Source organism: Chromobacterium sp. Panama (assembly GCF_003052555.1).
GTDB lineage: Bacteria > Pseudomonadota > Gammaproteobacteria > Burkholderiales > Chromobacteriaceae > Chromobacterium.
Genome location: NZ_QARX01000001.1, coordinates 61,139 through 172,488, shown reverse-complemented (window position 1 = coordinate 172,488; position 111,350 = coordinate 61,139). Strand labels below are relative to the sequence as shown.

Genomic DNA, 111,350 nt, shown 5'->3' with positions numbered 1-111,350 from the left:
GGTCCGCAGCCAGGCCGCCGCCGCATGGCAGCCCAGGCTGTGCGCCGCCAGCATCCAGCGGCCCGGCACCTGCTCTAGCGTGCGCCGGATGCCTTCCACCCAGGCCTCGCACTCCGGGTACAGCCAATCGTCCTGCTCCACCCGGCGCGCCAAGGGGTAGCAGCGCTCCCAACTGGTCTGCCAATGCTCAGCGCCGGAATTGCCCCAGCCCGGCACCGTGATCAAGGTGACGTCGTCCTCGTCCAACATCACAGGCTCCGTTCGTAATCGACGATCAGCGGCGCATGGTCGGAAAACTTCTCGTCCTTGTATACCGAGGCCTTGCGCGCCAGCTCCATCAGCGACGGGGTCACGATGTGATAATCGATACGCCAGCCCACGTCCTTGGCGTAAGCCTGGCCGCGGTTGCTCCACCAGGTGTAGCCCGGCGTGTCCGGGTACAGGCGGCGCCAGGCGTCGCACCAGCCGACGCGGCCCAGCAAGTCCGTCATCCAGGCGCGCTCTTCCGGCAGGAAACCGGAGTTCTTCAGATTGCCCTTCCAATTCTTCAGATCGATCTCGTTGTGGGCGATATTCCAGTCGCCGCAGATCACGATGTCGCGGCCGGCCGCGCGCAGCGTTTCCAGATGCGGCATGAACACGTCGAGAAAATCGAATTTCACTTGCTGGCGTTCATCGCTGCTGGAGCCCGACGGCAGATACAGCGAAATCACGCTGAGATTGCCGAAATCCAGTTGCAAAAAGCGGCCTTCGGCGTCGATCCAGTCGACGCCCAGCCCCTCCACCACCGCATCCGGTTGATGACGGGTATACAGGCCTACGCCGCTGTAGCCCTTTTTTTCCGCGTAATGGAAATAGCCGGTCATCCCGTCCGGCTGGCGCATGCGCTCGGACAGGTCGCCGGCCTGGGCCTTCAGTTCCTGCACGCAGACGAAGTCGGCGTCTATTCCGGCCAACCAGTCGAAAAAGCCTTTTTTATCGGCGGAGCGGATGCCGTTCAGATTGGCGGAAACGATTCGAAGCAAAGGACTCTCCCGTGATATGCTTGCCGGCAATTTTTTCAGCCGTTCAAACAGTTAACAGTTAATAAGGAGTAATGATGAGCGATTTCCGTCAGGATTTTATTCGTTTTGCGCTCGACAAGCAGGTTTTGAAGTTTGGCGAGTTCATCACCAAGGCCGGCCGCAAGTCTCCCTACTTCTTCAACGCCGGCCTGTTCAACGACGGTCTGTCCACTTTGCACTTGTCGCGCTTCTACGCCAAGTCGATACTGGAAAGCGGCGTGCGATTCGACATGTTGTTCGGCCCGGCCTATAAAGGCATCATCCTGGCCGCCGGCGCCTGCATGGCGATGGCGGAACAAGGTCGCAACGTGCCCTTCGCCTACAACCGCAAGGAAGCCAAGGACCACGGCGAAGGCGGCACCCTGGTGGGCGCCCCGCTGCAAGGCAAGGTCCTGATCATCGACGATGTGATCTCCGCCGGCACCTCGGTGCGCGAATCGGTGCAGCTGATCCGCGCCGCCGGCGCCGAACCGGCCGGGGTGGCCATCGCGCTGGACCGCATGGAACGCGGCAGCGGCGAATTGTCGGCGGTGCAGGAAGTGGCCCAGCAACATGGCCTGCCGGTCATCGCCATCGCCACGCTGAAAGATTTGCTCGGCTTCCTGGAACACAGCCCGGAACTGGCGGCGCACCTGGACGCGGTGCGCGCCTACCGGGCGCAATACGGAGTCAACGACTGATGAAACCGCTTGCCGGACTTGCGCTGCTGATACTGGGAACCGCCGCCTGCGCCGGCGGCCTCTACAAGTGGGTGGACGAATCCGGCAAAGTGCATTACAGCGACTCCCCGCCGCTGCAAAGCCAGCAGCAGGGCGTCGCCGAGCTGTCCAAGCAGGGCGCCGTCACCAAACCGGCGGAAAGCCCCGCCGCCCGCCAGGCGCGCGAAGCCGCCGAGGCCGCGCAAAAACAACGCGACGCCCAGCAATTGGAAAACACCCGCCGCGACAACGCGCTGGTGGAAAGCTACGCCAACCTGCAGCAACTGCAGGCCGAGCGCGCCAAACAGCAGGCCGTGCTGCAAAGCGCGCTGGACGCGCTGCAACAGCGCTCTCGCGGCCTGACGCTGCAAATTCAAGGCATTCAGCAAGACATTGCGCAAAGCCGGCGCAACAAACAGGCCCCTCCGCAAAACAGTCAGCGCAATCTGAACGTGCTACAGGCGGAGCAAGCCGAACTGGCCAGGCAAATCGCCGCCAAGCAGCAAGAGCTGGCCGCCTTCCGCCAAAAGACTCAGAACGACCTCAACCGCTACCGGCAATTGCGCGGCGGCTAACTACTGCCCGCCGTCCTTGCGCTGCCAAGCCTCGTTCAAGGCCTTGGTGGCCGCCTCGCTGGTCTGCGCCGCCGCGGCCTGAGCCGACTTGGCTGCCTCCAGTTCCGCCGTGGCGCCGCTCAAGCCCGCCTGAGCCTCGCTCAGTCGCTGCTCCGCCTTGAGCTTGTCGGACTCGGCCTGCGTCAAACGCGCGTCCGCCTTCTGCTGCGCGCCGCGCACTTGCTGGTAGTACATCTGCGCCGCCAGCAACTGTTCGTCCGCCGTCTGCGCCAAAGCCAAGGCAGGCAAGGCCAGGGCGGCCAAGGCCGCGACGATTCCGTTTACCCTCATCACACAGCTCCCGTTTTCGGTGTCGATGCGCAAGCTTAACGCGGCGGCGGGGTTTTGGCTAAATCCGGCTGGGGCGCCGCGGCCGTCCCGGCCGGTTCGATCGCCTGCGAAGGCCGCGACAGCAAGTACAGCAAGACGCTCAATTCGATCGCCCCCACCAGCCACGGCACCCAGTGCGGAGGCCGCGCCAGCAACAAGGCGGCGAAACCCGCGCCCATGCCCATGGCGGCGAAGCACTTGGCCTTGACCGGCACCACGCGGTGCTCGCGCCAGCGGCGCAGGCCCGGCCCGTAACGCGGATGCGCGAGCAGCCGCTGCTCCAGCCGCGGAGAGGACTTGCTGAAGCAAGCCAAGGCCAAAATCAGAAAAATCGTGGTCGGCATCACCGGCAGCAAGGCGCCGATGACGCCCAAGGCCAGCATCGCCACGCCGGCGCACAGGTATAGCCAGCGCACCGCGGGGTGCCGCAAACGCTGACTCAAGCGTACACCTGGTCCAGATGGCTGTTCATGCAGGCGAAAGCGGCCACCGCGCCGGCGGTGACGCGTTGCTCGGCCGCCTCGTCCAGCTGCAGACCGTCCAGCGCCGCGGTGAACGCGCGCCAGTGGCGGGCGCGGCCGTCCGGGTGGCCGGCCAGGTGACGGGCGCCGCAATGCTCGTCCAGGCCCAGTTTGCCGGCCAGCTTGTACAGAATGGCCGCGCCCAGCTTGGAGCCCTCCACCACGTAGAGCCAACCCATCGCGCTGGCCACGTCCAGCGTGCTGCTGATCGGCGCTTCGCGCAATTCCGGCAGCGGACGGTCCAGATCCCGCAGATCGGCGGCGATGCTGTCGTAACGGCGGCGCTCGGCCAGGTCCGGGAACAGGCGGGCCAGCTCGGGATTGTCGTACAACGCGTCGGCATCGCGCAGGAAGCGGTATTGCGCCAGCAGGAAGCGCGCGTAGTTTTCACGGGTGGCGAACGGCTGATTCGCCATGATGCGCTGGTCCAGCGCGTCGTGGGTTTCGTGGGTGCGGGCCTTCAAGTCCTGGGTGCGGGTTCTCTCGACAACGGTAGTCATGCTCTGTGTTTCCTGTTTGATGCGATCCCGGCGCCTGCGCGCGGCGGCGCGGACGCCGGGAAGAGGCGAATAACTCGCCATTATAATGCGAATGATTCTTACAATCATTATCAAATTTACCACGACAAAGACATGTCCGCGAGAAAGACCCGGGAAAACCGGCAAACGCTAAAGCAGAGGGAAACAAGGGAAGCGAGAGAAAACAAAAAGGCCAGTTCTCGCGAACTGGCCTGATTGCTATATATTTGGTGGGTCGTGCGGGATTCGAACCTGCGACCAACGGATTAAAAGTCCGCTGCTCTACCAGCTGAGCTAACGACCCGATCCTGGGCGCTAAGAGTTTGTCGTGGTGGGTCGTGCGGGATTCGAACCTGCGACCAACGGATTAAAAGTCCGCTGCTCTACCAGCTGAGCTAACGACCCCCAACAAAACTCTTGGCAATTTCCGGTATCGGAAACTGGTGGGTCGTGCGGGATTCGAACCTGCGACCAACGGATTAAAAGTCCGCTGCTCTACCAGCTGAGCTAACGACCCAAGAGAGAGCGCAACTATAATGAAACAGTTCAGGGTCGTCAACGGGTTTTTGCATTTTTTTCATGATAATGACAGCGGCACAGGCGGAAAAGCCCGCTTGAAACGGGAACCGAAGCGCCGCGATATCATCTAAGCCCGAACGATAATTCCAGACCGGCCTTGAAAGCCGCCAAGCCATACCCATGTGTACAACAAGGGATCAGGTTTACGCGTCCGCCGCCTGATCGCGAAACCCACTTACCGGATTCAGTTGCCCATGCGCACCTTCCTCATCCTGCTGTTGCTGTACCCCTTCGCTGAAATCGCCGCCCTGGTGGCGCTGGCGGACCACTTCGGCGGGCTCGCCGTCTTCGTTTTCGTCGTGCTGTCTTCACTGCTGGGCTTGTGGATGTTGCGCAACCAGCAGATCGGCGCCTTGTTCACCCTGGGCAGCGTGATGCGCCAGGGCGACCGCGTATCGCTGTATTCCTTGCTCTGGCCGCTGCGTTATTTGCTGGCCGGCGTGCTGTTCCTGATACCAGGCGTCATCAGCGACCTGGCCGCCGTACTATTGCTGCTGCCTTTCAAAGGCCCCAGCATTGCCGTCAACGCTCGCGCGGCGACCGGACCCGGAGCCGCCGCCGACCCCGACATCATCGATGGAGAATATACCCGGGTGGACAAAACCACGCCGCCCGACCGGCGCCTTCACTGAAAGTCCAGCCGCCGCAGCGCGTCTTCCTCGGTGATCTCGCACTGAAGCAAGACCACCTTGTGCCGGCTCTTGTCGCCGGACAGCAGTTGAACGTCGCGCTTGGCCACGGCGAAGCGCTGCGCCAGCCAGGCCAACAGCGCGGCATTGGCTTTGCCGTCCACCGGCGGCGCCGCCAAACGTATTTTCAGGCAGTCGCCGTGTTCGCCCGCCGCCTCGGTTTTCCTGGCGCCGGGCTGCACATGCAGCGTCAGACGGACAGCGCCGTTGCGGCAGTCCAGCCAAGGTTTCATGATTTTTTCCCGCAAAACGGGAGAGTGTAGTCCAAAAGCCGCCGCGCCGGCGTCAGCCGACGGGAGGCTTCCGCTCTCCCTTCACTTATGAGGATATCGCGATGGATATTGGAATCAACGAACAAGACCGCCAGGAAATCGCTCATGGCTTGTCCCGCCTGCTGGCCGACACCTACACCCTGTATCTGAAAACCCACAACTTCCACTGGAACGTCACCGGGCCGATGTTCAACACCCTGCACCTGATGTTCGAAACCCAGTACAACGAACTGGCGCTGGCGGTGGACGCCGTGGCTGAACGCATCCGCGCGCTGGGCCACCACGCGCCGGGCAGTTATGCCGACTACGCCAAGCTGACCGCAATCCAGGAAGCCGCCGGCGCCCCGCCCAAGGCCGAGGAGATGATCCGCCAGCTGGTGGACGGCCATGAAACCGTATGTCGCACCGCGCGCAGCATTTTCGCCGTGGTGGAACGCGCCGCCGACGAGCCCAGCGCCGACCTGCTGACCCAGCGTCTGCAAGTTCACGAGAAAACCGCCTGGATGCTGCGCAGCCTGCTGGAAAAATAATACGCCCGCACGCTTGATGCATCGCCACGCCGCGCTCAGCGCGGCGTTTTTACTGGCCGCCGTGCTACACTTTCAGCTGCGCCCGGTTCCGCCTGCGGCGAACTCCGCTTACCCGGTGAAAGCCAACACAACAGCCATCCATGTCCACTAGTCCGCTCTCGCCCTCGACTTCCAGCGCCACCATGCTGCCGCTGGGCTTGACGCTGCTCGCTTCGCTGCTGGTCCATGCGCTGTTGTTCAGCCTGGAGATTCGTCCACGCTCCAGCCCGCCCGCGCCCGTCTCCGCCCAGATCATCAATGTGCAGTTGAACCAGACGCCCAGCCGCCAGACGCCCAAAACCCGCCGGCTGGCGGAGCAGAACAATCTAGGGGCCGGCAATAGCGCTCAAAGCGACAAGCTGGCCAGTCATCGCGCGAAGCCGGTCGCCGCGCCGGCGGAGCCCGGCACGCCCGAACCCGCCGACGCATCGCCGCGGCAACAAACCATGGCCCGACCGCCTGACGCCGGCAAAAAACCGGCGCTGCCGGCCGCGCAGTCCGGCACGGTCGGACATGTCAGCGCCGGCAGCCTGCTGGCCCAGGTCGGCGACTTGAGCCGGCAGTTGGGCGACAGCGGCCTGACCGACAAGGAGCAGGAAAGCGGCGGCAAACAGGGCAAGCTGGCCGAAAGCGCCCGCGGCTACCCCTGGGCCCGCTACCAGGAAGACTGGCGGCTGAAAGTGGAGCGCATCGGCAACCTCAATTACCCGGAAGCCGCCCGCCGCCAGAACATTCACGGCGCCGTGACGCTGGAAGTGCTGATTGCAGCCGACGGCGGCCTGCGCGACGTGCGCGTGCTGCGCAGCTCCGGCTTCGACGTGCTGGACGAAGCCGCACGCCGCATCGTGGAACTGGCCGCGCCCTACGCGCCGTTCCCGGCCTCGCTCGCGGAGCAATCCAGCTCGCAACGCATCCGCCAGAAATTCGTTTTCACTCGCGACAATCAACTGTCCAGTCGCTGACACATCATCAAGGAATCTCCATGTACGAAGTCAATCGCAGCATCGCCCTGATCCGCCCCCTCGCCCCCTTCCACGCCTGGCTGCAATCCTTGCCCGGCGGCTTGGACGAGGAAATCTCGCTGCAGCACCTGGGCCAGGACTGCAACGCGCTGCTGATCCCGGCGGCGGAAGATTACGCCGACGCCCAAGCCTTTGTTTTCGAGCGTTACCAGCAATTATTCGCAGCCGAGCTGTCCGACTGGTGCGACGACGACAGCCTGTGGCCGGAAGAGCTGTCGCTGGAACTGTTCCAGCAATGGTTCTCGCTGGAAATCCATTCCATCGTCACCGATCTGGTGGACGAGGCGCTGGAGCGCGAGGCCTTCGTGCCGCTGGAACTGGGCGAATAACATGGGCGCCGCAGCGTCGCCGTCCATGGCGGCGCAGCGCGCCATCACGAGCAAAGGGGAAAACACCATCATGCAGCACAATACCAAGATCAAAGTGCGCGGCTATCATCTGGACCTGTACGGCCATGTCAACAACGCCCGCTATCTGGAGTTTCTGGAGGAGGCGCGCTGGAACTACTTCGAGAGCCGCGGCGACCTGCCTTGGTTCCTGCAGTCCGGCCTGGCGCTGGTGGTCGTCAACATCAATATCGATTACCGCTACCCGGCCACCATGGGCGACGAGCTGCAAATCGACACCGGCGTCAAATCGATAGGCACCCGCAGCGCGGTGATGCATCAACGCGTCACCCTGGTCGGCAGCGGCAAGCTGGTGGCCGAGGCCGACGTCACTTTCGCAGTGTTTGACGCCAAACAAGGCAAGGCGGTGGCGCTGGACGGCAAGCTGAAGGAACTACTGGAACAAATGCTGGCCGAACAGGCTTGATCGCCATGGCATGAACCGTCCGGGCCGCGCCCGGACCTTACCGCAGGATAAGGAAATGAAGAAAGGTCTGCTCGCGCTGCTGGGCATCGCGCTGGTCGCCGTCGTCGCCTATATGACGCTGTTCGCCGGCTCGCCGGCGCCCCAGGTCAACTACACCTCGCTCAGCGGCCAGACCGCCAGCACCGAATCGCTGAAGGGCAAGGTGGTGCTGGTCAATTTCTGGGCCACCAGCTGCCCGGGCTGCGTTGAGGAAATGCCGGAAATCAAGAAAATGCATCAGGAGTTCGCCGGCAAGGGCTATGAAACCATCGCGGTGGCGCTGAGCTACGATCCGCCCAATTACGTGAAGAGCTTCGTGGACAAATACCAGCTGCCCTTCTTCGTCGCGCTGGACGGCAATGGCGAGATCGCCAAGGCCTTCGGCGACATCCAATTGGCGCCGACCACCTTCCTGATCGACAAACAGGGCAAGATCATCAAGCGCTACGTCGGCGTGATGGACTTCAAGGAAGTACGCAAGCTGGTGCAACAGCATCTGTGATGCCCGCTCGCCCCGGCAAAACCAACGCCCCGGTCAAACGGGGCGTTTTTCATCGCGCGGCGCACACCGCGCAAGCGGGATCCCGCGGCACCTTGATCTGGCGGAACTCTCCGCTCAGCCCGTCGTACAGAGTCAGCCGGCCCAAACGCGGCGCGATGCCGGCCAAGAGCTTGACCGCCTCCACCGCCTGCAGGCTGCCTATCACCCCCACCAGTGGCGACAGCACGCCGAAAGTCGCGCACGGCCCGTCGCCGGCCTCGCCCTCGTCCGGAAACAGACAGTGATAGCAGGGAGACGCCGCGTCGCGCGGATCGAACACCGCCAGCTGGCCGGCGAAACGCACCGCGGCGCCGGACACCAGCGGCGTGCCGGCGACGACGCAGGCGCGGTTCACCGCGTGACGGGTGGCGAAATTGTCGCTGCAGTCCAGCACCAGATCATGGTCGGCCGCCAATTCCTCAAGGGCCGCCTGGTCCAGCCGCCGCGCCAACGGCCGCGCATCCACCTCCGGGTTGATGCGGCGCATTCTCTCGACGGCGGACTCGGCCTTCAAACGCCCCAGGCTATCGCTGTCGTGAACGATCTGACGCTGCAGATTGGACAGCTCCACCACATCGTCGTCGGCGATGCTGATCCGCCCCACGCCGGCGCTCGCCAGGTACAGCGCCACCGGCGAGCCCAGCCCACCGGCGCCGACGATCAGCGCGCGCGCCCGGCTCAAGCGCTGCTGGCCGGCGATGTCGATTTCCGGCAGCAGAATGTGCCGGCTATAGCGCAATAGCGCCTCGTCGTTGAGTTCAATCATGATTGCTAGCCTAATCCGAACGCCGCCGCCGCGCCATCGCCCAAAGCATAAGGCCAGCCGTATGCGGGCTGGCCTTATGCTCAAAGTCTGCTGCGCTTCAGCTATACGGCGTTGAAAATACCTTCAGAATGCTCATGTACCGTATGTACATTCCGCTTCTTCAGCCATTTTCGCCTTGTCTCGCTCTTGCTCGCGAGACTTTGAACGGTTCTAACGGAAACGCGGACTTATTCTTCCACCGTCTTGCGGGCGAACTTGATGCCCAGCTGCTTGAGCTTGCGGTACAGATGGGTGCGCTCCAGGCCCACCTTCTGCGCCACCCGGCTCATATTCCCGTTCTCCAGCGAGATATGGTACTCGAAGTAACGACGCTCCAGCTGTTCACGCAACTCGCGCAAGGGCATGTTGAAGTCGAAACCGGACTCCTCCACCGGCTTCTCATGGCGGAACTGCGCCAGCACTTTGTTGACCTCGCCGGCGTCCACCTCGTCCGACTCCGAGGTCAGCGCCAGGCTCTTGATGATGCTGCGCAGCTGCTCCAGGTTGCCAGGCCAGTCGTACTGACGCAGCGCATTGAGCGCGGCGGTGGTCAGCTTGCGGGCCGGCACCTGCTTGGACTCCACCAGCTCGGTCAGGATCTGCTCGGCGATGAAGATGATGTCTTCGGAATGCTCTCGCAGCGGCGGAATCGGCACAATCACGCTGGACAAGGCCGTCAGCAGGCGGTTGTCGCACTCGGGATCCACCAGCAGTTCCTGCAACGGGCGGCTGCAGGAACACAGCAGCCGCACATTGAAGCGGTCCAGCTTGGACAGCAGGAACAGCAGCCCTTGTTGCACGCGGCGGCCGTACTGGCCGATCTCCGGCAGGAACAAGACGCCGTTATTGGCTTTTTGCAGCAGCTCCAGCGGGGCGTCCGCCAATTGCTCCTGCTTGGCCGGCGTCACCCACGGGGTGTTGCCCTGATGGAAGAAGCGCGCCACCAGTTCGAAGCCGGAACCCGGTTCGCCGGTCAGCAGCACCGGCGACTTGACCTTGGCCACGCGTTCCAGCTGCCGCTTCAGCTCCTGGATCGGCTCGCTGCGGCCGAGCTTGTCCAGATTGAGCGAGGTGTTGGCCTGCATATCGCCGTATTTCAGCGCCCGCTGCACCGTGGTCAGCAGCTTTTGCAGCGCGATCGGCTTCTCCAGGAAGTCGAAAGCGCCGATGCGAGTCGCCTCCACCGCGGTGTCTATGCTGGCGTGACCGGACATCATCACCACCGGCATGTTCAGCTGACCGGACTTGGCCCATTCCTTGAGCAAAGTCACGCCGTCGCAATCCGGCATCCAAATGTCCAGCAACACCAACGCCGGACGCGTCTGGTTGCGCAACTGTCTGGCTACCTCGGCGTTTTCCGCCAGCGCGACGGTGTACCCCTCATCCTGCAGTATCTCGGAGAGCAATTCACGAATACCGATCTCGTCGTCAACAATCAAAATATCGCTGCTACGCATTAGGCCTCCAGCAATGGCAGGGAGAGAAGGATGCGCGCGCCATTCGGTTCGAGATTACCCACTTTGATCTGCCCGTGATGGTCTTCAAGAATCTTCTTGACCACCGCCAGGCCAAGACCGGTACCTTTGGTCTTGCTGGTCACATAGGGTTCGAACACGCGTTGCAGGATCTCCGGAGCAAAGCCCGGACCGTTATCCTCCACGCAAACGAGCGCATAGCCTTCTTCTTTTCGGCTGCTAATTTGAATCATCGGGATGTCAACGTCAAGGACCGCATCTTGCGCGTTCTGAATCAGGTTATGTAAAACCTGCCGCAACAATGCCGCATCCGCCATGATCATCAACGGCCTTTCATCAAGCGCCATCTTAACAGCAGAGTTGGATTCGTAAAGAGCCATCACCTCCCGCACCACTTGATTCAGGTCCAATTCGGTCAACTTGGTGCGCGGCGCGCGCGCGTAATCGCGAAACGCGTCCACCATGGCCTTGAGCGCGCCCACCTGCTTGATGATAGTGTCGGTGGAGCGTCGCAGCATGTCGGCGTCGGCGCCGGCCAGCTTGTCCTGCAGCTTCATCGCCAACCGTTCCGCCGATAGCTGGATGGGCGTCAACGGGTTGCGGATCTCATGCGCCAGCCGCTTGGCCACCTCGCCCCAGGCCGCGTCGCGCTGGGCGCGCGCCAGTTCGGTGATATCGTCGAACACCACCACATAGCCCACCGCAGACGCCTCAGGCAGATGGGCGCCGCGCACCAGCAAGGTGCGCTCGCCCTGCACCGTCAAATAGTTAAGCTGGGTTTTCCAGTCGCTGTCGCTGTTCTTGGACGCGTACTCCAGCACGCACTCCACCAGCGGCGCCACCGCCGGAATCGAGGTGGCCCAGTGCGGGAAATCCTGATCCGACACCTCGGCGAAATCCACGCCCAGAATGCGCGAGGCGCTGGTATTGGCGGCGCGCAGCTGCCAATCGGCGCCGAAGGCGATCACCCCGGCGCTCAGGTTGGCCAGAATGCTTTCCAGGTAAAGCTTGCTGCTTTCCAGTTCGCTGCGGCTGAGGTCCGCGGCGTGGCGCGCGTCCTCAAGCTGCTGCGTCATCCGGTTGAACAAGGTGGTCAGCATGCCCAGCTCGTCGCGCCGGTATACCGGGTGGCGCTTGGAAAAGTCGCCCTGCGCCACGGCCCGGGTGCCGGCGGCCAGCTCGGACAAGGGCGCCGACAGGCGCTCGGACAGGAATAAGGCGAAGGCCAGCGCCGCGGTCAGCGCCAGCAGCGCGGACAGCGCCAGCGTCAGCATGTAGAAGGTGGTCAGGCCCTCGCGGCCCAAGAGCAGCTGGCGGTACTCCGCGCGCGCGGTCTCGATCTGCTCCGCGTCCTGGGCGATGCGGCCGGGAGCGGATTGCAGGGCCTGCAACACGCGTTGCTGGCTGTCCAGATTGCGGTAAATCAGCAGCGATTTCAGCACCAGGCCGCTGCCGCCGTCGTTCTCGAAGCTGTCCAGCGTCTGACGCGGTTTGAGCTTGCCTATGCTCTCGCGCGACAGCGGAGGAGGCACTCGCTCGCTGAGTCCGCCGGCGAAGGCCAGCAGCTGACCGCTGCGGCTATAGACAGCAAGCTCGCGCAATCCCAGTTGCTCGCGCAAGCGCTCCAGCCGCGCCGGCAGCAGGCCTTCCGGCAAGGACTCGATATCGTCCTGCACCGAACGCGTGCGGCGCCCCAGGTCTTCCTGCACGTACTGCAGCGAGTTGCGCGCCAAGCCCAGGCTGCGGTCCAGCGCCGACTCGACGCGGACGTCGAACCAGCTTTCGATGCTGCGGGTCAGGAACTGGGCGGAAACGGTGAACACCAGGATGCCCGGCACCAGGGCCACCACCGCGAACATCATCACCAGCTTCTGGGTCAGCTTGGCGCCGAACACCCGTTGCCGCACCCGCTGACGCAGGCGCAGCAGCTGCCGCGCCACCACGCCCAGCAGCGTGGCGAGCAGGAGGCCGTTCAGGCCGAACACCCACCAGTAGTATTCGTTGAGTTTGGATGCGTTGCCGGTGGCCAAGGCCAGCAGATAAAGCAGGATGGCGCCCAGCGTCGCCAGCGCAATCACCGCGTAACGCATCAGCCGCCGTCCTTCACGTCCAGCTTGACCCAGTCGGACGACAGCGACCAGTCCGACGAGCCCAGCGCGTTCAATTGAAAGGGCTTGGGCAGTTCGCCGATGTCCAGCAACAGCCGCACCTGGCCGGCCACGCGCCCCGAGGCCCGCGGGTCCAGGGTGCCGGAATTGAGCACGCGCCAGCCCTGGATAGCGCCCACTGCGCCCAGAGCTTCGCGCAGGGTGGGGTAGTAGTTGGAGAGATTGCCGATGGTGACGCGGTAGCGATTGGTCAAGGACTGATAGGACAGCTTGAAGCCCAGCTGGGCGTGCGGATCGAACCACTCGCTGAAATTCAGATAGTAAGCGGTCAAACGCGGCTTGGTCAGCTGGAACTCCAGCCGGAACGGCAGCACCACGCCCTGTTCCAGCGCGTCGCTGAGACTGGGCGTCAAGCGCGTCTGAAACCGGGTGCTGACGGACAACTGGCCGTCCGCCGTCACCTCGGCCTCAGCCCGACGCGAACTGATGGTTTCGGCCTGCGCCGCCATGGCGAGACCGGCCAGCAAGCACAGCAGCAGGCTAACGTTTTTCAAGCAACGCGTAATAAAAGCCGTCATGACGCTCACAAGGAAGCAACTGCTCCTGTCTCAGGCACGCGGCATCCGCATGGCGATTCAGAAAGGAGTCTAGCTGTTGCTGATTCTCTTCGGGGAAAATGGAGCACGTAGCGTAAAGCATTTTGCCGCCCGAGGCGAGCAAAGGCCACAGCGCGTCGGCCATGGCGGCCTGCTGCACGCCCAGCGCGGCGAAATCCCCGGGGCGGCGCAGCCACTTGATGTCCGGATGGCGACGCACCACGCCGCTGGCGGAACAGGGCACGTCGGCGAGGATGCGGTCGAAGGGCCGGCCGTCCCACCAGCCGTCCGGCTGGCCGGCGTCGGCCGCATGCAGCCGCGCGGTCGCGCCGATGCGCTCCAGATTGTCGGCCACGCGCTGCAGCCGCTGCTCGTCGATGTCCAGCGCGGTCACTTCGACATCGGCGCTCTCCAGGATATGGCCGGTCTTACCGCCCGGCGCCGCGCAAGCGTCCAGCACCCTTTGGCCGGCGCGCAGGTCCAGCCAGTGCGCGGCCTGCTGCGCGCCCCAATCCTGCACCGAGACTTCGCCGTCAGCGAAGCCCGGCAAGTCTCGCACATTGACCGGCCGCGCCAGCGTGATCGAGCCGCCGTCCAAAGCCTCGCCGTCCAGCCCGGCGGCTCGCAGCCGTTCCAGATAGGTCGCGGCGTCGCCATGGCGGCGATTGACGCGCAAAGTCATCGGCGGATGGCCGTTGTCGGCGTCCAGCACGGCTTGCCAGGCGTCCGGATAGGCGCGCTGCAAGCCCTTGATCCACCATAGCGGGTGGTTGAAGCTGGCCTCTATGTCCTTTTCCGCCGCGCGTTCCAAGGCGGCGCGCTGGCGCAGGAAGTTGCGCAGCACCCCGTTGACCAGGCCCTTGAAATTGCCCTTGGCCAGCCGGCTGGCCAGGGTCACCGCCTCGTTCACCACCGCGTACTCGGCGGCGCGGGTGTGCGAGAGCTGATAGAAGGCCACGATCAGCACCCGCTCCAGCACCGGCTCGGGCAAGGGCTTGGCCACCAGTTGGCGCAGGTAGAAACGCAGCCGCGCCAAGTGGCGCAGGCTGCCGTAGGCCAGATCCTGCAAAGCGCCGCGCTCGGACGGCGTCAACTCCGGCGCCTTGCGTTGAGCCTCGGCCAAGGCCTCGGTCAGATTGGTTCCGGATTCGACGCGCAACAGAATATTGGCGGCCAATTGCTGAATATGATGCATGGGTGCTTTCTATCAAACCATAACAAACAGGCCAATGCCCTCCGGCATTGGCCTTGCGCGATCAAGGCGGCGCGCGGCCGCCCGACGCTCTTCAATTAATATACGCCGCGCGCCATCGCTTGCAGCCGTTCGATGCGGTCCGCGGTCTGCGGATGGGTGCGGAACAGATCGCCCATCCCGCCGCCGCCGGACAAGGGGTTGATGATCATCATCTGCGCGGTTTCCGGGTGCGCCTCGGCGGTGGGCATCACAATGCCCTGCGCATAGTACTCGATCTTCTGCAAGGCGGAGGCCAAGGCCAGCGGGTCGCCGGAAATCTCGGCGCCGCCGCGGTCGGCCTCGAATTCGCGCGCGCGGGAAATCGCCATCTGTATCAGGCTGGCCGCCAGCGGCGCCAGCAGGGCAATGGCCAGACGCGGCAGCCAGCCCACCGGCTGGCCGTTTTCGTCGCGGCCGCCAAAGAACATGGCGAAGTTGGCCAGCGCGGATATCGCGCCGGCCATGGTGGCGGAAATAGTGGAGATCAAGGTGTCGCGGTGCTGGACGTGGGCCAGTTCGTGCGCCATCACCCCGCGCAGCTCGCGATAGTCCAGCATGCGCATGATGCCGCTGGTGGCGGCCACCGCCGCGTGCTCGGGACTGCGGCCGGTGGCGAAGGCGTTGGGCTGCTCTTCGTGAATCACGTAGACGCGCGGCATAGGCAGGCCGGCGCGCTGCGCCAGTTCCGCCACCATGCCGTAGAATTCCGGCGCGCTCTGGGCATCCACCTCCTGCGCGTTGTACATGCGCAGCACCATCTGGTCGGAATTCCACCAAGCGTACACATTCATCGCCCCGCCGAACAGCAGCGCCAGAATCATGCCGCTCTTGCCGCCTATCATGCCGCCGATCAAGGCGAACAGCGCCAGAATCGCCGCCATCAGCAAGGTGGTCTTGAACCAGTTGTCCGTCATTGCCGCCCCCTTTCCTCTCGCCTCAGTCTATCCGCTCACACGCCCAGCCGCGTGCCCGCCAGCTGGCTTCTGCCGGCGACGAAGTCCCGCGCGGCCAGCCGCTTGCCGCCGGCCGCCTGCAGCACGCTCAAGCGCACCAGGCCGGAGCCGCAGCCCACCAGCACGCCGTCCGCGTCCGCGGCGACGATCACGCCCGGCTCGGCCTGGCCGGCCTCCGCGCCGGCCATCCACAGTTTCAGCGCTTCGCCGGCCAGCAAGGTATGCGCGCCGGGCGCCGGGTTGTAGGCGCGGATCGCCCGGGCCACTTCTTCCGCCGGCAGGCTCCAGTCCACCAAGGCCTCGGCCTTGCTCAGCTTCTGCGCGTAAGTGACGCCCGCTTCCGGCTGCTTGAGCGGGGCGATCCCGTCCAGTCCGGCCAGCGTGGAGACGATGGCGCGCGCGCCTTCCACGGCCAGCTTATCGTGCAGCGTGGCGGCGGTTTCGTCGTCGGCGATGGCCACAGGATGGATGGACAGCATGTCGCCGGTGTCCAGGCCCACGTCCATCTGCATGATGGTGATGCCGGTTTCGGCGTCGCCGGCCAGGATGGCGCGCTGTATCGGCGCCGCGCCGCGCCAGCGCGGCAGCAGCGAGGCGTGGATGTTCAGACAGCCGCGCGTCGGAATATCCAGCACCGCCTGCGGCAGGATCAGCCCGTAGGCGGCCACCACCATCAAGTCGGCGCCGATGTCGCGCAGCATCTGCTGCGCTTCGTCGTTGCGCAAGGACGCCGGCTGCTCCACGCGCAGGCCGTGCTCCAGCGCGACCGCCTTGACCGGGCTGGGCTTCAATTTCATGCCGCGGCCGGCCGGACGGTCCGGCTGGGTCAGCACCAGGGCGATTTCATGGCCGGCGGCGATCAACTCGCGCAGCGCGGCGGCGGCAAACTCCGGCGTACCGGCAAAGATCAATTTCATTCAAACCATTCCGGACGGGGCGCCCACGGCGCCGCGGTCACATATTCTGTTTTTCACGCTTTTTCAGCTTGGTCTTGATGCGGGTCTGCTTCATCTGCGACAGGTATTCAACGAATACCTTGCCGTCCAGATGGTCGATCTCGTGCTGGATGCAGATCGCCAGCAGGCCGTCGGCCTCCAGTTCGAACGGCTTGCCGTTGCGGTCCAGCGCGCGCACCTTGACGCGCTCGGCGCGAGTCACTTTGTCGTAAATGCCGGGCACGGACAGACAGCCTTCTTCATATTCCGTCTCGCCGTCCTTGCTCAGGATTTCCGGGTTGATGAACACGCGGCGTTCGTTCCGTTCCTCGGAAATGTCCATCACCACCAGGCGGTGGTGGAAATCGACCTGAGTCGCGGCCAGGCCGATGCCTTTGGCCTCGTACATGGTCTCGAACATATTATCGATCTGGATCTGCAAGGCCTCGTCGAAGACCTCCACCGGCTTGGCCACGGTGTGCAGCCGTTCATCCGGGTAATGCAAAATATTCAACAATGCCATCGGATTTAATGACTCCCCGTCGTTTCATTCACTCATCAAGTTGTCGTATCGCGATCGACACGCCGATAATAGACATGTTCGAAACGCGATTCCTTGTATGCGGGCCACCCCCGCAGGTGTCCGTCCACCTTCATATTGGGGCATTTCCCATGCGTAAAAGCATTATATCCTTCGCCTTGGCCCTCGGGCTCGCCGCGCCCGCCTTCGCCGCCGATCTCCAGTTGAAGGCTGACGCGCCCAGCCGCTACACCGTGAAGCGCGGCGACACGCTGTGGAGCATTTCCGGACGCTATCTGAGCAGCCCCTGGAAATGGCCGCGTCTGTGGCGGATGAACCAGGGCGAAATCAAGAATCCGCACTGGATCTACCCGGGCGACGTGCTGGCGCTGGACTATGTGGACGGCCAGCCGCGGCTGTCGCTGGCGCGAGGCGCGCAGCGCGAAGTCAAACTCTCGCCGCAGGTCCGCGTCGAGACGCTGGATCAGGCGGTGGCCAGCATTCCCGCCTCGGCGATCGAGCCCTTCCTCAAACGGCCGCTGGTAGTGGACATGGCGCAGTTCCTGCAATCGCCCAAGCTGATCGCCGGACCGGAAGAACACCTCACCGTCGCCACCGGGGACCGCGTCTACGCCACCGGCGTCAACGAGGCCGGCACCTGGCAGGCTTACCGGCTGGGCAAGCCGCTGCTGGACCCGGACACCAAGAAGGTGCTGGGCGTAGAAGCGACCTACAGCGGCGACCTGACCGCAGACAAGCTCCAAGGCGACGTTCAGACGCTGAAAGTCAGAAACGTCAGCGAGGAAATCCTGGTGGGCGACCATCTGATGCGCGCGCCGCAGCAAAACTTCAACAACTACGCCCCGCATCCGGCCGACGCCCATCTGAGCGGCAAGGTGGTCTCGGTCTACAACGGCGTGGACGGCGCGGCCCAATACTCCACTATTGTACTCAATCTGGGCCAGTCGCAGGGCGTCGAAAACGGTCATGTGTTCGGCCTGTTCAAAAAAGGCCGCCCGCTGGAAATCAAGGATGAGCAGGGTAAGCGCACGGTGACGCTGCCGGCGGAGCGCGCCGGCAACGCCTTCGTCTACCGCGTGTTCGACAAGGTGTCCTACGCGCTGGTGCTGGACAGCCGCGGCCCGATCTACGTGGGCGACGGCGTGGCCAGCCCCGAGCAAGAATGAAGGCTCCGCCGCATGACTGGCTGTTGCTGGCGCTGACCCCCGGCATCGGCCCGGCCGGCTTTTTACGGCTGATCGACGCCTTCGGCGGCGCCGACGCCGCCTTGAACGCCAACAGCCGCCAGACCGAGCCCTTGATCGGCAAAGAAGCCGCCGAAGCCTTGCAGCGGCGCGAGGCCGCCGCCTCCGCCGAGGCGGCGCTGGAATGGGCGCAAACGCCGGGCTGCCAATTGCTGTCGCTGCTGGACGACGACTACCCGCCGCAGCTGGCCGAATCCAACTCGCCGCCGCCGCTGCTGTTCGCCCGCGGCCGGCGCGAGCTGCTGACCCAGCCCATGCTCGCCATCGTGGGCAGCCGCGCCGCCACGCCGCAGGGCAGGCAGAACGCGGAAAGCTTTTCCCGCGAACTGGCCGAGCACGGCTATTGCATCGTCAGCGGCCTGGCCAGCGGCATCGACGCCGCCGCCCACCACGGCGCGCTCGGACAGCCGCCCGCCACCGTCGCCGTGGTCGGCACCGGCATAGACCGCGTCTACCCGGCCAGCAACCGCCAGCTGGCGCACCGCATCGCCGAGGAAGGCCTGATCCTGTCCGAGTTCGCGCTGGGCATGGGACCGCTGGCCGGCCATTTCCCGCGCCGCAACCGCATCATCGCCGGCCTCAGCCGCGGCTGTCTGGTGGCGGAGGCCAATATCGGCTCCGGCTCGCTGATCACCGCGCGGCTGGCGATGGAGAACAACCGCGAAGTGATGGCCATCCCCGGTTCTATCCACAATCCGCAGTCTCGCGGCTGTCACCGGCTGATCAAGGACGGCGCCAAACTGGTGGAAACCGTGGACGACGTGCTGGACGAAGTGGGCAGGCTGCAACGCAAACGCCCCAGCGCCAAGCCGGCGGCCCCCGCGGCGGAATCGCCGCTGCTTGAAGCCATGGGATTCGACCCCATCAGTATGGATGCGCTTTCGACCACGCTCGGGTTGACTGTGGGGGAGCTTTACGCGATGCTGCTCGAACTTGAGCTGGCCGGCCTGGTGGCCAGCCATCCCGGCGGGCTTTTTCAGCGCCTGAAACCGGGCTGAACCGCGCTAACCCGCACTTTAAGAAGATAGATTGATGTTTGACGTACTCGCCTTCCTGTTTGAACAATTCCGCGATCCGGACGCTTTCGGCGACCGCGGCGCGTTGATGCGCCAATTGGAGGCCGCCGGTTTCGAGGACGAGGAGATCAACGACGCGCTGGATTGGCTGGACGGCATCAGCGGCCTGGACGACAGCGGCTACGTCGGCGCCAACGAAGCCAGCGGCATGCGCGTTTACGCCGAAGACGAGCTGGAGCACCTGCCCGCCGACGTGCGCGGCCTGCTGCAGTTCCTGGAGGATCACGGCGCCTTGACGCCCGCGCAGCGCGAAATGGTCATCGACCGCCTGATGGAACTGCACGGCGACGACATCAACGTCGGCAGCGCCAAGCTGGTGGCCTTGATGGTGTTGTGGGCGCAACAGGCGGAACTGCCCATTCTGCTGGGCGAGGCGCTGTTGGATGCCGTGCATGGCGAACCCACCATGCAATGACTTGTCAGCCTCATGGAGCGGGCTTAACATGCCGCCCTTGGCCGCCGGTTCCGGCGGCCGATCCAAGAGCGCTCTTGCGCTCTTGTTTTATTTGACGAATATATTTTCTGTCGACGCGAAATTTTCAGGGTGAAGCCTTCATCCTCCTTGTCGACGGGAACGCAGCAGCCCACGCCCGGGCCTGGCGCCCTTCTGCCGCGCGGCAGAAACGCCCGGTCCGGACGGATCGGCCGGCATGCCGGCGATTGCACATAGAAAAGATAATATGCCCACCAGTCTCTTGATCGTCGAATCGCCTTCCAAGGCGAAAACGCTGAAGAAATACCTAGGCCCTGACTTTGAAGTCCTGGCCTCCTACGGCCATGTGCGCGATCTGGTGCCCAAGAACGGCGCAGTGGACCCTGAAAAAGGGTTCGCGATGAAATACCAGCTGATCGCGCGCAACAGCAAACACGTCGACGCCATCGTCAAAGCGGTGGGCGACGCCGAACACATCTATCTGGCGACTGACCCGGACCGCGAAGGCGAGGCCATTTCCTGGCATCTGGTGCAGATCCTCAACGGCAAGAAGCTGCTGAAGAACAAGACCGCCCAGCGCGTGGTCTTCCACGAGATCACCAAGAACGCGGTGCTGGAAGCGATCCAGAACCCGCGCGAAATCGCGCAGAACCTGGTGGACGCACAGCAGACCCGCCGCGCGCTGGACTATCTGGTGGGCTTCAACCTGTCTCCGCTGCTGTGGAAGAAGATCCGCCGCGGCCTGTCCGCCGGCCGGGTTCAAAGCCCCGCGCTGCGGCTGATCTGCGAGCGCGAGAACGAAATCCGCGCCTTCGTCGAGCAGGAATACTGGTCTGTGCATCTGGACAGCCACAAGGGCCGCACCAAGTTCGGCGCCAAGCTGACCTCGATGGCCGGCAAGAAGCTGGAACAGTTCGACATCCCCAACGAGGCCGAGCAGGCCAGCATACTGGCGCGGCTGGAAGGCCACCCGGCGGTGGTCAGCAGCATCGAGAAGAAAAAGAAATCTCGCAGCCCCGCCGCCCCGTTCACCACCTCCACGCTGCAGCAGGAAGCCGTGCGCAAGCTGGGCATGACCACCGACCGCACCATGCGCACCGCGCAGCAGCTGTACGAGGGCATAGACATCGGCCAGGGCACCGTCGGTCTGATCACCTATATGCGTACCGACTCGGTGGCGCTGGCGGGCGAGGCGGTGGAGGAGATCCGCGGCTATATCGGCCTGAAATTCGACGGCGACTACCTGCCCAAGAACCCGGTGGCCTACAAGAACAAGTCCAAGAACGCCCAGGAAGCGCACGAGGCGATCCGCCCCACGTCCATCCTGCGCACCCCGGACATGGTCAAGCCCTTCCTGACCTCGGATCAGTTCAAGCTCTACGACATGGTCTGGAAGCGGACGCTGGCTTGCCAGATGGCGCCGGCCAAGTTCGACACCACCAGCATAGACATCGCCGTCGGCGAAGGCGTTTTCCGCGCCACCGGCCAGGTGCAGACCTTCGCCGGCTTCCTCGCCGTGTATGAAGAAGACGTGGACGACGCCGAGGACGAGGACAACGCCAAGCTGCCGCTGCTGGACGAGGGCGAGACCCTGCCGGTGGACAAGCTCTACGGCACCCAGCACTTCACCCAGCCGCCGCCGCGTTATTCGGAAGCCTCGCTGGTGAAGGCCCTGGAAGAATTCGGCATCGGCCGGCCGTCCACTTACGCCAGCATCATCTCCACGCTGAAAGACCGCGAATACGTGGTGCTGGACAAGAAGCGCTTCCTGCCCACCGACACCGGCGACATCGTCAACAAATTCCTGACCGAGCACTTCGCGCAATACGTGGACTACAACTTCACCGCCAAGCTGGAAAACCAGCTGGATGAAGTGGCCAACGGCCAGCGCGAATGGGTGCCGGTGATGGACAGCTTCTGGAAGAACTTCTCCAAGCAGATCGCGGAGAAGGAGAGCATCTCCCGCGCCGAGGTCACCACCGAGAGCCTGGACGAAGCCTGTCCAAAATGCAGCAAGCCCTTGTCCATCAAGTTCGGCAAGCGCGGCCGCTTCATCGCCTGCACCGGTTATCCGGACTGCGATTACACCCGCAATATGGGCGAAACCGCCGAACAGGCTGCGGAAGAGGCGGAAGCGCCGACGGTGATCGAAGGCCGCAGCTGCCCGGAGTGCGGCGGCGAGCTGCACATCAAGAAAGGCCGCTACGGCAAGTTCATCGGCTGCGCCAACTACCCGAAGTGCAAGCACATCGAGCCGCTGGAAAAGCCGCGCGAAACCGGCGTGGGATGCCCGGAATGCAAGGCCGGCCAGCTGATCGAGCGCAAGAGCCGCTACGGCAAGCTGTTCTACAGCTGCAACACCTATCCCAAGTGCAAGTACGCCACCTGGAATCCGCCGGTGGCCGAACCGTGCCCGAAGTGCAATTGGCCGATCCTGACCATCAAGACCACCAAGCGCCGCGGCACCGAGAAAGTCTGCCCGCAGAAGGAATGTGGCTATAGCGAGGTGATCGCGCCGCCGGAAGGCAAGGAAGCCGAGCCGGCTTAAGGGCTCCGCTTACGACAACAGCCCTGCGCGGGACACCGCGGCAGGGCTGTTTTCATTGAGGCCTCGCTTACGCTTGCGCCAAGCGCCGGATCACGCGGCCGGCGGCTCTGTGGGCCGGCGCGCCGCCTCGGCTTCGCGAATTTCCCTGCCCAGAAAGTAATTGAGCGCGGTGCGCAGCACCGCGATGGCGCCCAGCTTGCCGATCTGGTCCCAACTGGGCGCCACCGCTGTGGACAGGATGTCGGCCGCCAATTGCAACTCCAGCGCCAGCGCCAGGAAGCGGGCGAAGCTAAGCCGCACCTGGTTGTAATCGTCATGGTTGGCGCTGAGGCAGCGGCGAACATAGCGGACGCCCAGGGCCAGGATGCCGACGCCTATCACCAGCGCGCCCAGCGCTTCCACGCCCAACTTGAGCCAGAGCACGATGTTCAACACCCACTCCTCGACTCCGGATTCCACTGGCGACATCATCGGACGGCTCCCTCTTGGTTCAGGCAGCCGTCACCTTACCCGCTTCAGGCAAACAACACCAGGCACCACACCACGGTCAGATTGATCAGGCCCAGCAATTGAGCGGCGCTGCCCATGTCCTTGGCGCGCTTGGCCAGCGGATGCCGCTCCAGCGAGGTGTGGTCCACCGCCGCCTCGATCGCGGAGTTCAGCAATTCGATGATTAGCGTCGCCAGCGAGCTGGCCACCAGCAAGGCGCGCTCCAGCGGCTGGGCATGGATGACGAAGGCCAGCGGGATCAGCACCGCCGCCAGCAGCACCAGCTGGCGGAAGGCGTCCTCATGCCGGAACGCCGCCTTGAGGCCGTCCAGCGAGTAGCCGAAGGCGTTGATCAGGCGGGTGATCCCGGTTTTGCCTTTGAAAGGACTTTCTTTCATGGAGGAGTCCGTAAGATTGGCGCAACGGCCGGCGCCCCAGCATGCCAGACCAAGATGACGCCAATAAAAAATAAAACGGCCGGCGTCGCGGCCGGCCGTGGCGAAATGGAGAAAGCCCAGCGTCAGTGCGGCTGGCAGCGCCGCTCCAAGGCGTCGATGTACAGGCCGGCGACCTTGATCTCGGTCTGGTCCATGATTTCGCGGAAGCAGGTGGGGCTGGTGACGTTGACCTCGGTCAGATAGTTGCCGATCACGTCCAGCCCGGCCAACAGGATGCCGCGCTTTTTCAGCTCCGGTCCCACCGTCCTGGCGATTTCGCGATCGCGCTCGGTCAGCGGCCGCGCCTCGCCGCGACCGCCAGCGGCCAGATTGCCCCGGGTCTCCCCCGCCGCCGGAATGCGCGCCAGGCACCACTCCACCGGCTCGCCGTCTATCACCAGAATGCGCTTGTCGCCGTCGCGGATCTCCGGAATGTAGCGCTGCGCCATCACCGTGCGCTTGCCGCGCAGCGTGATGGTTTCAATGATCACAGACAGATTGGCGTCGTCCGGGCGCAGCCGGAAAATGCTGTCGCCGCCCATGCTGTCCAGCGGCTTCAGGATCACGTCCTGATGCTGATTGATGAAGGCGCGCAGGCGGTGCGCCTCGCCGGTGATCAGCGTGGGCGCGGTCAGCTCCGGGAACTGCAAAATGGCCAGCTTCTCGTTGAAATCGCGCAGCGCCTGGCCGCTGGTGAACACCTTGGCCCCCTGCGCCTCCGCCAGCGTGAACAGCTGAGAGGCGTACAGGTATTCCATGTCGAAGGGCGGATCCTTGCGCATCACAGTGGCGCTGAAGGACTGCAAGGGCTGGCGATGCACTTCGCCCAGCTTGAACCAGGCCGGATGCTCGCCCTCGTACTGGCCGGTCAGGCTCAGATCGCGCGCGTCCACCAGCACGCGGCCGCCCTCCACCGACAATTGATGGGCCTGGGCGAAGCTCAGGGCATGGCCGCGCGCGGCGGCCTCCTGCATCATCGCGAAGGTGGTGTCCTTGTAAAGCTTGAAGTGATCCAGCGGATCGGCAATGAACAGGATGCGCATGATTATCGGTCCTCGCTTGGCTTGGCGGCGTCGCGCAGCATGCGTTCCATGCCGCTGCGCGCCGTTTGCATCATCTCGTCGGCCTGTGCGGCGACGGAAAGGAAAGTGGGCTCGTCGGCCCCATTATAGGAGCAGCCGAGGTAGCGCAGCGCTTCGCCCTGCTGCGGCGCGCCCAGCAGCGCCGCCAAGGGATTGGCGGACATCTCGTAGACGGACAGCATCGGCCCTTCCGCACCGACGAAGCGGTAATACTGCTCCGTCGCCCGGATCGGCGCGCGTTTGAGCCGCAGCCGGGACGCGGCTTCGGCCATTGTCCAAGCGGACGGCAGCGGCACCGACACGAACTCCTTGTGCAGCGCCAGCCGCGTCGTCTCCGCGCCGAACACCCGGATCGGCCGTTTCAGATCATAGGCGTAAACGCCCAGCGTGCTGGCCTGCTCGTTCTTGCGTATCCAATCCGGCCCCTTGTCGAACACCACGTCCAGCAAGGCCGGCTGCAAGGCCTGGTAGCGCTCGAACGACGCGCACTGCACCAGTTCCTCCAGCGCCTGCGGCGTCAAGGCCTCGTCGGCGGCCGCCGAGGCCGTCGCCGCCAACAGCGCCAGGCTCAGCCAGGCTTTCATTCGTCCGCGTCCGGATCGGTGGCTTCCAGCTCCAGCGAGGCGGCCAGCAGCGCCAGCCGCGAAATCACGCCGTAGGCGTAGAAACGGTTGGGCGCGCAGTCCGGCGTACCCTGCTTGTCCGGCAGGCAGGCGGTTTCGAACGACAGCGGCACGAAGTGCATGCCCGGCGCGTTCAGGTTTTCATCGATGCCGCGGCCGGTGTGCACACGGTAGAAACCGCCGGTCACGTAGCGGTCCATCATGTAGACCACCGGCTCGGCCACCGCATCCTCCACCGTTTCGAAGGTGTACACGCCCTCTTGCACGATGACCTCGGACACCTCCAGGCCTTCCTTGACCACCGACATCTTGTTGCGCGCCTTGCGGTTGAGACCCAGCACCTCGTCCGGGCTCTTCACGCTCATCACGCCCATGCCGTAGGTGCCGGCGTCCGCCTTGACGATGACGAAGGGATCGTTGTCTATGCCGTATTCGCGGTATTTGACGCGAATCTTGTCCAGCATCCGCGACACCTCGTCCGCCAATTGCTCCTCGCCGGTGCGGGCGTGGAAATCCAGGCCGCTACAGCTGGCGAAATAGGGATTGATGGTCCAAGGATCGATGGAGATCAAACGCGCGAAGTCCTCGCACACCTTGTCGTAGGCGGCGAAGTGGTTGCTCTTGCGGCGCACCGCCCAGCCGGCGTGCAGCGGCGGCAGCAGGTTCTGCTCCAGGCCTTTGAGCAGGTCGGGAATGCCGCCGGACAAATCGTTGTTGAGCAGGACCACGCAGGGGTTGAAGCCGTCCGCCAGCACCAGGCGGTTGCCGCGGCGTTCGATGGGCTCCAAGCGCACGATGTCGCCGTTGGCCGATTGCAGCTCGGTCGGCTCGGTGATTTCCGGGTTCAGCGAGCCCAGGCGCACCTTGAGGCCGGCCTGTTCGAAAATATGCACCAGCGCGGCGATGTTCTGCAGGTAGAAGGTGTTGCGGGTGTGGTTTTCCGGTATCAGCAGCACGCTGCGCGCTTCCGGACACACTTTTTCCACCGCGCTTTGCGCGGCGTGGACCGCCAGCGGCAGAAAGTCGCGGTTCAGGTTGTTGTGGCCGCCGGGAAACAGGTTCATGTCCACCGGCGCCAGCTTGAAACCGCTGTTGCGCAGGTCCACCGAGCCGTAGAACGGCGCCGCGTGGTTATGCCACTGACTGCGGAACCAGTGTTCGATCTGAGGCTGGGCAGTCAGGATGCGGCTTTCCAGTTCGTAAAGCGGGCCGGTCAGTGCGGTTGCCAGATGCGGAACGGGCGGCATGGAATCCCCTTGGGTTTTCGAATTGAATTCGCTAATGGTGGGGGTGGCGCGGGATGAATTCAAGACTTGTTGTGTTGGGACCGTCAAAAAGCAAAGGACGCTTGCGCGTCCTTGTCGGTTTGGCCCGCGGGCCGCATCGTCACAACGGCCAGGGTTCGCCGTAAGCCTGCTGATACAAGTCCTTCAGCGAGTCCCAGTCGAAGAAGTGATTCTGGCAGCCCGGCGTGGTGACCTTGATCGCGCCGATCACATTGGCCAGACGGCCGGTGATCTTCCAGTCCAGGCCGCGGCTGATGCCGTAGAGCAGGCCGGCGCGGAAAGCGTCGCCGCAGCCCATCGGGTCCACCGGCTTGATCGGCATTTGCACGCGCGGGATCAGGTGCACGGTGTCGCCGACGTAAATCTCCGCGCCCTTGGAGCCGCGGGTGACGATCAGCGCCTCCACCTTTTTGCGCAAGTCCTCCACCGACAGGCCGGCGCGTTCGCGCATCAGCTCGCTCTCGTAGTCGTTGATGGCCACATAGCTGGCCAGTTCGACGATCTCGTGGATCTCGTCGCGCGACAGCAGCGGCAGCTCCTGACCCGGATCGAAGATGAAGGGAATGCCGGCCGCGGCCAATTCCTTGGAATGCTGCAGGAAGGCGCTGTAGCCGCCGGGCGACAGAATCGCCAGCTCGATCGGCCCCGGAATATCCGATATGTGGTTTTCGGTGGCAAAATCCATGGCGCCGGGATGGAAGGCCATCAATTGATTGCCATCCTTGTCGGCGATGCCGAAGCACTGCGAGGTATACTGCTTGCGGATCAAGCGAATGAAGCGGTCGTCCACGCCGGCGCGTTTCAGATGTTGGCGATACGGCTCGAAATCCTCACCCACCACGCCCATGACGATGGGGGTTTCGCCCAACAGACACAGGCTGTAGGCGATATTGCCGGCCATGCCGCCGAATTCGCGGCGCATGGTCGGGGCCAGGAAGGTCGTGGAAATTTTGTGCAGCTGATCCGGCAGGATCTGGCTGTCAAAACGGCCATGAAACGAGAACAGGGTATCGTATGCGAGGGCCCCGCAGACGAGGATAGACATGCCCACTCCGCAAAAAGGTCAATCGACCATTTTAACATGAAACATTTGTTTGGTTCACGTCGAGAACTTTGACCTTGTCGGATATCCAATACACTTCAAACACCTACCGGAAGCTCAACAAGATGCTGAAACGACTGCTCGCCCCCGCGCTGATCGCGCTGCTGCCGCTCTCCGCCATGGCCGCGCCCACGCTGGAACAAACCCATTTCACCAAGCTGCAAGGCGGCGACGCCACCATCGCCGCCTATAAGGGCAAGGTCACGGTGCTGAATTTCTGGGCCACCTGGTGCGGGCCTTGCCGCGAGGAAATGCCGATGCTGAACCGCCTGCGCGCCAAGCTGGCGCCCAAGGGCGTGGAAGTGGTGGGCGTGGCGCTGGACAATAAGGAAGAAGTCAGCGCCTTCGTCGGCCAGCTGAAGATAAGCTATCCCATCCTGCTGGGCGACAGCGACACGCTGAACCTGATGCGCAGCCTGGGCAACGCCACCGGCGGCCTGCCTTACACCCTGATCCTGGACCGCAAGGGCAAGATCGCCGCCAAGCTCACCGGCCTCTTGGACGAGAAAAAACTGGAAGCGGCGATCAAAGCCCAGTTGTAAACCGCTCGGCGACGGCCATTGACGCCGGCCGCCGCCCAAGCCTCCTCAGCGGCCGGCTCTGCGCCGGCCCACTTCCGCCGCCAAGGCCTCGGCCTCCGCCGGCAAGGCCTGCGCCACATGCCAATAACGCCGGCAATCCGGCGTCCGCCCCAGCAAGCCCTGCTCCACCAGCTCGCGCCGCAGCAACACATGGTCGCCAAAGGCTTCTTCGGCGCGGATCAAGGCGTTCGCCTCCGGCTCGGACCACTGCTCCCCGCCCGGCAGGCTGGCCCACAAGACCCACAGGCAGACGCGCTGTTCGCTGAATTTCTTAGGCCAGCGCGTCAAGCGCCCCTCGGCGTCGTAATGACGCAACAGCCGCGTCGTCGCCGCGGACAGGCCGGCCGGCGGCGCCGGACGTTCGCATTCCGCCCGCCAGTGCTGGAAGTTCTGGAAGCCGGCGGAACGCGCCAGCATATTGAGGATGTGCACATGGCTGGGCGGAGCGCTTTCCTGCGCCCATTGCTGTTTGAGCGAACGCGCCAGCGCGGAGATGTCGCTGCAATAAAAGGGATAAAGCGTACGAGACATGGTTCGAATCCTGTCGTCGTGCCAAGGTCGGGAGGGACTGCCGCGGTCGCCGTTACGGCCTGGCACGGGTTCGAGCCAAGCGGGATGAATCTAGCCAAGACAGGTTTAGCGTGGTGAGGGCACCGGCGACGCCTGGGTGAACTGTTGACCCGCGACGATGCTAACACCGCGCCGTCCGCTTGCAAAGCGCGCGGGCATGAAGAAAGCCGACGCTCGCGCGTCGGCTTTGGGCCCTGCGGCTACCGGATCACTCCAGGCGGCCGTGGCACTGCTTGTACTTCTTGCCGCTGCCGCATGGGCAGGCGTCGTTTCGGCCGATACGCAGACCCTGCGCCGCCAGCGCGTCCGGGGACAGCGGATTGTCCTCGTCCTCGCCCAGCGCCGAACCCGGCGCGGCGTGCTGCATTTCGTACTCGCCCACCTGATGCGGCTCCACCGCGTCCACGTCCTCCTGGCTGCGGATCTGCACCGTCATCAGCACATTGACCACGCTGCGCTTGATGCGCTCCAGCATGTCGGCGAACAGTTCGAAGGCTTCGCGCTTGTATTCCTGCTTGGGGTTCTTCTGCGCGTAACCGCGCAGGTGGATGCCCTGGCGCAGGTGATCCATCGCCGCCAGATGTTCGCGCCAGTGATTGTCCAGCATCTGCAGCACCAGGCTGCGCTCGAACTGGCGCATCACGCCGTCGCCGGCCAGCTCCACCTTGGCCTGATAGGTCTCGGCGGCTTGCTCGATGATGCGTTCGCGGATGCTTTCGATGTCCAGCGCCGGCTCGGCCTTCAGCCATTCGCTGACCTTGATCGGCAGCAGGAATTCGGCTTCCAGCGTTTTCTCCAGGCCCGGCAGATCCCACTGTTCTTCCATGGATTCCGGCGGCAGGTGCAGGTCCACCAGGTCGGACAACACGCCTTCGCGCATATTGACCACCACGTCGGACACATCGCTTTCCACCAGGATTTCATTGCGCTGCTGGTAGATCACCTTGCGCTGGTCGTTGGCGACGTCGTCGTATTCCAGCAATTGCTTGCGGATGTCGAAGTTGCGGCCTTCCACCTTGCGCTGGGCGTTCTCGATGGAGCGGGACACCCACGGGTGCTCGATCGCCTCGCCTTCCGGCATTTTCAGGCGGTCCATGATCGCGGCGACGCGATCGGAGGCGAAGATGCGCAGCAGCGGGTCTTCCAGGCACAGGTAGAAACGGGAGGAGCCCGGGTCGCCCTGACGGCCGGAACGGCCGCGCAGCTGGTTGTCGATACGGCGCGATTCATGGCGCTCGGTGCCCACGATGTGCAGGCCGCCGGCGGCCAGCACCTGATCGTGCACCACTTGCCAATCGGCGCGGATCTTCTCGATGCGCGCGCGCTTCTCCTCGGTGGACAAGCTGTCGTCGGATTCGACGCCCTTGATCTCCGGCTCCGGATTGCCGCCCAGCACGATGTCGGTGCCGCGGCCGGCCATATTGGTGGCCACGGTGATCACGCCGGGGCTGCCGGCCTGCACCACGATGTCGGCTTCGCGCGCGTGTTCCTTGGCGTTCAGCACATTGTGCGGCAGCTTGGCCTTTTGCAGCAGATTGGCGATCAGTTCGGAGTTTTCAATGCTGGTGGTGCCCACCAGCACCGGCTGGCCGCGCTCGTGGCAGTCCTTGATGTCGGCCAGGATGGCGTCGTACTTCTCCTTGGCGGAGCGGTAGACCTTGTCCTGCGCGTCCTTGCGGACCATGGGCCGGTTGGTCGGGATCACCACGGTTTCCAGGCCGTAAATGCTCTGGAATTCGTAAGCTTCGGTGTCGGCGGTGCCGGTCATGCCGGCCAGCTTGCCGTACAGACGGAAGTAGTTCTGGAAGGTGATCGAGGCCAGCGTCTGGTTCTCGCGGTTGATCTCCACGCCTTCCTTGGCTTCCACCGCCTGGTGCAGGCCTTCGGACCAGCGGCGGCCGGACATCAGGCGGCCGGTGAATTCGTCCACGATCACCACTTCGCCGTCCTGCACCACATAGTGCTGGTCCTTGTGGAATAGCGAGTGGGCGCGCAGAGCGGCCATCAGATGGTGCATCAGCGTGATGTTGGTGGCGGAATACAGGCTGTCGCCTTCCTTCAGCAGGCCCAGACGGGTCAGGATTTCTTCGCTGTGCTCGTGGCCCGCTTCGGACATCATTACCGAGTTGGCTTTCTCGTCCACCCAGTAATCGCCCTCGCCCTCTTCGGTTTCCTGGCGCTTCAGCATCGGCGGCACCGCGTTCATGCGCTGGTACATGTCGATATTGTCGTCGGCCGGGCCGGAGATGATCAGCGGGGTGCGCGCTTCGTCGATCAGGATGGAGTCCACCTCGTCGATCACCGCGTAGGCCAGCTTGCGCTGCACCTTCTCTTCCACGCTGAACACCATATTGTCGCGCAGATAGTCGAAGCCGAATTCGTTGTTGGTGCCGTAGGTGATGTCGCAGGCGTAGGCGCTCTGCTTCTCGTCGTGCGGCATCTGGGACAGGTTGACGCCCACGGAGAGGCCGAGGAAGTTGTACAGCTTGGCCATGATGCCGGCGTCGCGGCTGGCCAGGTAGTCGTTGACGGTGACGACGTGCACGCCGTCGCCGGTCAGCGCGTTCAGATAGGACGGCAGCGTGGCCACCAGGGTCTTGCCCTCGCCGGTGCGCATCTCGGCGATCTTGCCGTAGTGCAACACCATGCCGCCGATCAGCTGCACGTCGAAATGGCGCATGCCCAGTACCCGGCGCGAGGCTTCGCGGCACACCGCGAAGGCTTCCGGCAACAGGCCGTCCACCGTCTCGCCCTTGGCCAGACGTTGCTTGAACTCATCGGTTTTGGCCGCCAAAGCCTCGTCGGACAACGCTTTCAAGCCCTCTTCCAGAGCATTGATGCGCACCACCGTCTGGTGGAATTGCTTCAGAAGCCGGTCATTGCGGCTGCCGAATACTTTTTTAAGCAAAGAAGAAATCATGTAATCGAATCCAGAGACCAGCGGGCTGTTTAGGTAAGGTGTCCGCAAAAATGCCTGAAAGTGTAGCACATTAGCAGTCTTATTTTATGGGGGCGCGCTTGCGCTGTATCAAGGGGGCAGGCGCTGCGCGCGGCCTTTATTTTCCTCCGCGCCCGGCCGCCGCGGGATGCGCGCGCGAAAACCGCCCGCCGCGGCGCGGCCGCGTCCCAAAGCGCGCGGCGCTGGCGGGCGGAAGCGGATCAAACTCAAACAAGTGTTGGTTTTAACCCACGTTTCCCTGACAAATTCGAGCAAACACTCAATTAAATTGACACCCGCTGTCATGCCACTTTAATAATCCCCTCAAACAATAGCGCCTTTCCGACAAGGGCCGCCCACGGCCCGATTCAGACACAAGCACGCAGGACAATAGAGGGGAGACATCGATGGATCGCAGACAGTTTCTGAAGTGGAGCGGCTTCTTGACCGCCTCCGTCGCCGCCGGCGGCTTGAGCGCATGCGGCGGCGGGGGCGGGGGCGCGGGCAGCCTGCCCGGAGGCTCCGGCGCCGCGATCGGCGTCAACGGCAGCGGCTTTAGCCAGGGCGTGGCCTCAGGCGACCCCAAGCCGGACAGCATCGTGTTGTGGACCCGTGTCGACGGCGGCGACGGCGGCCAGAACGTCAAAGTCACGCTGCAATTGTCCGACCGCGCGGACTTCTCCACCCTGCTGGTGAACGTGGCGCTCAGCGCCCAGCCTGACTGGGACTACACCATACGCCACAAGGTCACCGGCCTTGGCAGCGCCGCCACCTACTACTACCGCTTCCTCACCGGCCCGGCGGTCAGCATGACCGGCCGCACCAAGACCGCGCCGGCCGCCGGCGCGCCGCTGTCCCAGCTCAAGTTCGCCTTCATTTCCTGTCAGGACTGGAGCGTCAACCACTGGGGCGCTTTCGAGGAATTGGCCAATCAGGATCTGGACTTCATCGTCCACCTGGGCGACTACATCTACGAAACCGTCGGCGCCGGCTTCCAGAGCGGCGGCAACGAAACCCGCCACCCGGCGCTGAGCCTGCCCAACGGCACCCTGCGCGCCGACGGCGCCCGCTACGCCACCACGCTGGCAGACTATCGCGCGCTGTACAAGTCCTACCGCAACGACGCCCGCCTGCAGAAACTGCACGCCAGCTTCCCGATGATTGCGATCTGGGACGACCACGAGTTTTCCGACGACTGCTGGCAGGACCGCCAGGAATACACCGCCACCGACGACAGCTCGCCGCAAACCGCGCGCCGCCGCAGCGCCAGCCAGGCCTGGTTCGAAAACATGCCGGCCGACGTACGGCTGGACTTGAACAACCCCTCGTTCCAGAACATCCAGATCTACCGCAGCTTCACCTTCGGCGACCTGGCCACCCTGGTGATGACCGACGAGCGCCTGTACCGCAGCGACCACATCATCCCGGAGACCCAAGCCGGCGGCGAAATCGGCAGCCGCTACTTCGTGCAGAAAAACACCCTGGCCCAGGTGGAGGCCGCCAAGATGGCCTCCACCGGCGGCAATCTGCTCAATGTCTCCATCCTGGGCGAGACGCAGCGCGCCTGGTGGCAGACTCAGATGAAATCCGCCGCCACCACCTGGAAGCTGTGGGGCAATGAAGTCTCGCTGCTGCGCATGGGCTTTGACGGCACCGTCGCGGTGGCCTCGCTGCTGACCCAGGGCCTGGCGCCGCAACTGGCCGGCATGGGCCTGACGCTGACCCAGCCGCAGATCGCCCAGCTGCAAGGCGCGCTCTATCTGGACCTGGCCGCCGCCAACACCAGCGGCTCCACGCCCGTGGTCAGCTACACCAACACCCAGCCGCTGTTGAACACCCTCAGCGGCGGCGCGATCTCCGCCGGCGTGTTCAACGCCGCCATCAAGCCCGGCCTGGACGCCAGCCTGCCGCCGTCGATGTTCTTCGATAAATTCATCCTCAACGCCGATCAATGGGACGGCTACAACGCCGAACGCAAAGCGCTGATGGCCTATCTGAAAGCCCAGGGCGTCGCCAATGTGGTGGCGCTCACCGGCGACATCCACGCCTTCTTCGCCGGCCCGGTGATGGACGACTACGACGCCGCCAGCCCCGCACCGGTGATGGTGGACCTGGTCACCGCCGGCGTGTCCAGCAACTCGCTGTTCAGCTATTTCAAAAACGTGGTGGACACCGTGCCGGCCTTCTCCAAGGCCAAACCGCTGATCTACACCACGGTCAGCGGCCAGGTGGTCAACACCTTCACCAACACCCTGCAAAGCTTCAACAGCTGGCTCAAATACGTGGACAGCGACGCCCAGGGTTACGCCTTGGTCACGCTGACGCCGGCCAAACTCAGCTGCGCCTTCCACAAGGTGGGCGCGCTGAACGGCGGCGCGGCGCCCAGCCCGGCCACCGCCAGCGTCAAAACCGTGGAAGTGACGGCCGGCAGCCCCGCCGTCAACGTCTTGTAAGCATTGGCGCCGCCGCCCGCTCGGAACACCGGGAGCGGGTGGCGAAACGCCTCTCAGTTTCAAACAGTACAATCCGTCACAAAAGCCCAACAAATCTGCGGCGCCGGTAACATTCCCGTCCACGCAACTCTGCTAGTATCCAGCGCCTACGCCACGCGCATTTTCCCGCCGCAAACCAGCCTCCGCGACAGCCCGCCGTCCCTGATGCTGGCCTATGCTGTGAAGGCAGGCGGGCCGATCCCGGCCGCGCGTCGCGCCGCAACCCCAGATCGTCGGGCCGGCTTTCCGCCGCAACTCCGCCCGGACAAAACAGACTACACACCGCCGGCGTCGGCGGCGATAAACCGGAGAGGCCCGATGACAGCCGTTGTCCGCCATTTCATGCCCGCCACGGCCAAGCGGCTGATTCCCAACCGCTGGGATCTGATCGCGTTTCCGCTCCTGCTCGGCTTCCTGCTGATGGCCACCACCGGCATCCGTGAAACCTGGGCGCCGCTGACCGCGCTGCAAACCGTTCCCATCACACTGGACCCGGCCAATCTGCCGGAATACGCATTGCGCACCACGCTGCGCATGCTGGCCGCGATGGCCGCCGCGCTAGTCTTCACCCTGGTTTACGGCACGCTGGCGGCCAAGAGCCGCCGCGCCGGCCTGCTGCTGGTGCCCATGCTGGACATCCTGCAATCGGTGCCGGTGCTGGGCTACATCTCCTTCACCGTCACCTTCTTCCTGGCGCTGTTCCCCGGCCGGGTGCTGGGCGCGGAGTTCGCCGCCATCTTCGCCATCTTCACCAGCCAGGCCTGGAACATGACCTTCAGCTTCTACCAGTCGCTGCGCACCGTGCCGCGCGATCTGGAGGAAGTCTCCGTCAATCTGCGGCTGACGCCGTGGCAGAAGTTCTGGAAGCTGGAAGTGCCGTTCTCCATGCCCGGCATGATCTGGAACATGATGATGAGCATGTCCGGCGGCTGGTTCTTCGTGGTGGCCTCGGAAGCCATCACCGTGGGCGACAAGACCGTCACCCTGCCCGGCGTCGGCTCCTATCTGGCCATGGCCATCCAGCACAAGGATCTGGCCGCGGTGGGCTGGGTGATCCTGACCATGACCGTGGTCATCGTCGTCTACGACCAGTTCCTGTTCCGCCCCATGGTGGCTTGGGCCGACAAATTCCGCCTGGAAGACACCTCCAGCCAATCCGCGCCGGAGTCCTGGGTGCTCAAGCTGATCCAGCGCACCCGCGCCATCCAGCTGCTGCTCAAGCCCTTTGGCAAACTGCTGCGCAAAGCCGCCCGGCTGCGCCTCAACTACAGCCTGCCGCAAGGCCTGCATTCGGAGGCGCAAACGCCGGTGTCGCGCGGCATCGACGTGGTCTGGTGGCTGCTGGTGGCGGCGCTGGGCCTGCTGGCCAGCTGGAAGCTGCTGACCTTCATCCATACCGAAGTGGGCCCGGCCGAAGTGCTGCGCGTGCTGGGCCTGGGCCTGATCACCCTGCTGCGGGTCACCTTGCTGATCCTGCTGGCCTCGCTGATCTGGGTGCCGCTGGGCGTGCACATCGGCCTGCGCCCGGCGCTGGCGGAAAAAATCCAGCCGCTGGCCCAGTTCCTCGCCGCCTTCCCGGCCAATCTGCTGTTCCCGGTGTTCGTGGTCTTCATCGTCCACTTCAAGCTCAATCCGGATATCTGGCTGTCGCCGCTGATCGTGCTGGGCACCCAGTGGTACATCCTGTTCAACGTGGTGGCCGGCGCCAGCGCCTTCCCCAACGATTTTCGCGAAGCCGCGGCCAATTTCCGCATCCGCGGCTGGCAATGGTGGCGGCAAGTGATGCTGCCCGGCATCTTCCCCTACTACGTCACCGGCGCGATAACGGCGTCGGGCGGAGCCTGGAACGCCAGCATCGTGTCCGAATACGTGTCCTGGGGCGACGACAAACTGGCCGCCCACGGCCTGGGCGCCTATATCGCCCAGACCACCGCCGCCGGCGACTACCCCAAGATCCTGCTCGGCATCGCCGTGATGTCCATCTTCGTCGTTCTGTTCAACCGCCTGCTGTGGCGTCCGCTGTACGCCATCGCCGAAAACAAACTCCGTCTCAGCTAAGGGGGCAACCATGACACTAGACACCACCACCCCCGGACGGGAAATCTTCCAGCTGAAAAACGTCTGCCGCGGCTTCAACAAGGGCAATGACGAAATCCAGGTGCTGGACGACGTCAACCTGACGCTGCGCGAAGGCGAGATCGTCGGCCAGCTGGGCCGCTCCGGCTCCGGCAAATCCACCTTGCTGCGCATCATCGCCGGCCTGATCAAGCCCAGCAGCGGCGACGTCCGCTACCACGACAAGCCCTTGACCGGCCCGGCCGAAGGCGTGGCCATGGTGTTCCAGACCTTCGCGCTCTTCCCCTGGCTGACCGTGCTGCAAAACGTGGAGGCCGGCCTGGAAGCGCTGGGCGTGGAAGCCAAGGAACGCCGCCGCCGCGCGCTGGCCGCCATCGACCTGATCGGCCTGGACGGCTTTGAAAACGCCTACCCGCGCGAACTGTCCGGCGGCATGCGCCAGCGCGTCGGCTTCGCCCGCGGCCTGGTGGTCAACCCCACCCTGCTCTTGATGGACGAGCCCTTCTCCGCGCTGGACGTGCTCACCGCCGAAACGCTGCGCACCGATATGCTGGATCTGTGGAGCGAAGGCCAGTTGCCCATCCAGTCCGTGCTCATCGTCACCCACAATATCGAAGAAGCCGTGTTCATGTGCGACCGCATCCTGGTGCTGTCGTCCAATCCCGGCCGCGTGGTGGCGGAAATCAAAGTGCCCTTCCCGCACCGCCGCAATCGGCTGGACCCGGCCTTCCGCAAAATGGTGGACGACATCTACGCGCTGATGACCGCGCGCCGCAGCGCCCACACCCTGCACAAGCTGCCGCTGGAAATCGGCAGCCAGTTGAGCGAGGTCTCCACCAACCTGATGGCCGGCCTGATCGAGGAAGTGGCGCAAGCGCCGTATCACGGCAAGGCAGACATGCCGGAAATCGCGGAAAAGCTGCGGCTGGAAGTGGATGAGTTGTTCCCGGTAGCGGAAATCCTGGAGCATCTGGGCTTCGCCGAACTGAAAGACGGCGACATCCTGCTCACCGCCGCCGGCAAGCTGTTCGCCGACTACGGCACCCAGGAACGCAAAGTGCAGTTCGCCGAACACCTGCTGCGCCACGTGCCCATGGCCGCCCACATCCGCAAAGTACTGCAGGAACGCCCGGGCCAGCGCGCGCCGCGGCTGCGCTTCGCCCAGGAGCTGGAAGACTCGCTGTCCGACGAAACCGCCGAAGAGACGCTGGACACCGTGATCAGCTGGGGGCGCTACGCGGAAATCTTCTCCTACAACGACCACAGCGAAACCTTCAGTCTGGAGGATGTGGAAGGCGGACAGTAAGACTTGGGGGCGCCGCCGGCCCAAGGCTCCCCAAGCGCCCCCCTCAGCGGCTACAATGGACTGTTTTCACTAGACTGCCCGCCATGTTCGGACGCCAATTCAACGACATCGCCAGCAAAGACAGCACCCTGACCCGGCTCACCGCCGAGGCCAAAGAGCTGATGAAGCTGGACCGCGCCTTTCAGAAACTGCTGCCGCCGCTCTTGGTCGGCAGCTGCCGCGCCGTGCGCATCCGCGACGACGAGCTGGTGATTTACACCGACACCGGCATCATCGCCGCCCGCTTGCGCATGCTGGCCCCCGGCCTGTTGCCGCAATTGGCCAAGCAAGGCTTCATCGCCGGCAAGACCCGGGTCAAGGTGGATGTCCGCCTGGCGCGCAAGCCGCGTGAAAAAAAGCTGAAAATCAGCCAGAACGCGTTGGACGGTATGGAAGAAGCCGCCGCCAGCGTCAGCAATCCGCTGGTCAGCGCCGCGCTGGCCAAGCTGATCGCCCACCACCGCAAGTAAAGACCGGGACCACCGCCCAGCTTGCCGCCGCCGGCCAAACCGGCTTAAAGTCGCGGCATGAAACAACACATCATCATATTGATCGCCGGTCTCGCCGCCGGCTTCGCCCAAGCCGCGCCGACGGAACAGCCGACGCCGGCCGAGGCGGAAGCCGCTTTCAAGGCCCAGGCGCTCGCCTCATTCGATTCCAAGCCGGAATCCACCCACACCCTGCTGATGCGCTCCATGGTGGAGTCCACGCTCAAAGACCTGCGCGTCACCGCGGTGAACGACTGCCAGAACGACGAGGAAAACGCCACGCTGGACTGCGAAGTCAGCTATCAGGCCCGCAAGCTCACCGGCAAGCCGGTGGAGCGCGAACAACGGATGCGCTTCAGCCGCCAGGACGGCCAATGGCGCATCGTGCCGCCGCCCAAGGACGCGGACGACGAAGAAAGCGGCGCCGCCTCCGCCCCGCAATAGGCTCAGGCCGGCTGGGCCTCGAAGCTGTCCGCCCGCGCCATCTGCCACATGCGGCCGTAAAAGGCCGCCTTGATCTCCGGCTCCAACAACTCGCCCGGCTGCAAAAAGACGTGCAGCTGAGAAAACAGGCGGATCTCGGTATCGCTGACGCGGCGCACCAAGTGGTGCGGCCGCAGCTGCGACGGATGTTCCAGCCCGGCCGAGGCCAGCATCTCCGCCAGCGCCTTCATGGTGTTGCGGTGGAAATGAAACACCCGGTCCGCCTTGTCCGGCACCACCAGCGCGCGCTGGCGCAGCGCGTCCTGCGTCGCCACCCCGGTGGGACAGCGGTTGGTGTGGCAGCTCTGGCTCTGGATGCAGCCGATGGCGAACATGAAGCCGCGCGCGGAATTGGCCCAGTCCGCGCCGATGGCCAGCACGCTGGCGATGTCGAAGGCGCTGACCAGCTTGCCGCTGGCGCCTATCTTGATCTTGTCGCGCAGATTCAGCCCCACCAGCACATTGTGGACAAACAGCAGGCCCTCGCGCAGCGGCACGCCGATGTGGTCGGTGAACTCCAGCGGCGCCGCGCCGGTGCCGCCCTCCTTGCCGTCCACCACGATGAAATCCGGCAGAATCCCCGTTTCCAGCATCGCCTTGGCGATGCCCATGAACTCCCACGGGTGACCCAGGCAGAACTTGAAGCCCACCGGCTTGCCGCCGGACAGCTCGCGCAGCCGGGCGATGAAGCGCATCAGTTCGATCGGCGTGGAAAACGCGCTGTGGCGCGACGGCGACACGCAATCCTGCCCCAGCGGCACGCCGCGGGTGGCGGCGATTTCCGGCGTCACCTTGTGCTTGGGCAGAATGCCGCCGTGGCCGGGCTTGGCGCCCTGACTCAGCTTGATCTCAATCATTTTCACCTGCGGATTGCGCGCCTGCTCGGCGAAGCGCTCCGCGTCGAAACCGCCGGCCGCGTCGCGGCAGCCGAAATAGCCGCTGCCCAGCTCCCACACCAGCGCGCCGCCATGTTCCAAGTGGTAAGGGCTGATGCTGCCCTCGCCGGTGTCGTGATAGAAGTCGCCGCGTTGCGCGCCCTGGTTCAAGGCGCGGATGGCGTTGGCGCTGAGCGCGCCGAAACTCATCGCCGACACATTGAACAGGGACGCCGAATACGGCTGTGCGCACTGCGGGCCGCCGATCTCCACGCGGAAACCGGCCGGATCGCTCAGCGGCGCCGGCCGCATCGAATGGCTGATGAACTCAAAGCCCGGCTGGTACACATCGATCAAGGTGCCGAACGGCTTGTCCGCGCCCTCGTTCTTGGCCCGCGCGTACACCAGGGAGCGCTGCGCGCGCGAAAACGGCAGCTGCTCGCGGTCGGACTCCAGCAAATACTGGCGGATTTCCGGACGGATGCTTTCCACCAGGTAGCGGATATTGCCCAGGATCGGGTAATTGCGCCGCACCGCGTGACGGGTTTGCAGCAGATCGAACACCCCCAGCAGCGTCAGCGCGGCCGCCGCCAGCGTGAACGGCCACAACCACTCGTAATGGACGAAAGGCAGGCTGAACAAGGTGAACAACAGGCAACAGGAGAAGAAAGCGTAACGGCTCAACAAAGACACACTCATGTGGACTCCAAAACTAGGTGGCGGAGAAGGCCCAGGGTAAGGTGACGCCCCGCCGCGCACAAGCCGCGGCAAGCGCCCATTCACATTAATAAATACATTCACTACATAGATAGTCCGCCACCTGATCTAAAGGCCGGCTCCACAAACACGACGACTATCCGGAAGATAACATCGCTCGACATCCACACCGCCGCGGCCCGGCCGCCGGTTCATTAGATAAAACGATGGAATCCACCACATGCCCAGCCTGCAACGCTTCCGCCCGGACACCGCGCCGGAAACCCTGATCGCCGCGTTAGAACAAGACGGCGGCATCGTGATAGAACAGCTGTTGACCCCGGAAAGCCTGGCCCAGTTCCGCGCCCAGCTGCAACCGTTGCTGGACCGCTCCGCCCCCTGTCAGGGCGATTTCTACGGCTACGCCACGCGCAGGATCAGCGGTCTGATCGAACGCGTGCCCGTCACCCGAGAACTCGCCGCCCATCCGCTGATCCTGCAAGTGATGGACGCCTTCCTGCTGCGCGGCTGCCGCGAATACCAGCTCAATCTGACCCAGGCCATCAGCATCGGCCCCGGCGAACCGCGCCAATTCCTGCATAGCGACGATCTGATGTTCCCCGGCACCGCGCCCGGATCTGAAAAAATGATCAACTGCATGTACGCGCTGGACGACTTCACCGAACAGAACGGCGCCACCTGCGTCGTGCCCGGCAGCCACCGCTGGCCCGAGCCGCGCGAAGCCCGTCCGGAAGAAGTCATCAGCGCCGCCATGCCCGCCGGCTCGGTGCTGATCTACCTGGGCTCGCTGACCCACTGCGGCGGCGCCAACCACAGCGACCAAGCGCGCACCGGCGTGGTCATCAGCTACAACCTGGGCTGGCTGCGCCAGGCGGAAAACCAATATCTCGCCGTTTCCCGCGAACTGGCCCGCACGCTGCCGCCGCGGCTGCAAAGGCTGCTGGGCTACTTCGTTCACGCGCCCAACCTTGGCAGCCTGGACGGCCGCGACCCGATAGAACTGCTGCGCGAGGAGCCGCCGGCGGACACGCTGTTCCGCGAATTCCTGCCGGAGGAAATTCGCCAGCCGCTGGCGGAAGCGCGCGCCGCCGCGCTGCGCGCCGACTAAACGCCGACATCCTGCCGCAACACGGCGGCGGGATGATGGACCACACCGCACGCTCTCAGACAAGGACGCATCATGACCGCCGCCGATGAACAGGACAGCTCGTTGCCAGCCGAAACGGACGCCCCGCAAGACCCCTCCCGCCGCCGCCTGTTCGAAGGCCTGGCCGCCATCGGCGCCAGTTGCGCCTTGCCCGCCGCCGCCCCCAGCAGCCACCCGCGCCGCGGCAAGCTGGACGCCCTGCTCAAGGCCAATATCAAGAACGTGGTGGTGATCTACCTGGAAAACCGTAGCTTCAACAACCTCTACGGCAACTTCCCCGGCGTGGCCCAGCCGCTGAGCGCGGTCAAGCCGGAACAGGCGCAGCAACGCGACCGCGACGGTCAGCCGCTGTCCGGCCTGCCCAAGATCTGGGGCGGCCTGGTGCCCACCGGCCAGACCGTGGCCGGCAAGCGCTATTTCATCGAAGAAAAAGACATCCACGGCCTGCCCAACGCGCCCTTCCCGCTAAAGGACGCCGAAGGCCAGCCGCTGCCGGAGGCGGTGATCACCCGCGATCTCTGTCATCTGTTCTATCACAACCAGATGCAGATCAACGACGGCCGCAACGACCAGTTCGTCGCCTGGGCCGATTCCGGCGCGCTGGTGATGGGCCACTACCCGGACACCGCGCGCACGCTCAACCAATGGCAGATCGCCCGCCGCTTCACCCTGTGCGACAACTTCTTCATGGCGGCCTTCGGCGGCTCCTACCTCAACCACCAATTCCTGATCTCCGCGCGCACCCCGGAATACTTCAACGCCGCCCAGACCCCGGCCAAGAAGAAAATCGCCGTACTGGCCGACGGGCCCACCGGCCACCAGTTGGCGCTGGACCCCAAGTCCCCGGCCTCCGCGCTGGACGGCCCGCCCAAATTCGTCAACAACGGCGCCATCACCCCGGACGGCTACGCGGTCAACACCATGGCCCCGCCCTACCAGCCCAGCTTCGTGCGGCCGGCGGAAGGCGGCGACAAGCGCTACGCCGACCCGCAAGATCCCAGCACCCTGCCGCCGCAAAGCTACCGCACCATAGGCGACCTCTTGTCCGAGAAGCACATAGACTGGGCCTGGTACGGCGGCAGCTGGCAGGCGGCGCTGGACGGCAAGGGCGGCGGCGACGCGCCCAACTTCCAGTACCACCACCAGCCCTTCAACTACTTCCGCCAGTTCGCACCCGGCAGCGCCGCCCGCGAGCGCCATCTGCTGGACGGCGGCCTGGGCGACAGCCCGATTTCCAACCGCTTCATCGCCGACGCCGTGGCCGGCAAACTGCCCGCGGTGGCCTTCTACAAGCCGCAGGGCAATCTGAACATGCACGCCGGTTATTCCGACGTGGAGTCCGGCGACCGTCATGTGGCCAATGTGTTGCAGCATTTGATGAGCGGGCCGCAGTGGAAGCATATGCTGGTGGTGATCACTCACGATGAGAACGGCGGCTGGTGGGATCATGTGGCGCCGCCGCAGGGGGACCGCTGGGGGCCGGGCTCGCGGATTCCGGCAATCATCGCCTCGCCGTTCGCCAAACGCGGGCATGTGGATCACACCTTTTACGACACCACGTCCATCATCCGTTTCATCAGCCGGCTGCATGATTTGCCGGAGCTGGAGGGGGTGAGCGCGCGCAATGCGGCCTTCCGCGTGCGCGGCTCGCAGCCGCCGGGGGATTTGACCGGGGCTTTGGCGTTTGCGTGAGGGGGTTATTGCATCCGCTTTGCGGGTGATGATTTGGGTGCCGCTTTCCGCGCTGACCAAGCGAGGCAAGCGCAGCGTTGTGAGGGCATAAGACGGGGAGGGGCGGGAAGCCGTAGGCCAGGCTTGCAGGGTGGCCTTTAGGAGTGGAGAGGATATTTGGCCAAGCAAATATCCTCTCCCTGCCCGCCGGGCAGCCCCGGCAATCAAAATCATCATCCGCGCAGCGGATTCAAAATCCAGATCACTCAACAACTAAGCCACGCTCAATCAAAGCAACCACCCCGCCTTGACCCCAAGCACTCCCTCAGGAACAATCCCCCCGTTGCCGCCCACATGCGGCACCGGGATTGGCGTCCCGTTGTGAGCTTTAGCAAACCTACGCGGCATGCTGCGTAGGTTGTTTTTCCATTGCAGCGCCATTTGGCAGGTGCGTGGGAGGAGAGTGCTATGCACTCACCGGCTTGAAAGCTCACCCGGTACGCCAATCCGCTCACGCGCCTGCCTAATACCTCAGCCTCACCCGGCAGGTGGTTTATCTTGTGTCACAGCAGGAGAAACACCATGTCTTACACCCTACCTTCCCGCCGCCGCTACAAACTAGCCGCCCGCGAACAGCAGGCAACCCTGCTCCCCTTCGTTCGCTACCTGCCTTCCCGCGACTATCCCCACTACTGGCAAATGCCCGCTGCCTCCGAGAACTACGACATCGCCTGCGCTTACGGCCGCGAATGCGCCGCCCATCTGCTTCAATGGCTGAAGGACAATCCGGACTACGTCGGCTCCGGCCTGCTCAGCCGCGTCGCCCGCGACATCGACTTCGGCGACCGCAGCCAGCGCGGCCACTGGATGGGCTTCTTCAACTACCTGGAACACATGCTGTGGTTGGGTGCGCGCCGGGTTAGGGTCTACCAACATCTCGACAGCCAACACCAGCTGCACGACGCGCAAATTCTGCGCACCTGGCTGGAGGCGCGGCACGCGCGACGCCGGCATTAAACCCGGCCGACGGATTTAGCCATCAACACAGCTGCCATCATAAAAAAAGCACCGTTTTCCAGATTAGGGAACGGTGCTTTTTGCTCGTATTGGATCAAAAACACGCTTCAGGCGGGAACGAGCTCCACCTTGATTTTCTTGCCAAGCGCCGTCGCGGCGCCTGCCAGCGTAGCCAGCGTCAAGCTGGTATCCGTGTCATCCAGCAAGCGGTTCAAGGCTGCGCGGCTGGTATGCATTTTCTTTGCCATAGCCGTCTTATTCAGCTTCTGCGCCTTCATTTCCTGCTGAATCTGCCAGGCGATCACCCGCTTCACGGCGATTGCCGTAGCTTCTTCCAGCATGCCCTCTTCGGCGAGGAAGTCATCGAAGCGGCTGCCGATATGCTCTTTGTTCATCATGTATTCCCTAGCTGTTTGAGCCGCGCAAGCGCCAGCCCCAAATCTTCCTTCGCGGTGGCCTGCGACTTCTTGATGAAACCATGCAGCAGAACCATCGCCTCCGCGACCACGGTGAACATCACTCTGGCGATACGCCCAGGCAGATGGATGCGGACCTCCCATAAATCCTTAGCCATTTTCCGCACCAAGGGCATGCCAAGCGGCCAGCCAAACTGGACCGTCTTGATGGCTGCGCCTATGACTTTTCGGTCCGGAGCCTCCAGCGCTTTCAACCAATCACGCACGGGTTCCGTACCGCTTGCCGTCTGGTAGAAACGAACATCCAGGATGGGGGCATTCATACTTGAATGGTACCAATTTTGGTACATTAGTCAAATCGAAAGCCTAGGCTGAAATACCGGCGCCACTTAGAACCTGTTTACGATCTCACGAGCTAGGGCGAGACAAGGCAAAAACGAGCGAAAAAGCGGAATGTACTCGTGGTACATGAGCATTTTGAGCTTGGTTTCAACGCTGTATCGCCGACGCGCAGCAGATCGTAAACAGGTTCTTAGCAAAGGCCATAAAAAAACACCGTTCCCCCTTATCGGGGCGAACGGTGCTTTTCTCTTTCCAACGAAACGGACTCAGCGCCAACGCTGCCCGCAACACTCAAATCACATAATCCTGACCTTCCTGCTTGGCGAACACCGACAGCTTCTTCGGCGTCACATACAGGCTGTCGCCGGGCAAAACGCCCAACTCGCGGTAACGCTCCTTGCTTACCGCCGCCTCAATGCTCCGGCCGTCGGCCTGCACCAGCTCCACCCGCACAATGGGTCCCACCGCGTGGATATGCTCCACTGTGCCCTGCGCCAGCGCGCCGTCGGCCTGGCGCGACAGGTCCAGATCATGCGGGCGCACATAGGCCACCGCCTCGTCGCCGCTGGCCAGCGTCAGCCCTTCCAATGCATGAGCGTAGCCGCCGATCTGCAGCTGACCGCGCTCGATGCGGCCGTGGAACAAATTCACATCGCCCAGGAACTGGGTGACGAAGGGCGTGGCCGGGTTTTCGTAGATATCGTCCGGGCGGCCCACTTGCTCGATGTGGCCGTGGTCCATCACCACCACCCGGTCCGACACTTCCAGCGCTTCTTCCTGATCGTGGGTGACGAACACGCTGGTGATGTGCATATCGTTGTGCAGATCGCGCAGCCAGCGGCGCAGGTCCTTGCGCACCTTGGCGTCCAGCGCGCCGAAGGGTTCGTCCAGCAGCAGCACCTTGGGCTCCACCGCCAGCGAACGCGCCAAGGCGATGCGCTGGCGCTGGCCGCCGGACAGCTGGCCGGGATAGGCGTCCGCCAGCCAGTCCAGCTGCACCATTTTCAGCAGCTGCATCACTTTGTCGCGGATCTCGTCCTTGCCGGGCCGGCTCTTGCGCGGCTTGACGCTGAGGCCGAAGGCCACGTTGTCGAACACCGTCATGTGGCGGAACAGCGCGTAATGCTGGAACACGAAGCCCACTTCGCGCTCGGCCACATGGGTGTGGGTGGCGTCGGCGCCGGAAAACAACACCTGCCCGGCGTCCGGCTGTTCCAGGCCGGCGATGATGCGCAGCAAGGTGGTCTTGCCGCAGCCGGACGGCCCCAGCAGCGCCAGCAGTTCGCCGGCTTCCACGTTGAGGCTGACATTGTCCAGCGCGACGAAGTCGCCGAACTGTTTGCGGATATTACGGATTTCTATGCTCATGCGGGCTGGTCCTTGGCTATGGCGCGGCCGGCGGCGGCCAGGCGAGCGGCCGCGCTGCGTTCCGCGGCGGCGTCGCTCTGTCGCGCCATCCGCCACTCCACCAGGCTCTTGACGCCCAGGGTGACCAGGGCGAGGAAGGCCAATAGCGAAGCGCAGGCGAAGGCGCCGACGAAGTTGTACTCGTTGTACAGGATTTCCACATGCAGCGGAATGGTATTGGTTTGGCCACGGATATGGCCGGACACCACGCTGACCGCGCCGAATTCCCCCATTGCGCGGGCATTGGTCAGGATCACGCCGTAGAGCAGGCCCCATTTGACATTGGGCAGGGTCACGCGCCAGAAGGTCTGCCAGCCGGAGGCGCCCAAGACCAGCGCCGCCTGCTCCTCGTCCGCGCCCTGGGCCTGCATCAGCGGGATCAGTTCGCGGGCCACGAAGGGGAAGGTGACGAAGACGGTGGCCAGCACGATGCCGGGCACGGCGAAGATCACTTGCAGGCCGTGCTGCTGCAGCCAGCCGCCCAGCGCGGTGTTGACGCCGAACAAGAGCACGTACATCAGGCCGGCCACCACCGGCGACACCGCGAACGGCAGGTCGATCAGCGTGGTCAGGAAGCTCTTGCCGCGGAATTCGAAACGGGCGATAGCCCAGGCCGCCGCCACGCCGAACACCAGGTTCAGCGGCACGGCGATGACGGCGGCGGTCAGCGTCAGCTTGATGGCCGCCCATGCGTCCGGCTCCACCAGCGCGGCCAGGTACAGGTCCCAGCCCTTGCGGAAGGCTTCCCAAAACACCGCCAGCAACGGCACCAGCAGGAACAGGAACAGGAAGGCCAGTGCCAGGCCGGTCAGCAGATAGCGCACCGTGCGCGATTCAGTGGTCAGGCTTTGCATGTCATTTACCCGCGCCGTGGCGGCGCGCGGCCCACCATTGGATGAGGTTGATGGCGAACAGGAACAGGAAGGAGATGGCCAGCATCACCAGCGCCACCGCCACCGCGCCGTTTTGGTCGAACTGGTCCAGCTTGGCGGCGATGATCAGCGGGGCGATCTCCGACACCATCGGGATATTGCCGGCGATGAAGATCACCGAGCCGTATTCGCCGGTGGCGCGGGCGAAGGCCATCGCGCCGCCGGTGATCAAGGCCGGCAACGCCGCCGGGAAGATCACGCGCCGGAAAATGTCCCAGCGCCCGGCGCCCAGACAGGTGGCGGCTTCTTCCAGTTCGCGCTCCAGGTCTTCCAGCACCGGCTGCACCGTGCGCACCACGAAGGGCAGGCCGATGAAGGTCAGCGCCACAATGATGCCCAGCGGGGTGAACGACACTTTCAAGCCCAGCGGCTCCAGGTATTGGCCTATCCAGCCGTTGGGCGCGTACAGCGTGGTCAGCGCGATGCCGGCCACCGCGGTGGGCAGCGCGAACGGCAGGTCCACCAACGCGTCTATCAGCCGTTTGCCGGGAAAGCGGTAGCGCACCAGCACCCAGGCCACCAGGAAGCCGAACAGCAGATTGATCAGCGCGGCGATGCCGGCGGAAACGAAGGACAGGCGGATGGCGGCGGCCACGCGCTCATGGGCCACCGCGTCGACGAAGGCCGCCCAGCCCATGCCGTGCGCCGACCACAGCAGCGCGGCGAAGGGCAGCAGCACGATCAGGCCCAGCCAGAACAGGGTGATGCCGAAGGACAGGCCGAAACCGGGCAGCACCGAGTGGCGCTTATTGATCAGATTGAAGCCGCTGGCCGCCATCACGCGCTCATTTCTTGCTGAAGATCTGGTCGAAGCTGCCGCCGTCGGCGAAGTGCTTCTGATTGACCGCGGCCCAGGAGCCGAACACGCTGGCCACGGTGAAGGTTTTCACCGCCGGGAAGCGGGCGGCGAACTGCTTGGCCACCGCCGGGTCTTGCGGCCGCAGGTAGTTGTCGGCGGCCAGTTTCTGGCCTTCCGGACTCCACAGGTATTGCAGATAGGCTTCCGCCTGCTTGCGGCTGCCCTTGCGGTCCACCACCTTGTCCACCACGGACACCGGGTTCTCGGCCAGCACGGACACGCTGGGGTAAACCAGTTCAAAGCCGCCGCGACCGAATTCGCGGGCGATCATTTCCGCCTCGTTCTCAAAGGTCACCAGCACGTCGCCAATCTGGCGCTGCATGAAGGTGGTGGTGGCGGCGCGACCGCCGCCGTCCAGCACCGGCACGTTCTTGAAGATGCGGCCTACCAGATCCTGGGCCTTGGCCTCGCTGCCGCCCGGCTGTTTCAGCGCATAGCCCCAGGCCGCCAGATAGCTGTAACGGCCGTTGCCGGAAGTCTTGGGATTGGGGATCACCACTTTCAGGCCCGGCTTGGCCAGATCGCTCCAGTCGCGCACTTGCTGCGGATTGCCCTTGCGCACCAGGAACACGATGGTGGAGGTGAACGGCACCGCGTGGTTGGGCAGGCGGCTGGCCCAGTTGGACGGCACCAGGCCCTTGCCCGCCAGCAGGTCGATATCGGTGGCCTGGTTCATGGTGATCACGTCGGCGGCCAGGCCGTTGGCCACCGCCAGCGCCTGTTTGCTGGAGCCGCCGTGCGACTGCTGCAGGGTGACGGTTTCGCCGGTCTTGGCCTTATAGGCTTTCTGAAAGGCCGGGTTGTAGTCCTTGTAGAAGTCGCGCATCACGTCGTAGGACACGTTGAGCAATGTGGCGTCGGCTAGCGCGGAGCCTGACGCGGCCAGCAACAGGGCGGCCAGGGCGAGACGGAGCTTCATGGACAGACCTTTTCTGAATGGATGATCGGCGATGTTCCCGAGATGTTCCCGACTATACCCAAGGACTGTTATATCCATAAATAATATTGTGAAATACTCTTATCCCTCAATCATCTAACAAGCCCGCCCCACCCTCTTCGCATTCCCGCACGCTCCAGCGGCGCGCGCACCGCTCTGGCCGCCCTCCCCGCTTTGGTTTACTCTCAGAGTCAATCCTCTATTCTGGCTCTCGGAAGTTTCCACGATGAACGTCAAAGACTATATGCAACAGGCGGGCAAAGCCGCCCGCAAAGCCAGCCGCGAACTGGCCCGCGCCGACACCGCGCAGAAGAACCGCGCGCTGCTGGCGATGGCGGACGCCATCCTGCGCGAGCAGGCGCAGCTGCTGGCCGCCAACGCCCTGGACATGGAGGCCGCGCGCAAGGCCGGCCTGGAGCCGGCGCTGCTGGACCGCCTGGCCTTGAACGAGAATACCGTCGCCGGCATGGCCGAAGGCCTGCGCCAAATCGCCGCGCTGCCGGACCCGGTGGGCGAGGTCAGCGAGATGGCCTACCGTCCGTCCGGCATCCAGTTGGGCAAGATGCGAGTGCCCTTGGGCGTGGTGGGCATCATTTACGAGGCCCGCCCCAACGTCACCGCCGACGCCGCCGGCCTGTGCCTGAAATCCGGCAACGCCGCGCTGCTGCGCGGCGGCTCCGAGGCCTTCCACAGCAATCAGGCCATCGCCGCCTGCGTGCACGAGGGCTTGCGCGAAGCCGGCCTGCCGGCCGAGGCGGTGCAGGTGCTGGCCACCACCGACCGCGCCGCGGTGGGCGAGATGATCACCATGCCGCAATACGTGGACGTGATCGTGCCGCGCGGCGGCAAGGGCCTGATCGCCCGCATCAGCGCCGAGGCGCGGGTGCCAGTGATCAAGCATCTGGACGGCAACTGCCATGTCTACATCGACGACACCGCCAGCCCGGACAAGGCTTTCGACATCGCGCTGAACGCCAAGACCCATCGCTACGGCACGTGCAACACCATGGAAACTCTGTTGGTGCACACCGCCTTCGCGGAATTCATCCTGCCGCGCCTGGCTGCGGCCTATTGGGAAAAAGGCGTGGAGCTGCGCGGCTGCGAACGCACCCGCGCCATCCTGGGCGACAAGGTTCGTCCAGCCGGGGAAGACGACTGGGCCAGCGAATACCTGGCGCCCATCCTGGCCGTCAAGGTGGTCAAGGATCTGGACGAGGCCATCGAACACATCAACCACTGGGGCAGCCACCACACCGACGCCATCGTGTCCGAAGACTACGGCCGCACCCGCCGCTTCCTGCGCGAGGTGGACTCCGCCAGCGTGATGGTCAACGCCTCCACCCGCTTCGCCGACGGCTTTGAATACGGGCTGGGCGCGGAAATCGGCATTTCCACCGACAAGATCCACGCGCGCGGCCCGGTGGGCCTGACCGGTCTGACCAGCCAGAAGTGGATCGTGCTGGGCGACGGCCATATCCGCTCCTGATCCCGCCGCATCGAAGGCCGCTTGCTTGAGCGGCTTTCGCTACGCCGCCGGCCTCGCTGCCGGCGGCGTTTTCATTGATAATCGCTGCTTTGCTTCCATACCGGGCGATTCCATGCTGACCCTGAACCAACAAGACTTGGCCGCGCTGTCGGCCAAAGCCGCCTGTGCGCCGCGCCTGCGCGCCAACCAGAATTTCCACGTCCAGCTGGAAGACCCGATCCAGCGCCTGGCCATCGCCATGGAGCCGGACACCTATGTCCGCCCGCACCGCCACGACCACAGCTGGGAAATGCTGATCGCGCTCAGCGGCGCCTTTGAGGTGATCGTTTTCGACGAGGCCGGCGTGGTGCAAGGCCGCCATCGCTTGGGCGCGGACGGCGCCCGCGTCTTCGAAATGCCGGCCAACACCTGGCACTCGGTGGTGTCGCTGCAACCGGGCAGCGTGGTGTTCGAAGTCAAGCACGGCCCGTATCTGCCGCTGCAGGACCAGAACCTGGCCGCCTGGTCCCCGGTCGAGGGTTCCGAGCGCGTGCCGGCGATGCTGGATTTCCTGCGCCGCGCTCAAGCCGGCCAGCGCTTCGACGGCTGAGCCCGGCGCCGGTCAAACGGCTAGCCGAATAAGCTTGCCAGCCGCCTCGCCCCTGTTTACCGTGTAGGGCATCTCTTGGGGGCGGGAGTCGGACCATGTTGTGGCATTGGTTGCTGGCAAGCTTGCATCTACTGGCTCTGGGCGCCGGCCTGGCCGCCCTCTGGAGCCGAGCCGGCCTGCTGCGCCAGCAGCAATTCCCCAATCAGACCCCGCAGCTGTTTCGCTGCCACCGCTGGTGGCTGCTGGCGCTGACGCTGTGGACCGTCAGCGGCCTGGGCCTGCTCTCGCTGGACCCCGCCCGGCTGCAACAACCGCTGTTCATGCTCAAACTGCTGACCCTGGCCCCGCTGCTGCTGCTGGAAGTCCGCGCTTCGCGCGGCCTGATGCGCTGGCAAAGCCAGCTGCGCATCCAGCGCAGTCTGGAACTGCGCGGCGCCGACTCGCTAGCCCGCAGCAGTTATTGGCAAATCTGGCTGCTGCTCGCCATCGTCGGCGAATCCGCCGCGCTGCATAGCTGAATAAACGGCGCCCAGTCCGCCGCGGCTCCGCCGTCTCAAACTCCTTAACACCTGCAACCGGCCTAACTCGAACTTGCGCACGGCACCGGGCTTCCAACCCCATATCCCGTCCCGACGCAAGAACGCCATGCCCATTCTGATCGAACACTGCAAATCCCTATTGCTTCAAACCGTGCTGGGCGTCGCCCTGAGCTGCGCGGTCATGCCTGCGCTCGCCAATCTGAGCGACCCCGTCGCCACGCTGAAGGCCAAGGCCTCGCCGCCCGCCGTGGCCAGCTGCCTGGACGAACGCATGCGCAAGCTGCGCATTCCCAGCGAATACATCGAACGCGAACGCGGCCGAGATGGCGGCGAGACCGTGCGTCTGACCAATCCGGCCACCCAGAAAGACGGGCTGGAAATCCTCATCCGCCCGGACGGCGACGCCAGCAAGCTGACGGTGAACACCCATGGCCTCAGTTACAGCAAGGCATGGCGCAAGCTGGTCACGGACTGCGCTCAGCGCGCCTGAGTCCCTCCCCCGGCCGGGCTGTGGACAGCGCCGGCCGCGGCCCCGCGGCTGTGGAAAGTGTGCGCAAACTGTGCACAAAACTGTGGATAACATTAAAAAGCCTCCGGCAGACCCCCGGTTTGATTGCGTCCGCTTGCCTTTTCCGCTTGTGCACAACTTTTGAAACCCACGGCGCGCTGTGTGTAATGTGGATGAAACGGGGACAAGTTTGTGGATAAGCGGAGCCGGCGTTTGACAGCCAGTCCCGCTGACAAAAATTCTCCAGCGGTTACACTGGACAAGAGATCTTCGTCCAGGAGCCCGCATGTCCAATTACCACGCCAAGTACGAACTGCACTACGCCGCCGGCAAGGCGCTGCGCCAAGCCTGCTCCCGCACGCTGCAAGCCGAAAACCGGCTCAGCGCGCCGCGCGACATCCTCGCCATGGTGGAGCACACCTCGCAGGGCCGGGTGCAGGGCCTGATTCCGCTGCGCTACAGCCGGATGCAGGTTTCGCCCTTCACCTTTTTCCGCGGCTTCGCCATGATCCAGGCCGCCGATCTGGCCGCCAATCCCTCCAGTGGCCTGAAGCTGCAGATCTGCGGCGACGCCCACCTGATGAACTACGGCTTCTTCGCCTCCCCTGAACGGCAGCTGATCTTCGACATCAACGACTTCGACGAAACCCACCACGGTCCGTGGGAATGGGATCTGAAACGGTTGGCGGTCAGCCTGGTGCTGGCCGCGCGCGGCCAGGGCTTCAGCGAAAGCCAGGCGCGGGACATGGTGTGCCGCGCCAGCGAGGTCTACCGCCGCCGCGTCAACGAATACGCCCGCATGGGACAACTGGAGCTGTGGTACACCAAGGTGGGCTTCGAACAATTGCTGGAGCGCGCGCCCACCGACGCCATCCGCCAGCAAATGCTCAAGCTGTCCGACAAAGCCAGACACCAGACCCAGGAAAAACTGCTGCCCAAGATGACGGAGCTGGAGGACGGCACCCTGCGGCTGCGCGACAACCCGCCGGTGATCTTCCATCTGCACGACAAGAACACCCTGCTGGACAACGACGACAGCTGGCTGTCCGCCGACGACGCCGAGGCCCTGGTCAAGCCGATGCTGGACAACTACATCGACACCTTGAAGGAAGACCGCCGTCAGTTGCTGGAGCGCTTCCGGCTGGTGGATTGCGCGTTCAAGGTGGTGGGCGTGGGCAGCGTGGGCACCCGCTGTCTGGTGATGCTGTTGCAGGACAACTTCGACCAGCCGCTGTTCCTGCAATTGAAAGAGGCGCGCCCCTCGGTGCTGGAGCCTTACACCCAGGCCTGCGTGCACGGCCATCAGGGCAAGCGGGTGGTGTTCGGCCAGCGCCTGATGCAGGCGGCCAGCGATCTGTTCCTGGGCTGGACCACCGGCCCGGCCGGTCGTCACTTCTACGTGCGCCAGTTGCGCGACATGAAGGCGGCGCCGTCGCTGGAAGCCTTCGCCACGCCGGAAGCGCTGACCGCCTACGGCCAGGCCTGCGCCTGGGCGCTGGCGCGCGCGCACTCCAAATCCGGCGGCCAAGCCGCCCAACTGGCCGGCTATGTGGGCGACAGCGACAAGCTGGACCAGGCCATCGCCGGCTACGCGCTGGCCTACGCCGACCAGGTGGAAGCCGATTACCAGGTGTTCAAGGCCGCCATCGCCAGCGGCCGGCTGCAAGTCCACGACTGAAAACCCCGTCGCAACGCCGCCGCCGGCGGCGTTCATCCTTCCGTATTAATACCAAACCCTTGATCTTGTTGCTTGTAATGTCATAAAACCATACTAGAACAGGCGATAATCCCGGCCCTGTCCTTGCCGCCGGCAAAGACAGGGCCGACAGCCCACAATCAGACATCCACCTTCGAAAAGCGAACATCATGCGGGTCAATACCAGACTGTTCATCATCATGGCGGCCAGCCTGCTGGCGCTGCTCAGCATCGCAGCCGTGGCGCTGCTCTCCACCCGCGCCACGCTGGGCCAGGAAAAGCGCGAGCAAATCACCCACCTGCTGCGCATGGCGGAAGGCACCATGAGCCACTTCCAGAAACTGGAGGAAAAAGGCCTGCCGCGCGCCGACGCTCAAAAACAAGCCATCGCCGCCCTCAACGCGCTCAAAGTGGACGACATCTACTTCTTCGGCCGCAATCCGCAAAACGTGGTGATGTTCCACCCCAACAAAGACCGGGTGGGCAAGGTGGACATGGGCAGCACGCTGCCGGACGGCCGCACCACGGTGGCGGTCTATGAAGAGGCCTTGCAGAAAGAGCATTACGGCCTGGTGACCATCCAGACCTCGCGCAAGGGCAGCAAGGGGGAGTTTCCCAAACTCAACGGCGTGGTGCGCTTCGAGCCCTGGGGCTGGATGGTGGGCACCGGCATCTTCATCGACGACATCGACCAGCTGTTCTGGAGCCAGGCGCGCACGCTGCTGATCATCGCCGCCATCGGCGTGATCACGCTGGCTGGCCTGATCCTGCTGGTCTCGCGCAGCATCATGCAGTCTCTGGGCGGCGATCCCAACTACGCGGCTCAGGTGGTCAAGGCCATCGCCGACGGCGATCTGGGCACCGACATCGTGGTGCAGGGCCCGCCGCACAGCCTGCTGGCGGCAATGCGCGAAATGCAGCTGAAACTGCGCCAGATGATCGAGGAGATTAGCCTCGCCGCCACCAATATCAACCAGGCCAGCCGTCAGCTGTCCAGCGATATGGACAAGGTGCACGACGTTTCCGGCGTGGCCAGCTCCTCCACCAGTTCCGCCGCCGCCGCCATCGAGCAGCTGTCGGTGAGCATAGACCACGTCACCGCCAGCGCCCGCGACACCGAATCCGGCTCGCGCGACACCGTGGAGCTGGCGCGCCAGGGCGAAGCGCTGGCGGCGCGGGCCGCCGAGGGCATCCGCAACATCGCCGGCCAAGTGCATAGCGCCAGCGATATGGTGGGCAAGCTGGCCGAACGCACCCGCAACATCAGCGGCATTGCCGAAACCATCCGCGACATCGCCAACCAGACCAATCTGCTGGCGCTGAACGCGGCGATCGAAGCGGCGCGCGCCGGCGAGATGGGCCGCGGCTTCGCGGTGGTGGCGGACGAAGTGCGCAAGCTGGCCGAGCGCACCGCCTCCGCCACCGACGAGATCTCCACCATTGTGCAGGCGGTGGTCAGCGAAACCGGCAGCGTGTCCAGCCAGATGGACGACATCCGCCCGGCGGTGGAAGGCGGCGTGGAGCAGGTGCAGCAGGCGGCCCAGACGCTGGACGCCATCAGCAAGCAGGCCAGCCAGGCGCTGGAGCATGTGCACAATGTGGTGGTGGCGATGGGCGAGCAGAGCCAGGCCGGCACCAATATCGCCGGCAACGTCGAGCAGGTGGCCGGCGTGGTGGAGGAAACCCAGAATTCGGTCAGCAACGCGGTGGGGGCGGTTCGCGCCATCGATCAGCAGGCGGACACCCTGCAACAGACCGTGGGCCGTTTCCGCCTCTAAGAGCCTGTTGGCGGCGATACGGCGTTGAAAACAAAGTCGAAGTACTCATGCGCCACGAGTACGTTCCGCGTTCTCGGCCGCAACGCCTTGTCTCGCCCTAGCTCGCGATCGTAAACCCCTTCCCAGCCTTCCCCAAGCCCCGCTCCGCCGGGGCTTTTTGCCGCCTTCATTCCGGGCTTGCCCTCCCGCCCCTGCCTGATGGCATAATGTGCGCAGAGCAAACGCTCCAAAAATAAAACAAAGCCACGGACAGACAGACCCAAACATGCAAACAATAATGCGCAAGCGCATCGGGAGAGATTCATGTCCCAGGCCACCATCCCGGCGGACTTGGCCGAATGGCTGATTCAACAAAATGTTCGTGACGTAGAACTGGCTTTCGCCGACGTGCACGGTTTTGCCCGCGGCAAAACCTTGCCGGCCAAGGCCTTCATCAAGGGGCAGCCGCTGCGCATCGCGCGGGCGGTGCCCATCCAAAGTTGCATCGGCGAATTCCCGGACTACCGCTACTACGGCGAGCACGATCCGGACGTCACTCTGGTTCCGGATTTCGCCACTCTGCGCCAGGTGCCGTGGGCCAAGACCCCGCGCGCCAGCGTGATCTGCGACTGCGTGGACCACGACGGCAGTCTGGCGCCGCTGGCGCCGCGCTCGGCGCTGAAAGCGGTGCTGGCGCGCTACGCGGCGCTCGGCTGGACGCCGGTGGTAGCGCCGGAGCTGGAGTTCTACATCTTCGCCGCCCACGGCGACCCGCAGCAGCCGTTTCAGCCCCCCACGCTGCGCAGCGGCCGCCGCGAAGCCGGCTTCGACTCCTTCAGCTTCTCCTCGCTCAACGATCTGGAAGCCTATTTCGACGACCTCTACCGCGCTTGCGAAATGCTGGGCATCGCCACCGATACCTTTGTCCACGAAATGGGCCCCAGCCAGTTTGAAATCAACCTCAAGCACGGCGACGCGCTGGCGCTGGCCGACCAAACCTTCCTGTTCAAGACCGCGCTGAAGGAGATAGGCAACCGCCACGGCCTCAGCGTGGTGTGCATGGCCAAGCCGCTGCCGGGCCAGCCGGGCAGTTCGATGCACTTGCACCAAAGCGTGGTGGACCAGCATGGCGACAATGTCTTCAGCCGCGCCGACGGCGAAGCCTCGGAAACCTTCTACGGCTTCATCGCCGGCCTGCAGCGTTATCTGCCGGAACTGATGCCCTTGTTCTGCCCCAGCCCCAATTCCTACCGCCGCTTCGTCAAAGGCATGGCCGCGCCGGTCAATCTGAGCTGGGGCCTGGACAACCGCTCGGTGGGGCTGCGGGTGCCGGTGTCCGGCCCGGAAGGCCGCCGCGTGGAAAACCGGCTGCCCGGCTGCGACGCCAACCCCTATCTGTCGCTGGCGGCCAGCCTGGGCGCCGGCCTGCTGGGTATAGAAGGCCGCTTGCAGCCCAGCGAGCCCGCCACCGGCAATGTGTTCAAGAGCGAACGCGCCAGCCTGCCCAATACCCTGGACGCCGCCTGCGAGGCGATGGCCGGCGGCGACGCCGCCGCGCAGCTGTTCGGCGCGGAGTTCAGCGCCGCCTATCTGGCGGTGAAGGAGGTGGAACTGACTCACTACCACAGCCAGATCACGCCATGGGAGCGTCAATACCTGGGTCTGCTGGCCTGAGAACCCATTGACCAATGCAAACAGGCCCGCTCATGCGGGCCTGTTTGCATTGTCTCGCGCCAAGCGCCTCAGTTGCGGCTCAACAGCAGCCGCCGCGCCAGCAGTTCGATCGCCTCCTCGCGGCTGACCGGCACGCTGCCGCGGTATTGCTCGGCCACGATCCACTTTTCCACCGCGGCGCGGTCGCCGCGCGCGGCCTTGAGCAACACGCCGAAGGCCGCTCCGGTGGAATGCTCAGGCGGCTCCACGCTGCGGATCTGGGTATTCAAGGCGTACACCTTGTCCTCGGCGCGCGTCCTCGTGACCTGGCGCGGCGCGCGGCGCGAGTACACAATCCACCCCAGCAAAGCCAGCAAACACGCGCCCACGATCAATAGAAAAACAAACATTTCAAATCAAACCTTTAACTGAGGATGTCATTGTAAAACACCGCCTCGCCCCGCCGTCAACGCCTTGCGCCAGGTCAAACCCGGTCCATGCCGGCTTGGCCTGGACCGCCCGCCGCGATATGCTGTCACGATAATCCTCCTGTCTCACCAGCCATAAAGGACATCGGACATGTACCAACACATCATCGCCGCGCTGGACGGCAGCAGCAATTCGGACAAGGCGCTGCTGGAAGCCATCCGCGTCGCCAAGTTCTGCAAAGCCAGCCTGACCCTGTTCCACATCGCCAGCCTGCGCGATCTGGCGGTGGAAGGCGTCGGCCTGCTCGGCACCCACGAACTGCACGATCAAGCCTTCCGCGACGGCAATCGCGTGCTGGAACAGGCGCGCAAACAGGCGGTGGAAGCCGGCGTGGAACAAGTGCAGATCCACATGGCGGAAAGCTGGGACGGCGGCGCCGACATGGCGGAACTGCTGGTGCGCTACGCGGACAGCCACAAAGCCGGCCTGGTCGTGCTCGGCACTCATGGCCGCAGCGGCATCGCCCATCTGCTGTTGGGCAGCTTCGCCCAGAACCTGCTGCGCCGCGCCAACTGTCCCGTCATGGTTCTGCGCAGCGAGCAAAGCGAGTTCGGCCAAGCGGAATAATAACCGCGACGCGCGGCCCTGGCGATGCCTTCATCATAACAAGGCGTCGCCTCGCGCCGCTCAGCGCTTGCGCGCGTAGATGAAGAACTCGCGGTTGCCGTCGCCACCGGTGATCGGACTGTCGAACCACTTCAGCAGCTCAAAGCCCTGCTCCCGCACCGCTTCGCTGATCTTGTCCCGTACGCGCGGATACAGGCTCTCGTCGCGTACGATGCCGCCCCTGGCCAAACCTTCGCGCCCCACCTCGAACTGCGGCTTCACCAGGCTGAGCAGGTGACCGCCGGGACGGATCAAGGGCAGCGCCGAGGGCAGCACCAGGGTCAGCGAAATGAAGGACACGTCGCACACCATCAGGTCGAAAGGCAAACCCTCGTTGGCCGCCAACAGGGCCGCGTGGTCCAGCGCCCTGGCGTTCACCCCTTCGAAATAACGCAGGCGCGCGTCCGTCCGCAGCCGCGGATGCAATTGATCGTGCCCCACGTCCACGCCCACCACTCGCCGCGCGCCCTGCTGCAGCAGGCAGTCGCTGAAACCGCCGGTGGACTGGCCCACGTCCAGCGCCAGCGCGTCGCGCGGGTCCAGGCCGGACGACTCCAGCGCGCCCAGCATTTTCAAGCCGCCGCGCGACACGAAACGATCGGATGGATCGGCGGCGATCTCGAAGCGGCTGCCCGGCGCGCATTTCTGGCTGGGCTTGCTCACCGGCGCGCCGTCGCAACGGACCCGCCCCGCGGCGATCAGATTCTGCGCCGCCGTGCGCGAAGCCGCCAGGCCCAGTTCCACCAGCAACACGTCCACTCGCGTCATCGCACCCTCCCCACCATCGACAAAAACCGCACAGCGTGGCAAGCGCGCCGGCCGCTGTCAAGCCAAGACCATGATCTCACCGTGCGTAGGGCCCGCCAACCGCGCTAGAATCGCTAAATGCCAATCCGGCCAGCCGTCGCCCCCGGCGTCGGCAGCCTCAAGCGGAGACATGGATGGATACACATCAACTGGAAGCGCATGAAGTGCGCGTGCTGGGCGCCCTGGTGGAAAAACAGGCGCTAACCCCGGACGCCTACCCGATGACCTTGAACGGCCTGGCCTCGGCCTGCAACCAGCTGACCAGCCGCGAACCGGTGATGCAGCTGTCCGAAGCGGACATCAGCGCGGCGCTGGACAGCCTGATCGCCAAGAAGCTGGCGAGCGAGCGGCTGCCGGCCGGCAGCCGGGTAGCCAAATACGAGCACAGGCTCAATTACGAATGGAATATCGAAGGCGCGCGGCTGGCGGCGCTGGCCCTGCTGATGTTGCGCGGACCGCAAACCTCGGCGGAAATCCGCACCCGTTCCGGCCGCATCTACGGCTTCAGCGGCGTGGAAGAAGTGGAAACCGCTCTCAACGCGCTGGCCGACAAATACCCGCCGCTGGTGCTGAAGCTGGAGCGCCAGCCCGGCGAGCGCGAAGCGCGCTGGGCCCATCTGCTCAGCGGCGAGCCGCAATCGCTGCCGGCCGCCGGCGACAACGGCTGCGGCGTGATCGAGGTGGGCATCGCCGGCCGCGTCGCCGCCTTGGAAGCCGAAGTGGCCGCCCTCAAAACCCGGCTGCTGGAGCTGGAGAATTTGCTGGCCAGTGAATAATTCACACTCGAATATTTGGCGGCTCGCCGAACTTGTTACTTAAAAAGTGGTCACTTCCCTTGTTGTCTAACTCACCCAAGAGAAGTGACCCATGAAAACTCTGCATCTGAGCGCCGCCGCCGCGCTGCTCGCCCTGACTGCGGCCGCCCACGCCGCCGATTACAGCTTTATCGCCGGCAAGGACTTCCAGCAATTCAGCCGCACCCCGCAGGGCCTGGGCCTGGGGCTTTCCATCGACTACCTGAACAGCGACCACAAGGGCAACGCCGGCGGCGCCGGCCTGGAGTTCGCGATTCCGCTGGGCCCGGTCACCCTGGCCGGCGGCGGCAAGCTGATGGGCCTGAACCCGGACAGCGGTTCCGGCACCGCCGCCTTGCTCGGCGGCCGCGCCAACATCCAGCTGGCGCCCAAGCTCAGCCTCTACGGCCAGGCCTATTACGCCGGCGACAGCATGGCCAGCGGCAGCGTCAAGAACGTCAGCGACCTGGCCGCCGGCGTGCGCTGGAACCCCATTGGACCGTTCACCGTGGAAGCCGGCTATCGCTACTTCGACATCGAGCGCAAGGACAACAACCGCAATCGTCGTCTTGCCGACGGCATGTATATCGGCGCCGGCTTCACCTTTTAAGCCCGGCCCGCCGCCACGAAAAACAGCCCCGCAATGCGGGGCTGTTGCTTGTCGCGGTTCACTCGGCCTGTCGCGCTTCGAACACCGCGTAAGTCTTGCACGCCGGCTCCAGCACCTGCCAGGTGCCAACGAAGCCCGCGGGGATCACGAAGTGACCGCCCTGCTTCAACTCCACGCTGTTCCCGGCCTCGTCGCTGACCTTCACTCGTCCTTGCAACAGCGTGCAGAACTCGTGTTCGCTGTAGCGCACTTTCCAGCAGCCCAGCCCGCCGCTCCAGATGCCGGCGTGGAACTGCCCGCTGGGATCGGAATAATGGTTGGCCACGCTTTGCCGGCATTCGCCGGCGACGCGGCGATCCTCGGCCGCCACAAACGATTCCAGCGCCACGTCGTGACGCTGGAACACAATGATATCGCTGGCCTGTTTCATCGCTCTGCTCTCCATGGCTGTTTGAAATTTTCAACACAATGCCATGAAGCAGACAGAATATTCAACTCCCTACCGATTCAATCGCCTCGCCGCCGGCCACATCGCCGCGCACAGCAGCGCCATGGCCATGGGCTGGTACAAGACATACGGCTGATAAGCCGCGCCAAGCAAACCCAGACCGCCGGCGATCAGCAGGTAGTACATCAGGCCCAATAAGGCGCCGGCCGTGCCCTGCACTTGGCGGTAATCCCTCAAGGCCCCCGCCAGCAGCGGCGGAATCGCGCAGCCGAAGGCCGCGGAAATCGCCAGCTGGCTGAGCAACAGCACGCCGACGGCCACGGTCGGCGGCAGACCCGGCCAGCCGCTGAGCAACTGAACCAGGGCCGCCGCGCCGGCGGCCATCAAGGCCAAGCGCGGCAAGCGTTCCGCGCCGCCTCGCGCCGCCAGCCGGCGATTGACCGCGCCGCCGAACAGGCCGCCGGCGGCCACCAGCAAACCGCTGAGGCCGAACAACCAGGCCGGCATGCCCAGCAATTGCAGCGTAAACGGGGCCAGCGTGTAAAAGCCGAACAACAGCAGATTGAAACCGGCCACCAGCCATACCGTGGCCAGCACCCGCGGATCTCGCGCCATCCTGGCCGCCACCGCGCCCAAGGCCGCCGGCGGCGGCAGGTCCGCCGGCCGGGTTTCGCCGGCCAGCTTCCAGGACAACAGCAGCAACAGCGCCGCCAAGCCGCACAAGGCGGCGAACACGCCCTGATGACCGAAACCGGCCACCAGCACGGCGCCCAGCGGCGGGCCCAAGGCCGGCGACAGCGACAACACCGCGCTGACGGTGGCGAACACCGTCAGCAAGGCCGGGCCTTGATAGCGGTCGCGCAACATGGTCTGCACCACCACCGAACCCGCGCTGGCGCCGAAGGCCAGCAATAGCCTGGCCAGCAGCAGCGCGGCGAAATCGCGGCTCATCACCGCCAGCACCGCGCCCGCGCCGTAACAGGCCAGGGCGGCCAGCAAGGCCGGCCGCCGTCCGTATAGATCGGCCAGCCGGCCCCAGCACACCACGCCGAAGGCGAAAGCCAGAAAGTAGACGCTCATCGTCAACTGCGCCTGACCGGCGCTGACATGGTAAGCCTGGGCGATCTCGGTCAAGGCCGGCGCGTAAATGGTTTCACTCAATTGCGGGAAACCCAGCAATACAATCAGCAGCGCCAGCGGCGCCGCCCGGATCGCGGTTTTCATTTTGTCCTCCTAAAAACAACGAACAGGGATTGTAGGAGGATGAAGGCACGCCTATTATCGATGGATAGCCACAAAACATTGATAATCGGACAAGATGCCGCGCTACCTGCCCGCCACGGCGCCGGACCCGGACCAGCTCGCCGATCCCATCGTCGGCATGGCCATAGACGCGCCGGCGCCGCATGACTCCGGCCTGCACCGCCATCGCCGCGCGCAGCTGATGTACGCGGTCAGCGGCGTGCTGCAAATCCGCATCGGCCACACCCGCTGCGTGCTGCCGCCGACAATGGCCGCCTGGATTCCCTCGGGGCTGTGGCATCAGGCCGAAACCGGCAAGCCTTTCGCCTATCGCAGCCTGTACTTCGATCCGGTCGTCTATCCCGCGCTGCCGCGGCGGCCGCAGATCATTGCCGTCAGCCCGCTGTTGCGGGAATTGATCGTGCGGGTGGCGGAATGGCCGCTGTCGCCGTTGGAGCCGGCGCAGCAGCGGCTGGTGGAGGTGTTGCTGGACGAGGCCGGCCGCGCGCCGGAGCAGGCGCTGAGCCTGCCGCTGCCGCAAGACCGGCGGCTGCTGCGCATCGCCGAGCAGCTATTGCAACAGCCCGGCGACGAGGCCACGTTGGAGCAATTGGCCGCCCAGGCCGGCGCCAGCGCCCGCACCGTCAACCGGTTGTTCCAGCAACAGACCGGGCTCAGCTTCAGCGCCTGGCGGCGGCAATTGAAAATGATGGAGGCCAGCCGACTGTTGGCCGAGGGGGAAAGCGTCAGCCGGGTGGCGGCGGAACTGGGCTATGCGCAGGACAGCGCCTTCATCGCCATGTTCCGCCGCCATGCCGGGCTCACGCCCGGCCAGCTCAAGCGTTCAGTCTGAGAACCTGTTCAAAATCTCGCGAGCAAGAGCGAGACAAGGCGAAAACGGCTGAAGAAGCGGAATGTACATAAGGTACATGAGCATTCTGAGGACGTTTTCAACGCGGTATCGCCGCAGCGCAGCAGATTATGAACAGGTTCTGAGAACCTGTTTACGTTCTGAGAATGACTCACCACCACAAATGGAAGCGCTGCTTGGGCGACAGATACATCTTGTCGCCCGGCTTGACGCCGAAGGCCTGGTAGAACGGCTCCATATTGCTGGCGGTGCCGATGGGCCGCCACAGGTCCGGCGTGTGCGGGTCCGACACCAGCTGTTTGAGCGTGGCTTCGTCGCGGCTCTTGCTGCGCCAGGATTGGGCGAAGGCGATGAAGAAACGCTGGTCGCCGCTCATGCCGTCCAGCACCGGCGCGTCCTTGCCGGCGAGCGCCAGATGATAGGCCTTGTAGGCCACTTCCAGGCCGGCATTGTCGGCGATGTTCTCGCCCAGGGTCAGCTCGCCGTTGACATGGTGGCCGGGCACCGGCTGGTAGCGGTCGTACTGCTTGACCAGCTTGCGCGTGGCCGCCTTGAAGCGCGTCTTGTCGCTGGCGGTCCACCAGTTGCGCATATTGCCGTCGCCGTCGAACTGGCTGCCCTGGTCGTCGAAACCATGGCTGATTTCGTGGCCTATGGTGGCGCCTATGCTGCCGTAGTTGACCGCCGGATCGAAGCCGGGATCGAAATACGGCGCCTGCAGGATGGCCGCCGGGAACACGATCTCGTTATTGGCCGGATTGTAATAGGCGTTCACCGTCTGCGGCGTCATGCTCCATTCCTTGCGATCCACCGGCTGGCCCAGCTTGCCGCTCATATAGCGGTAGTTGAACACTGCGATGCGCCGCACATTGCCGGCCAGATCGTCCGGCGCCAGCTGCAGGCCGCCGTAATCGCGCCACTTGTCCGGATAGCCTATCTTCAGCGTGTACTTGGACAGCTTGATATGGGCCTGGCGCTTGGTGGCGGCGCTCATCCAATCCAGGGTGTCGATGGACTGGTCGTAGGCCTGCAGCAGATTGCGCACCAGTTCGTCGGCCTGGCGCTTGGCCTCCGGCGTGAAATAACGCGCCACATAGAGTTTGCCCAGCGCTTCGCCCAGGCCGCTTTCCACCATGCCCACGCCGCGTTTCCAGCGCGGGCGGTTCTGTTTGCGACCTTCCAGGGTCTTGCCGTAGAAGTCGAAGTGGGCGTCGACGAAGGCCGGCGTCAGGCTGGGCGCGTAAGCGTCCAGCGTGCGCGCCAGCAGGTAGTTGCGCAGCGTGGACGCGGGCGCGGCCCGCAAGAGCGGCGCCAGCTTGCTCAGATAGCCGGGCTGGTCCAGATTCAACTGCTTGGCGGCGTCCAGGCCGGCGTCGGCCAGCAAGGCCGGCCAATCGTAGCCGGGCTGCCGGCGCGCCAACTCGGCCAGGCTCAGCTTGTTGTAGGTTTTCTGGATGTCGCGGTTCTCGACATTGGTCCACTGGATTTTCGCCAGCCGGGTCTCGAAAGCCAGCACGTCGCGGGCGCGGCTTTGCGGCTGGTCCAGTTCCGCCAGCGCGAACAGCCGCTCCAGATAACTCAAATAGGCCTTACGCGCGGCGGCGAAGTCGGCGGACTTGCCCAGATAGTAGTCCTGGTCCATCGCCAGACCGGATTGGCCGACGCCGGCCAGGTAGGCGGCGGAATCCTTGGGGTCCTGGCTCACATAGAAGCGGAACGGCGTATCCACCAGCTGATCCTGCAGGCGGCCCATATAGCGGACCGCCTCCGCCGCCGAGCCCAGGCCGGCCACGGCCCGCAGCGATTCGCGCAGCGGCTCCAGCCCGCGCCGAGCAATGGCATCCTCATCCATGAAGCTGCGATACAGCGCGGCGATCTGCCCCGCCTCGGCATCCGTCCCCTGCCCGGCCTGTTCGATCAACTGGCGCAGCCGTTCCAGATTGCGGTCCGCCAAGGCCTCCGCCACGCCCGCCGAGGAACGCTCGGCTGGAATCACCGTGCGCTGGATCCAGCGGCCATTGGCGTGCAGCGACAGATTGTCCTGTACTCTCACCGCCGGATCAATGCCGTTCAAATCAATGCCGTAACGGCCGTAATCCAGGCCGCCGTCCGCCCAGGCGCCGGCCGCGCACAGCAAGGCCGCCAAGGGCAGCAGTCTGCTCATCTTCATGTTTTCCCCTTTGTTTTTGTCTTAGAACGTGTTTACGCGCTCGCGAGCTAAGGCGAGACAAGGCGAAAACGGCTGAGAAAGCGGAATGTACACGTGGTACATGAGCATTTTGAGCTTGTCCTCACCGTGCAACGCTTCACGACGCGCAGCAGATCGTAAACAGGTTCTTACTGCGGCGCGGCGGACCCAGCCGGCCTATCCACTGTAAAACTCGGCCCTCAGTCTTTCCGCGTAGGCCGCCAGATTGGGCCGCGCCGCCACCAGCGCCCGCGACGGGGTTTCCCCCATCGCGTCGGTCAAGGCGCCGCTGACGAAGGCGTAAACGCTGGCGTCTATCCAGGTGGCGGTCTCACCCATGAAATAGGGCTTATCGCCCAGCAGAGCCGACAGCGCCGCCACGTCCGCCTCCAGCAGCCGCAAGCGCTCCGCCGCGCTGAAACGGCCCATGCCCTGCCCCCATAGATTGGCGCGCACCTTGCGCCGCACCAGCGTCGTCACCAAGCCGCGCAGCAAGGCCGGCACGCCTTTGAAAAACACGCTGGGCCCGCGCGCGAAGTGTTCGTCCACCATCCAGCGTTCATGCACGATGCCCCAGTAGAAATGATCGCCCAGCATGCAGTCCACGCTCCAGGCCAGCGCCTTCTGCGCCTCGCTGAGACCGGCATCCAGCGTGAGGCCGTGCTTGTCCGCCAGATGCAGGCGGATCAGCGTGGAGTCCGCCACGATCTGGCCGTCGTCGTCGATATAAGGCAGCTTGCCCTTGGGCGCCTTGCGCATATCGCCGCGCACGCGGCGGTAGGGCAGGCCCGACAGCTTCAGCAGCAGGTCCGCCTTCATCACGAAGGGGCTGGGGTCCACCAAGCCCATGGCCGGGCCGAACTGATACAGAGTGATCATCAAGCGCCTCCCGCGGCAGACATGACATTGAACTGAAGCAGACTAGCACGCCGCCGGGAAGGCGCGCGAGAGGGCAGGCGCGAAAAGGGCAAGGACGCCTAATCCGCCGCGCAAACCCGCAGCCAGTCCATCACCGCCCGCACCCGCGGCGACGGCGCTTGCGGCGCGCGCACCAGGTAATAAGCCTGCGGCCCCAGCGGTTGAAACGGCCCCAGCGGCAGCATCAGTTCGCCGCGTTCCAGCTGCCGCTGCACCAAACGACGCCGACCCAGCGCCACGCCGGCGTGATGCGCGGCCGCCTGCGCGCATAGGTCGGAACGGTCGAAGCTGATGCCCCGCGGCGGCAAGGCCACGTTCTGCCGCCGCGCCCACTCCCGCCATTCGGCGTCGTGAGCCGCCCGTTCCCAGGCCTGGGCGTCGTGCAGCAGCAGGCATGCGGCCAGGGCCGCCGGATTGTCGCGCAGGCCGTGCTGCTCCGCGTACTCCGGGCTGCACACCGGCGCCACCTGCTCGTCCATCAGACGCTGCGCGTCCAGGCCGGGAAACTCGCCGGCCGAGTAATACAGCGCCAGGTCTATATTCCAGGCGCGGAAGTCCACCATCTCGTTGCCGCTGCGGATGTCCAGCGCAATGCGCGGATAGCGCGCGGCGAAATCCGCCAGCCGCGGCGCCAGCCAGCATTGCGCCAGCGAGGGCCGCGCGTACAGGGCCACCGCGCCGGCCGGCTCGGCGTCTTCCTGCGGATTCAGAGCCGCCTCCAGCCGCGTCTGGCCGGCCAGCCAGGCCTGATAGATGCGTTCTCCGTCCTCGCTCAGCCTCAGGCTGCGGGTCAGCCGCAGGAACAGGCGGGTGCCCAGCGCCCGTTCCAGCCGGGCGATGCGATGGCTGACCGCGCTGGCGCTCAGGCACAGTTCCTCGGCGGCGCGGGCGAAGCTCAGATGCCGAGCCGCCGCCGCGAAGGTGTGCAGATTGGACCATTGCGCGCCGTCCAGCCGGACGCCGGCGCGCGGGGGAAGATTCAGCATATCGCCAGCATCGTTCACGCCAACAGCCGCCGCCGGCCTTCCGCCAGATAGGCGTCCATTTCCGCCGGCGGCACCATGCCGCCGCCGGTGCCCCACACCAGATGGCTGGCGCGCGCCAGCCGCTCCGGGCTCAAACCCGTCCGCTGGCGGTAACCCTGGGTCTCGCTCAACACCCGCAGCGGCCCCGGCATACCGGCCAACGCCGACGGCTCCAGCCGCAAGCCCTGCTCGCGCTCCAGCATGGCCAGCAAGCGGTAGAGCTCGCCATCGTCCACCGTGTAATAGCCGTCTATCAGCCGCTGCATCGCGCGCCCGACAAAGCCGGACGGACGGCCCACCGCCAAGCCGTCGGCGGCGGTCAGATTGTCGATGCCGAAATCCTGCACCGCCACCTCATCATGCAGCCCGGTGTAAACGCCCAGCAGCATGCAGGGCGCGTGGGTAGGTTCGGCGAACAGGCAATGCACGGCGTCGCCGAAAGCCAGCTTGAGGCCGAAGGCGACCCCGCCCGGCCCGCCGCCGACACCGCAGGGCAGATACACCAGCAGCGGGTGTTCGGCGTCCACCCGGACGCCCTGCTCCGCCAATTGGCCGCGCAGACGCTCCGCCGCCACCGCGTAACCAAGGAATAGATTGACTGAATTCTCGTCGTCGACGAAATGACAGCGCGGATCGGACGCCGCCTGTTTGCGGCCTTCGGCCACCGCCACGCTGTAATCGGACGGATACTCGACCACCTCGACCCCATGGCTGCGCAGCAAGTCCTTCTTCCACTGTCGCGCGTCCGCCGACATATGCACGCTGGCCTGGAAGCCCAGCTTGGCGCTGATGATGCCGATGGACAGGCCCAGGTTGCCGGTGGAGCCCACCGCTACCCGGTAGCCGCCGAAGAAGGCCCGCGCCTCGGCGCTGTCCAGTCCGGCGTAGTCGTCCCCCTCCCGCAGCAGGCCATGACTCAGCGCCAAGCTTTCCGCGTGCTTCAATACCTCGTAAATGCCGCCGCGCGCCTTGATGGAGCCGGAAATCGGCAGCAGATTGTCCGCCTTCAGCCACAGGCCGCCGCCGTCCGCCAACCCGGCCTCGGCCCATAAGGCCGCGCGCATCGCCGGCAGCGGCAGCAGCGGCGATTCGATGACGCCGCCGCTGGCGGCCGCGTCCGGAAACACCCGCGCCAGATAGGGCGCGAAGCGGCGCAAGCGCGCATCGGCGTCCGCGACATCGGCCCGGCTCAGGCCCACGTCGGCCAGCGCTTCCGCCGCCGGCGCCAGCACGGGGTTGAACCAGCTCAAAGGCTGCAAGGCCATCAAGGGCGTCAATAAGGGGTGGCTGGCCTGCCAGTCGGCCACGGTCTTGCCGGCAATCGTCGCTTGCATCGCGCGCTCCATGGAATCGAAGACCCGATTAAACCGCGCCGCGCCGCCGCTGGCAAAAGACGATTGCGCAGCCGACGGCTGACGCTGGATCAGCCATGCTCGCGCGCGGGCTTGCCAGACACCGGGGCGCATCGCCTATGATGGGCGCATCGTCCGCCGCCAGGAGTCGCCGTGCTCGCCACAATCACCCGTCTGTTCCCGCTATGGGCCTTGCTGCTGTCCGCCGTCGCTTACCAGCGGCCGGCGGCGTTCACCCCGCTGCTGCCGCATACCGGGCTGCTGCTGGCGGTGATCATGTTCGCGATGGGGCTGACGCTGACGCTGGACGATTTCAAACGGGTGCTGAGCCGGCCGGCGCCGGTACTGGCCGGACTGGGCCTGCACTATCTGGTGATGCCGCTGGCGGCCTGGGCGCTGGCGCGGCTGTTCCAGATGCCGCCGCAGCTGGCCATCGGCATGATTCTGGTGGGCAGCGTCGCCAGCGGCACCGCGTCCAATGTGATCATCTATCTATCGCGCGGCGACGTGGCGCTATCGGTCACCATTTCCTCGCTGTCGACGCTGGTTGGGGTGATAGCCACGCCGCTGCTGACCCGGCTGTACGTGGACGCGGCGATCAAAGTGGAAGTGGCGGCGATGCTGCTAAGCATTCTGCAGATCGTCATCCTGCCGATAGGCCTGGGCCTGCTGGCCCATCGTTTCTTCGCGCCCCAGGTCCGCCGGCTGGAGCCGCTGCTGCCGCTGTTGTCGATGCTGGCCATCGTCGCGCTGATCGCCGCCATCGTCGCCGGCAGCAAGAACCATATCGCCGCGGTGGGCGGGCTGACCATTCTGGCGGTGATGCTGCACAACGCCATCGGCCTGTTGGGCGGGTATTGGGGAGGACGCTTGCTGGGCTTCGACGAATCGGTGTGCCGCACGCTGGCGATCGAGGTGGGCATGCAGAACTCCGGCCTGGCCGCCCAGCTGGGCAAGGCTTACTTCAGCCCACTGGCGGCCTTGCCCGGCGCGCTGTTCTCGGTCTGGCACAATATTTCCGGCTCGCTCTTGGCCGGCTATTGGCGGGACAAACCCGCCGAGCGGCGGCGTCAAGCGTCGCGGGCCGGCGCGCAGCAAACGCCGTAAACTTCCAAGCTGCGCCAATACTCACCAACGTTTGGGCGGCCGACGGCGGGTATGGAATATGCGGAGAATTTGAACCTGACCGTCCTTGACCCGATAGGGAATCAGGTAGGGAAAGCCTTCCAGCACCAGTTCGCGCGTGCCAGGGACGCGTCCAGGTCTGCCTGTTTCAGGGAAATCCGCCAGATGCTTGGTTGCGGCTCTGACCGCCCTCACCAGGGCGGCGGCCGCGGCGGGGTTTTCCTCGGCGATGAACTCCGCCTCTTGCTGGAGATTTTGCAGCGCGCTCCGTAGCCAGACGAGCCGCACTTATGCTCCATGCTTGGCGAAGAATGCGCTCACTTCGTCGGAAGAAGCGAAATCGCCGGCATCCGCTTCCTTCAGGCCCGCCTCAATAGCCTGTACTTGCCAGGCTTCACGCTCCAGATAATCGCCTATGGCTTGCGCCACCAGGAATGATTTGCTGCGACCGGTCGCATGCGCCAAAGCTTCGAGTTGCTGGGCGACATCATCAGCCACTCTCACGGACATGACACTCATGGCAGCACCTCCAGAAACCACAATGTATACACAGCATACAAGGTAAGGCTCTTGTTTGCCCCCCTGCGTGGACCGTCAGCCTTCCACCCGCCAATGCCCGCTCTTGCCGCCCTCTTTCTCCAGCAGCCGCACGCCGTCGATGACCATGCCGCGGTCCACCGCCTTGCACATATCGTAAATGGTCAGCAGGCCGACGTTGGCCGCGGTCAGCGCCTCCATTTCCACCCCGGTCTGGCCGCTGCATTCGGCGGTGACCTCGATGCGCACGGCGTTGTCGGCCTCCAGCAGTTCGAAGTCCACCGCCACCCGGGTCAGCGCGATCGGGTGGCAGAGCGGAATCAGGTCCGCGGCCTTCTTGGACGCCATGATGGCGGCGATGCGGGCGATGCCGAGCACATCGCCTTTTTTATGGCCGCCGTCCTTCACCAGCGCGAAGGTGGCGGGCAACATGCGGATGCGGCCTTCGGCCACCGCGCGGCGGCGGCTGTGCGCCTTGGCGCCGACATCGACCATATGGGCCTGGCCGCCGGCGTCGAAATGAGTCAATTTTGACATGGGTTCATTACTCCTCCGGCCCGCTTAGAACCTGTTCGAAGTCTGCTGCGCTTCAGCGATACGGCGTTAAAAACCAGCTCAAAATGCTCATGTACCACTCGTACATTCCGCTTTTTCGCTCGTTTTCGCCTTGTCTCGCCCTTGCTCGCAAGACCTTGAACAGGCTCTTAGGACAGCAGCCGGTAAATCAGCCAGAAGGCGCTGACCAGCACTACCAGGCCGCCGCTCCAGCGGGCGATGCGGCCGAGGTAGCGCAGGTAGAGCGGATTACGGGTCAATAGGTAACAGACGCCTGCCCAGCCCAGCAGCAGGATGGTGACGAGCAGCCACAGGCGCCAGAAACCAAACACCGCTAGGCCACCTCCGGCAGCCGGTGGAAGCTGGACGGCGCGTCCAGTGGGTCGTCGTAGCTGACGTATTCCCAGGCTTCCGGCGTCTCCAGCAGCTTGCGCAACAGCTTGTTGTTCATCGCGTGGCCGGATTTGTGGCCGGAGAAGGCGGCGATCAACGGGTGGCCGATGATGTAGAGGTCGCCGATGGCGTCCAGGATTTTGTGGCGGACGAATTCGTCCGGGAAACGCAGGCCTTCCGGATTCAGCACGTATTCGTCGTCGATGACGATGGCGTTGTCCAGGCTGCCGCCGCGGCCCAGGCCGTGGTTGCGCATGTACTCCACCTCGTGCATGAAGCCGAAGGTGCGCGCGCGGCTGATCTCGTCGGTATAAGAATGACGCGCGAAATCCACCGCCACCGTCTGCGGCGCCAGATTGAAGGCAGGATGGTTGAAGTCGATGGACAGCGTGACCTTGAAGCCCTCGTGCGGCTCCAGCTTCACCCACACGCCGCGCTCTTCCACGGCCACCGTCTGGGTGACGCGGATGAAGCGCTTCTTGGCGTGCTGCTCGACCACGCCCGCGGTCTGCAACAGGTAAATGAAAGGGGCGGCGGATCCGTCCATGATGGGGATCTCCGCCGCCGTGACCTCAATCACGAGGTTGTCGATGCCAAAGCCCGCCAGGGCCGACATCAAATGCTCGATCGTGCCGACACGCACGCCGGTGTCTGTCACCAGCGTGGAGGAGAGTCGCGTGTCGTTGACGAGCGATGGATCCACTTTCACCGTCACCGGCTCGGGCAAGTCGGTGCGGCGAAAGACGATCCCGGTGTCGGGCGCGGCCGGCAGCAGGGTGAGCTTCACCCGCTCGCCGGAGTGCAAACCCACACCCGTGGCGCTTATCGCTTGTTTCAGCGTGCGCTGCAATATCATGTCGGGCTTCTCGAACGAATGGGAATGCCCGATTCTAGCACAGTCAAAAACCGCACTTTATTGATTGATTTGCAGTATTAAATAGCTTTCTTCTATAGCGGCTCCGCCTCAGTCCGCCTGCTTGCGCAGGAAGGCCGGGATGTCGTAGCTTTCGCTCACTTCCGGGTTGGAGAAGTCCATGGACGGCGCGGCGCGGCGACGGCCCTGGCGCATGATGGCCGGGGTGTCAAAGTCGTCGTAGCTGACCACTTCCACCGCGCGGTCGTCGGTGCCGGTCTTGACGATCTTGATGTATTCCGGACGCTCCTCGGTATTGCGCGCGGTCTTCTTCTGACCCAGGCCGGTGGCGATCAAGGTCACGCGGATGGTGTCTTCCGGCATGTCTTCCACTTCGGCGGTGCCGAACTTGATCTGCGCGTCTTCGTCCGCGTACTGGCGCACGATGCCCATGATTTCGCGATACTCGCTCATCTTCAGGCAACCCGGCGCGGTGGAGATGTTGACCAGCACGCCGCGCGCGCCTTCCAGCGTGATGTTGTCCAGCAACGGGCTGGCCACGGCCTGTTCGGCGGCCACGCGAGCGCGGTCGATGCCGGAGGCGTAGGCGGAGCCCATCATCGCCAGGCCCATTTCGCTCATCACGGTGCGCACGTCGGCAAAGTCGACGTTGATCAGGCCCGGGCAAGTAATCACCTCGGCGATGCCGGCCACCGCGCCCTTGAGCACGTCGTCGGCGGCGCGGAAGGCTTCGCGCATGGTCACGTCGTCGCCCAGCACTTCCATCAGTTTTTCATTGGGGATCACGATCAGCGAATCGACGTGCTTTTTCAGATCCTCGATGCCGTTCTGCGCCACTTTCATGCGCTTGCCTTCGTGCTCGAACGGCCGGGTGACCACGCCCACGGTCAGGATGCCCATTTCCTTGGCCACTTCGGCCACCACGGGCGCCGCGCCGGTGCCGGTGCCGCCGCCCATGCCGGCGGTGACGAACACCATATTGGAGCCGCGCAGCATCTCGGCGATGCGTTCGCGGTCTTCCAGCGCCGCGCTGCGCCCCACTTCCGGATTGGCGCCCGCGCCCAGGCCGCGGGTCAGATTGTTGCCCAGCTGCAGCTTCTGCGGCGATTTGTTGCGCAGCAGCGACTGAGCGTCGGTGTTGGCGCAGATGAACTCCACGCCGTGCACATTGCCGTCGATCATATTGTCGATGGCGTTGCAACCGCCGCCGCCGACGCCGATGACTTTGATGATCGCCACATTGGCGGTTTCTTGCATAACTTCAAAGACCATTCCGCTCATTTTCCTCTCCTCAATAAAGATGAGCTACCGACTTCATATACATCTGCCCGATCGCTATCGTGGCCAGCGAGTGCGCCGGCCGCGTAGCGCTTAGAAATTGCCAGCGAACCACGCCTTCATGCGCGTGAACATCTGGCCCACACCCGCCGTCTCCACCTTGGGGCCGGCATGCGTTTGAATCTGATCCTTGCCGTACAACAGCAGGCCGACGCCGGTGGAGAAGCGCGGGGTCTTCACCACTTCCGCCAGGCCGCCCACATACTTGGGCACGCCGACGCGCACCGGCATGTGGAACACTTCTTCCGCCAGCTCCACCATGCCCGGCATCAGGCTGGCGCCGCCGGTCAGCACGATGCCGGAGGACAGCAAATCCTCGAAGCCGCTGCGGCGCAGTTCCTGCTGCACCAGCTGGAACAACTCTTCCACCCGCGGCTCCACCACTTCGGCCAGCGTGGCGCGCGACATCTGCCGCGGCCCGCGCTCGCCCACGCCCGGCACTTCTATCATCTGGCTCGGGTCCGCCATCGCCACCAGCGCCACCGCGTGCTGGATCTTGATGTCCTCGGCTTCCTTGGTCGGGGTGCGCAAGGCCATGGCGATGTCGTTGGTGATCTGATCTCCTGCGATCGGAATCACCGCGGTGTGGCGGATCGCGCCGTTGGCGTAGACCGCGATATCGGTGGTGCCGCCGCCGATGTCGATCAGGCACACGCCCAGATCTTTTTCGTCTTCCGACAGCACCGCGATGGCGGAGGCCATCGGCTGCAGCACCAGGTCGGACACTTCCAGACCGCAGCGGCGCACGCACTTGGTCACGTTCTGGGCGGCGGACACCGCGCCGGTGACGATGTGCACCTTGGCTTCCAGCCGCACACCGCTCATGCCCAGCGGTTCGCGCACGCCTTCCTGACCGTCGATGCTGTATTCCTGGGTCAGGATGTGCAGCACCTGATGGTCCGGCGGGATGGTCACCGCGCGCGCGGTTTCAATCACGCGGTCGATGTCCATCTTGGTGACTTCGCGATCCTTGATCGCCACCATGCCGTGCGAGTTCACGCTCTTGATGTGGCTGCCGGCGATGCCGGCGAACACTTCGTGAATCTTGCAGTCGGCCATCAGTTCCGCCTCTTCCAGCGCGCGCTGGATGGCCTGCACCGTGGATTCGATGTTCACCACCATGCCGCGCTTCAAACCGCGCGACGGGGTGTGGCCCATGCCGACGATATTGAGTTGGCCGTCCTCCAGGACTTCTGCGACGATCGCCACGATCTTGGATGTGCCGATGTCGAGGCCAACCAGCATGTTCTTGCTTTCCTTTGGTTTGCTCACCTGTCGCTCCAACTGCTAATTACTTGTTTCCCTTGGCCGGCGGCGCCTTGTAATCGGGCATCCGCACGGCGAATCCATTCGGGTAGCGCATATCCACGTATTCCACGTGATACGGCAACGCCGCCAATTTGCTCTTCCAGTACTGGGCGAAGCGGCGGGCGCGCGGACTCACGTCGTTGCGTCCCAGCTCCAGCTGCACCTGGTTGTCCAGCCCCACTTTCCAGGCGCGGCGGCTGGACAGCCACAGCGCCGCCGGCTTGACGCCCGCCGGGGCCAGATCCTGCCGCAGCCCTCCCAGCATTTCGCTCATGTCCTTCTCTGCCCCCGCCGGCCCGTAAAACACCGGCAGGTCCTGGTCGCTGGCGGCGTCGAACCGCTCTCCTCGGGTATTGACCAGGCCGTTCTCTCCCCAGCGCGCAAGCGCCACATGCTCTTCCACCGAGATGTCCAGCGCGTCCGGCCAGCGCCGCCGCACCTGGGCATCCCGCACCCACGGCAATTTGCCGAAGGCCGCCCGCGTCTTGTCGATGTCCAGCGTGAAGAAGGTGCCGGACAGCTCATGCTCGGCAATGAACTTCAGCTGTTCCGGCGTCACGCGTTTCATGTCGCCGCGAATCTGGATCTTCTTCACCGGAAACACCGGAGCGTGCGTCAACCAGAACCCTCCTGCATACAGCAACATCAGCGCTGCGGCGGCCAGCATCAGATTGGCCAGGCCTCTAAGCAGCCGATGGTTATCCCACATGCACCATATCCAGCACCTTGAGGCACAAATCCTCGTAACTGATGCCCATCGCCCGCGCCGCCATCGGCACCAGGCTGTGGCTGGTCATGCCCGGATTGGTGTTGGCTTCCAGCAGGTAAATGCCGCCGGCTTCGTCCATCAGGAAATCCACCCGGCCCCAGCCGCGGCCGCCCAATACGCGGAAAGCCGCCAGCGACAGTTCGCGCGCGCGCGTCTCCACGTCTTCGCTCAGGCCGGACGGGCAACGGTAGACGGTGTCGTCGCGGAAATACTTGGCGTCGTAGTCGTAAAACTCGGTCGCCGGTTCGATCTTGATGGTCGGATACGCCGTGTCGCCGATCACCGCGCAGGTGTACTCGCCGCCGCCGATGAAACGCTCGGCAATCACGATGCTGTCGTATTTGCGCGCCTCTTCAAACGCCGCCTTCAGTTCGCCCGGCTGCTTGACCTTGGTCACGCCGATGCTGGAGCCCTCGGTGGCCGGCTTGACGAAGATGGGCAGGCCCAGCTTGGCTTCCACCGCGGCGAAGTCGCTGTTCTCGTCCAGCAGTTCGAAGGCCGGGATCGGCAGGCCGGCGCCCTGCCACAGCAGCTTGGTGCGCCATTTGTCCATGCAGATCGCCGACGCCATCACGCCGCAGCCGGTATACGGCAGCCCCATGCTTTCCAACACGCCCTGCAGGGTGCCGTCTTCGCCGAAGGGGCCGTGCAGGATGTTGAACACCCGTGCGAAACCCTCGTCCTTCAGCGCGCTCAGCGGCTGTTCCGACGGATCGAACTTGTGAGCGTCCACGCCGCGGGATTGCAGGGCTTTGAGCACGCCGGCGCCGCTCATCAGCGACACTTCGCGCTCGGAGGAACTGCCGCCCATCATCACCGCCACCTTGCCGTACTGCTTCATTGCCTTGTCCTTGTCATTCATCATCACGCGCCCGCCGCCACTTTGGCCGGCACCGCGCCGATGGAGCCCGCGCCCATGGTCACCACCACGTCGCCGTCACGGGCCTGATCGAAAATGGTCTGCTGCATCTCGGCGATGTCCTCGACGAACACCGGCTCCACCTTGCCCTGCACCCGCACCGCGCGCGCCAAGGCGCGGCCGTCGGCGGCCACGATGGGCGCTTCGCCGGCGGCGTAGACTTCGGACAGCAGCAAGGCGTCCACGCTGGACAGCACTTTGACGAAGTCTTCAAACAGATCCCGAGTGCGGGTGTAGCGGTGCGGCTGGAAGGCCAGCACCAGACGCTTGTCCGGGAAGGCGCCGCGCACCGCGGCCAGCGTGGCGGCCATTTCCACCGGGTGATGGCCGTAATCGTCCACCAGGGTGAAGCGGCCGCCGTCCTTGGCCGGCACTTCGCCGTAACGCTGGAAGCGACGACCGACGCCGGCGAACTCGGCCAGGCCTTGCTGGATCGCTTCCACGCTGGCGCCGCACTCCAGGCCGATGGCGATGGCGGACAGCGCGTTGAGCACGTTGTGACGGCCCGGCATGTTCAGCACCACCGGGAAGCGCACTTCCTTGCCGTTCTTCACCACCACGTCGAAATGCATCTGGCCGGCGGCGGCGCGGACGTTCTCGGCGTAGATGTCGGCGGAGTCGTCCAGACCGTAGGTGGTCACCGGCTTGGTGATGCGGCCGCGGATCTCGCGCACATGGGGATCGTCCACGCACAGCACCGCGCGGCCGTAGAACGGCAGCCGCTGCAGGAAGTCGACGAAAGCCTGCTTGAGCTTGTCGAAGCTGTGGTCGTAGGTGTCCATGTGGTCGGCGTCGATATTGGTCACCACCGCCATCACCGGAGTCAGATGCAGGAAGGAGGCGTCCGATTCGTCGGCCTCGGCCACCAGGAACTCGCCGGAGCCCAGGCGCGCGTTGGTGCCGGCCGCGGTCAGCTTGCCGCCGATAACGAAGGTGGGGTCCAGGCCGGCCGCGCCCAGCACCGAAGCGGTCAGGCTGGTGGTGGTGGTCTTGCCGTGGGTGCCGGCGATGGCGATGCCCTGCTTGAAGCGCATCAGTTCCGCCAGCATCAGCGCGCGCGGGATCACCGGGATCTTGTTGGCGCGCGCTTCCAGCACTTCCGGATTGTCGGCCTTGACCGCGGTGGAGGTCACCACCACGTCGGCGCCGTGCATATAGGTGGCGTCGTGGCCGTAGAACACGCGGATGCCCTGATCGATCAGCCGTTTGCTGGTGGCGCTTTCCGCCATGTCGGAGCCGGACACGGTAAAGCCCAGGCCGTGCAGCACCTCGGCGATGCCGCACATGCCCACGCCGCCGATGCCGACGAAATGTATGTGTTTGACCCTGTGTTTCATGTCTGTGTCTCTGCTTGAGCGCTCGTATGACGCTCTGTCATTCCCGGGCCAGCTGCTGGCACAGGTCGGCCACCCGGCCGGCCGCGCCGGAACGCGCCAGCGCGCGCGCGCGTTCGGCCTTGTCCAGCAACTGCTCTCTATCCAAACCCGCCAGCAGGCCCGCAAGCCCGTCGGCGTTCAATTCTTTCTGCGGCAGATGCCAGGCCGCGCCGGCCTGCGCCATCCACTCGGCGTTGTCGCGCTGATGGCCGGTGGTGGACACCACCAGCGGCACCAGCACGCTGGGCACGCCGGCCGCGCACAATTCGCTGACCGTGATCGCGCCGGCGCGGCAGATCACCAGATCGCATTCGGCCAGGCGCTGCGGCATATCGTCGACGAAGGGCAGCAGTTCCACTTGCTCCCGCAGGCCCGCGGCCTGATACGCGGCCTCGACCGCGCCGAAATTCGCCTCGCCGGTCTGATGCGTCAGTCGCGGCCGCTTGTCGGCCGGCAACTTGGCCATCGCCTGCGGCAACGTTTCATTCAAAACCTTGGCGCCCAGGCTGCCGCCCACCACCAAGACCTTCAGCGGGCCGCTGCGGCCGGCGAAGCGCTCCGCCGGCGCGGCGATGCCCTCGATCTCGCCGCGCACCGGATTGCCGGTGACCAGCGCCTTGCCGTTGCGCGCCGCGTCGCCGTCGAAACCGCAGGCCAGTTTCTTGGCGAAGGGCAGCAAGGCCTTATTGCTCAACAACAGGCCGGCGTCGGCGTTGACCAGGACCAGCGGTTTCCACAGCAGGCCCGCCATCACGCCGCCGGGCAGGCAGACGTAACCGCCCATGCCCAGCACCACGTCCGGGCGGTGACGGAAAATCTGCGCCGCGCTGCTGAAGAAAGCGCCGGCCAGCTGCAACGCGCCCTTGAGCGAGCCCAGCAGGCCCTTGCCGCGCACGCCGTGGAAATTCAGCCGCTCCAGCGGAATGCCTGTCGGCGGCACCAGCTTGTTCTCCATGCCGCGCCGGGTGCCCAGCCACACCACCTTCCAGCCCCGGCTTTGCAATTCCTTGGCCACGGCGAGGCCGGGGACGATGTGTCCACCCGTGCCAGCCGCCATCACCATGACCGTGCGATTCGCCATCTCTATCCGTTCCGTTAACTCTCGTTGCCGCGCATCATGCGCCGGTTTTTGCTTCGCCCTTCGGGCTCGCAGAAACCGCCACCCTACGGGCTTACGCCCTAAGGCGCCTGACAGCGCTGCTCATGCGCGGCTACACTTTGTAGCCGCGCATGATGCGGCGGTTTTCATAATCAACTCGCAGCAGCACCGCCACCGCGATCAAATTCATCAACATCGCCGAGCCGCCGAAAGACATCAGCGGCAAGGTCAAACCCTTGGTCGGCAGCAGGCCCATATTCACCCCGATGTTGAAAAACACCTGGATGCCGAGCCAGATGCCCAGGCCCTGCGCCACCAGCGACTGGTAGTAACGCTCCAGCTTTTTCGATTCCACGCCGATGTGGAAGGCGCGGCGCACGATCCAGGCGTACAGACCGACCACCACGCAGATGCCGGCAAAGCCGAACTCTTCCGAAATCACCGCCATGATGAAGTCGGTGTGCGCCTCCGGCAGGTAAAACAATTTCTCTATGCTGCCGCCCAGACCGACGCCGAACCACTCGCCGCGACCGATGGCGATCAAGGAGTGCGACAGCTGGTAGCCCTTGCCGTACGGGTCGTCCCACGGGTCCATGAAGCCCAGCACCCGCTTCAGCCGGTACGGCGAGGAAATGATCAACACCACGATGGCGCCCACAGCCATCACCGCCAGCCCGCTGAAGATGCGCATATTGATGCCGCCGAGGAAGAGCACGCCCATCGCGATGCTCATCACCACCATCAGCGCGCCGAAGTCCGGCTCGCGCAGCAGCAAAAAGGCCACCACCACCATGGCGGCAAACATCGGCGCGAAGCCTTCCTTCAAGCTGTGCAGCAAATGGCTCTTGCGCACGGTGTAATCCGCCGCGTACAGCACGGTGGCGAACTTCATCACCTCCGACGGCTGCAGGTTCAGCACGATCAGATTGATCCAGCGCCGCGAGCCGTTGACCATCTTGCCGATGCCGGGAATCAGCACCAGCACCAGCAAGACCAGTCCGATCAGGAAAATCTTGCCGGAGTACTTCTGCCAGAACGCCGTTGGAATCTGGAAGGCGATATAGGCCGCGCTCAGCCCGATCGTCATGAAGATCATGTGACGGATCAGGTAGAAGTAGCGGTTATGCGTGGCCGCGTCGGCCTCGGCGTAGGCGATGGACGCCGAGTACACCATCACCAGGCTGATCGACAACAGCAGGGCCAGCGCCCAGGACAGCGCCTCGTCGAACGGCTTGATGGCGGCGTAACGCCGGGCTCCGTGCACGATCATGGCCGCGTCGCCTCCGCTTGCCGCGCTTTCCACTCGCGCACGGCGTCGATGAACACCTGGGCGCGATGCGCGTAGTTGCGGAACATGTCCAGACTGGCGCAGGCCGGCGACAGCAACACCACGTCGCCCGGCTGCGCCAGCTCCGCCGCGCGGCGGGTGGCTTCTTCCAGCGTCTCGCAGTCGTGCAAGGGCAAGCCGGTGGCGGACAGCGCGGCGCGGATCTTGCCGGCGTCGCGGCCGATCAACAGCACGGCGCGGGCGATGCGGCGGCAGGCCGGCGCCAGCGGCGCGAAGTCCTGGCCCTTGCCGTCGCCGCCGGCGATCAACACCACCGGACGCGTCATGCCGTTCAGCGCCGCCTCGGTGGCGCCGACATTGGTGCCCTTGGAATCATCGATAAACGCAACCGAGCCGATTTCGTCTACCAGCTCGACGCGATGCTCCAAACCATGGAAGGTTTCCAGTCCTTGCAGCAGCGCGGCGCGCGGCGCGCCCACGGCTTCGCACAAGGCCAGCGCGGCCAGCGCGTTGGCGGCGTTGTGCAGGCCTTGCAAACGCATCTCGGCGCAATCAAAGGCCCGCTCGCCGTCCAGGCTCAGCCAGTAGCGGCCGTCATCCTGCCGCAACGCGTATCCGGCATCCTCTGTCAGCGAGAACCATTTGACCGCGCGGCCAGGGCGAACCATCGCGCGCACCAGCGCGTCGTCGCGGTTCAGCACCTGGACGCCGGCGCCGTGGAACACCCGGGTCTTGGTGTGGGCGTAGTCCAGCAGATCGTCGTAACGGTCCAGGTGGTCCTCGGAAATATTCAGCACCGTGGCGGCGTCGGCCTCCAACGTAAATGTGGATTCCAGTTGAAAACTGGACAGCTCCAGCACCCACACGTCCGGACGCTTGCCGCTTTGCTCGCGTTCCAGCTGCGCTTCCAGCACCGCCAGGCCGATATTGCCGGCCACCACCGCGTCCAGGCCGGCGGCGGCGCACAGATGGCCCGCCAGGCTGGTGACCGTGCTCTTGCCGTTGGAACCGGTAATGGCGATCACCTTGCTGCCGTCGCCGCGGATCGCACGCGCCAGCACTTCGATATCGCCTATCACCTCGCCGCCGGCTTGGCGGTAGGCGACGACGGCCGGGTGTTTCAGCGGCACGCCCGGACTCAGCACCAGCAAGTCGGCGTCGGCGAAGGTCTGGGCGCTAAAATCGCCGGCGCGCACTTCCGCCTGCGGCAGGAAGGCGCGCAGCTCGGCCACGCGATCGGCCGACGGCTTGGCGTCGGCCACGCTCACGCGCGCGCCGTGCGCGGCCAGGTAGCGCGCGGCCGCCAGGCCCGAGCCTCCCAAGCCCACCACCACGACGTGACGATTCGCGTAGTCCATAGTCTTCCTCAACGCAGCTTGATGGTGGACAGGCCGGCCAACACCAGCATCATGGTGATGATCCAGAAACGCACCACCACTTGCGTTTCCTTCCAGCCCTTCAACTCATAGTGGTGATGCAGCGGCGCCATGCGGAACACCCGCTTGCCGGTGAGCTTGAACGAAGCCACCTGAATCATCACCGACAGCGCTTCCACCACGAACAGGCCGCCCATGATCAAGAGCACGATTTCCTGACGCACGATCACCGCCACGGTGCCCAGCGCCGCGCCCAGCGCCAGCGCGCCGACGTCGCCCATGAACACCTGGGCCGGATAGGCGTTGAACCATAAAAATCCCAGGCAAGCGCCGCACATCGCCGCGCAGAACACCACCACCTCGTGCGCGCCGGGAATGAAGGGCAGGCCCAGATATTTGGAAAACACCGCGTGGCCGGCGACATAGGCAAAGATGGACAGGCCGGCCGCCACCATCACGGTGGGCAGGGCCGCCAGGCCGTCCAGGCCGTCGGTCAGGTTCACCGCGTTGGAGGTGCCGACGATGACGAAATAGGTCAGGATGCAAAAACCGATCGCGCCCAGCGGATAGGAGATGGTCTTGACGAAGGGTACGATCAGCTCGGTGGACGCCGGCAGCTTGGCGGTGGCGATCAGGAACACGCCGGCGCCGATGGCGATGGCGGACTGCCAGGCCATCTTGAACTTGGCGGACACGCCTTTCGGGTCCTTGTACACCACCTTGCGCCAGTCGTCGTAAAAGCCCAGCGCGCCGGTGCCGAACATCACCGCCAGCAGCAGCCACACGTATTTATTGGACAAGTCCGCCCACAGCAGCGTGGTCAGGCCGATGGCCAGCAGGATCAGCGAGCCGCCCATGGTCGGTGTGCCGGCCTTGACCAGATGGGTTTGCGGGCCGTCGTTGCGCACCGCCTGGCCCACTTTGAGCTCGGTCAGCTTGCGGATCACCCACGGCCCCAGCAGCAGGGAGATCGCCAGCGCGGTCAGCGCCGCCATCACCGCGCGCAGCGTGATGTAGTTGAAGACGTTGAAGGCCCGGATGTGGGAGCCCAGCAGTTCAGCCAGCCAGAGCAGCACGTTATTGTTCCTCTCTAAATTGTTGCATCAGGTGTTCCACCACCCGTTCCATGCGCATGAAGCGCGACCCCTTGACCAGAACGGAGGCACCCGACGGCAACTGCCGGTCGAGAAACTCGTACAACTCGTCAATCGAATCAAAATGTTTGCCGCGCGCGCCGCAGGCGGCGGCGGCGTGGCGCGAAACCTCGCCCAAGGTCAGCAGCAGGTCCACGTCGCGCGTCCGCGCGTACTCGCCCACTTCCGCGTGCAGCGCGTCGGCGGCTTCGCCCAGTTCGCCGATGTCGCCCATCACGAAGCAGCGCGGCGCCGGCAGGCGAACCAGCACGTCGATCCCGGCCTTCATCGAATCCGGGTTGGCATTGTAGCTGTCGTCGATCACGCTCAGACCGCGCGGGCTTTGCTTGAGCTGCAAACGGCCCTTGGCGCCGCCAAAGGCGGCCAGGCCGGCGGTGATGTCGTCCAGCGACACGCCGGCGGCCAAGGCCAGGCTGGCCGCGGCCAGCGCGTTGCGCACATTGTGTTCGCCCGGCGCCGGCAATGCGATCGCCTGTTCGCCGTTGGCACAGCGCAGCGTGAAGCGGCTGCTCAAGGCGTCCAGCTCGATGTCGGCGGCGCGGACCTCGGCGGCGGCGCCCAGGCCGAAGGCGATCTGGCGATGGCCGTCCGCCGCGCGGCGGAACAACGCCAGATTGGCGTCGTCGGCGTTGAGCACCGCCACGCCGTCGGTGTCCAGTCCTTCGAAGATTTCCGCCTTGGCGCGCGCCACTTCCTCGGTGGAGCCGAAGTAGCCGAAGTGGGCGCGCATCGCGTTATTGACCAAGGCGATGCGCGGCCGGGCCAGGCCGGTCAGATAGCGGAGCTCGCCGTGATGGTTCATGCCCATCTCCAACACCGCGTAGCGATGCGCCGGCGTCAGCCGCAGCAGGGTCAGCGGCAGACCGATATCGTTGTTGAAGTTGCCGGCGGTGGCCAGCACCGCGTCCGCGCCTGCATATTGGCGCAGAATGGCGGCCAGCATTTCCTTGACCGTGGTCTTGCCGTTGGAGCCGGTGACGCCGATGCGCAGCGCCGGCTGGCGTTGCGCCCATCCGGAGGCCAGCCGACCCAGGGCCAGGAGGGTGTCGTCCACACGGATCAGGCTGGCGCCGGACAGCTCGAAATCCGCGCGCACCAGCGCGGCCGCGCCCTTGGCCGTCACCTCGGTGACGAAATCGTGGGCGTCGAAGCGTTCGCCCTTCAGCGCGACGAACAGATCGCCGGGACCGGCCTCGCGGCTGTCGGTCACCACGCGCAGGATGTCGCCGTCCGGGCCGCTCAAAGCGCCCCGGGCCAGTTCGGCGGCCTGCAGCAGCGTCATCATGCGCGCTCTCCCCAGGCGGTCAGCGCTTCTTCCGCCACGCGGAAGTCGGAGAACGGCCGCTTGACGCCGGCGATGTCCTGGTATTCCTCATGCCCCTTGCCGGCCACCAGCACCACGTCGCCGGCGCGCGCCTGGCTCACCGCCCAGTGGATGGCGGCCTCGCGGTCCGCCTCGACGTGGGTGCGCGCGGCGTCCATGCCGGCGAGCACGTCGCGCAGAATGGCTTGCGGGTCTTCGGTGCGCGGATTGTCGCTGGTCAGCACCGCCACGTCGGCGATGTTCTCGGCGATGGCGCCCATCATCGGGCGCTTGCCCGGATCGCGGTCGCCGCCGCAGCCGAACACGCAGAACAGGCGGCCGCCTTCCGGGCGGATCTCGGCCAGCGTGGACAAGGCTTTTTCCAGCGCGTCCGGCGTGTGGGCGTAGTCGATCACTACCAGCGGCTCGTGCGCGCCGCCCACGCTCTGCATGCGGCCGCGCGCCGGCTGGATGCGCGCCATCACCGCGGCGGCGTCGCGCAGGCTGACGCCGTTGACGCACAGCGTGGCCAGACAGGCCAGCAGATTGGCGGCGTTGAAGCGGCCCACCAGGCCGGTGCGCACATCGGCGACGCCCCAGGGCGTGGTCACCGTCAATTGCAGGCCGTCCAGCGTGGCGGCCAGCGCCAGCGGACGCACATCGCCCTGCTCCAGGCCGTAAGTCACCACCTGAGTCTCAGCCGGATCGATTTCGGCGGCCAGCTGGCGGCCGAATTCATCGTCGGCGTTGATCACCGCGTGCTTCAGGCCTTCCCAGAAGAACAGCTTCTTCTTGGATTCGCCGTAGGCTTCCATCGAGCCGTGGTAGTCCAGGTGATCGCGGGTCAGATTGGTCAGCACCGCGGTGGCGAAGTCCACGCCGTTGACGCGGCTTTGATCCAGGCTGTGGCTGGACACTTCCATGGTCACCACATGCGCGCCCTGGCGGCGGTATTCGGCCAGCTTTTGCTGGATGGTCACAGGGTCCGGCGTGGTGTGGGTGGTTTCGGTCAGCTCGCCGTAAAAGCCGTTGCCGACGGTGCCGATCAGCGCCGCCTTCTGGCCCAGCAGCGAGAAAGCCTGCGCCAGCCAGTGGGAAATCGAGGTCTTGCCGTTGGTGCCGGTGATGCCGATCACGCGCAGCGCGCGGCTGGGATAGCCGTAAACCTCGGCCGCCAACATGCCGATGCGGTCGCGCAGATGCGGCACCGGCAGATTGGGCGCCTGCCACAGCGGGTTCCAGGCGAAGCCGCCGGCGTCGTCCCACAACACCGCGGCCGCGCCTTTCGCCAGCGCGGCCTGGATGTAGTCGCGGCCGTCGGAATGCAGGCCGGGGCACGCCAGGAACACGTCGCCGGGCAGCACGCGGCGGCTGTCGGTCTCCACCCGTTTGACGGGCAGTCCCAATTGTTTGATGTCGGCCGGATTCCAGTCCGGCATGGGGGTCAAACGGCTTTTCATGATCTGATCAAAAATCCACCGGCACCGGGGTGGATTCCGGCAATAAAGTGTTGTTGGAGGGCTCGTCCGGCTGCACGTTCAGCACCCGCAGCGCGCCGCCGGCGATCTGCGAGAACACCGGCGCAGCCACCGCGCCGCCGTAATATTTGCCCGCGGAGGGCTCGTCTATCATCACCGACACGATCACGCGCGGCGCTTTGCCCGGCGCGAAGCCCATGAACAGCGCGCGGTGCTTGTTGGCCACATAGGCGCGGCCTTCCAGCTTGCGCGCGGTGCCGCTCTTGCCGCCCACGCTGTAGCCGATGATGCGGCCGCCGACGGCGCCGCCGCCCGGCTGGCTGTTGGCGATCAGCAGATCGCGCATCTCGTGCGCGGTCTTTTCGCTCAGCACCCGCTTGCCCGGCATCGGGGTGGCGGTCTTGTACAGCGAGATCGGCAGCATCACGCCGTCGTTGGCGAACACGGTGTAGGCGCGCGCCATCTGGATCAGGCTGACCGAGATGCCGTAGCCGAAGGACATCGTCGCCTGCTCGATGGGCCTCCAGTTGTGCCAGTCGCGCAGCCGGCCGCCGGCTTCGCCGGGGAAGCCGGTTTCCGGCGCGCGGCCAAAGCCCAGCGCGTCGTAATGCTTCCACGATTGTTCCGGCGAGCTCATCAGCGCCAGCTTGCTGGTGCCGACGTTGGACGATTTCTGGATGATGCCGAGAATGTCCAGGCTGGGGCGCGGCGCCACGTCGCGGATGGTGGCCGGGCCTATCATGTAGGTATGGGTGTCCAGCACCGTGTTGAGTCCGGCCTTGCCGTTCTCCAGCGCCAGCGAGATGGACAGCGGCTTCATCGTCGAGCCCGGCTCGAACAGATCGATCACCCCGCGGTTGCGCATCATTTCCGGCGTCACGCCGCTGCGGTTGTTGGGGTTGAACGAGGGGTAATTGGCCAGCGCCAGCAACTCGCCGGTGTGGGCGTCCACCACCACCACGCTGCCGGCCTTGGCCTTGTTCAGCTCCACTGCGGCCTTGAGCTCGCGGTAAGCCAGGTATTGGATGCGGTGATCCACCGCCAGCGCCAGCTTCTGGCCGTCGCGCGGCGGCTCGATGGCGGCGACGTCTTCGATGATGTGGCCGCGACGGTCCTTCAGCACCACGCGGCGGCCGTCCTTGCCGGCCAGCATCTTCTCGCGCGCCAGCTCCACGCCTTCCTGGCCCTTGCCGTCCACGCCGGTGAAACCGATGATGTGGGACACGATTTCCCCGGCCGGGTAGAAGCGGCGGAATTCCTGCTGTTTGGCGATGCCGGGCACGCCCAGCGCCATCACCTTGTCGGCCAGCTCCGGGCTGATCTGGCGCTTGACGTAGACGAATTCCTTCTTGCGGTCGGACAGCTTGGCTGACAGCTCCTCCGGCGACAGATCCAGCATCGCCGCCAGTTCGCGCAGCTTGGCCGGCGGCACCGGCTCCATGTCCGCCGGGCTGGCCCAGATGGTCTGCACCGGCGAGCTGATCGCCAGCGGTTCGCCGTTGCGGTCCGTGATCACGCCGCGGTTGGCCTCCAGCGTCAGCGCGCGGCGGAAACGCGCCTCGCCCTGGTTTTGCAGGAAGTCCTGCTGCACCACTTGCAGATAGACCGCGCGGCCGATCAAGGCCAGGAACAGCAGCGCCAGCATCAGCAGCACAAAGCGCACGCGGCCCGGCTTCATGCGCAGCGCGGGGCTGGCGTCCGGGATGCGTTGCTGGTGGCGGGGGGAGTAAGTGCGCATCACATCCCCTTCCCAGGCGAGATCACCTGGGTCTGGCGCGGATCCGGGATATGCATGTCGAGGCGGCTGGACGCGGCTTTCTCAATCACCGCGTGCGCGCCCCAGGTGCTCTGCTCCAGCTGCAGCTGGCCAAACTCGATCTCCAGCTGCTGGGCGGATTTGCGTTCCTTCTGCAAATCGCTGTAGAGCTTGCGCGACACGTGGGTCGAGGTGACCACCGACCAGGCGGACAGCACCACGATGACCAGCAGTATCGCGTTGAGCTTGTTCATGCGTCGATCTCCCGCCACGGCGCGGCGGTGCGCTCGGCCACGCGCATGATGGCGCTGCGGGAGCGCGCGTTGGCGCGCACCTCCTCATCGCCGGCGCGCACCGGCTTGCCCACGGTGGACAGCGGCGGCTGGGCCATATCGGACGCGCGCACCATCGCCCAAGCCGGCAGCTTTTCCTCGCTGCTGGCGTCGCGCAGGTATTGCTTGACGATGCGGTCTTCCAGCGAATGAAAGCTGATCACCGCCAGGCGGCCGTTTTCCGCCAGGCGGCGCGCCGCCTGCGGCAGCACCGCCTTGAGTTCGTCCAGCTCGCGGTTCACAAAGATCCGGATCGCTTGGAAGGTACGCGTTGCGGGGTCCTGACCCGGTTCCCGAGTACGGACGTTTTGCCCAACGAGCACGGCGAGCTCACGCGTGGTCTGGAGGGGGGCGTCAGCCCTTTGCGCAACAATGGCTGCTGCGATCTTGCGAGCAAACCGCTCTTCACCATAAGTCTTGATGACCTCTCTGATATCGGCCTCGTCTGCCGTCGCCAACCATTCGGCCGCGGTGATGCCGCGGGTGGTATCCATACGCATGTCCAAGGGCGCGTCGAAACGGAAGCTGAAACCGCGCCGTCCGTCGTCGATCTGCGGCGAGGACACGCCCAGATCCATCAACACGCCGTCCACCTGGGGCACGCCCAGGCGGTCCAATTCCTGCCCCAGCGTTTCAAAACCGTTGTGCACGATCTGAAAGCGCGGGTCTTCCTCCGCCAGCCGCGTGGCCACGGCGATGGCTTCGGGATCCTTGTCGAAGGCGATCAGGCGGCCTTGCGGCCCCAGTCGCGACAGGATCAAGCGGCTGTGGCCACCTCGACCGAAAGTGCAATCGACGTAGACGCCATCCGGCCGGATGGCGAGCGCGTCGACCGCTTCGGTCAAGAGCACCGTCAGGTGCACGAAAGGGGTGGTGCTCACAGCGTAAAGTCTCCAAGGTGTTGGGCCAGATCGGTTTGATCGATGGCCAGGGCGTCAGCGGTCTGGTTGTCCCATTCCTCGGCATTCCACAGCTCGAAGCGGTTGCCCATGCCCACCAGCGCGACGTCTTTGTCGAGTCCGGTGAGATCGCGCAGGCGCGCGGGCAGCAGAATGCGTCCGGCGCTGTCCATTTCCAGCGTTTCCGCGTGGCCGAGCACGAGGCGCTGATAACGTTTCAGAGTGGGATTGCCGGTGGGAAGGGCTAGCAGGCGGGCTTCGACCGGACGCCAGTTGGGTTCGGGGTAGATCAGCAAGTGGTCTTGGGACTCGAGGGTGACGATCAGTTTGTGCCCGAAAGCGGACAGCAGTGTCTCGCGGTGTTTAGCCGGAATAGCCAAACGCCCCTTGCTATCGAGAGACAAGATGCTGACGCCACCAATCATGATTTCGAGCCCGCTGACCGAATAAACCTAAGGGGCCGTCGCCCCCTGGGACAAATGCCCCACTTTCACCCACTTCGCCCCACTTTCCGCCACTATAAGAAAGAACTTCCCCACGGTCAACATCGAGAAGTTCTAATTCACCTTTTGAGACAATGACTTAGCGGACCAGGCAAAAAGCGGATTCCTTGTCAAATCAGAGGCTTAAAAACATCAGTCAAAGTGAGCTGTTAACACTCGAACCATTTCCGAAACACCACACCCCGGGCCTGGGAATATTTCCAAGGACAGTCCAGAGCAAGACCACTTGTCGCGCCGCAACACAAAAACAGGGCGGCGGCGCCACGATCGGCGCCGCCGCCCTGAAGTTCCGCCGGATTAGGCCAGCTTTTGACGCAGAATATCCTGCACCTGAGCCGGATTGGCCTTGCCCTTGGAAGCCTTCATCACCTGGCCGGCCAAGGCGTTGAGCGCCTTCTCCTTGCCGGCGCGGAATTCTTCCACCGCCTTGGGATTGGCGGCGATCGCTTCTTCCACCATTTTCTCGATGGCGCCGACGTCGGACACTTGCTTCAGGCCGTCGCGCTCGATGATGTCGTCGGCGGACAGTTCGCTGTCCCACAAGGCGTCGAACACCTGTTTGGCCAGCTTGCTGGACAGCGTGCCGTCGGCGATGCGCGCGATCAGGCCAACCAGGCGCTCGGCCGAGATCGGGCAATCGGCGATCTCCTTGCCGTCGCGGTTCAGCCGCGCGGCGATCTCGCCGTTGATCCAGTTGGCGGCCAGCTTGCCCTGGCCGGAGGCCTTGGCCGCGGCTTCGAAATACTGGGCCAGAGCCAGGCTGGACGTCAGCAGCGCCGCGTCGTAGGCGGACACGCCGTAGGCCTCGGCCAGACGGACTTGCATCGCCGCCGGCAGCTCCGGCATCTCGCCGCGGATGCGGGCGATCTGCTCGTCGGAGATGCGCACCGGCAACAGGTCCGGGTCCGGGAAGTAGCGGTAATCGTGCGCGTCTTCCTTGCTGCGCATCATCCGCGTCTCGCCGGTGTCCGGGTCAAACAGCACGGTGGCCTGCTGTACTTTGCCGCCGTCTTCCAGGGTGTCGATCTGCCACTGGATTTCGTATTTGGCGGCCTGCTCCAGGAAGCGGAAGGAGTTGAGGTTCTTGATCTCGCGGCGGGTACCGAAGGCTTGCTGGCCCTCAGGGCGCACCGACACGTTGACGTCCATGCGGAAGCTGCCTTCCTGCATATTGCCGTCGCAGATGCCCAGCCAGGTCACCAGCGCGTACAAGGCTTTTACATAGGCCAGCGCCTCGTCCACCGAGCGCATGTCCGGCTCGGACACCACTTCCAGCAAGGGCGTGCCGGCGCGGTTGAGGTCGATGCCGGACAGGCCGTGGAAGTCTTCATGCAGGCTCTTGCCGGCATCCTCCTCCATATGGGCGCGGGTCACGCCGATGACCTTCTCCTGCTCGCCCACCAGGATTTTCAGCTTGCCCCCCTCGACGATGGGCAGATCCATCTGACTGATCTGGTAGCCCTTGGGGAGGTCGGGATAGAAGTAGTTCTTGCGCGCGAACACGTTCTTCTGGTTGATCTTGGCGTCCAGCGCCAGGCCCAGGCGGATGGCCTTGTCCACCGCAGCCTTGTTCAATACCGGCAGCACGCCGGGAAAGGCCAGCTCCACCGCGGAGGCCTGGGTGTTCGGCTCCGCGCCGAAGGCGGTGCTGGCGCCGGAGAAAATCTTGGAGACGGTATTGAGCTGCACATGCACCTCGATACCGATGACGACTTCCCATTTCATGGTTGGAAAATCCTTCTATTATTTTTTGCCACGGAAGCACACGGAAAACACGGAAGAAAACGGCGCCCCCCTAGCTCACCCACTTCTTGGGAGCCGGGGTTTGTCCATGTCCTTCCCTACGCTTCCGCGGCTAATTCATTCAATTACAAAACCGGCGCGCGGCTGTGCCAATCAGTCGCAAGTTGGAACTGATGCGCGACGTTCAGCATCTTGGCTTCGCCGAAGTAGTTGCCGATGATCTGCAAACCGATAGGGCGGCCATTCGCGCTAAAGCCGGCCGGCACGCTCATGCCCGGCAAGCCGGCCAGGTTCACCGACAGCGTGTAGATGTCGGACAGATACATCTGCACCGGATCGTCGTTCATCGCGCCGATGTCGAAGGCCGCGGTCGGCGCCACCGGCCCCAGGATCACGTCGCACTGCTCGAAAGCGGCTTTGAAATCGTTGGCGATCAGGCGGCGGATTTTCTGGGCCTTCAGGTAATAGGCGTCGTAATAGCCGTGCGACAGCACATAGCTGCCCACCAGGATGCGGCGCTTGACCTCGCTGCCGAAGCCTTCGGCGCGGGTCTTCTCGTACATGTCCACCAGGTCCTTGTACTCGGCGGCGCGATGGCCGTAGCGCACGCCGTCGTAACGCGACAGATTGGTGGAGGCCTCGGCCGGCGCGATCACGTAGTAGGCCGGGATGGACAGCTCGGTATTGGGCAGGCTGATGTCCACCACCTGCGCGCCCTGCTGTTTCAGCACCGTCACCGCCTCGTCCACCGCGCGCGCCACGTCGGCGCTCAGGCCGGCGGCGAAGTATTCGCGCGGCAGGCCCACCTTGAGGCCGGCCAGCGGCTGATTCAGGTCGCGGGCGTAATCTTCGCGGGCGCGCTCCAAGCAGGTGGAGTCGCGCTGATCGAAGCCGGCCATCACGTTCAGCATCAGCGCGCAGTCCTCGGCGGTCTGCGCGATCGGGCCGCCCTGATCCAGCGAGGAGGCAAAGGCCACCATGCCGTAGCGCGACACCACGCCGTAGGTCGGCTTGATGCCGGTGACGCCGCAATGGGAGGCCGGCTGGCGAATGGAGCCGCCGGTGTCGGTGGCGGTGGCCACCGGCGTCAGCCGCGCGGCCACGGCGGCGGCGGAGCCGCCGGAGCTGCCGCCCGGCACCGCGTTCTGATCCCAGGGATTTTTCACGGCACCGTAGAAGGAGTTCTCATTGGACGAACCCATCGCGAACTCGTCCATATTGGCGCGGCCCAGCGTCACCATGCCGGCGGCCTGGCACTGCTCCACCACGTGGGCGCTGTACGGCGACACGAAGTTGTCCAGCATCTTGGAGCCGCAGCTGGTTTTCCAGCCCTGCTGGCAGAACAGATCCTTGTGGATGATGGGCACGCCGGTCAGCGCATGGGCGTTGCCGGCGGCGATGCGCGCGTCGGCGGCCGCGGCTTCGGCCAGGGTCTTGGCGCGGTCGACGGTGACCAGCGCGTTGAGCGCCGGGTTCAGCGCCTCGATGCGGCCCAGATATTGGGTGGCCAGCTCAAGGCTGGAGACTTCCTTGGCCGCCAGCTGCCGCGACAGTTGCTTTAAAGTAGACTGTGTCATTTCAAATGGAATCTTTAGCTATCCGGGAATGGCGTCGCCGTCCTTTCAGACAGCGACCGGCGCCGGCCTCCCGCGCGGGCGGGAACCTAAACCGGCGCAGGCAATCAGAGCATCACTCGATGACCTTGGGGACCAGGAACAAGCCCTTTTCCACTTGCGGGGCCACGGCCTGGAAAGCTTCGCGCTGATTGGTTTCGGTAACGATATCTTCGCGCAAACGCAAAGAGACATCCTGCGGATGGGCCATCGGCTCGATGCCGTCGGTGTTCACCGCCTGCATCTGTTCGATCAGGCCGAAAATATTATTGAGTTGCTTGCTTGTCGCGGCAATTTCCGCTTCATTGACATTGATGCGGGCAAGCTTGGCAATTCGTGCGACATCCTGATGCGTCAGCGACATGGTGTCCTCGTTCAAAACCTTTAATATTTCAAGCGTTATAGGGTATCATAGCCCGCTTGATTCTCCCAAGATCGACATCACGCCACGGCGTAATTTCGGCAACGCTTTCACCGCGCAGCCGACAGGCGGCAAGCCGCCGCGCCGGGGCCGGATCGTGCAGGCCTTATCGAACCGACACGGCGTCGGAAAATGATGCGCAAGGCCAGCGGGCGAAGCCGCTTAGCCGGCGTCGCCCAGTGGGCGCCAAGCGTCGTTTTGCCACGCGGCGGTTAGACTCGGGTCGTACGAGTAGACAACAAACAACAGATTAAGCGCGGACGCGACGGCGCGTCCGCCACATGACGAAAACTGACCAGGATCGCCCAATGTTTCGTTCGCTGACCGGATACTTCTCCAACGACCTCGCCATTGACCTTGGCACAGCCAACACCCTCATCTACATGCGCGCCAAAGGCATCGTGCTGGACGAGCCCTCGGTCGTCGCCATTCACAGCGACGCGCCCACCAACAAGAAATCCATCCTGGCCGTGGGCCTGGAAGCCAAGCGCATGCTGGGCCGCACCCCGGGCAGCATCCAGGCGATCCGCCCGATGAAGGACGGCGTGATCGCCGACTTCACCGTCACCGAACAGATGCTCAAGCAGTTCATCAAGAAGGTGAACCCCAACCGCTTCTTCGCCGCCAGCCCGCGCATCGTGATCTGCGTGCCCTGCGGCTCCACCCAGGTGGAACGCAAGGCGATCCGCGATTCGGCGCTGGCCGCCGGCGCGCGCCGCGTGGAACTGATCGAAGAGCCGATGGCGGCCGCCATCGGCGCCGGCCTGCCGGTTGAGGAGCCCACCGGCTCCATGGTGGTGGACATCGGCGGCGGCACCACCGAAGTCGGCGTGATCTCGCTGGGCGGCGTGGTGTACTCCAACTCCGTCCGCGTCGGCGGCGACAAGTTCGACGAAGCCATCATCAACTACATCCGCCGCAACTACGGCATGCTGATCGGCGAAACCACCGCCGAGGAAATCAAGAAGACCATAGGCTCCGCCTTCCCGGGCGCCGAAGTACGCGAAATGGAAGTCAAGGGCCGCAATCTGGCCGAAGGCATTCCGCGCGCCTTCACCGTGTCCTCCAACGAAATCCTGGAAGCGCTGACCGAGCCCTTGAACCAGATCGTATCCGCGGTGAAGATCGCGCTGGAACAGACCCCGCCGGAACTGGGCGCCGACATCGCCGACAAGGGCATGGTGCTGACCGGCGGCGGCGCGCTGCTGAAAGACATCGACCGCCTGCTGGCCGAAGAAACCGGCCTGCCGGTGTTCGTGGCCGAAGAACCGCTGACCTGCGTGGTGCGCGGCTCCGGCAAGGCGCTGGAGAAGATGGACAAGATTGGCACCATTTTCACCAACGTCCCCTAACCGGAACGACCGACGACCGCCTGAGCCCGGCTCCGGCGGCGGCGGCCGCTCGTAAAGCAAGCGATGATGGCGGGCGCGCGACAAGCGCGCCCGTTTTTGAAGCACAGCGCCCCGCGTCAAGGGGCGAGGTCTGAGCCGATGGACTTTGCCAACACCCCCAGCTTTTTCCGCTCCGGGCCGCCGCCCGGCGCGCGCTTGGCCATGGCCGTGGCCGCCTCGGTGGCGCTCCTGGTCGGCGACAGCTATTTCGGCCTGATGGAACAGGCGCGCGAAGCCACCTCGCTGGCGCTGTACCCGGTGCAGCGCGCGGTGAACATGCCGGCGCAGGCGATGCGCCACGTCAGCGATTTTCTCAGCTCCCAAACCGAACTGAAGCAGGAAAACACCGCCTTACGCGTGCGCCAGTTGGAAATGTCTGCGCAGCTGTCACGGCTGCAAACCCTGCAGCGCGAGCTGGACGAGGTGCGCAAGCTCAACGGCATCAAGTCCAGCTACCACCAGCAGGCGCAGATGGCGGAAACCCTGTACACCGGCCGCGATCCGTTTTCCTACAAAATCATCATCGACAAGGGCAGCGACGCCAATCTGAAAGCCGGCCAGCCGGTGGTGGACGCCAGCGGCCTCTTGGGCCAGGTCACCCGGGTGCAGCCGCTGACCGCGGAAGTGACCCTGGTCATAGACAAGAACCAGATGGTGCCCGTGATGGTGGCCCGCACCGGCCAACGCGCCATCCTGTACGGCTACGGCGGCGGCGTGGAAATCCGCTACCTGCCGCAAAGCGCGGACATCAAGGACGGCGACCACATCGTCACCTCCGGCGTGGACGGCGTTTATCCGGCCGGCATCCCCGTGGCCCGCGTAACCCGGGTGGAGCGCAACCAGGGCGCCACCTTCGCCCGCATCGCCACCGCGCCCTTGGCCGGCGTGCAGCAAACCCGCTACATGCTGGTGCTGGGCGACAAGCAGGCGCCGCCGCGCCCGCCGGAACCGGCCCCTATCGTCAAAAAGAGCAGGGGCGGCAAGAAAGCCGCCGCCGAGGAGTAAGCCCCGATGACGTTCGAGCGCCCCAAGGAACTGCTCAAACCGGTGAAGCGCCGCTTCATCCTGTTCACCTTCATCTTCGCCGTCCTGATCGAGTTGATCCCGCTGCCGCACGGCAGCACGCGCTGGCTGCCGGATTTCATCGGCATGCTGATCCTGTACTGGGTGATCAACCAGCCGCGCCGGGTCAATATCGGCACCGCCTTCTTGCTGGGCCTGGTGGCCGACATCTCCACCGCGGGATTGTTCGGCCAGCACGCGCTGGCCTATTCGATCACCGCCTATCTGGCCTTGGCGCGCCAGCGCCAGGTGGTGATGTTCAACCTGGGCCAGCAGACGCTGGTGGTGCTGGGCCTGCTGCTGACCAACCAGCTGATCATGGTGGTGGTGCGCATGCTCACCGGCTCCGCCTTCGTCGGCTGGGGCTATTTCCTGCCGCCCTTGATCGGCGCCCTGCTATGGCCGCTGCTGACCAAGCTGATGCTGATGCCCTACCGCCATAACGCGGTCTAGCGCCGCGGACCGTCCATGCCTCAACCCACCCGCTTCAAGAACCCGCAGGCCGAAGACAGCCAGTTCCAGCTGCGCCTGATCGTCGCTTACGCGCTGATCGTGCTGATGTTCCTGGTGCTGCTCACGCGCTTCATCTGGCTGCAAGTGCTGCAGCACGAACACTTTTCCACGCTGGCCCAGAACAACCGCATCTCGCTGGTCCCCATCCTGCCCAACCGCGGCCTGATCCTGGACCGCAACGGCGTGGTGCTGGCGCAAAACTACTCCGCCTACACGCTGGAGCTGACGCCCAGCAAGATCGCGGACCTGGCCGCCACCGAGGCCGAACTGCGCAAGCTGGTGGACATCACCCCGCGCGACGAGCGCCAGTTCAAGCGCCTGCTGATCGAGAGCAAGAACTTCGAATCCATCCCGCTGAAAACCAAGCTCAGCGAGGAAGAGGCCGCGCGCGTCGCCGCCCAGTCCTGGCGCTTTCCCGGCGTGGAGGTCAAGGCGCGGCTGTTCCGCGACTATCCGTTCAAGGAAATGACCAGCCATGTGCTCGGCTATATCGGCCGCATCAACCAGCGCGATAAGGAAAGGCTGGAAGAAGAAGAGAAAACCGCCAATTACAAGGGCTCCAACTACATAGGCAAGACCGGCCTGGAGGCGGTGTACGAGGACGATCTGCACGGCAAGGTCGGCTTCGAGGAAGTGGAAACCGACTCCGGCGGCCGCGCGGTGCGCTCGCTGCGACGCACGCCGCCGGTCAACGGCAACACCTTGAAGCTGGCGCTGGACATCCGGCTGCAGGAAATGGCGGACAAACTGTTCGGCAGCCGCCGCGGCGCGCTGGTGGCGATAGAACCGTCCACCGGCGGCGTGCTCGCCTTCCTGTCCAAGCCGGGCTTCGACCCCAATCTCTTCATCGACGGCATCGACACCCAGACCTGGACCAATCTGAACAGCGACTGGCAGAAGCCGATGATCAACCGCGCGCTGCGCGGCACCTATCCGCCCGGCTCCACCTTCAAGCCCTTCATGGCGATGGCCGCTTTGGAAAACCACGCCATCGGCATGCGCGACATCCGCCCGGCGCCCGGCTACTTCACCCTGCCCGGCTCCAGCCACCAGTTCCGCGACAGCAAGAAGGCCGGCAACGGCATGATCAATCTGCAGCGCGCGATCGAAGTCTCCAGCGACACCTTCTTCTACAAGCTGGCCTGGGACATGGGCATAGACAAGATCCACCCGGCGCTGGCGCAGTTCGGCCTGGGCAGCAAGAGCGGCATCGACCTGGACGGCGAATCCATCGGCGTGCTGCCGTCCAAGGAGTGGAAGGCCCGCCGCTTTTCCCGCTACAAGGAAGAGTTCCGCCGCTGGTATCCGGCCGACGTGGTCAGCATCGGCATCGGACAGGGCTTCAACGCCTACACCCCGCTGCAAATGGCCAACGCCACCGCCATCATGGCCAACGACGGCCAGGTGTTCAAACCGCACCTGGTCCAGCAAGTGGTGGACACCCGCAGCGGCAAAGCGCGCATCATTGAACCGATGCCCACCCGCCAGATCCCGTTCAAACCGGAAAACTTCGAATACGTGAAGCGCGGCATGGAAGGCGTGATGACGCGCGGCACCGGCGCGCGGCTGGGCGTGGGCCTGCAGTACTCGATGGCGGGCAAAACCGGCACCGCTCAAGTGGTGCAGATCAAACAGGGCGCCAAGTACAACGCCTCCGCGCTGGCCGAGCAATACCGCGACCACAGTTGGTTCATCGCCTTCGCCCCGGTGGACAAGCCTCGCATCGCCGTGGCGGTGATCGTGGAGAACGCCGGCTTCGGCGCCGCCGCCGCCGCGCCCATCGTGCGCGCGCTGTTCGATTACTACTTGCTGGGCAAAGTGCCGAAAGACATCGAAGGCACGCTGAAGACCATGCCCACCGACACCGCCAACGACAATGCAGACCTCTCTAATTAAACGCGTCTGGGAACAGGTCAAAGAGCCGCTGGACGGCTGGCTGATGCTATTCCTGGGCATGATCTTCGTAGTCAGCATGGTGCTGCTGTACTCGGCCAACAACCAGTCCTTCGACAAGATAGACAATAAGCTGATCTACACCAGCCTGTCGCTGATCATCATGTGGATCATCGCCCGCATGCGGCCACAAAGCATCATGAACTTCGCGCCGCCCATCTACGGCCTGGGCGTGCTCCTGCTGCTGGCCGTCCACTTCAAGGGCGTCACCGTCAACGGCTCCACCCGCTGGCTGGAACTGGGCATTACCCGCATCCAGCCGTCCGAGATCATGAAGATCGCGCTGCCGATGATGCTGGCCTGGTTCTTCCAGAAATACGAGCTGTCGATGCGCTGGTGGCACTATCTGGTGGCCGCCTTGCTGATGGCCGTGCCCAGCGCGCTGGTGCTGAAGCAGCCGGACCTGGGCACCACCCTGCTGATCGCCGCCGCCGGCCTCTTCGTGCTGTTCTTCGCCGGCCTGCCGTGGAAAGTGATCTTCGCCGGCATCGGCCTGGGCGCGGCCAGCTTGCCCATCGTCTGGAACCTGCTGCACGACTACCAGCGCCGCCGGGTGCTGACCATGATAGACCCCACCACCGACCCGCTGGGCGACGGCTACCACATCATCCAGTCCATGATCGCCATCGGCTCCGGCGGCCCCTGGGGCAAGGGCTGGCTCAACGGCACCCAGACCCACCTCGATTACATCCCGGAACGCACCACCGACTTCATCTTCGCCGTGTATTCAGAGGAATTCGGCCTGGCCGGCAATGTGCTGCTGCTGACGCTCTACCTGCTGGTGCTCAGCCGCGCGATGATGATCACCGCCAGCGCGCAAACGCTGTACGGCCGGCTGATGGCAGGCTCCATCACCCTGTCCTTCTTCGTCTACGCCTTCGTCAATATGGGCATGGTGTCCGGCATCCTTCCGGTGGTGGGCGTGCCGCTGCCCTTCATGTCCTACGGCGGCACCGCCACCGTCACCCTGTTCGTCGGCATGGGCATGCTGATGAGCATCAGCAATCTAAAACGCTGAGAGCCTGTTTACGATCTCGCGAACAAGAGCGAGACAAGGCGAAAACGGGCGAAAAAGCGGAATGTACACGTGGTACATGAGCATTTTGAGCTCGGTTTCAACGCCGTATCGCCGACGCGCAGCAGATCGTAAACAGGTTCTTTACGTCATACCCGGAAGGTTTCCGACTTGACGAAGGCAAGCAAAATCGCAAGCCTATAGCATTCCGGCGCCGCCGCGCGCCGCCATCCCGCATTCATGCCAGAGGAAACGCCACCGCATGCGCATCAAGACCCTGAGCCTGCTGCTCGCCCTGTCCCTGGGCCACACCTTGCCGGCCATCGCCGCCGAACCCGCCGCCGCCAGCCAAAGCCAGCTGCAAGCCTACACCAGCGTGGAAGGCGTCACCGAATACCGGCTGCCCAACGGCCTGCGCGTCCTGCTGGCGCCGGACGCCTCCAAGCCCACCACCACCGTCAACATCACCTATCTGGTGGGCAGCCGCCACGAAAGCTATGGCGAAACCGGCATGGCCCACTTGCTGGAGCACATGCTGTTCAAGGGCACGCCCAGCAGCGGCAATCTGATGCAGGAGCTGGGCAAGCGCGGCATGCAGTTCAACGGCACCACCTTCCTGGACCGCACCAACTACTACGAAACCTTCCCCGCCAGCGACGCCAATCTGCGCTGGGCGCTGGAGATGGAAGCGGACCGCATGGTCAACAGCAAGATCGCCAGGAGCGATCTGGACACCGAGTTCTCAGTGGTGCGCAATGAAATGGAGATGGGGGAGAACAATCCCCGCCGCGTGCTGTGGAAGCAGATGACCGCAGTCAGTTACGACTGGCACAACTACGGCCACAACACCATAGGCGCGCGCTCGGACGTGGAAAAGGTCCGCATCGACAATCTGCAGGCCTTCTACCGCAAGTACTACCAGCCGGACAACGCGGTGCTGATGATCAGCGGCAAGTTCGACCCGGCGGCGACGCTGGCCGTCGTTCAGCAGGCCTTCGGCAAGATCGCCAAGCCGCAGCGCCAGCTGACGCCGACCTGGACCGAAGAACCGCAGCGCGACGGCGCGCGCGAACTGACCGTGGAGCGCGTCGGCGACACCCAGCTGGCCGCGGTGCTCTATCCGATCTCCGCCGGCAGCCACCCGGACGCGGCCGCCGTCCTCGCGCTGGCCGACATTCTGGCCAGCACGCCCAACGGCCGGCTGTACCAGGCGCTGGTGGGCGGCAAGAAAGCCGTAGGCGTCGAGGCCTGGCCCTTTGCGCTGGCCGAACCCGGCTACATCATTTTCTGGGCAGAATTGAACAAGGGACAGAAGCTGGCCGACGCGCGCCAGGCCCTGCTCGCCGCCATCGAAGGCTTCAAGAGCAAGCCGGTGACCGAGGCCGAACTCAAGCGCGCCAAGGCCAGCCTGCTCAATGAGATCGACAAGACCTTGAACGATCCGCAGCAGTTGGCGGTGGAAATGTCCGAAGCCATCGCCAAAGGCGACTGGCGATTGTTCTTCCTGACCCGCGACCGCATCGAGGCGCTGAGCGTCAAGGACGTGGAACGGGCGGCCGAGAACTACTTCAAGCCGTCCAACCGCACCTACGGCCAGTTCGTGCCCACCGCCAAACCGGAACGCAGCGTGATCCCGGCCACGCCGGACGTGGCCAAGCTGGTGGACGGCTACAAGGGCCGCGCCGCGATCAGCCAGGGCGAAGCCTTCGACCCCAGCCCGGCCAATATCGACGCCCGCACCGAGAAAACCACGCTCGCCAACGGCGCCAAGCTGGCCTTGCTGGCCAAGAAGACCCGCGGCGAAACCGTCAACGGCAGCTTCAGCCTCGCCTTCGGCGACGAGAAAAGCCTGTTCGGCCGCGGCGCCGTTCCCGGCCTCGCCGCCGACATGCTGGAGCGCGGCAGCGGCAAACTCAGCCGCGCCGAAATCAGCAATCGCCTGGACCAATTGAAAGCCAAGCTCAGCATCTCCGGCTCCGGCCAAGAAGTCAGCGTGGACTTTGAAACCACCCGCACGCATCTGCCGGCCTTGCTGGACCTGATCGCCGGCCTGCTCAAGCAGCCCAGCTTCCCGGAACGGGAGTTCGAACTGCTGCGCAAGGAGGAACTGACCGCCATCGACGCCCAGCGCAACGAGCCTCAGGCCATGGCCACCCAGGCCGTGGGCCAGGCGCTCAATATCTATCGCAAGGGCGATCTGCGCTACCGTCCGACGCTGGACGAGGCCGCCGCCGAATTGAAAGCCGCCAAGCTGGACGATCTGAAGCGCTTCCACCGCCAGTTCTACGGCGCCAACCACGCCCGCTTCGCCCTGGTCGGCGACTTCGACGCCAAGGCGGCGCAAAGCCAGCTGCAAAAGCTGTTCGGCGGCTGGAACAGCCCTGTGGCGTACAGCCGCGCACCCAGCCAGCTGCCGCCGGCCAAACCGGGCCAGCGGCAATTGCTGGCCAAGGACAAAGCCAACGCCTTCTACCTGGCCACCGCGCCGCTGGCGATGCGTGACAGCGACGCGGACTACCCGGCGATGCTGGTCGCCAACAAGATTCTGGGCGGCGGCGTCAAATCGCGGCTGTTGGACCGCCTGCGCCAGAAAGACGGCATCAGCTACTACGCCGGCAGCCAGTTCAAGGCCGGCAGCTTCGAGCCGGTGGCCAGCCTGAGCCTGGTGGCCATTTACGCGCCGCAGAATCTGGACAAGCTGAAACAGGGGGTGGCCGAGGAATTGACCCACTTCATCCGCGACGGCGTCAACGCCACCGAGCTGGCCGACGCCAAGAAAGCGCTGCAGCAGGAAAGGGAGATCGCCCGCGCCCAGGACGGCGCGCTGAGCGGCGCTCTGGACGGCCAGTTGCAGATCGGCCGCGGCATGGACTTCAACGCCAAGGTGGACGCCGCCATCGCCGCGCTGACGGTGGAGCAGGTCAACGCCGCGCTGCGCAAGCATATAGACCCGGCCCAGTTGTTCCAGGTCTACGCCGGCGACTTCAAAACCCCCTGATCCGGCCTTGCGCCGACCCGCCTCAGCCGTTCGGGGGCGGGTCGGCGTCTCGCGCTGGCGGCTCCGCCTCGCCCGCGGCGGCGTCCGCCGCCGGCAGGTCCGGCAAGGGCCGGCCGTCCCGGCCGAACAGGCGCAACTGACGCGGCAGGTCGTGCTCGTCCGCCAGCTTGACGCCGACGCCGACCAGACGCACCGGCCGCCGTCCGCGCTCGAATCCCACTCGCAGCAGTTCCCCGAAACGCGCCGACGACAGTTGTCCGCCGGCGTGTTCCACCGTGGTCTGGTTGAAATCGTCGAACTTGAGCTTGACCGACAAGCCCTTGAACGCGGGATTGCCGCTGCGCGCGATGCGCGCGCTCAAGCGGTCTATCAGCTCCGGCAGCTTGGACAGACAGGCGGCGACGTCGGGCAGGTCCACCGCATAGGTCTCCTCGACGCTGATCGATTTGCGGCTGCGGTCGGTGGACACCGGCCGTGGATCCACGCCGCGCGCCAGCTCGTGGAGACGCTCGCCGAAACGGCCGAAGTGACGCAGCAGATCGGCCAGCTCCCAGGCCAGCATATCGCCGCAGCGCCGTATGCCCAGCTCGTTCAGCCGCTGCGCGGTGACCCGGCCCACGCCGTGTATCTTCTCCACCGGCAGCGCGGCGACGAAGCCGGCCACGTCTTGAGGCCGGATCAGGAATTGCCCGTCCGGCTTGTTCCAGTCGCTGGCCACCTTGGCCAGGAATTTGTTGGGCGCGATGCCGGCCGAGGCGGTGATGCCCACCTCCTCGCGGATCTGGCGGCGTATCGCCTCCGCCATCCGCGTGGCGCTGCCCTGCTCATGCGGCTGACCCGTCACATCCAGATAGGCCTCGTCCAGCGACAAGGGCTCGATCAAGGGCGTGTAGCGCTCGTAGATGCGCATGATCTTCTGGCTGGCTTCGCGGTAGCGCGCCATATCGGGCGGCAGAATCAGCAGATCGGGGCACAGGCGCAGCGCGCGCGCCGACGACATCGCCGAGCGCACGCCGTAGCGGCGCGCGATGTAATTGCAGGTGGCGATCACGCCGCGGCTTTCCGGCCGCCCGCCCACCGCCAGCGGCAAAGGCCGCAAGGCGGGATCGTCGCGCATCTCGATGGCGGCGTAGAAACAATCGCAATCGACATGGATGATTTTGCGCAGCGGCTCGCTCATAGCGACGGCCGGGTCAGGAAACGGCGCCGTCGCTATGGCCCAGCGAACGCTGCGGCGCCACCCGGTCGCGCACCCGCTGCTTCAGCAGCTTGATGTCGGGGAAACCGCCGTCGGCCTTGCGGTCCCACAGCAGCTCGCCGTCCAGTTCGACGCGGAACACGCCGCCGCTGCCGGGCTGCAAGGCCACTTCCGCCAATTCCTTCTCGAAGGTGGTCAGCAGCTCCTGCGCCATCCAGGCGGCGCGCAGCAGCCAGCGGCAGCCGGTGCAGTATTCAATGCTCAGGCGCGGAGATTTGGCGGGGGGGATAGAGGGTGTCATGCGGGAAAACGCGGTCGGCAAGAAGATGGCTGACAGCATACATCATGGGAGGGGAAAGGAACTGCCGGCGTCCCTGGATTTTGTTGTGTGCGGGCGCAAGCGCTCGCTCCTCCATCGTTTCTCTCTTTGTGCAGACTTGGCGTTTTGACCTTGTTCAGGGCGCCGGCAGTGGCAATGACGTCTTGTTCTCAACACATTCCCGAGGCCAAGTCTGCCCAGTCGCCGGCGCGGGGTAAAGCATTTACTCCAGCCCGCGCCGATTGCTGCACTGCACGATGTAACTTCGGCGCAACGTTACCGGTAGCATCGCGCCTTGCCGTTCAATGCGCGTGCTCGGCCGGCGCGGCGGCGGCCACGCCGTCTTCCACCACCACTTCCACGGTCACGCTGCCCGCTTTCTCGAATCGCAATGTCAGCGGAAAGCGGTCGCCCACGCGCAGCGGCTGCTTCAGGCCCATCAGCATCACGTGATAGCTGCCGGGCGCGAACTTGACTTCCTGGCCTGCGGCCACGGCCACGCCGCCGGCCACTTCGCGCATGCGCATCACGCCCTTGTCGTTGATGTGGGTGTGCAGTTCGGCCTTGTCCGCGCGCGGCGTGCTGGCGGACAACAGTTTGTCCGCGGCCTTGCCGCGATTGCTCAGCGACAGGTAAACGCCGCCGGTGGGGCTGCTTTCCGGCATCGCCCGGCTCCATGGATGGCCGATCTTCATATCGCCCAGCTTGAATTCGTGCGCCATCGCGCCGGCGCTCAGCAGGCACAGGCCCAACAGGGCGCTCAATGTCTTTTGCATAATGGATTCCTCGGGTTTTCCGCACTCTAGCACAGCCGCCGCAGGCAGCTGTGCGGCATAATGCCACAGCCAATGTCATGCCGCGCGCGCTTCGCGCCGCCGGCCGCAGAATTTCCCTTGTCACTTGCCCGCGGCCTCAGGCAGACTGCGTCCATTCCATGTAATGTTCGCTTCATCAGCGTAGTGCCATGCTCAAGACGTTGTCGCTCCAATTCCTGTTCGGCGGGCTGCTCAGCCTGATCACCATCACCAACCCGCTATCCAAGATTCCGCTGTTCATCACCCTGACCCGCGAGATGAGCGACTCTGCGCGCGACAATCAGGCGCGCCGCGCCTGCGTGTTCGCAGCCGCCATCATGGTGGTCAGCCTGCTGGCCGGCAACGTGATCATGTCCGCCTTCGGCATTTCCTACGGCGCGCTGCGCATTTCCGGCGGCTTCGTCGTCGCCGTGCTCGGCTACCGCATGCTGTTCCTGTCTCAGGATCCGGGCAACGCGCCCAAGACCGGCGAACGCGAGGACTACGCCTTCTTCCCGCTGGCCATGCCCGGCATCAGCGGCCCCGGCACCATCGCCGTGGTCATCGGCATTTCCACCGAGATCGCCGAACTGACCACGCTGCCGGCCAAGGCGCTGGCCTTCGCGATGACCTTCGCCGCCATCGGCGGCACCTGCTTCGGCATGTGGCTGACGCTGAAATCCTCGCAGCTGATCGCCCAGCGTCTGGGCCGCGGCGGCCGCGAAGTGATGACGCGGCTGATGGGCTTTTTGCTGATCTGCATCGGCGTGCAGTTCGTCGGTTCCGGCATCCGCACCTTCATGGCCGGCTCCTAAGGCCGGCCGCGACGCCCCGCCATGTCCCGCCCGGCGTCCGATCGTTCCGATTTCTTCCGCGCCGACGATATCGGCGCCTTGGAATGCCTGGACGCCAGCTACGCCCAAAGAGTGTTTCCGCCGCATTTTCATGAAGAATACGTGGTCAACGCGCTGACCCTGGGCGCTCAGTCCTACCGCCACCGCGGCGGCACCCACCGCGCCGGCGTCGGCGCGCTGGTGCTGATCAATCCCGGCGAAGTGCATACCGGCGAAACCGCCGACGCGCGCGGCTGGGCCTATCGCGGCTTCTATCCGTCCGCGGACTTCCTCCAAAAGCTGGCCGCCGACATCAGCGGCGACGCCCACGCCCGGCCTTACTTTCGCGACACCGTGGTGCTGGACGCGCCGCTGGCCGCCGGCATGGACCAGCTGCATCGCCTGCTGCGCGACAGCCGGGACCGGCTGCTGCGCGAATCTGCGTTGCAGCGCATGTTCGGCGCAGTGCTGCAACGCCATATGCAGGTGCGCGGCCAGACGCAGGCGGCCGCCCCCCGCGCGGTGGAGCTGGCGCGGCAAATGCTGGCCGACGCCGTCAGCGACAATCTGTCGCTGCAGACGCTGGCGGAAGCGGCCCAGCTCTCGCCCTGGCAGCTGTGCCGCCAGTTTCGCCAGCACTTCGGCCTGCCGCCGGTGGCTTGGCGCAATCAGCTGCGCGTCAATCGCGCGCGCCAATTGCTGGCGCAGGGACAAACGCCCGGCGCGGTGGCGCTCAGCCTGGGCTTCGCCGACCAGGCCCATCTGACCCGCGCCTTCCGCCACACCGTGGGCCTGGCGCCGGCCGCCTATCAACGCGCGCTGGGCCTGCGCCGCTGAGAACCTGTTCAAAGTCTGCTGCGCTTCAGCGATACGGCGTTAAAAACAAGCTCAAAATGCTCATGTACCAGCTGTACATTCCGCTTTTTCGCTCGTTTTCGCCTTGTCTCGCCCTTGCTCGCGAGACTTTGAACAGGCCCTGAGAAGCAGCTCAAAGCCACGCGGCCATCCCCCGCAAAATCGTTCAAGACGGCGGCCGGTTTCGGCGGCATGATGAATCCATCTCATTGCCGCAAGGATACGCCCCGATGACCCGCCCCACCCCCGCCGCCTGGGCCTTGCAAGGCGCGCGCGACAGCCTGCCCATGCTGATAGGCGCCGCGCCCTTCGGCGTGATTTTCGGCACCTTGGCCATCGCCGCCGGGCTCAGCCCGCTGAGCACCCAAGCCATGTCCTTGCTGGTGTTCGCCGGCTCCTCGCAATTCATCGCCGTCAGCCTGGTGGCCGCCGGCGCCGCGCTGCCGGTGATCTGGCTGACCACTTTCGTGGTCAATCTGCGCCACGCGCTCTACAGCGCCACCCTCTTGCCTTACGCGCGGCAATGGCCGCTGGCCTGGCGCTGGCCGCTGGCGTTCTGGCTCACCGACGAAACCTTCGCCGTGGTCGAACACCGTTTCCGCACCCAGGCCGCGGCCGGCGGCCAGTGGTATTGGCTGGGCTCCTCGCTGGCGATGTACGGCAATTGGCAGGCGTGGACGCTGGCCGGCGTGCTGCTGGGGCGCTCGGTGCCGGGGCTGGCGCAGCTGGGCCTGGACTTCGCCATGGTGGCCACTTTCGCCGCCATCGTCGCGCCGCAATTGAAAAAGCGACCCACGCTGGCGGCCGCGGCGGTAGCCGGCCTGACCGCGCTGCTGGCGCGCGGCCTGCCCTACAAGCTGGACCTGATGCTGGCGGCGCTGCTCGGCGTCGGCGCCGGACTCTTGCTGGAAGGCAAGCGCAAGGAGGCGGCATGAACCATTGGTGGATGATTTTCGGCATGCTGGCGGCCACTTTGCTGATCCGCGCCAGCTTTCTGGTGTTCGGCCAGCGGCTGGCCTTCCCGGACTGGCTGAACCGCGCGCTGCACTATGTGCCGGCGGCGGTGCTGTCGGCGCTGGTGGCGCCGATGGCGCTGGCCCCGACCGGGCGCATTGATCTGTCGCTGGGCAACGCCTATCTGATCGGCACTCTGGTCGCCATCGCGGTGGCGTGGAAGAACGGCAAGACCCTGCTCGCCATTGTGGTCAGCTTTATCGTCTACGGCTTGCTGCGCTGGCTCTAAGAATCTGTTTACGATCTGCTGCGCTTCGGCGAGATGGACGGAACGGGCTTAAGAGCCGCTCGCAACGCCTCGCGGAGAAGCCGAGCCAAGGCGCGCCGGCGCAGGCCGTACAAGGGGTGCGGCCAGGAGGCGCAAGCAGGATCAGGGGTTTGCTTAGCGGGTCTAAGCCGCCAGCAGACCCAGCGCCGCCAGGCCCGCTTTTTCCTCTTCGCGCAAGGTCAGGATGCGGCAGCCGTCGGCGGTGACCAGGAGGGTGTGCTCGAACTGAGCCGACAGGCTGCGGTCCCGCGTCACCACCGTCCAGCCGTCCGGCAACACCTTCACGTCCTTGCCGCCCTGATTGATCATCGGCTCGATGGTGAAGGTCATGCCGGCCTCCAGCTTGAGCCCTTGGCCGGGCCGGCCGTAATGCAGCACTTGCGGCTCCTCGTGCATGGCGGCGCCGATGCCGTGGCCGCAATACTCGCGCACCACGCTATAGCCCTGCGCCTCGGCGTGCTGCTGGATCGCGTGGCCGATGTCGCCCAGCGTCGCGCCCGGGCGGACCTTGGCGATGGCCAGATACAGGCAACGCTGGGTGACGTCCACCAGGCGCTGGGCGTACGGGCTGATCTCGCCGACGGCGAAGGTCTTGCTGCTGTCGCCGTAATAGCCGTCCTTCAGCACCGTGACGTCGACGTTGACGATGTCGCCGCGCTTCAGGCGCTGCCGCTCGGACGGCCAGCCGTGGCACACCACCTGATTGACCGAGGTGTTGACGCTGAACGGGAAGCCGTACTGCCCCTTGCTGCCCGGCCGCGCGCCCAATCGCTCGACGATGTAACGCTCGCAAAAGGCGTCGATCTCCAGCGTGCTGACCCCGGGCCGGATCTTCTCCTCCACCGCCTGCAGCACTTGCGCGGTCAGGGCGCCGGCCAAGATCATGCCCTGGATGTCGGACTCGGTTTTAATCATGGCCGCTCCCCTTTCTTGCCCATGCCAACGGCAAAGCGAATCAGATATTGTATACCAGCACCAGGCTGATCAGAATGGGCGCCGCCCAGCAATAGATGAAGCGCACGCCGGCGCTCAGCGCCGCGGGCAACTGCAGCTCGGCGCGCATGGTCGGCCAGATCACCCAGCCGGCGAAGCAGGCGGTGCCGATGCCGCCCAGCGGCAGCAGGATGTTGGACGCGGTGTAGTCCATCAGCTCGAACACATTGCGGCCGAACAGCTTCCAGTCCGCCAAGGGCCCGAAGGACAGTGCCGCCGGAATGCCGGCGCAAAACACCAGCAGGCAGATCAGCAGCGTCGCCTTGCGCCGGCCTACGCCCCACTCGTCGATGGGAAACACCGCCACCAGTTCCAGCAGGGACACCGAGGAGGTCAGCGCCGCCATCAGCAGCAGCAGAAAGAAGGCCGCCGCCAGGGCTTGGCCGAAAGGCAGGTGGTTGAACACCACCGGCATGGTCATATAGGTCAGGCCCGGTCCGGCCTGAGGGTCCAGCCCAAAGGCGTAGATCGCAGGAAAGATCATCAGGCCGGCCAAGACCGAGGTCAGCGTGGTCAGGCCGGTCACCCACAGCGCGGCGCCCGCCAGTTTCGCGTCCCGGCCCAGATAGGAGCCGTAGGCGATCATGCAACCGGCGCCCACCGACAAGGAAAAGAAGGCCAGGCCCAGCGCTTCCACCAGCATGCCCGGCGTCACCTTGGAGAAATCCGGCGTCAGCAAGGCCGCCACGCCGGCCCCTGCGCCCGGCAAGGTCAGCGAGCGGGCGATCAGGCCCAGCATTAGCAGGAACAGCAGCGGCATCAACACCTTGCCGGCGCGCTCAATCCCCTTTTGCACCCCGCACATCACCACTAGCAGCGTCAGACCGGTGAACAGGGCGTGAGTCAGCAGGGATTCGAAGGGATCGGACACGTAATCGCCGAACAAGCGCGCCAGCGCCGCCGGGTCGTTGCTCATCACCCGGCCGTCCACCGCGCGCAGCAGATAGCCCAGCGTCCAGCCGCCCACCACGCTGTAGAAGGAAAACACCAGGAAACCGCACAGCACGCCGGCGTAGCCCACCAGCTTCCAGCGGCGCGAACCCAGCCGCGCGAAGGCGCTCACCGCGCCGCAGGCCGCCGCGCGGCCGATGGCGATCTCGGCCAGCAGCAAGGCGATGCCCAGCGTGAAGGTCAGCAATAGATAGATCAGCAGAAACGCGCCGCCGCCGTTCATCGCGGTGACGTAGGGAAACTTCCAGATGGAGCCCAGGCCGACCGTGGCGCCGGCCGAAGCCAGAATGAAACCGAGGCGGGAACCCCATTGTGTGCGAGACATGACAACTCCTGAGTCAGAACAATTTGCCGCCGCACGGGGTAACGCTGGATACAACAAGGCCGCCCATGACGGCGGCCCGGAAAACAGATGCGAACATCCCTGGCGCGCCGATTAGCTGCGCCACCACCACGTTTTGGTCTGGAATGGGATCGTTTGCTTCATAAGCGTGGAAGCATGCCGGTTTACGCCCCAGTACGTCAAGCCCGGCATGCGGATTCACGCCTTGTCGACGGCCAGACCGGCCGCGTCCGCCCCCGGCCGCTTCAGCCGGAAACCCAGCCACAGGACCAGCAGCCAGGCCGGCAAAACGTACACCGACACCGCCACCCCCGGCGTGAACAGCATCACTCCCAGGATCATCAACATGAAGGCCAGGCACAGCCAATTGGAGAACGGATGCCACAGCGAGGCGAACACCAGCTTGCGGCCGCCCTGGGCGCGGCGGAACTTCATGTGAGTCAGGCTGATCAGCGCCCAGTTGATCACCAGGGCGGTGACCACCAGCGACATCAATAAGGCCAGCGCGCCGCTGGGCAGCAGGTAATTGAGCACCACGCCGGCGAAGGTCGCCAACGCCGACAACAAGGTGGCGTTGACCGGCACCCCGCGCTTGTCCAGCCTGGCCATGCTCTTGGGCGCATTGCCCTGCTGAGCCAGGCTGAACAGCATGCGGCTGGTGGCGTAGACGCCGCCGTTGTACACCGACAAGGCCGCGGTCAACACCACGAAATTAAGCCCGTGAGCGGCGAAGCCGGCGCCGATCTGCTCGAAAATCATCACGAAGGGGCTGCCGCCGGCGGCCACCTTGCTCCACGGATACAGGGACAACAGCACCAGCAGCGAGCCGATGTAGAAAATCAGCACGCGGTAGATCACCTGATTCACCGCTCTGGGAATGGTTTTCTGCGGGTCCTGGGTCTCCGCCGCCGCCATGCCGATCAGCTCCAAGCCGCCGAAGGAGAACATGATCACCGCCATCGTCATGAACAGGCCGCCTACGCCGTGCGGAAAGAAGCCGCCGTCGCTCCACAGATTGCTCACCGAAGCCTGCGGGCCGCCCTTGCCGGACAAGAGCAGATAGCCACCGAACACGATCATCGCGATCACCGCGCCCACCTTGATCAGCGCGAACCAGAACTCCGTCTCGCCATAGTATTTGACGCTGCTCAGATTGACGCCGGTGATCGCCGTGAAGAAGACCAGCGCGGTGACCCAGGTGGGCACATCCGGCCACCAATAGCGCACGTACTCGCCTGCGGCCGTCAGTTCGGCCATGCCGGCCAGCACATACAGCGCCCAGTAATTCCAACCGGACAGGAAGGCCGGAAACTTGCCCCAGTAACGACCGGCGAAATGGCTGAGCGAGCCGGCCACCGGCTCTTCGGCCAGCATCTCGCCCAATTGGCGCATGATCAGGAAAATGATGAAGCCGGCGACGGCGTAGCCGAGAATCATCGCCGGTCCGGCCGCTTTCAACACGCTGGCCGAACCCAGGAACAGACCGGTGCCGATCGCGCCGCCCAGCGCGATCAATTGGATATGGCGGTTTTTCAGCTCGCGCTTCAAACCGGTGGAAGTGGGGGTAACGCTCACCTTGGCGCCTCCTGCCGATGGAAAGCTGTTTACGATCAGCGGCGCGCGGCGATACGGCTTTGAATCCGGCTTGGCATTGCTCGTGCGCCATGCGCGCATTCCGCTTTCTCAGCCGCAAAACCTTGTCTCGCCCCAGCTCGCGCAATCGTAAGCAGGCTCTCTTGTGAATGGGACGGTATTGCTTCATCAATGCAGCAAGGCCCTCACCACCCGTCAATCAGACAAAAAGTCCAAAAAGCAAGCAAGACATCCTTATTACATACATCAACTTCAAACAAACCACGTTCAGACTAAACAAAATACGACAAAAGGTCAAAAACCTTTTTCAAAACATCTGGTGATGATTCATAAGACCATCATCAACACCAAGCAAATTAGACAATAAGTCTAATTAAATGCGAATCGAGGCGGCGGACCGCGCGGGGCAAAAAGCAGGGCCGCCCGAATAAGGCGGCCCTGCCGATACGCTCGCTGCGCGAGCGTCGTGAAAACACTCAGGAGGTCTGGCGCACGGGCTCCCCCGCCGGCGCGCCCTTGGCTTTGGCGCGATAGCCCACCCACAGCAGCCCCAGCCATATCGGCAACACATAGACCGATACCGCGGCGCCCGGGGTCAGCAGCAGGATCAACAGAATCATCGCCATGAAAGCCAGGCAGATCCAATTGGTCAGCGGGAACCAGAAGGACTTGAACACCAGTTGCTCGCCGGCTTCGACCTTGGCGCGGCGGAACTTCAAATGCGTCAGGCTGATCATCGCCCAGTTGGTCACCAGCGCGGCCACCACCAGCGACATCAGAATGCCCAAGGCCTCGCCCGGCAGCACATAGTTCAGGATCACGCAGGCGAAAGTGGCCAACGCCGACACCAGGATCGCCGGCACCGGCACGCCGCGCTGGTCCACCTGCATCAAGGCCTTGGGCGCGTTGCCCTGTCTGGCCAGGCCATACAGCATGCGGCTATTGGCGTAAACGCTGCTGTTGTACACCGACAGCGCCGCGGTCAGCACCA

The 111,350-nt window shown here is 64.7% G+C and carries 110 protein-coding genes and 3 tRNA genes (2 of these 113 running past the window's edge); 43 read left to right on the top strand and 70 right to left on the bottom strand.

What is annotated here, in order from left to right:
* Together DB032_RS00855 and DB032_RS00850 are read right to left on the bottom strand one after the other, a co-directional pair.
* A protein-coding gene (locus DB032_RS00855) for an alpha/beta hydrolase (RefSeq protein WP_107797887.1) crosses the window boundary here: on the bottom strand, window positions 1–249 show its 5' end (the start). 345 nt of this gene lie to the left of the window's left edge; only the first 249 of its 594 coding nucleotides appear in the window; it begins with the start codon at window positions 247–249; its stop codon lies off the left edge, out of view.
* Complete coding sequence (locus DB032_RS00850) at window positions 249–1,025, bottom strand: exodeoxyribonuclease III (protein WP_107797886.1); 777 nt, start codon at window positions 1,023–1,025, stop codon at window positions 249–251. Before DB032_RS00850 ends, DB032_RS00855 begins: the two co-directional genes overlap by 1 nt.
* Before the next feature lie 74 nt (window positions 1,026–1,099).
* Here DB032_RS00850 and pyrE point away from each other — a divergent pair, with 74 nt between their 5' ends.
* Complete coding sequence (gene pyrE / locus DB032_RS00845; protein ID WP_107797885.1) at window positions 1,100–1,744, top strand: orotate phosphoribosyltransferase; 645 nt, start codon at window positions 1,100–1,102, stop codon at window positions 1,742–1,744.
* Window positions 1,744–2,337, top strand: coding sequence for a DUF4124 domain-containing protein (locus DB032_RS00840; protein ID WP_107797884.1), 594 nt, complete (start codon window positions 1,744–1,746; stop codon window positions 2,335–2,337). The genes pyrE and DB032_RS00840 overlap by 1 nt, the downstream gene beginning before the upstream one ends.
* On the opposite strand, the gene DB032_RS00835 is transcribed toward DB032_RS00840, so the two are convergent.
* From DB032_RS00835 to DB032_RS00810, 6 genes are all read right to left on the bottom strand, one after another.
* A complete protein-coding gene (locus DB032_RS00835) occupies window positions 2,338–2,667 on the bottom strand; it encodes a hypothetical protein (RefSeq protein ID WP_146176547.1) in 330 nt (109 codons plus the stop codon).
* 35 nt (window positions 2,668–2,702) lie between these two features.
* A complete protein-coding gene (locus tag DB032_RS00830; protein WP_199225783.1) occupies window positions 2,703–3,149 on the bottom strand; it encodes a YbaN family protein in 447 nt (148 codons plus the stop codon).
* A complete protein-coding gene (locus DB032_RS00825; protein ID WP_107797882.1) occupies window positions 3,146–3,727 on the bottom strand; it encodes a biliverdin-producing heme oxygenase in 582 nt (193 codons plus the stop codon). Before DB032_RS00825 ends, DB032_RS00830 begins: the two co-directional genes overlap by 4 nt.
* Before the next feature lie 246 nt (window positions 3,728–3,973).
* A tRNA-Lys gene (locus DB032_RS00820) sits at window positions 3,974–4,049 on the bottom strand.
* A 25-nt stretch (window positions 4,050–4,074) separates the two neighbouring features.
* Window positions 4,075–4,150: transfer RNA gene (locus DB032_RS00815), tRNA-Lys, on the bottom strand.
* 36 nt (window positions 4,151–4,186) lie between these two features.
* A tRNA-Lys gene (locus DB032_RS00810) sits at window positions 4,187–4,262 on the bottom strand.
* A gap of 256 nt (window positions 4,263–4,518) precedes the next feature.
* On the opposite strand from DB032_RS00810, the gene DB032_RS00805 reads away from it, so the two are divergent.
* Entirely contained in the window at window positions 4,519–4,956 is a 438-nt protein-coding gene (locus DB032_RS00805; protein WP_107797881.1) for an FxsA family protein, read from the top strand.
* Here the strand turns inward: DB032_RS00805 and DB032_RS00800 are convergent.
* Window positions 4,950–5,246: a DUF167 domain-containing protein gene (locus tag DB032_RS00800; RefSeq protein ID WP_107797880.1), complete on the bottom strand. Its 297-nt coding sequence runs from the start codon at window positions 5,244–5,246 to the stop codon at window positions 4,950–4,952. The two genes, DB032_RS00805 and DB032_RS00800, sit on opposite strands and share 7 nt — an antisense overlap.
* A gap of 101 nt (window positions 5,247–5,347) precedes the next feature.
* On the opposite strand from DB032_RS00800, the gene DB032_RS00795 reads away from it, so the two are divergent.
* The 5 genes from DB032_RS00795 to DB032_RS00775 all read left to right on the top strand — a co-directional run bounded on the left by DB032_RS00795 (window position 5,348) and on the right by DB032_RS00775 (window position 8,230).
* Complete coding sequence (locus DB032_RS00795; protein ID WP_107797879.1) at window positions 5,348–5,815, top strand: Dps family protein; 468 nt, start codon at window positions 5,348–5,350, stop codon at window positions 5,813–5,815.
* A gap of 140 nt (window positions 5,816–5,955) precedes the next feature.
* Complete coding sequence (locus DB032_RS00790; protein WP_107797878.1) at window positions 5,956–6,816, top strand: energy transducer TonB; 861 nt, start codon at window positions 5,956–5,958, stop codon at window positions 6,814–6,816.
* Between the two features lie 20 nt (window positions 6,817–6,836).
* Complete coding sequence (locus tag DB032_RS00785) at window positions 6,837–7,205, top strand: VacJ (RefSeq protein ID WP_107797877.1); 369 nt, start codon at window positions 6,837–6,839, stop codon at window positions 7,203–7,205.
* Window positions 7,206–7,275: 70 nt separating this feature from the next.
* Entirely contained in the window at window positions 7,276–7,689 is a 414-nt protein-coding gene (locus DB032_RS00780; protein WP_107801583.1) for a thioesterase family protein, read from the top strand.
* A gap of 55 nt (window positions 7,690–7,744) precedes the next feature.
* Window positions 7,745–8,230, top strand: coding sequence for a TlpA disulfide reductase family protein (locus tag DB032_RS00775; RefSeq protein WP_107797876.1), 486 nt, complete (start codon window positions 7,745–7,747; stop codon window positions 8,228–8,230).
* 49 nt (window positions 8,231–8,279) lie between these two features.
* Here DB032_RS00775 and DB032_RS00770 read toward each other — a convergent pair whose 3' ends face one another.
* The 8 genes from DB032_RS00770 to def form a co-directional block, all read right to left on the bottom strand.
* Window positions 8,280–9,035 (bottom strand): molybdopterin-synthase adenylyltransferase MoeB, encoded by a 756-nt coding sequence (locus DB032_RS00770; RefSeq protein ID WP_107797875.1) that lies wholly within the window; start codon window positions 9,033–9,035, stop codon window positions 8,280–8,282.
* Window positions 9,036–9,262: 227 nt separating this feature from the next.
* On the bottom strand, window positions 9,263–10,531 hold the full coding sequence (locus DB032_RS00765) for a sigma-54 dependent transcriptional regulator (protein ID WP_019100015.1): 1,269 nt from the start codon (window positions 10,529–10,531) through the stop codon (window positions 9,263–9,265).
* Window positions 10,531–12,639 carry an ATP-binding protein gene (locus DB032_RS00760; RefSeq protein ID WP_107797874.1) on the bottom strand — a complete coding sequence of 703 codons (2,109 nt, stop codon included), beginning with the start codon at window positions 12,637–12,639 and terminating at the stop codon, window positions 10,531–10,533. The genes DB032_RS00765 and DB032_RS00760 overlap by 1 nt, the downstream gene beginning before the upstream one ends.
* Entirely contained in the window at window positions 12,639–13,211 is a 573-nt protein-coding gene (locus DB032_RS00755) for a DUF4390 domain-containing protein (RefSeq protein ID WP_233246632.1), read from the bottom strand. The genes DB032_RS00760 and DB032_RS00755 overlap by 1 nt, the downstream gene beginning before the upstream one ends.
* Complete coding sequence (rsmB, locus tag DB032_RS00750; protein WP_107797872.1) at window positions 13,198–14,448, bottom strand: 16S rRNA (cytosine(967)-C(5))-methyltransferase RsmB; 1,251 nt, start codon at window positions 14,446–14,448, stop codon at window positions 13,198–13,200. The genes DB032_RS00755 and rsmB overlap by 14 nt, the downstream gene beginning before the upstream one ends.
* Before the next feature lie 95 nt (window positions 14,449–14,543).
* Window positions 14,544–15,401, bottom strand: coding sequence for a zinc metalloprotease HtpX (gene htpX, locus DB032_RS00745; protein WP_107797871.1), 858 nt, complete (start codon window positions 15,399–15,401; stop codon window positions 14,544–14,546).
* A 35-nt stretch (window positions 15,402–15,436) separates the two neighbouring features.
* Window positions 15,437–16,357, bottom strand: coding sequence for a methionyl-tRNA formyltransferase (fmt, locus tag DB032_RS00740; RefSeq protein WP_107797870.1), 921 nt, complete (start codon window positions 16,355–16,357; stop codon window positions 15,437–15,439).
* Window positions 16,358–16,394: 37 nt separating this feature from the next.
* Complete coding sequence (gene def, locus DB032_RS00735) at window positions 16,395–16,898, bottom strand: peptide deformylase (RefSeq protein ID WP_107797869.1); 504 nt, start codon at window positions 16,896–16,898, stop codon at window positions 16,395–16,397.
* A gap of 149 nt (window positions 16,899–17,047) precedes the next feature.
* On the opposite strand from def, the gene DB032_RS00730 reads away from it, so the two are divergent.
* The 4 genes from DB032_RS00730 (at window position 17,048) to topA (ending at window position 22,217) form a co-directional block, all read left to right on the top strand.
* Window positions 17,048–18,082 (top strand): LysM peptidoglycan-binding domain-containing protein, encoded by a 1,035-nt coding sequence (locus tag DB032_RS00730; RefSeq protein ID WP_107797868.1) that lies wholly within the window; start codon window positions 17,048–17,050, stop codon window positions 18,080–18,082.
* Window positions 18,079–19,158 carry a DNA-processing protein DprA gene (dprA, locus tag DB032_RS00725; RefSeq protein WP_107797867.1) on the top strand — a complete coding sequence of 360 codons (1,080 nt, stop codon included), beginning with the start codon at window positions 18,079–18,081 and terminating at the stop codon, window positions 19,156–19,158. The genes DB032_RS00730 and dprA overlap by 4 nt, the downstream gene beginning before the upstream one ends.
* 34 nt (window positions 19,159–19,192) lie before the next feature.
* Window positions 19,193–19,651 (top strand): DUF494 family protein, encoded by a 459-nt coding sequence (locus tag DB032_RS00720; protein WP_048413521.1) that lies wholly within the window; start codon window positions 19,193–19,195, stop codon window positions 19,649–19,651.
* 265 nt (window positions 19,652–19,916) lie between these two features.
* Window positions 19,917–22,217, top strand: coding sequence for a type I DNA topoisomerase (topA, locus tag DB032_RS00715; RefSeq protein ID WP_107797866.1), 2,301 nt, complete (start codon window positions 19,917–19,919; stop codon window positions 22,215–22,217).
* A gap of 90 nt (window positions 22,218–22,307) precedes the next feature.
* Here topA and DB032_RS00710 read toward each other — a convergent pair whose 3' ends face one another.
* The 6 genes from DB032_RS00710 to DB032_RS00685 all read right to left on the bottom strand — a co-directional run bounded on the left by DB032_RS00710 (window position 22,308) and on the right by DB032_RS00685 (window position 27,179).
* Window positions 22,308–22,688, bottom strand: a complete 381-nt coding sequence (locus DB032_RS00710; protein WP_107797865.1) for a DUF1622 domain-containing protein — start codon at window positions 22,686–22,688, stop codon at window positions 22,308–22,310.
* A 44-nt stretch (window positions 22,689–22,732) separates the two neighbouring features.
* Window positions 22,733–23,104 carry a diacylglycerol kinase gene (locus DB032_RS00705; RefSeq protein WP_107797864.1) on the bottom strand — a complete coding sequence of 124 codons (372 nt, stop codon included), beginning with the start codon at window positions 23,102–23,104 and terminating at the stop codon, window positions 22,733–22,735.
* Between the two features lie 122 nt (window positions 23,105–23,226).
* Window positions 23,227–24,186: a glutathione synthase gene (gene gshB / locus DB032_RS00700; RefSeq protein ID WP_107797863.1), complete on the bottom strand. Its 960-nt coding sequence runs from the start codon at window positions 24,184–24,186 to the stop codon at window positions 23,227–23,229.
* Between the two features lie 2 nt (window positions 24,187–24,188).
* Window positions 24,189–24,809: a hypothetical protein gene (locus DB032_RS00695; protein WP_107797862.1), complete on the bottom strand. Its 621-nt coding sequence runs from the start codon at window positions 24,807–24,809 to the stop codon at window positions 24,189–24,191.
* Entirely contained in the window at window positions 24,806–26,095 is a 1,290-nt protein-coding gene (gene gshA, locus DB032_RS00690; RefSeq protein WP_107797861.1) for a glutamate--cysteine ligase, read from the bottom strand. Before gshA ends, DB032_RS00695 begins: the two co-directional genes overlap by 4 nt.
* A gap of 139 nt (window positions 26,096–26,234) precedes the next feature.
* Window positions 26,235–27,179: a carbohydrate kinase family protein gene (locus DB032_RS00685; RefSeq protein WP_107797860.1), complete on the bottom strand. Its 945-nt coding sequence runs from the start codon at window positions 27,177–27,179 to the stop codon at window positions 26,235–26,237.
* A 122-nt stretch (window positions 27,180–27,301) separates the two neighbouring features.
* On the opposite strand from DB032_RS00685, the gene DB032_RS00680 reads away from it, so the two are divergent.
* Window positions 27,302–27,778 (top strand): TlpA disulfide reductase family protein, encoded by a 477-nt coding sequence (locus DB032_RS00680; protein WP_107801581.1) that lies wholly within the window; start codon window positions 27,302–27,304, stop codon window positions 27,776–27,778.
* Between the two features lie 45 nt (window positions 27,779–27,823).
* On the opposite strand, the gene DB032_RS00675 is transcribed toward DB032_RS00680, so the two are convergent.
* On the bottom strand, window positions 27,824–28,348 hold the full coding sequence (locus DB032_RS00675; RefSeq protein WP_107797859.1) for a DUF2087 domain-containing protein: 525 nt from the start codon (window positions 28,346–28,348) through the stop codon (window positions 27,824–27,826).
* Window positions 28,349–28,595: 247 nt separating this feature from the next.
* Entirely contained in the window at window positions 28,596–31,307 is a 2,712-nt protein-coding gene (secA, locus tag DB032_RS00670) for a preprotein translocase subunit SecA (RefSeq protein ID WP_107797858.1), read from the bottom strand.
* Between the two features lie 425 nt (window positions 31,308–31,732).
* Here secA and DB032_RS00665 point away from each other — a divergent pair, with 425 nt between their 5' ends.
* The 5 genes from DB032_RS00665 to DB032_RS00645 all read left to right on the top strand — a co-directional run bounded on the left by DB032_RS00665 (window position 31,733) and on the right by DB032_RS00645 (window position 38,170).
* Entirely contained in the window at window positions 31,733–33,778 is a 2,046-nt protein-coding gene (locus tag DB032_RS00665) for an alkaline phosphatase (RefSeq protein WP_107797857.1), read from the top strand.
* 357 nt (window positions 33,779–34,135) lie between these two features.
* Window positions 34,136–35,875 carry an ABC transporter permease subunit gene (locus DB032_RS00660; protein ID WP_107797856.1) on the top strand — a complete coding sequence of 580 codons (1,740 nt, stop codon included), beginning with the start codon at window positions 34,136–34,138 and terminating at the stop codon, window positions 35,873–35,875.
* Between the two features lie 10 nt (window positions 35,876–35,885).
* Entirely contained in the window at window positions 35,886–37,199 is a 1,314-nt protein-coding gene (locus DB032_RS00655) for an AAA-associated domain-containing protein (RefSeq protein ID WP_107797855.1), read from the top strand.
* Between the two features lie 83 nt (window positions 37,200–37,282).
* On the top strand, window positions 37,283–37,708 hold the full coding sequence (locus DB032_RS00650; RefSeq protein ID WP_048413534.1) for a DUF721 domain-containing protein: 426 nt from the start codon (window positions 37,283–37,285) through the stop codon (window positions 37,706–37,708).
* A 57-nt stretch (window positions 37,709–37,765) separates the two neighbouring features.
* Window positions 37,766–38,170 (top strand): hypothetical protein, encoded by a 405-nt coding sequence (locus DB032_RS00645; RefSeq protein WP_107797854.1) that lies wholly within the window; start codon window positions 37,766–37,768, stop codon window positions 38,168–38,170.
* Between the two features lie 2 nt (window positions 38,171–38,172).
* Here DB032_RS00645 and DB032_RS00640 read toward each other — a convergent pair whose 3' ends face one another.
* A complete protein-coding gene (locus DB032_RS00640; protein ID WP_107797853.1) occupies window positions 38,173–39,783 on the bottom strand; it encodes an FMN-binding glutamate synthase family protein in 1,611 nt (536 codons plus the stop codon).
* A 238-nt stretch (window positions 39,784–40,021) separates the two neighbouring features.
* Here DB032_RS00640 and DB032_RS00635 point away from each other — a divergent pair, with 238 nt between their 5' ends.
* The 3 genes from DB032_RS00635 (at window position 40,022) to DB032_RS00625 (ending at window position 43,636) form a co-directional block, all read left to right on the top strand.
* Complete coding sequence (locus DB032_RS00635; protein ID WP_107797852.1) at window positions 40,022–40,909, top strand: phytanoyl-CoA dioxygenase family protein; 888 nt, start codon at window positions 40,022–40,024, stop codon at window positions 40,907–40,909.
* Between the two features lie 72 nt (window positions 40,910–40,981).
* A complete protein-coding gene (locus DB032_RS00630) occupies window positions 40,982–42,640 on the top strand; it encodes an acid phosphatase (RefSeq protein WP_107797851.1) in 1,659 nt (552 codons plus the stop codon).
* Between the two features lie 561 nt (window positions 42,641–43,201).
* Window positions 43,202–43,636, top strand: coding sequence for a hypothetical protein (locus tag DB032_RS00625; protein ID WP_107797850.1), 435 nt, complete (start codon window positions 43,202–43,204; stop codon window positions 43,634–43,636).
* Window positions 43,637–43,743: 107 nt separating this feature from the next.
* Here the strand turns inward: DB032_RS00625 and DB032_RS00620 are convergent, their stop codons facing one another.
* The 6 genes from DB032_RS00620 to DB032_RS00595 all read right to left on the bottom strand — a co-directional run bounded on the left by DB032_RS00620 (window position 43,744) and on the right by DB032_RS00595 (window position 48,511).
* On the bottom strand, window positions 43,744–44,031 hold the full coding sequence (locus DB032_RS00620; RefSeq protein WP_081546910.1) for an XRE family transcriptional regulator: 288 nt from the start codon (window positions 44,029–44,031) through the stop codon (window positions 43,744–43,746).
* Entirely contained in the window at window positions 44,031–44,375 is a 345-nt protein-coding gene (locus DB032_RS00615; RefSeq protein ID WP_107797849.1) for a type II toxin-antitoxin system RelE/ParE family toxin, read from the bottom strand. Before DB032_RS00615 ends, DB032_RS00620 begins: the two co-directional genes overlap by 1 nt.
* 310 nt (window positions 44,376–44,685) lie before the next feature.
* On the bottom strand, window positions 44,686–45,762 hold the full coding sequence (locus DB032_RS00610) for a sulfate/molybdate ABC transporter ATP-binding protein (protein ID WP_107797848.1): 1,077 nt from the start codon (window positions 45,760–45,762) through the stop codon (window positions 44,686–44,688).
* Complete coding sequence (gene cysW, locus DB032_RS00605) at window positions 45,759–46,655, bottom strand: sulfate ABC transporter permease subunit CysW (protein ID WP_048408326.1); 897 nt, start codon at window positions 46,653–46,655, stop codon at window positions 45,759–45,761. The genes DB032_RS00610 and cysW overlap by 4 nt, the downstream gene beginning before the upstream one ends.
* Window position 46,656: 1 nt before the next feature.
* Window positions 46,657–47,511 carry a sulfate ABC transporter permease subunit CysT gene (cysT, locus tag DB032_RS00600; RefSeq protein ID WP_048408327.1) on the bottom strand — a complete coding sequence of 285 codons (855 nt, stop codon included), beginning with the start codon at window positions 47,509–47,511 and terminating at the stop codon, window positions 46,657–46,659.
* 7 nt (window positions 47,512–47,518) lie between these two features.
* Window positions 47,519–48,511, bottom strand: coding sequence for a sulfate ABC transporter substrate-binding protein (locus DB032_RS00595; RefSeq protein WP_107797847.1), 993 nt, complete (start codon window positions 48,509–48,511; stop codon window positions 47,519–47,521).
* A gap of 244 nt (window positions 48,512–48,755) precedes the next feature.
* Between DB032_RS00595 and DB032_RS00590 the strand changes: the two genes are divergently transcribed.
* The 7 genes from DB032_RS00590 (at window position 48,756) to DB032_RS00560 (ending at window position 56,778) form a co-directional block, all read left to right on the top strand.
* On the top strand, window positions 48,756–50,015 hold the full coding sequence (locus DB032_RS00590) for a glutamate-5-semialdehyde dehydrogenase (RefSeq protein WP_107797846.1): 1,260 nt from the start codon (window positions 48,756–48,758) through the stop codon (window positions 50,013–50,015).
* Between the two features lie 112 nt (window positions 50,016–50,127).
* On the top strand, window positions 50,128–50,604 hold the full coding sequence (locus DB032_RS00585) for a WbuC family cupin fold metalloprotein (RefSeq protein ID WP_107797845.1): 477 nt from the start codon (window positions 50,128–50,130) through the stop codon (window positions 50,602–50,604).
* 95 nt (window positions 50,605–50,699) lie between these two features.
* The gene (locus DB032_RS00580) at window positions 50,700–51,122 is read left to right on the top strand and encodes a DUF2214 family protein (protein ID WP_107797844.1); all 423 of its coding nucleotides are present in this window, start codon (window positions 50,700–50,702) and stop codon (window positions 51,120–51,122) included.
* Between the two features lie 127 nt (window positions 51,123–51,249).
* Complete coding sequence (locus tag DB032_RS00575) at window positions 51,250–51,633, top strand: hypothetical protein (RefSeq protein ID WP_107797843.1); 384 nt, start codon at window positions 51,250–51,252, stop codon at window positions 51,631–51,633.
* Window positions 51,634–51,937: 304 nt separating this feature from the next.
* Entirely contained in the window at window positions 51,938–53,329 is a 1,392-nt protein-coding gene (locus DB032_RS00570; RefSeq protein WP_107797842.1) for a DUF2252 domain-containing protein, read from the top strand.
* Window positions 53,330–53,517: 188 nt separating this feature from the next.
* Complete coding sequence (locus tag DB032_RS00565) at window positions 53,518–55,125, top strand: methyl-accepting chemotaxis protein (RefSeq protein ID WP_107797841.1); 1,608 nt, start codon at window positions 53,518–53,520, stop codon at window positions 55,123–55,125.
* 303 nt (window positions 55,126–55,428) lie between these two features.
* Window positions 55,429–56,778, top strand: coding sequence for a glutamine synthetase family protein (locus DB032_RS00560; protein ID WP_107797840.1), 1,350 nt, complete (start codon window positions 55,429–55,431; stop codon window positions 56,776–56,778).
* Between the two features lie 68 nt (window positions 56,779–56,846).
* Here the strand turns inward: DB032_RS00560 and DB032_RS00555 are convergent, their stop codons facing one another.
* On the bottom strand, window positions 56,847–57,167 hold the full coding sequence (locus DB032_RS00555; protein WP_146176546.1) for a hypothetical protein: 321 nt from the start codon (window positions 57,165–57,167) through the stop codon (window positions 56,847–56,849).
* A 169-nt stretch (window positions 57,168–57,336) separates the two neighbouring features.
* Between DB032_RS00555 and DB032_RS00550 the strand changes: the two genes are divergently transcribed.
* A complete protein-coding gene (locus DB032_RS00550; protein WP_107797838.1) occupies window positions 57,337–57,813 on the top strand; it encodes a universal stress protein in 477 nt (158 codons plus the stop codon).
* 60 nt (window positions 57,814–57,873) lie between these two features.
* On the opposite strand, the gene DB032_RS00545 is transcribed toward DB032_RS00550, so the two are convergent.
* Complete coding sequence (locus tag DB032_RS00545) at window positions 57,874–58,620, bottom strand: TlyA family RNA methyltransferase (RefSeq protein WP_107797837.1); 747 nt, start codon at window positions 58,618–58,620, stop codon at window positions 57,874–57,876.
* Between the two features lie 173 nt (window positions 58,621–58,793).
* Here DB032_RS00545 and DB032_RS00540 point away from each other — a divergent pair, with 173 nt between their 5' ends.
* Both DB032_RS00540 and DB032_RS00535 read left to right on the top strand, forming a co-directional pair.
* Window positions 58,794–59,435 (top strand): YceH family protein, encoded by a 642-nt coding sequence (locus DB032_RS00540; protein WP_107797836.1) that lies wholly within the window; start codon window positions 58,794–58,796, stop codon window positions 59,433–59,435.
* Window positions 59,436–59,526: 91 nt separating this feature from the next.
* A complete protein-coding gene (locus DB032_RS00535; RefSeq protein WP_107797835.1) occupies window positions 59,527–60,063 on the top strand; it encodes a YfaZ family outer membrane protein in 537 nt (178 codons plus the stop codon).
* Between the two features lie 58 nt (window positions 60,064–60,121).
* Here the strand turns inward: DB032_RS00535 and DB032_RS00530 are convergent, their stop codons facing one another.
* Together DB032_RS00530 and DB032_RS00525 are read right to left on the bottom strand one after the other, a co-directional pair.
* Window positions 60,122–60,493, bottom strand: a complete 372-nt coding sequence (locus tag DB032_RS00530) for a cupin domain-containing protein (protein WP_107797834.1) — start codon at window positions 60,491–60,493, stop codon at window positions 60,122–60,124.
* A 69-nt stretch (window positions 60,494–60,562) separates the two neighbouring features.
* Window positions 60,563–61,735, bottom strand: coding sequence for an MFS transporter (locus DB032_RS00525; protein WP_107797833.1), 1,173 nt, complete (start codon window positions 61,733–61,735; stop codon window positions 60,563–60,565).
* 94 nt (window positions 61,736–61,829) lie between these two features.
* Here DB032_RS00525 and DB032_RS00520 point away from each other — a divergent pair, with 94 nt between their 5' ends.
* Window positions 61,830–62,606 carry a helix-turn-helix domain-containing protein gene (locus DB032_RS00520; RefSeq protein ID WP_107797832.1) on the top strand — a complete coding sequence of 259 codons (777 nt, stop codon included), beginning with the start codon at window positions 61,830–61,832 and terminating at the stop codon, window positions 62,604–62,606.
* Between the two features lie 169 nt (window positions 62,607–62,775).
* On the opposite strand, the gene DB032_RS00515 is transcribed toward DB032_RS00520, so the two are convergent.
* The 4 genes from DB032_RS00515 to dsdA form a co-directional block, all read right to left on the bottom strand.
* A complete protein-coding gene (locus tag DB032_RS00515; protein ID WP_107797831.1) occupies window positions 62,776–64,794 on the bottom strand; it encodes a M13 family metallopeptidase in 2,019 nt (672 codons plus the stop codon).
* A 195-nt stretch (window positions 64,795–64,989) separates the two neighbouring features.
* The gene (locus tag DB032_RS00510; protein ID WP_107797830.1) at window positions 64,990–65,691 is read right to left on the bottom strand and encodes a glutathione S-transferase family protein; all 702 of its coding nucleotides are present in this window, start codon (window positions 65,689–65,691) and stop codon (window positions 64,990–64,992) included.
* Window positions 65,692–65,789: 98 nt separating this feature from the next.
* Complete coding sequence (gene dsdC / locus DB032_RS00505; RefSeq protein WP_107797829.1) at window positions 65,790–66,716, bottom strand: DNA-binding transcriptional regulator DsdC; 927 nt, start codon at window positions 66,714–66,716, stop codon at window positions 65,790–65,792.
* A gap of 14 nt (window positions 66,717–66,730) precedes the next feature.
* The gene (dsdA, locus tag DB032_RS00500) at window positions 66,731–68,089 is read right to left on the bottom strand and encodes a D-serine ammonia-lyase (protein ID WP_107797828.1); all 1,359 of its coding nucleotides are present in this window, start codon (window positions 68,087–68,089) and stop codon (window positions 66,731–66,733) included.
* 171 nt (window positions 68,090–68,260) lie between these two features.
* Here dsdA and DB032_RS00495 point away from each other — a divergent pair, with 171 nt between their 5' ends.
* Window positions 68,261–69,214, top strand: a complete 954-nt coding sequence (locus DB032_RS00495; protein ID WP_107797827.1) for a bile acid:sodium symporter family protein — start codon at window positions 68,261–68,263, stop codon at window positions 69,212–69,214.
* Between the two features lie 21 nt (window positions 69,215–69,235).
* Here the strand turns inward: DB032_RS00495 and DB032_RS00490 are convergent, their stop codons facing one another.
* The 23 genes from DB032_RS00490 to gatC all read right to left on the bottom strand — a co-directional run bounded on the left by DB032_RS00490 (window position 69,236) and on the right by gatC (window position 92,209).
* On the bottom strand, window positions 69,236–69,520 hold the full coding sequence (locus tag DB032_RS00490; protein WP_107797826.1) for a type II toxin-antitoxin system RelE/ParE family toxin: 285 nt from the start codon (window positions 69,518–69,520) through the stop codon (window positions 69,236–69,238).
* Complete coding sequence (locus tag DB032_RS00485; protein ID WP_107797825.1) at window positions 69,521–69,751, bottom strand: CopG family ribbon-helix-helix protein; 231 nt, start codon at window positions 69,749–69,751, stop codon at window positions 69,521–69,523. It abuts the gene before it with no gap.
* Window positions 69,752–69,826: 75 nt separating this feature from the next.
* On the bottom strand, window positions 69,827–70,306 hold the full coding sequence (gene moaC / locus DB032_RS00480) for a cyclic pyranopterin monophosphate synthase MoaC (protein ID WP_107797824.1): 480 nt from the start codon (window positions 70,304–70,306) through the stop codon (window positions 69,827–69,829).
* Between the two features lie 167 nt (window positions 70,307–70,473).
* The gene (locus tag DB032_RS00475) at window positions 70,474–70,656 is read right to left on the bottom strand and encodes a hypothetical protein (RefSeq protein ID WP_019102328.1); all 183 of its coding nucleotides are present in this window, start codon (window positions 70,654–70,656) and stop codon (window positions 70,474–70,476) included.
* Window positions 70,657–70,658: 2 nt separating this feature from the next.
* Window positions 70,659–71,570 (bottom strand): UDP-3-O-acyl-N-acetylglucosamine deacetylase, encoded by a 912-nt coding sequence (lpxC, locus tag DB032_RS00470; RefSeq protein WP_199225982.1) that lies wholly within the window; start codon window positions 71,568–71,570, stop codon window positions 70,659–70,661.
* 111 nt (window positions 71,571–71,681) lie between these two features.
* Window positions 71,682–72,872, bottom strand: coding sequence for a cell division protein FtsZ (gene ftsZ / locus DB032_RS00465; RefSeq protein WP_039755403.1), 1,191 nt, complete (start codon window positions 72,870–72,872; stop codon window positions 71,682–71,684).
* A 90-nt stretch (window positions 72,873–72,962) separates the two neighbouring features.
* Window positions 72,963–74,174 carry a cell division protein FtsA gene (gene ftsA / locus DB032_RS00460; RefSeq protein WP_197081372.1) on the bottom strand — a complete coding sequence of 404 codons (1,212 nt, stop codon included), beginning with the start codon at window positions 74,172–74,174 and terminating at the stop codon, window positions 72,963–72,965.
* A gap of 46 nt (window positions 74,175–74,220) precedes the next feature.
* Window positions 74,221–74,946 carry a cell division protein FtsQ/DivIB gene (locus DB032_RS00455; protein WP_019102324.1) on the bottom strand — a complete coding sequence of 242 codons (726 nt, stop codon included), beginning with the start codon at window positions 74,944–74,946 and terminating at the stop codon, window positions 74,221–74,223.
* Complete coding sequence (locus DB032_RS00450) at window positions 74,936–75,847, bottom strand: D-alanine--D-alanine ligase (protein WP_107797822.1); 912 nt, start codon at window positions 75,845–75,847, stop codon at window positions 74,936–74,938. Before DB032_RS00450 ends, DB032_RS00455 begins: the two co-directional genes overlap by 11 nt.
* 23 nt (window positions 75,848–75,870) lie before the next feature.
* The gene (murC, locus tag DB032_RS00445) at window positions 75,871–77,262 is read right to left on the bottom strand and encodes a UDP-N-acetylmuramate--L-alanine ligase (RefSeq protein WP_107797821.1); all 1,392 of its coding nucleotides are present in this window, start codon (window positions 77,260–77,262) and stop codon (window positions 75,871–75,873) included.
* A gap of 37 nt (window positions 77,263–77,299) precedes the next feature.
* Window positions 77,300–78,382 carry an undecaprenyldiphospho-muramoylpentapeptide beta-N-acetylglucosaminyltransferase gene (gene murG, locus DB032_RS00440; protein ID WP_107797820.1) on the bottom strand — a complete coding sequence of 361 codons (1,083 nt, stop codon included), beginning with the start codon at window positions 78,380–78,382 and terminating at the stop codon, window positions 77,300–77,302.
* A 130-nt stretch (window positions 78,383–78,512) separates the two neighbouring features.
* Window positions 78,513–79,670: a putative lipid II flippase FtsW gene (ftsW, locus tag DB032_RS00435; protein ID WP_019102074.1), complete on the bottom strand. Its 1,158-nt coding sequence runs from the start codon at window positions 79,668–79,670 to the stop codon at window positions 78,513–78,515.
* Window positions 79,667–81,046 (bottom strand): UDP-N-acetylmuramoyl-L-alanine--D-glutamate ligase, encoded by a 1,380-nt coding sequence (gene murD, locus DB032_RS00430; protein WP_107797819.1) that lies wholly within the window; start codon window positions 81,044–81,046, stop codon window positions 79,667–79,669. Before murD ends, ftsW begins: the two co-directional genes overlap by 4 nt.
* Window positions 81,047–81,054: 8 nt before the next feature.
* Window positions 81,055–82,140: a phospho-N-acetylmuramoyl-pentapeptide-transferase gene (gene mraY, locus DB032_RS00425; protein ID WP_107797818.1), complete on the bottom strand. Its 1,086-nt coding sequence runs from the start codon at window positions 82,138–82,140 to the stop codon at window positions 81,055–81,057.
* Window position 82,141: 1 nt separating this feature from the next.
* Window positions 82,142–83,503: a UDP-N-acetylmuramoyl-tripeptide--D-alanyl-D-alanine ligase gene (murF, locus tag DB032_RS00420; RefSeq protein ID WP_107797817.1), complete on the bottom strand. Its 1,362-nt coding sequence runs from the start codon at window positions 83,501–83,503 to the stop codon at window positions 82,142–82,144.
* A complete protein-coding gene (locus DB032_RS00415; protein WP_107797816.1) occupies window positions 83,500–84,981 on the bottom strand; it encodes a UDP-N-acetylmuramoyl-L-alanyl-D-glutamate--2,6-diaminopimelate ligase in 1,482 nt (493 codons plus the stop codon). Before DB032_RS00415 ends, murF begins: the two co-directional genes overlap by 4 nt.
* A 7-nt stretch (window positions 84,982–84,988) precedes the next feature.
* Complete coding sequence (locus tag DB032_RS00410; RefSeq protein ID WP_107797815.1) at window positions 84,989–86,737, bottom strand: penicillin-binding protein 2; 1,749 nt, start codon at window positions 86,735–86,737, stop codon at window positions 84,989–84,991.
* The gene (gene ftsL / locus DB032_RS00405) at window positions 86,737–87,009 is read right to left on the bottom strand and encodes a cell division protein FtsL (protein WP_107797814.1); all 273 of its coding nucleotides are present in this window, start codon (window positions 87,007–87,009) and stop codon (window positions 86,737–86,739) included. The genes DB032_RS00410 and ftsL overlap by 1 nt, the downstream gene beginning before the upstream one ends.
* Window positions 87,006–87,968 carry a 16S rRNA (cytosine(1402)-N(4))-methyltransferase RsmH gene (gene rsmH, locus DB032_RS00400; protein ID WP_107797813.1) on the bottom strand — a complete coding sequence of 321 codons (963 nt, stop codon included), beginning with the start codon at window positions 87,966–87,968 and terminating at the stop codon, window positions 87,006–87,008. The genes ftsL and rsmH overlap by 4 nt, the downstream gene beginning before the upstream one ends.
* A complete protein-coding gene (mraZ, locus tag DB032_RS00395) occupies window positions 87,965–88,411 on the bottom strand; it encodes a division/cell wall cluster transcriptional repressor MraZ (RefSeq protein WP_107797812.1) in 447 nt (148 codons plus the stop codon). The genes rsmH and mraZ overlap by 4 nt, the downstream gene beginning before the upstream one ends.
* A gap of 375 nt (window positions 88,412–88,786) precedes the next feature.
* Window positions 88,787–90,214, bottom strand: coding sequence for an Asp-tRNA(Asn)/Glu-tRNA(Gln) amidotransferase subunit GatB (gatB, locus tag DB032_RS00390; RefSeq protein ID WP_107797811.1), 1,428 nt, complete (start codon window positions 90,212–90,214; stop codon window positions 88,787–88,789).
* A gap of 143 nt (window positions 90,215–90,357) precedes the next feature.
* Window positions 90,358–91,809 carry an Asp-tRNA(Asn)/Glu-tRNA(Gln) amidotransferase subunit GatA gene (gene gatA / locus DB032_RS00385; RefSeq protein WP_107797810.1) on the bottom strand — a complete coding sequence of 484 codons (1,452 nt, stop codon included), beginning with the start codon at window positions 91,807–91,809 and terminating at the stop codon, window positions 90,358–90,360.
* Window positions 91,810–91,921: 112 nt separating this feature from the next.
* Complete coding sequence (gene gatC, locus DB032_RS00380) at window positions 91,922–92,209, bottom strand: Asp-tRNA(Asn)/Glu-tRNA(Gln) amidotransferase subunit GatC (protein WP_043592439.1); 288 nt, start codon at window positions 92,207–92,209, stop codon at window positions 91,922–91,924.
* A 365-nt stretch (window positions 92,210–92,574) separates the two neighbouring features.
* Between gatC and DB032_RS00375 the strand changes: the two genes are divergently transcribed.
* From DB032_RS00375 to DB032_RS00350, 6 genes are all read left to right on the top strand, one after another.
* Window positions 92,575–93,618 carry a rod shape-determining protein gene (locus DB032_RS00375; protein ID WP_043592385.1) on the top strand — a complete coding sequence of 348 codons (1,044 nt, stop codon included), beginning with the start codon at window positions 92,575–92,577 and terminating at the stop codon, window positions 93,616–93,618.
* Between the two features lie 138 nt (window positions 93,619–93,756).
* Window positions 93,757–94,662 carry a rod shape-determining protein MreC gene (mreC, locus tag DB032_RS00370; RefSeq protein WP_107797809.1) on the top strand — a complete coding sequence of 302 codons (906 nt, stop codon included), beginning with the start codon at window positions 93,757–93,759 and terminating at the stop codon, window positions 94,660–94,662.
* A gap of 6 nt (window positions 94,663–94,668) precedes the next feature.
* On the top strand, window positions 94,669–95,172 hold the full coding sequence (gene mreD, locus DB032_RS00365; RefSeq protein WP_107797808.1) for a rod shape-determining protein MreD: 504 nt from the start codon (window positions 94,669–94,671) through the stop codon (window positions 95,170–95,172).
* A 15-nt stretch (window positions 95,173–95,187) separates the two neighbouring features.
* Complete coding sequence (gene mrdA, locus DB032_RS00360; RefSeq protein WP_107797807.1) at window positions 95,188–97,128, top strand: penicillin-binding protein 2; 1,941 nt, start codon at window positions 95,188–95,190, stop codon at window positions 97,126–97,128.
* Entirely contained in the window at window positions 97,109–98,203 is a 1,095-nt protein-coding gene (gene rodA / locus DB032_RS00355) for a rod shape-determining protein RodA (RefSeq protein ID WP_107797806.1), read from the top strand. The genes mrdA and rodA overlap by 20 nt, the downstream gene beginning before the upstream one ends.
* Window positions 98,204–98,462: 259 nt before the next feature.
* A complete protein-coding gene (locus DB032_RS00350) occupies window positions 98,463–101,198 on the top strand; it encodes a pitrilysin family protein (protein WP_107797805.1) in 2,736 nt (911 codons plus the stop codon).
* 22 nt (window positions 101,199–101,220) lie between these two features.
* Here DB032_RS00350 and dinB read toward each other — a convergent pair whose 3' ends face one another.
* From dinB to DB032_RS00335, 3 genes are all read right to left on the bottom strand, one after another.
* Window positions 101,221–102,378 carry a DNA polymerase IV gene (dinB, locus tag DB032_RS00345; protein WP_107797804.1) on the bottom strand — a complete coding sequence of 386 codons (1,158 nt, stop codon included), beginning with the start codon at window positions 102,376–102,378 and terminating at the stop codon, window positions 101,221–101,223.
* Window positions 102,379–102,391: 13 nt separating this feature from the next.
* Window positions 102,392–102,697 carry a SelT/SelW/SelH family protein gene (locus tag DB032_RS00340; RefSeq protein WP_107801578.1) on the bottom strand — a complete coding sequence of 102 codons (306 nt, stop codon included), beginning with the start codon at window positions 102,695–102,697 and terminating at the stop codon, window positions 102,392–102,394.
* Between the two features lie 320 nt (window positions 102,698–103,017).
* Window positions 103,018–103,491, bottom strand: a complete 474-nt coding sequence (locus DB032_RS00335) for a copper chaperone PCu(A)C (RefSeq protein WP_107797803.1) — start codon at window positions 103,489–103,491, stop codon at window positions 103,018–103,020.
* A gap of 188 nt (window positions 103,492–103,679) precedes the next feature.
* Here DB032_RS00335 and DB032_RS00330 point away from each other — a divergent pair, with 188 nt between their 5' ends.
* The 4 genes from DB032_RS00330 to DB032_RS00315 all read left to right on the top strand — a co-directional run bounded on the left by DB032_RS00330 (window position 103,680) and on the right by DB032_RS00315 (window position 106,440).
* The gene (locus DB032_RS00330) at window positions 103,680–104,324 is read left to right on the top strand and encodes a MarC family NAAT transporter (RefSeq protein ID WP_048408368.1); all 645 of its coding nucleotides are present in this window, start codon (window positions 103,680–103,682) and stop codon (window positions 104,322–104,324) included.
* A gap of 21 nt (window positions 104,325–104,345) precedes the next feature.
* Entirely contained in the window at window positions 104,346–105,179 is an 834-nt protein-coding gene (locus DB032_RS00325) for an AraC family transcriptional regulator (RefSeq protein WP_107797802.1), read from the top strand.
* A gap of 248 nt (window positions 105,180–105,427) precedes the next feature.
* Complete coding sequence (locus tag DB032_RS00320) at window positions 105,428–106,132, top strand: AzlC family ABC transporter permease (RefSeq protein ID WP_107797801.1); 705 nt, start codon at window positions 105,428–105,430, stop codon at window positions 106,130–106,132.
* On the top strand, window positions 106,129–106,440 hold the full coding sequence (locus DB032_RS00315; RefSeq protein WP_107797800.1) for an AzlD domain-containing protein: 312 nt from the start codon (window positions 106,129–106,131) through the stop codon (window positions 106,438–106,440). The genes DB032_RS00320 and DB032_RS00315 overlap by 4 nt, the downstream gene beginning before the upstream one ends.
* 162 nt (window positions 106,441–106,602) lie before the next feature.
* Here DB032_RS00315 and map read toward each other — a convergent pair whose 3' ends face one another.
* The 4 genes from map to DB032_RS00295 form a co-directional block, all read right to left on the bottom strand.
* On the bottom strand, window positions 106,603–107,394 hold the full coding sequence (map, locus tag DB032_RS00310; RefSeq protein WP_107797799.1) for a type I methionyl aminopeptidase: 792 nt from the start codon (window positions 107,392–107,394) through the stop codon (window positions 106,603–106,605).
* Between the two features lie 40 nt (window positions 107,395–107,434).
* Window positions 107,435–108,748 (bottom strand): sodium-dependent transporter, encoded by a 1,314-nt coding sequence (locus tag DB032_RS00305; protein ID WP_107797798.1) that lies wholly within the window; start codon window positions 108,746–108,748, stop codon window positions 107,435–107,437.
* Between the two features lie 216 nt (window positions 108,749–108,964).
* Window positions 108,965–110,341: an amino acid permease gene (locus DB032_RS00300; RefSeq protein WP_233246631.1), complete on the bottom strand. Its 1,377-nt coding sequence runs from the start codon at window positions 110,339–110,341 to the stop codon at window positions 108,965–108,967.
* Window positions 110,342–110,835: 494 nt separating this feature from the next.
* On the bottom strand, window positions 110,836–111,350 hold the final stretch of the coding sequence (locus DB032_RS00295) for an amino acid permease (protein WP_107797796.1). The gene runs 868 nt beyond the window's last position; 515 of the gene's 1,383 nt are visible here — the last part of the coding sequence; its start codon lies beyond the right edge, outside the window; its stop codon occupies window positions 110,836–110,838.

Bases quoted from the DNA above. Each gene is read 5' to 3' on its own strand.
- pyrE (WP_107797885.1), top strand. From the start codon at position 1,100: ATGAGCGATTTCCGTCAGGATTTTATTCGTTTTGCGCTCGACAAGCAG.
- DB032_RS00840 (WP_107797884.1), top strand. From the start codon at position 1,744: ATGAAACCGCTTGCCGGACTTGCGCTGCTGATACTGGGAACCGCCGCC.
- DB032_RS00835 (WP_146176547.1), bottom strand. From the start codon at position 2,667: ATGAGGGTAAACGGAATCGTCGCGGCCTTGGCCGCCCTGGCCTTGCCT.
- DB032_RS00825 (WP_107797882.1), bottom strand. From the start codon at position 3,727: ATGACTACCGTTGTCGAGAGAACCCGCACCCAGGACTTGAAGGCCCGC.
- DB032_RS00805 (WP_107797881.1), top strand. From the start codon at position 4,519: ATGCGCACCTTCCTCATCCTGCTGTTGCTGTACCCCTTCGCTGAAATC.
- DB032_RS00800 (WP_107797880.1), bottom strand. From the start codon at position 5,246: ATGAAACCTTGGCTGGACTGCCGCAACGGCGCTGTCCGTCTGACGCTG.
- DB032_RS00795 (WP_107797879.1), top strand. From the start codon at position 5,348: ATGGATATTGGAATCAACGAACAAGACCGCCAGGAAATCGCTCATGGC.
- DB032_RS00790 (WP_107797878.1), top strand. From the start codon at position 5,956: ATGTCCACTAGTCCGCTCTCGCCCTCGACTTCCAGCGCCACCATGCTG.
- DB032_RS00785 (WP_107797877.1), top strand. From the start codon at position 6,837: ATGTACGAAGTCAATCGCAGCATCGCCCTGATCCGCCCCCTCGCCCCC.
- DB032_RS00780 (WP_107801583.1), top strand. From the start codon at position 7,276: ATGCAGCACAATACCAAGATCAAAGTGCGCGGCTATCATCTGGACCTG.
- DB032_RS00775 (WP_107797876.1), top strand. From the start codon at position 7,745: ATGAAGAAAGGTCTGCTCGCGCTGCTGGGCATCGCGCTGGTCGCCGTC.
- DB032_RS00770 (WP_107797875.1), bottom strand. From the start codon at position 9,035: ATGATTGAACTCAACGACGAGGCGCTATTGCGCTATAGCCGGCACATT.
- DB032_RS00765 (WP_019100015.1), bottom strand. From the start codon at position 10,531: ATGCGTAGCAGCGATATTTTGATTGTTGACGACGAGATCGGTATTCGT.
- DB032_RS00760 (WP_107797874.1), bottom strand. From the start codon at position 12,639: ATGCGTTACGCGGTGATTGCGCTGGCGACGCTGGGCGCCATCCTGCTT.
- rsmB (WP_107797872.1), bottom strand. From the start codon at position 14,448: ATGCATCATATTCAGCAATTGGCCGCCAATATTCTGTTGCGCGTCGAA.
- htpX (WP_107797871.1), bottom strand. From the start codon at position 15,401: ATGACGGACAACTGGTTCAAGACCACCTTGCTGATGGCGGCGATTCTG.
- fmt (WP_107797870.1), bottom strand. From the start codon at position 16,357: ATGAAATTGATCTTTGCCGGTACGCCGGAGTTTGCCGCCGCCGCGCTG.
- def (WP_107797869.1), bottom strand. From the start codon at position 16,898: ATGGCATTGTTGAATATTTTGCATTACCCGGATGAACGGCTGCACACC.
- DB032_RS00730 (WP_107797868.1), top strand. From the start codon at position 17,048: ATGCGTAAAAGCATTATATCCTTCGCCTTGGCCCTCGGGCTCGCCGCG.
- dprA (WP_107797867.1), top strand. From the start codon at position 18,079: ATGAAGGCTCCGCCGCATGACTGGCTGTTGCTGGCGCTGACCCCCGGC.
- DB032_RS00720 (WP_048413521.1), top strand. From the start codon at position 19,193: ATGTTTGACGTACTCGCCTTCCTGTTTGAACAATTCCGCGATCCGGAC.
- topA (WP_107797866.1), top strand. From the start codon at position 19,917: ATGCCCACCAGTCTCTTGATCGTCGAATCGCCTTCCAAGGCGAAAACG.
- DB032_RS00710 (WP_107797865.1), bottom strand. From the start codon at position 22,688: ATGATGTCGCCAGTGGAATCCGGAGTCGAGGAGTGGGTGTTGAACATC.
- DB032_RS00705 (WP_107797864.1), bottom strand. From the start codon at position 23,104: ATGAAAGAAAGTCCTTTCAAAGGCAAAACCGGGATCACCCGCCTGATC.
- gshB (WP_107797863.1), bottom strand. From the start codon at position 24,186: ATGCGCATCCTGTTCATTGCCGATCCGCTGGATCACTTCAAGCTTTAC.
- DB032_RS00695 (WP_107797862.1), bottom strand. From the start codon at position 24,809: ATGAAAGCCTGGCTGAGCCTGGCGCTGTTGGCGGCGACGGCCTCGGCG.
- gshA (WP_107797861.1), bottom strand. From the start codon at position 26,095: ATGCCGCCCGTTCCGCATCTGGCAACCGCACTGACCGGCCCGCTTTAC.
- DB032_RS00685 (WP_107797860.1), bottom strand. From the start codon at position 27,179: ATGTCTATCCTCGTCTGCGGGGCCCTCGCATACGATACCCTGTTCTCG.
- DB032_RS00680 (WP_107801581.1), top strand. From the start codon at position 27,302: ATGCTGAAACGACTGCTCGCCCCCGCGCTGATCGCGCTGCTGCCGCTC.
- DB032_RS00675 (WP_107797859.1), bottom strand. From the start codon at position 28,348: ATGTCTCGTACGCTTTATCCCTTTTATTGCAGCGACATCTCCGCGCTG.
- secA (WP_107797858.1), bottom strand. From the start codon at position 31,307: ATGATTTCTTCTTTGCTTAAAAAAGTATTCGGCAGCCGCAATGACCGG.
- DB032_RS00665 (WP_107797857.1), top strand. From the start codon at position 31,733: ATGGATCGCAGACAGTTTCTGAAGTGGAGCGGCTTCTTGACCGCCTCC.
- DB032_RS00660 (WP_107797856.1), top strand. From the start codon at position 34,136: ATGACAGCCGTTGTCCGCCATTTCATGCCCGCCACGGCCAAGCGGCTG.
- DB032_RS00655 (WP_107797855.1), top strand. From the start codon at position 35,886: ATGACACTAGACACCACCACCCCCGGACGGGAAATCTTCCAGCTGAAA.
- DB032_RS00650 (WP_048413534.1), top strand. From the start codon at position 37,283: ATGTTCGGACGCCAATTCAACGACATCGCCAGCAAAGACAGCACCCTG.
- DB032_RS00645 (WP_107797854.1), top strand. From the start codon at position 37,766: ATGAAACAACACATCATCATATTGATCGCCGGTCTCGCCGCCGGCTTC.
- DB032_RS00640 (WP_107797853.1), bottom strand. From the start codon at position 39,783: ATGAGTGTGTCTTTGTTGAGCCGTTACGCTTTCTTCTCCTGTTGCCTG.
- DB032_RS00635 (WP_107797852.1), top strand. From the start codon at position 40,022: ATGCCCAGCCTGCAACGCTTCCGCCCGGACACCGCGCCGGAAACCCTG.
- DB032_RS00630 (WP_107797851.1), top strand. From the start codon at position 40,982: ATGACCGCCGCCGATGAACAGGACAGCTCGTTGCCAGCCGAAACGGAC.
- DB032_RS00625 (WP_107797850.1), top strand. From the start codon at position 43,202: ATGTCTTACACCCTACCTTCCCGCCGCCGCTACAAACTAGCCGCCCGC.
- DB032_RS00620 (WP_081546910.1), bottom strand. From the start codon at position 44,031: ATGAACAAAGAGCATATCGGCAGCCGCTTCGATGACTTCCTCGCCGAA.
- DB032_RS00615 (WP_107797849.1), bottom strand. From the start codon at position 44,375: ATGAATGCCCCCATCCTGGATGTTCGTTTCTACCAGACGGCAAGCGGT.
- DB032_RS00610 (WP_107797848.1), bottom strand. From the start codon at position 45,762: ATGAGCATAGAAATCCGTAATATCCGCAAACAGTTCGGCGACTTCGTC.
- cysW (WP_048408326.1), bottom strand. From the start codon at position 46,655: ATGCAAAGCCTGACCACTGAATCGCGCACGGTGCGCTATCTGCTGACC.
- cysT (WP_048408327.1), bottom strand. From the start codon at position 47,511: ATGGCGGCCAGCGGCTTCAATCTGATCAATAAGCGCCACTCGGTGCTG.
- DB032_RS00595 (WP_107797847.1), bottom strand. From the start codon at position 48,511: ATGAAGCTCCGTCTCGCCCTGGCCGCCCTGTTGCTGGCCGCGTCAGGC.
- DB032_RS00590 (WP_107797846.1), top strand. From the start codon at position 48,756: ATGAACGTCAAAGACTATATGCAACAGGCGGGCAAAGCCGCCCGCAAA.
- DB032_RS00585 (WP_107797845.1), top strand. From the start codon at position 50,128: ATGCTGACCCTGAACCAACAAGACTTGGCCGCGCTGTCGGCCAAAGCC.
- DB032_RS00580 (WP_107797844.1), top strand. From the start codon at position 50,700: ATGTTGTGGCATTGGTTGCTGGCAAGCTTGCATCTACTGGCTCTGGGC.
- DB032_RS00575 (WP_107797843.1), top strand. From the start codon at position 51,250: ATGCCCATTCTGATCGAACACTGCAAATCCCTATTGCTTCAAACCGTG.
- DB032_RS00570 (WP_107797842.1), top strand. From the start codon at position 51,938: ATGTCCAATTACCACGCCAAGTACGAACTGCACTACGCCGCCGGCAAG.
- DB032_RS00565 (WP_107797841.1), top strand. From the start codon at position 53,518: ATGCGGGTCAATACCAGACTGTTCATCATCATGGCGGCCAGCCTGCTG.
- DB032_RS00560 (WP_107797840.1), top strand. From the start codon at position 55,429: ATGTCCCAGGCCACCATCCCGGCGGACTTGGCCGAATGGCTGATTCAA.
- DB032_RS00555 (WP_146176546.1), bottom strand. From the start codon at position 57,167: ATGTTTGTTTTTCTATTGATCGTGGGCGCGTGTTTGCTGGCTTTGCTG.
- DB032_RS00550 (WP_107797838.1), top strand. From the start codon at position 57,337: ATGTACCAACACATCATCGCCGCGCTGGACGGCAGCAGCAATTCGGAC.
- DB032_RS00545 (WP_107797837.1), bottom strand. From the start codon at position 58,620: ATGACGCGAGTGGACGTGTTGCTGGTGGAACTGGGCCTGGCGGCTTCG.
- DB032_RS00540 (WP_107797836.1), top strand. From the start codon at position 58,794: ATGGATACACATCAACTGGAAGCGCATGAAGTGCGCGTGCTGGGCGCC.
- DB032_RS00535 (WP_107797835.1), top strand. From the start codon at position 59,527: ATGAAAACTCTGCATCTGAGCGCCGCCGCCGCGCTGCTCGCCCTGACT.
- DB032_RS00530 (WP_107797834.1), bottom strand. From the start codon at position 60,493: ATGAAACAGGCCAGCGATATCATTGTGTTCCAGCGTCACGACGTGGCG.
- DB032_RS00525 (WP_107797833.1), bottom strand. From the start codon at position 61,735: ATGAAAACCGCGATCCGGGCGGCGCCGCTGGCGCTGCTGATTGTATTG.
- DB032_RS00520 (WP_107797832.1), top strand. From the start codon at position 61,830: ATGCCGCGCTACCTGCCCGCCACGGCGCCGGACCCGGACCAGCTCGCC.
- DB032_RS00515 (WP_107797831.1), bottom strand. From the start codon at position 64,794: ATGAAGATGAGCAGACTGCTGCCCTTGGCGGCCTTGCTGTGCGCGGCC.
- DB032_RS00510 (WP_107797830.1), bottom strand. From the start codon at position 65,691: ATGATCACTCTGTATCAGTTCGGCCCGGCCATGGGCTTGGTGGACCCC.
- dsdC (WP_107797829.1), bottom strand. From the start codon at position 66,716: ATGCTGAATCTTCCCCCGCGCGCCGGCGTCCGGCTGGACGGCGCGCAA.
- dsdA (WP_107797828.1), bottom strand. From the start codon at position 68,089: ATGCAAGCGACGATTGCCGGCAAGACCGTGGCCGACTGGCAGGCCAGC.
- DB032_RS00485 (WP_107797825.1), bottom strand. From the start codon at position 69,751: ATGAGTGTCATGTCCGTGAGAGTGGCTGATGATGTCGCCCAGCAACTC.
- moaC (WP_107797824.1), bottom strand. From the start codon at position 70,306: ATGTCAAAATTGACTCATTTCGACGCCGGCGGCCAGGCCCATATGGTC.
- ftsZ (WP_039755403.1), bottom strand. From the start codon at position 72,872: ATGAGCGGAATGGTCTTTGAAGTTATGCAAGAAACCGCCAATGTGGCG.
- ftsA (WP_197081372.1), bottom strand. From the start codon at position 74,174: ATGCTGGTTGGCCTCGACATCGGCACATCCAAGATCGTGGCGATCGTC.
- DB032_RS00455 (WP_019102324.1), bottom strand. From the start codon at position 74,946: ATGTGGGATAACCATCGGCTGCTTAGAGGCCTGGCCAATCTGATGCTG.
- DB032_RS00450 (WP_107797822.1), bottom strand. From the start codon at position 75,847: ATGAAGCAGTACGGCAAGGTGGCGGTGATGATGGGCGGCAGTTCCTCC.
- murC (WP_107797821.1), bottom strand. From the start codon at position 77,262: ATGAAACACAGGGTCAAACACATACATTTCGTCGGCATCGGCGGCGTG.
- murG (WP_107797820.1), bottom strand. From the start codon at position 78,382: ATGGCGAATCGCACGGTCATGGTGATGGCGGCTGGCACGGGTGGACAC.
- ftsW (WP_019102074.1), bottom strand. From the start codon at position 79,670: ATGATCGTGCACGGAGCCCGGCGTTACGCCGCCATCAAGCCGTTCGAC.
- murD (WP_107797819.1), bottom strand. From the start codon at position 81,046: ATGGACTACGCGAATCGTCACGTCGTGGTGGTGGGCTTGGGAGGCTCG.
- murF (WP_107797817.1), bottom strand. From the start codon at position 83,503: ATGATGACGCTGCTGCAGGCCGCCGAACTGGCCCGGGGCGCTTTGAGC.
- DB032_RS00415 (WP_107797816.1), bottom strand. From the start codon at position 84,981: ATGAAAAGCCGTTTGACCCCCATGCCGGACTGGAATCCGGCCGACATC.
- DB032_RS00410 (WP_107797815.1), bottom strand. From the start codon at position 86,737: ATGCGCACTTACTCCCCCCGCCACCAGCAACGCATCCCGGACGCCAGC.
- ftsL (WP_107797814.1), bottom strand. From the start codon at position 87,009: ATGAACAAGCTCAACGCGATACTGCTGGTCATCGTGGTGCTGTCCGCC.
- mraZ (WP_107797812.1), bottom strand. From the start codon at position 88,411: ATGATTGGTGGCGTCAGCATCTTGTCTCTCGATAGCAAGGGGCGTTTG.
- gatB (WP_107797811.1), bottom strand. From the start codon at position 90,214: ATGAAATGGGAAGTCGTCATCGGTATCGAGGTGCATGTGCAGCTCAAT.
- gatA (WP_107797810.1), bottom strand. From the start codon at position 91,809: ATGACACAGTCTACTTTAAAGCAACTGTCGCGGCAGCTGGCGGCCAAG.
- gatC (WP_043592439.1), bottom strand. From the start codon at position 92,209: ATGTCGCTGACGCATCAGGATGTCGCACGAATTGCCAAGCTTGCCCGC.
- DB032_RS00375 (WP_043592385.1), top strand. From the start codon at position 92,575: ATGTTTCGTTCGCTGACCGGATACTTCTCCAACGACCTCGCCATTGAC.
- mreC (WP_107797809.1), top strand. From the start codon at position 93,757: ATGGACTTTGCCAACACCCCCAGCTTTTTCCGCTCCGGGCCGCCGCCC.
- mreD (WP_107797808.1), top strand. From the start codon at position 94,669: ATGACGTTCGAGCGCCCCAAGGAACTGCTCAAACCGGTGAAGCGCCGC.
- mrdA (WP_107797807.1), top strand. From the start codon at position 95,188: ATGCCTCAACCCACCCGCTTCAAGAACCCGCAGGCCGAAGACAGCCAG.
- rodA (WP_107797806.1), top strand. From the start codon at position 97,109: ATGCAGACCTCTCTAATTAAACGCGTCTGGGAACAGGTCAAAGAGCCG.
- DB032_RS00350 (WP_107797805.1), top strand. From the start codon at position 98,463: ATGCGCATCAAGACCCTGAGCCTGCTGCTCGCCCTGTCCCTGGGCCAC.
- dinB (WP_107797804.1), bottom strand. From the start codon at position 102,378: ATGAGCGAGCCGCTGCGCAAAATCATCCATGTCGATTGCGATTGTTTC.
- DB032_RS00340 (WP_107801578.1), bottom strand. From the start codon at position 102,697: ATGACACCCTCTATCCCCCCCGCCAAATCTCCGCGCCTGAGCATTGAA.
- DB032_RS00335 (WP_107797803.1), bottom strand. From the start codon at position 103,491: ATGCAAAAGACATTGAGCGCCCTGTTGGGCCTGTGCCTGCTGAGCGCC.
- DB032_RS00330 (WP_048408368.1), top strand. From the start codon at position 103,680: ATGCTCAAGACGTTGTCGCTCCAATTCCTGTTCGGCGGGCTGCTCAGC.
- DB032_RS00325 (WP_107797802.1), top strand. From the start codon at position 104,346: ATGTCCCGCCCGGCGTCCGATCGTTCCGATTTCTTCCGCGCCGACGAT.
- DB032_RS00320 (WP_107797801.1), top strand. From the start codon at position 105,428: ATGACCCGCCCCACCCCCGCCGCCTGGGCCTTGCAAGGCGCGCGCGAC.
- DB032_RS00315 (WP_107797800.1), top strand. From the start codon at position 106,129: ATGAACCATTGGTGGATGATTTTCGGCATGCTGGCGGCCACTTTGCTG.
- map (WP_107797799.1), bottom strand. From the start codon at position 107,394: ATGATTAAAACCGAGTCCGACATCCAGGGCATGATCTTGGCCGGCGCC.
- DB032_RS00305 (WP_107797798.1), bottom strand. From the start codon at position 108,748: ATGTCTCGCACACAATGGGGTTCCCGCCTCGGTTTCATTCTGGCTTCG.